We start from the raw sequence: 115,343 nt of genomic DNA on the forward strand, positions 1-115,343 counted from the left end.
CCTGCACGCCGCTGCGCTGCTGCAATGCCGCCACAGGGCGCCCCGGCGTCCGCCAACTGGAGCCCTCGCAGATGCGCATTCAACAAGTGGCCGGCGCCATCGGCGCCGAAATTCACGGCATCGATCTGGCCCGCGGCCTGAGTGCCAGCGAGGCCCAGGCCGTGCGCGACGCCTTCCTGACACACCAGGTCATCTTCTTTCGCGACCAGGCGCTGACGCCCGAGGCCTTCATGGCCTTTGCCGAGGCCATGGGCACACCGGTGGAGTACCCCTTCGTCAAAGGCATTGCCGGCTTCCCCCAGATCATCGAGGTGAAAAAGCTGGAGACCGAGCGCGTGAATTTCGGTGGCATCTGGCATTCGGACACCACCTACCTGGACGAGCCGCCCATGGGCTCGATGCTGCTCGCGCGCGAGGTGCCGCCCTACGGCGGCGACACCTTGTTCGCCAGCCAGTACGCGGCCTACGAGGCCTTGTCGGATGGGATGAAGCGCATCCTCGATCCGCTGGTGGGCATTTCCAGCTCGGCCAAGGCCGACGTCAGCAAAACGCGCGAAGACCGCCTGCGCAGCGACGGCAAGGACGAGGCACCCCGCGACTACCTGGCCACCCATCCGGTGGTGCGCACCCACCCCGAGACGGGGCGCAAGGCCTTGTTCGTCAACGTGGCCCACACCGCCGGCATCGAGGGCCTGACCGAGGCGGAAAGTGCGCCGCTGCTGCAGTTCCTGTTCGCACACCAGGTCAAGCCCGAGTTCACCTGCCGCTTTGTGTGGCAGCCCGGCTCGCTGGCCTTCTGGGACAACCGCTGCGCGCAGCACAACCCCGTCAACGACTACCACGGCCACCGCCGCGTCATGCACCGCATCACGCTGGCGGGCGACCGGCCGCGCTGAAGCACCACGCAGTCGCCATGCTGTTTTGATACAAAAGAGTATTCACCCCTTGTCGTTGTGAATGAATCGACAAAAGGCCCATACTCCCAACTTCATTCAAAACGACGACGCGGGCCAGCACCGAACCTGGTGCGGGCTGCGGTCAGCCTGACATGCAGCACGCCCCCTCGTCGTGGCTCACCAGGGATCGGTGCCTCACCCGAATCCCCATCCGCCATGGGCGCGAGCGGCTGGCCAGGCCCTGAAGCCCGCCAAGCCGCAGCCGCCGTGAACGGCGTTCAAACCGTCAGCAGGCCTGCCGCCTGGCTGATGCTGAACCACAGACCGGTGGCCGTGACCGCCACGCCCGCCGTGACGGCCGAGCGCGCAAAGCTGCTGGCCTGCAGCCGGTTCAGCGCGCTCGAGATGCCCACCATCACCCCCCACTGGATCAAGACGAAGCCCAGCAGGTAGGCGTACAAGGCGGTGGGCTCAGCCCCCACGATGGACTCGCCGTAGGCGTAGCCGTGGAACCCCCCCGCCACCGGCAGCAGCACCCACAACCCCTGGGCCGGTGCCAGCTGACGCGTCCACACCAGGGCACCTGCCAGCACCACTGACAAAGCCACCCACAGCTCAGAGCCTGGCACATCCACCCGGTTGAGGTGCAAAACCGTGCCGAGCAGCGCGGCCAGGACAAAGGCCCCCGCCAAGCCGGCCCGCAAGGCCGCTGGCCGCTTGGCGATGAGCCAAGCCGCCGCGACGATGAAGGCCAGGTGGTCCAGCCCGATGACGGGATGCGCCAGGCCAGACAGCAGGCCTTGCGTGAACGTGCTCGGCATGGCGCCATCCATGGCGTGGTGCGCCTGTGCGCCCAGCGAGGTGCCCAGCAGCGCCAGACCGGCGAGGGTGGACGGGAACGTGCGTGTCATGAAGATCTCCTTCTTGCGTGATGAAAGTGGTGACCGGCCAGCCTCACCCAGACCGGGCGAGGCGGGGCCCGTCGATCGGGGCGGCATTGATGGCGCCGGCGCAGGGCCTGTGGCGCGGCGGCCAGGGTCTGGGTCTGGGTCTGGGTCTGGGCCACGCGTCCGCAGCGCGCATCCGGGCCTCCGTGGATGTGCAGATCGGCGTGCGCTCCGGCGCGTGGCGCAGGCTGGCCCGCCGCGGCCGTCGGCTGCGCTGGGCAGGAATCGCTGGGAAACGGCATGGGCCGAAGAGGCCCGCAGCGCGGGCGTGGCCCCTCAGGCTGCATCCGCGGGAAGCGCACCAGCACCTCATCGAGCGAGCGGGCGGGCCCGTTCGCCACCACCGGCCTGTCGCCCCGCGCGGGGTTGCGCCCTGCCTTGCGCGGTGGCTTGCCGGCCCGCAGCGGGCGCGTCACGCCCATGGCGAACCGCAGCCAGCCGGCCAGCGGCCCTGTCCAGTGGTGGATGCAATGCACCCACACCATCGGCAGTCGGAATCCCGACGTTCGCCCCATGCAACACCCATGCCTGTACCGGCCAACCACCCGTGGCCTGTGAACGATGTGCAGGGGAATGTCGCTGAGCGATGCGGCGCCAGGGCGCAGCCGCCCTCGCCGGCCACGCGTCTGGCGCGCAGCCTCACCCGGTTCACACGCCATCCCGCTGCGTCCCAGTCAGCGACAGGCCGGTCTCCGGGCTCACAGAGTTCAGCGCGTGGACGCGACTGAGGCCGACACACACCTTCCCGCTTGCGCAGTGGTGGCCGTCACCGGGGGTGACGACGCGTGGCCGACATCTCTGATTACCGTTGCGGGTGCAGCACAGGATTGGTGGCCGAGCCACGCACCTGTTTCCCGTTTCACTTCATGCCCTGCGGGGGATGAAGCACCTGTCGTGCGGGCGGATTCTAAGGGCGCCCCCGCAGGCGTCGGCCACCGACGCGTCGCCTCGGGCACGCCGGGGCGGACCTCACCAGCCCAGGGCCAGGTGCAGCGGCAGGTAGATCGCCATGCCCACGGCGATGGCCCCCGGCATGGCGTAGCCGGTGTGTTTGCGCCAGAACACGAAGGCCGCGGCGGCCAGGGCCGCCCAGACGCGCGCGTCGGTCCAGGACAGGCTGAACTGCCCGCCGCTGAAGGCCAGCTCGGGCGCGATGACGGCGCCGAGTGCGGCAATGGGCGCGTACTGCAGGCCGCGCCCGGCCCAGGCCGGCAGCGGCCATTCCTTGTTCGAGAGGAAGAAGAAGCAGCGCGCGATCACCGTGGTCGCGGTCAGGCCCACGATGACGAGCAGGGTCCAGAGGTCGGTGCCGCTCACCGCAGCCCCCCGGTGAAGTGCGCCACAGTGCGCGTGGCCTGGCGTGCGGCCATGAGCGCGGCCTGGCGCTCGAACTGAAGTACGGCTGGGCCAGCCCAGCGCCACGTCACCCGTGGTAGGGCGCCCGGCACCTGTCCAACGGGTGCCGCTGCCGCAACCGGCGCGCGCACGACGATTGCACGGGTGCGGCCCGTGCAAAGGAAAGAAAACAAGGGGTATGCTGCCATCACCGTTTCACTTTGAACGCAGAGGGGTTGATACATCTTTCTTTTTCGGCTCGAGCAGCATGCAGACCGCCACCGCCACGGCAATGCCCACCACGATGTTCAGCCGCAGCGGCAGCGTGTAGGTCAGGCAGGCGACGATGCCGGCCAGCACGGCCGCCAGGCCACGCAGCCAGGTCGTGGCCAGCGCGCAGGTCAGGGCCAGCAGCGCCAGCGTGGCCGCGAACGCCAGGCCCCAGCCCGGCGGAATCGCGCTGCCCAGGAAGATGCCGGCGATGGAGGCGCTTTGCCAGAACACCCAGTTGATGCTGTTGCCGCCCCAGAGGTAGGCCAGCTGCGCCCGCCGCGCCTGTTCGGTGACGGGCGACTTGGGAAAGCGCTTCACGAACAGCACGTAGGTCAGGTCGCCGGTGCTGTAGCCCAGCACCAGGCGCTTGAGGCGCGGCATGTAGATGAAGTACTGCCGCAGGTGCAGGCTGAACACCACGAAGCGCAGGTTCACGCACATGGCGGTGGCCAGGATGACCCACATGGGCGCGGCGCCGGCGATGAGCGGGATGGTGGCCAGCTGCGCGCTGCCCGCGAACACCAGCAGCGTCATGGCCAGGGCCTCGACGGTGCTCATGCCCGAATTGATCATGGCCACGCCGGTCATGAAGGCCCAGGCCGTGAGGCCCACGGACACGCCCGCCATTTCGCGCGCGCCCACCCAGAACAAGGGGTGGCGCACGGTGCGGGCCAGCTGGTCGACACGGTGCGCGAGCAAGGCGCCCAGGCCCCGCGCCTCGGTGTCCTGGGCCTGCGCCAGCGCGCGCAGGTCGGGCTCGGTGTCAGCCAAGGCGCTGCCCCGGCACCAGCGCAAAGCCGCGCAGGAAATCGCCGGCGCCCAGGCGTTTGCCCCCGGCGCGCTGCAGCTGGGTCAGCACCAGGCGTTCCTCGGCCCGTGGCCCGCAGGCCACCACGATGCCCTGCGCATCGGCGCGCAGGATGTCGCCCGGCTGCACACCGGTCGCCGCCGGTTCATCGGCTGGCACCACCTGGGCTTGCCAGAGCTTGATCGCTTCGGACTTGCCGTCCTGCGTCAGCGTGGTAGCCGCGCCCGGAAAGGGGTCGAAGGCGCGCACACGGCGCGCGATGACGGCGGCCGGCTGCTGCCAGTCGACCTGCGCCTCGGCCTTGTCGATCTTGTGGGCGTAGGTGATGCCTTCGGCAGGTTGCGGCACCGCGGCGGGTGCCTGCCCGTCTGCCGCCGCCTGCAGGACTTGCGCCATCAGCGTGCCGCCCTGCTCGGCCAGGCGGTCGTGCAGGCTGCCCGTGGTGTCGTCCGCGGCAATCTCGGTCTCGCCCACCCGCAGCATGTCGCCCGTGTCCAGGCCGGCGTCCATCTGCATGATGGTGACGCCCGTGCGCGCGTCGCCCGCCTCGATGGCGCGGTGGATGGGCGCCGCGCCACGCCAGCGCGGCAGCAACGAGGCGTGGATGTTCAGGCAGCCCAGGCGCAGGCCGTGGCCCCGCATGGCGTCCAGCACCCACTGGGGCAGGATGAGGCCGTAAGCGGCCACGATCATGGCATCGGCCTGGGCCGCCAGGATCTGGGCCTGCGCGGCCTGGGCGTCTTCGGGGTATTTGCCATCCAGCCGCAGGCTGCGCGGCTGCGCCACGGGCAGGTCGTGCGCCAGCGCAAACTGTTTGACGGGGGAGGGCTGCAGCTTCAGGCCCCGGCCGGCGGGGCGGTCGGGCTGGGTCAGCACCAGGCCGATGTCGTGGCCTTGCGCGTGCAGCTGGGCCAGGGCGACGCGCGCAAATTCGGGCGTGCCCGCAAAAATCAATCTCATGCCGCGATTATCTCGCGTCGCCCCGTGTCGATTATGGAAATCCGGGTATGGCGCCCTGGCCGTTTATCTGCAAACGGTAGTGCATTCATACCCCGAAAATCACCCCATTCGGCGACTCAGCGGCCCAGCACCCGGTCCGGCAGGTATTCGTCGGCAGGGTGCCAGCGGCGCACCACGCCTTGCGGGTCGATGTAGATGTGCAGCAGGCGGTTCCAGGGGCCCAGGCTGTAGCGCCAGGTCCAGACCTCGCCCGTGAACGCGTGCACGCCCGTGATCTGGAACGGCGGCCCGAATTCGCGCAGCACGTCGTCCCGCGTCCAGCGATCAACCTGGATGCGTCCGAAGGCGGCCTCGTCCATCGCCTGCGTCACGGCCAGCACCTGGCCACTGGCGTTCAGGTCGACGTTGTACACGCGTTGACCTGCAGGCTGAGCGGAGTATTGCAGCCTCTCCGTCGCACCTCCATCGGCATTCAGCCGATACTGGGCAGTTGGCGTACCGAGGCGTTCCAGCACGGTGGCCCGGTCGCTGCCCAGCGGCAGGCGCGCCGGATCGCTGGCACAGCCCAGCAGCAAGCCCGCCACCAGGGCCAGCCCCAAAGCGGTCGCCCCTCGCCGGGCGCTGCGCGCCGAGGGCACGACGGCGGCGGAGCGCGGCAGACGCGCCCCCGCCGCAGGAGGGTTCAAAGCCGGGGCTGCGCTGGGCATGTCAGGCCACCTTCTGGTCTTGCCGATCGTGCTTTTGCTGCTTGAGCAGCTTGGTCTTGATGCGGCCTTGCTTGAACGAGGACAGGTATTCCACGAAGACCTTGCCCATGAGGTGATCCATCTCGTGCTGCAGGCACACGGCCAGCAGGCCATCGGCCTCGATCTCGAACGGCTGGCCCTGGGCGTTCTGCGCCACGACCTTGACGGCCACGGCCCGCTCCACGCCGTCGTAGATGCCCGGCACGGAGAGGCAGCCCTCCTCGCCCTTCACGCGCTCGGGGCTGGCCCAGAGGATGCGGGGGTTGATGACCACCAGCGGCTGGTCGCGCGATTCGGACACGTCGATGACCACCAGGCGCTGGTGGAAGTCGACCTGCGTCGCCGCCAGGCCAATGCCTTTGGCGTCGTACATGGTCTCGAACATGTCGTCGATCTGGCGCTGCAGCGCGGCGTCGAACACGGTGACCTCGCGGGCCACGGTGTGCAGGCGCGGATCGGGATAACGGAGGATGGGTAATACAGCCATGATGAATGCTCGTCAGTTGTGGCTATTTTCCCGATTTTCCAGAGCAAGCGCCTCGCATCTGGCTACATTTCGTTGCTCATTCAAGTGCTTGGCGACAAAATCAAGCAGAATTTGTCAAGCCATCCTGCCCAATTCGAACAATATGAAACTCGTTTTTCCCCCCGCAACGATTGCCGCCGCCACCCTGGCGACGCTATTGCTGCCCGGTTGGGCACAGGCTCAGGCCGGCAACTACCCCATCACCCCGCAACAGCGCGCCGCGGCCCAGGCCGTGGCCGAGCAGGGCGTGGCCATGTCCGAGCTGGCCCCCGATGCACCCGATGAGTACACCGTGCGCCGTGGCGACACGCTGTGGGGCATTTCGGCCAAGTTCCTGCGCAACCCGTGGCGCTGGCCCGCTTTGTGGGGCATGAACCTGGAGCAGATCCGCAACCCGCACCTCATTTACCCCGGGCAGCGCCTGTGGCTGGAGAAGGTCGACGGCCGCGCCCGCCTGCGCATGGGCCAGGCCCGCGACGGCGCCCTGGAAACCGTGCGCGTGACGCCCCGCAACCGCATCGAGGCGCTGGACGCCTCGCCGCTGCCGACGCTGGCCCCGCACCTGATCGAACCGTTCCTGGCCCAGCCGCTGGTGCTGGACGACGAGGCCCTGAACAGCGCACCGCGCGTGGTGGCCACGCAGGAACACCGCGTGCTGGTGAACTCTGGTGACCGGGCCTATGCCCGCGGCCCCAAGGACGACCCGCTGCTGCTGAACGCCGAGACGCCCGCAAGCTACCGCGTGTTCCGCGAAGCCACGCCGCTCAAGGACCCCGAAACCGGCGACATCCTGGGCTACGAAGGCCACTACGTCGGCCAGGTCAAGCTGGTGCGCGGCGAATCGAACGAGAACGTGCCCGACCCGGTCGATCCGCCCATCACCCAGGTGCCCGACGCGGGCAAGGAGCAGTACTGGCCGCAGCCGCAACCCGCCTCGCGCGTGTCGAGCTGGTTCAACAAGCGCAGCGACGACCTGCCCGTGCCCGCCACCATCGACGTGCTGAGCACGGTGCAGGAGATCCGCCCCGGTGACCGCCTGGTGCCCGAGCCCGACGCCGACATGCGCACCTACAACCCGCGGGCACCGATCCAGCTCGTCGATGGCCGGGTGATCAGCGTCTATGGCGAAGCCGTGTCCATGGTCGGTCAGAACCAGATCGCGTCGATCAACCGCGGCGCGCGCGATGGCATGGAGCCTGGCCAGGTGGTGGCCCTGTTCTCGACCGGCCGCACCGTGCGCGACCTGACGCGCGAAGGCGACCGCGAACGCATCAAGCTGCCCGACGAACGCAATGGCCTGGCCATGGTGTTCAAGGTCTACGAGAAGGTCTCGTACATCCTGGTGCTGCAGATCAACGATGGCGTGAAAGCCGGCGACCGCATCGTCAACCCCTGATCCATTGACGGGAGTATGAACCGATTGCCGTTTTAAAACGAACGGGCATTTCTTCATACTCCATCAACAGTTGATCATTCAACGGGCAGCAGGCCTTGGCCTTCTGCCCGTTTTCGTGTCAGCATGCACCGATGGACACGGATGAACTGCGCCTTTGGCTGCGCCTGCTGCACACCCCCGGTATCGGCAACCATGCCGCCCGCAAGCTGCTGGCGGCGCTGGGCCTGCCCGAGCACATCTTCGCGGCGCCCGCCTCGGTGCTGGATGCCGTGGTCGGCCCCAAGCAAGCCCAGGCCCTGAAGCGCGAGCCCGACGACCTGCCCCAGCGCCTCGCCACGTGCCAGGACTGGCTGGCCGCCAGCGCCCGGGATGGCCTGCCCCGCACGGTGCTCAGCCTGGCCGACGCGCGGTATCCCGCCTGCCTGCTGCAGATCGAAGACCCGCCCCCGGTGCTGTTCGTGCTGGGCGATCTCGCCCGGCTGGCTCGGCATGACCCGCGCCAAAGCCTGGCCATCGTGGGGTCGCGCAACCCCACCCCGCAAGGCAGCCAGACGGCGCGTGCCTTCGCGCGCCACCTCGCACAGCAGGGCCTGACCATCGTGTCCGGGCTGGCGCACGGCATCGACGCCGCCGCGCATGCGGGCGCCCTGGAGGCGGCGGCCGCGCCCGTGCCGACCCTGGCCCTGGTCGGCACCGGGCTGGACCGCGTCTACCCCCGCCAGAACCAGGCCCTGGCGCGCGACGTGGCCCAGCGCGGCCTGCTGCTGAGCGAGTTCGCGCCCGGCACCCCGCCGCTGCCCAGCAACTTCCCCAAGCGCAACCGCCTGATCGCCGGCCTGTCGCGCGGCACGCTGGTGGTCGAGGCCGCGCTGCAGTCCGGTTCACTGATCACGGCACGCCTGGCGGGTGAGCAAGGCAAGGACGTGTTTGCCATCCCGGGGTCCATCCATGGCACGCAATCGCGCGGCTGCCATGCCTTGATCCGTGAGGGCGCCCGGCTGGTCGAATCCGTGCAAGACATCCTCGACGAATGGTCCTGGCAAAGCGCGCCCTCAACAGTCCGCCCACCGGACGGCGCACCCGACGGCGACGGGCGACCCGGCACTGCCACGACAACCACGCAGTGCAGCGCTTCAATGGCAATCACCACAGCACCTGACGCCGAGGATGACGAACTGCTGCGCGCCATGGGCGCCGACCCCATCGGCCTGGACGCCTTGCAGGCGCGCACGGGCTGGCCCACGCCCCAGCTGCAGGCGCGGCTGCTGGAGCTGGAGCTGGAAGGCCGTGTGGGCCGCCTGCCCGGCCAGCTGTTTCAGGCTCTGGGCTTGGGGTAGCTGGCATCGATCCCCTGGCATGGATCGCTGGCGCCTTGGGCGTGGCTGGTGCGGGCTGGCCATGCCATGGCGCCCAGGAGGCCATCGCCCAGCGCCAGGAACCCCCACGCATATCGCGCGAGCATGGCACGTCACAACCGGCTGCACGGCGTGCGCAACCCAGCACGGTCAGCAAGATGGCTGCGAAGGTTCTGTCGCGCACGCACCTGCCGTGGCCGCGGCGGACACCCGGATGGCCAAGGTGCGCTGGACACTGTGGAAGCTGTGCGCATGGGTCGCCAATGCGGGCTTCCGTGTGAGGAATCTGCACCATTCTGAAGACCAGCGCAGCCGAGCGACGGAATGTGGGTCCATGCGCTGACCCAGCGACCGCCGGTCATGACCACCTTCTGCAGATCGATGCAGCCCCTGTCCATGCTGGCGCCGATGTCGCAGCGGTTCACACGCCGAACCAGGCATGACCCAGGATGTGCTGGGCCGCCCAACTGCCGCTCGCTACAACAGGCGCGTGGGCTCGGCCTCGAGCTTGGCGATGGCCATGCGCGTGGCGCGCACGGTCAGGGCCTCTTCTTCGGTCGGATAGATCAAACCGGCCTGCAAGAAGGAGGCCAGGCGCCGGGCCTGGATGAGGTAGCTGTGGCCCGCCGCCGTGGTGAACAGGTGAATCTGGCCGCGCTCGCTGCGCCAGGCGTACTGCACCTGCAGCGACTGGTCCAGGTGATGCAGCTGGAACCACTGGCCGATTTCGAGCTCCCGCGCCCAGGCCAGCATGCCTTCGCTGGGATCCGAGCCGCCGTGCGTGATGACTTCGAGCGCCGAGGCATCCACCCCCAGCATGAGCTCGATGCTCGTGGGGTCCAGCATCACATCGCCCGCGGCGTCGTCGGTGACCACGTCTTCCAGCGAGGCCAGGCTGCGCGCCAGCTGCTCGATCTGCTCGGTCGTGATCGCATTCGCACGGTTGAGGAAGGCCTGCGCCACGGCGTCGTTGAGGGACTTGATGTGCCCCTCCTGCGTGTCGGGCGCCAGGTTGAGCATGTCCATGCCCTTGCGCAAGCGGCTCAGCAAATTGGGCAAGGCCTGGATCACGGCCGTGCGCTCACGGCTCGTGGGTTTGGGGCTCGCCGCCCACACCAGGTCGGTGGCCGTGCGCTTGAGGGCCAGGGTTTCGGCATGCTGGCCCCCATGACGGACCGCCCCCATGGCCATGACATCGGCCCACACCTTGAACACGAACTCGCGCACCACGTCGCTCACCGGCATGGTGTCCAGCAGCTTGCGCAACTCGATCGTGTACTGGATCGACAAGGCGTCTTTTTGCTCGACCTGCTGGGCAATCGACACCACGCGTTGGGTCAAATCGCCGCCCGCCAAGTGGCGTGTCAGGAATTTCTTGAACTCGTCGAACACCAGCTGGAACACGCGCTTGCCGGTCTCGGGGTACTGCTCGATCACCTGCACCACGCGGCGGATTTCGGCCTCCAGCCGACCGCCCTGCAAGCCGGCCGCATCGAAGCCCAACACGCAGGCACCCATGCGGTCGATCAGCTGGCGCGCCGGGTGGTCCATGCTGCTGAAGAAGTCCGGGTCCACCATGGCCACGCGCAACACGGGAATCTGCAGCCGCGCAAACCACACGCGCACCACCGGCGGAATGCGCTCTTCCGCCAGGATGGCCTGGAACATCAAGGCCACCACCTCGACGATGGCTTTCTCGCCCTCTTTGTCGGTGCGCTTCTTGAGCTTGTCGGCCCGCTCGTCCACATACCGCGCGACCAGGCCCACGTTGACCGTGCCGCCCGGCTCGCGCTGCAGCAGGATGGTGGCCGGAAAGCCGTCGTCCTTGGTCCGCAGGGCTTCGACCAGCCCCGGCGAGGGCACCAGCGGGTGCGCGGCATCGAAGTCATCGATGCGGTCGGACAACAGCCGTCGCAACTGGCCCAGCACCCCTTGGGCGCGCTGGCGCATCCGCAGCATGGGCGTCAAGGCCGTGAGCAAGCGCGTTTCCAGCTCGGCCGACGGCATGCCATGCACATGCACCACACCACCCGCCCCCGGTATGGTCCCCGGGACGTCGGACTGTTGCCCCATGGCCGCCACAGACTCGACCGAGCCCTGGGCCACGCTCCAGCCACCCAAACCCGGCCCGCCACCGGCCACCAGCTCGCCTCCCACGGTCTGCACAGCCGGCCCGCCAGGGGCAGGCTGACCTGCGGCACCTGAGCGACCGCCCGCCGACGCCCCTGCCGGGCCCACGTCGGCCGCCCGGCGCATCAAAGGCCGCAGATCGATCTGCTGAAGCACACCCTGCTCGATCAGGAAGGCGTTGGCCTGGTGGTAGGCCTCGGTCAACAGCTGGGCCAGTGCAGCCCGCAACGGCTCGTGCACGATCGCCCAGGCCTCGCGGCTCATGCCGACGTCCAGCCACTGCTCGATCACCATGCGCGTCAGCACATCGGGATGCAACACATCCTTGTGGGACAGGTCCTGGCTGCCATCGAGGTGGCGCACGCGCACGCGCAAGTCACTGAGCTCCTGCGCGGCCATGTCGTTCACGGCCAGGCTCAGGCGCGAGGCAATGATGCGGGTCTCGACCTCTTCATCCCCGACCAGGGCCAGGGTGGTGGGCAGCATGACGGGGCCACCCATGCGCGTTTCGCCGCCGGAAAGCGCACCCTGCCAGGCTTGACGCATGCCCTCGACCCAGCGCGAGGCGTTCTGAGTCAGGCCCTGGGAAGCGGCCTGCATCTGGATGGCCTGGCGGCCATCCTTGACGTCTGCAGCCTGCAGCGTCCGTTTGGCGATGTCGGCAAAGGACGGCAAGGCCTTCTCCACTTCCTTGACGAAGCGGTCGCGAACCTCGATCGCCAGGAAACGGGATTGCGCGGAGGGCCTTGGGTCAGACATGCGCCAATGCTAACGCCCTACAGGCTCAAACCACTGCGCCCGCATTCGGATCATTGGGATCCAATTCACGCTTGCTGCCTTTGATGAGGTCTTCGCGGCGGATGCCCAGCCACAGCGCGATCGACGCCGCCACGAACACCGACGAATAGATGCCGAAGCAGATGCCGATCGTCAGCGCCATGGCGAAGTAATGCAGGGTCTCGCCCCCGAAGAACAGCATGGACAGGACCATGAACTGGGTCGAACCGTGCGTGATGATGGTGCGCCCGATGTTCATCGTGATGGCGTGGTTGACCACGGCCTCGGGGTCCATGCGGCGTTCGCGCCGGAAGGCCTCGCGGATCCGGTCGAAGATCACCACCGACTCGTTGACCGAGTACCCCAACACCGCCAACACCGCAGCCAGCACAGAGAGCGAGAACTCCCACTGGAACAGGGCAAAAAAGCCCAGGATGATGACCACGTCGTGCAGGTTGGCCACGATGCCGGCCACCGCATACTTCCATTCGAAGCGGATGGCCAGATAGATCATGATGCCCACGACCACGAAGGCCAGGGCCTTCAGGCCATTGATGGTCAGCTCTTCGCCCACCTGGGGCCCCACGAACTCGTTGCGATCGAGCTTGACGGTGGGGTCCTTGGCCTTCAGCGCCGCCATCAGCTTGTCGGTCTGTTGCTCAGAGCTCTCCCCTTTTTGCACCGGCAGGCGGATCAACACGTCGCGCGACGAGCCGAAGTTCTGCACCTGCACGTCCCGGTAACCCAGGCCCCCCACGGTGCTGCGGATCTGGTTCAGATCGGCCGATTGCTCATAGCGCACCTGCAGCAGCGTGCCGCCCGTGAACTCGACCGACAGGTGCAAGCCCTTGGTGACGATGAAAAACACCGCCGCCACGAACATGACCACCGACACCATGTTCAGCGCCAGCTTGTGGCGCATGAACGGAACATCGCGATGTACTTTGAAAAATTCCATGGTGAAGCTCCGCTCAGTCTGCCGTGGTCACGCTGGTGCTCGAACCGCTCGTGCCGGGACGCCACACCGTGCCGATGGACACCGTCTTGAGTTTCTTCTTGCCGCCGTACCAGAAGTTCACCAGGCCACGCGACACGACGACGGCCGAGAACATGCTGGTCAGGATGCCCAGGCAATGCACCACGGCAAAGCCGCGCACCGGACCGGATCCGAAGGCCAGCAAGGCAATGCCGGCGATCAGCGAGGTGACGTTGGAGTCCATGATGGTGGCCCAGGCCCGGTCGTACCCCAGGTGGATGGCCATTTGGGGGGACGCGCCGCCGCGCAGCTCTTCCCGCACCCGTTCGTTGATCAGCACGTTGGCGTCGATCGCCATGCCCAGCGTCAACGCGATGGCGGCAATGCCCGGCAGGGTCAGGGTCGCCTGCAGCATGGACAGCAGGGCCGTCAGCATGACTAGGTTCACCGTCAAGGCGATGGCCGAGAACACCCCGAACAGGTGGTAGTACAGGATCATGAACACCGCGATGCCCACGAAGCCCCACAACACGCTGTGGAAGCCCTTGCTGATGTTCTCCTTGCCCAGGCTGGGGCCGATGGTGCGCTCTTCGATGATTTCCATCGGCGCGGCCAGCGAGCCGGCCCGCAGCAGCAGGGCCAGGTCATTGGCTTCGGCGATGCCCATCGAGCCCGAAATCTGGAAGCGGTTGCCCAGCTCGTCGTTGATCGACGGCGCCGTCAGCACCTCGCCCTTGCCCTTTTCGAACAGCACGATGGCCATGCGCTTGTTCAGGTTGCGCCGGCTGGTTTCCTTCATCACCTGGCCGCCCTTGGCGTCCACGGTCAGGTCCACCTTGGGCTGCTGGTTGCGGCTGTCGATGCCGGCCTGCGCGTCGGTCAGGTTCTCACCCGTCAACAGCACCTGCTTCTTGAGGATGACGCGGCGGCCATCGCGGTCCAGGAAGGCCTCGGAACCAAACGGCACCGGGCCGTTGCCCATCTCGGCCGCATGGCCCTCGGTGCTCTCGTCCACCAGGCGCATTTCCAGCGTGGCCGTGCGGCCGATGATGCGCTTGGCCTGCGCCGGGTCCTGCATGCCGGGCAGCTGCACCACGATGCGATCGAGGCCCTGCTGCTGAATGACGGGCTCGGCCACGCCCAGCTCGTTGATGCGGTTGTGCAGCGTGGTGATGTTCTGCTTGAGCGCCTGGTCCTGCATCTGACGCAGGGCCTCGGGTTTGAAGCTGAACACCACGCGGTCGGCGCCACCGGCGCCGTTCACCACCTGCAGGTCAGGCATCTGATCGCGTACCGCGCGCGTCACGGCATCGCGCACGTCGTCTCCGCTGACGCGCACCTCGATCTGCTCCGCCGACCGCGTCACGCCCGAATGCTGAATCTTCTTGTCGCGGAACACGCTGCGCAGGTCGTCGACATAGGTGTCGATGCGCTTGTCCATGGCGGCAGCCATGTCGACCCGCATCATGAAGTGCACGCCACCGCGCAAATCCAGGCCCAGGTACATGGGGCGGGCGTTGAGCTTGGTCAGCCAATCGGGCGAGCGCGACAGCAGCGTCATGGCCACGGTGTAGCTGGGGTCCTCGGCGCTGGGGTTCAGGGTGCGATCGATCACGTCCTTGGCCTTGGCCTGCGTGTCTTCGCTGCCGAGGCGCACGCGCAGCGAGGTGCCGTCGAACTGCACACCCTCGTTGGCGATGTTGGCCGCCTTCAGGCCATCCACCACCTGCGTCTGAACCACCTCGGTGACCTTGGCCGTGGCCTTGCCTGGTGACACCTGCACCGAGGGCGCTTCCCCATAGAAATTGGGCAGCGTGTAAATGATGCTGACCAGCACCACGAGGGCGATCAGCACGTACTTCCAGAGGGGATAACGGTTCATGGAGCGCTTTCAGGCCAGACCCCGGGGGCCTGGATCCAACCGGCCGAGCAGCGCGCGCGGCGCCGCGCGTGACGTCACTTCAGGGTGTTCTTGGGCATCACGCCCACGATGGCCGAGCGCTGGAGGCGGATTTCGACGTTGGTGGCCACTTCCAGGCTGACGAAGTTCTCGTCCATCTTGGTGATGCGGCCCAGCAGGCCGCCGGCCGTGACCACTTCATCGCCCTTGGCCAGGGCATCGATCATGGCGCGATGCTCTTTTTGCTTGCGCATCTGCGGGCGGATCATGACGAAATACATCACCGCAAAAATGGCAACGAACGGCAGCATGCTCATCAAAGAGCCTTGCAGGCCGCCGCCAGCGGCTGCGGCGGGGGCGGCAGTCTGTGCAAACGCGGACGAAATCAGCACGTGGAAATCCTATGCAAGTGGAAGGCACACGCCCCAGGACATGAGGCGCGACAAAGACTTGGCCCGCTTTGGGCAAGCCGGTCATTGTATGCGGGCGTATCAAGCCCGGAACAGGCCAGGGATTCGGGGGCCGACGGGGCGCCGCCGCCTCTTGGGGACCGCCCTGGCCACGGCAGACCATCGCCGCGGATGGGCTCGGACGCACGCCGAGCTCACCTCGCTCAGACGCTCAAGGGCACCCTGCAAGGGTTCGCCGGTCGCTGTGTCGCGTTCATGCAGCCGCCCATCAGCAGTGCCTTGACCATCCAAATCGACCAAGCAGTATGCCCCACTTCTCGTTTCACTTGAAACGGGAATGGATGCATACTCCTCATGCCGCCCGTTGCTGAACCGGCGCCCCCTGCTGTTGCAGGCTGGCCCAGCGGGCCCGGGCTGCCGCCAGGTTGCGGGCCTTGACGTGGCCATAACCCCGGATGCTGTCGGGCACGCTGGCGATCTCGACCGCGCGGCCATGGGTCTCGGCACTCAACGCAGCCAGCACCGGCTCGAGCAGGGCCCGGTATTCCCCGATCAGCGCGCGCTCCGTGCGCCGCTCCTCCGTCCGCCCGAAGACATCGAGCCAGGTGCCCCGCAGGCCTTTGAACCGCGCCAACACGCCGAACACCTTCAGCATGTAGCCGCCGTAGGTCTGCTTCTGCAGCTCGCCCTGCGCGTTCGCCTTGGCCAGCAACGGCGGCGCCAGGTGAAACTTGAGCTGGAAGTCGCCTTCAAAACTTGCGGCAATCCGGGCCTTGAACGCCGGATCGCTGTGCAGGCGCGCCACCTCGTACTCGTCCTTGTAGGCCATGAGCTTGAACAGGTTGCGCGCGACGGCCTCGGTCAGCGCCGTGCGCGGCTTGGTGGCCCCCGGCGCGGGGCCCAGGGCCTGCTCGGCCTGCTGCACGCGCGCCACAAAGGCCTGGTACTGCTCGGCGTAGGCGGCGTTCTGGTAGTCGGTCAGGAATGCGACGCGACGGCGCACCAGGTGATCCACGGTTTCGCGTGGCTTGAACTGGATGACTTGCGGGCTTTCGCCGCCCGCCGTTTTCACGGCTTCGGCAAAGGCCTGGGCGCGGGCGGCCGCCTGGCGCCCCCATTCAAAGGCCGCCTGGTTGGCCGCGACCTGCACGGCGTTGAGCTCCATGGCGCGCATCAGGCTCTCCCGGTGCAGCGGAATCCAGCCCCGCTGCCAGGCGAAGCCCAGCACCATGGGGTTGACGTACAGCGTGTCGCCCATCAGCGCCTTGGCGGCGGCATCGAAGTCCAGCGTCGCCAGCCCCTCCGCGCCCACGGCCTTGAGCAGCTCCTGCTCGCAGGCGCTCTGGGGATTCCGCCAATCGGCGTTGCGCACAAACCCCGCCGTGGGCGCGCCGTGCGCGTTCAGGGCGATGTGGGTACGGCCTTCGCGCAAGCGGGCCAGGGTTTCTTCGTGCACGGCCACGATGGGATCGCAGGCCAGCACCAGGTCGGCAGCCGCCGTGCGCACGCGCGTGGTCTGGATGTCGCTCTGCTGCGGCGCGATCAGCACATGGCTCCAGGTCGCACCACCCTTTTGCGCCAGCCCGGCGGCGTCCTGCGTGACGATGCCCTTGCCCTCGATGTGAGCAGCCACCCCCAGCAGCTGGCCGATGGTGATGACCCCCGTGCCGCCCACGCCCGCCACCACGATGCCCCAGGGGTCGGCGCCCGTTTGCGGCACCGGCAGCGTCGGCTCGTCCAGCGGGCCCAGGTCGCCCGGCGCCTGGGTGGCGCGGGCCCCGGTCTGCTTGCGCAGCTGCCCGCCCTCCACCGTCACGAAGCTGGGGCAGAACCCCTTCAGGCAGCTGTAGTCCTTGTTGCAGCTGCTCTGGTTGATGGTGCGCTTGCGGCCGAACTCGGTCTCCAGCGGCTCCACCGACAGGCAGTTGCTCTGCACGCCGCAATCGCCGCAGCCCTCGCACACCAGCTCGTTGATGACCACGCGCTTGGCCGGATCCACCATCTTGCCGCGCTTGCGGCGGCGGCGCTTCTCGGTGGCGCAGGTCTGGTCGTACAGGATGACGGTGACGCCGGGCGTCTCGCGCAGCTCACGCTGGATGGCGTCCAGCTCGTCGCGATGGCGCACCTGCACCGGCCGACCTTCGTAGGTCCCTGGCACGCTCACGCCGTCGTACTTCTGCGGCTCGTCCGTCACCAGCACCAGTCGCTTCACGCCTTCGGCGTGCATGCTCTCGGCGATCTGCAGCACCGAGTGCCCCTCGGGCCGCTCGCCCACACGCTGGCCACCGGTCATGGCCACCGCGTCGTTGTAGAGGATCTTGTAGGTGATGTTCACGCCCGCCGCGATGCTCTGGCGGATCGCCAGCAGGCCGCTGTGGAAGTAGGTGCCGTCGCCCAGGTTGGCAAAAATGTGCTTTTCGTTGCTGAAGGCCTGCTGCCCGACCCAGGGCACGCCTTCCCCGCCCATCTGCGTGAAGCCGATCGTGGGGCGGTCCGGCATCCAGGTGGCCATGTAATGGCAGCCGATGCCGCCCATGGCCCGCGAGCCCTCGGGCACCCGCGTGCTGGTGTTGTGCGGGCAGCCCGAGCAAAACCAGGGCACGCGCACGGCGTCAGCCATTTCGGCACCGGCGCCCAGCTTGAGCTCGACCAGCGAGCGCTCGTTGGCCTCGAGCAGCGCCATCTGCGTCTCGATGCGCGCGCGCAGGTCGCTGCCCAGCTGGTTGAACAGCCCGGTGTGCTTGAGCCGCTTGACCAAGGCCCGCGCGATGAGGGCCGGGTTCAGGTCGGCATTGGCGCGCAGCAGCGTGTTGGCCGTGGGGTTGGGGCGCGACCACTCACCGCCGGCAAAGCCCTCGGCATCGTGCTCTTCCTCGCTGGCGAACTTGCCCACCACGCTGGGCCGCACATCGGCGCGCCAGTTGTACAGCTCTTCCTTCAGCTGGTACTCGATCATCTGGCGCTTTTCTTCCACCACCAGGATCTCCTGCAGGCCAGTGGCGAACTCGCGCGTCAGCTGGGCCTCCAGCGGCCACACCACGCCCACCTTGTGCAGGCGGATGCCGATCTGGCGGCAGGTCTCGTCGTCCAGCCCCAGGTCCAGCAAGGCCTGACGCGTGTCGTTGTAGGCCTTGCCGCTGGCCATGATGCCGAAGCGGTCGTTCGGCCCCTGGATCACGTTGTGGTTCAGGCGGTTGGCGCGGATGTACGCCAGCGCCGCATACCACTTGTAATGCATCAGGCGCGCCTCCTGCTCCAGCGGCGCGTCGGGCCAGCGGATGTGCAGGCCGCCCGGCGGCATCTGGAAATCCGTGGGCATGACGATCTTGACGCGGTCCGGGTCGATGGTGACCGTGGCGCTCGACTCGACGATTTCCTGAATCGTCTTCAGGCCCGCCCACACGCCTGAAAAGCGGCTCAGCGCAAACGCGTGGATGCCCAGATCCAGGATTTCCTGCACGTTGGCCGGAAAGAACACCGGCGAGCCGCAGGCCTTGAAGATGTGGTCGCTCTGGTGCGCGGCGGTGCTGCTCTTGCTGATGTGGTCGTCGCCCGCAACGGCGATCACGCCACCCCATTCGGTGGTGCCAGCCATGTTGGCGTGCTTGAACACGTCCGAGCAGCGGTCCACCCCCGGCCCCTTGCCATACCAGATGCTGAACACGCCATCGAACCGGTTCGAGCCCGCGGGCGCATACCCCAGCTGCTGGGTGCCCCAGACCGCCGTGGCGGCCAGCTCTTCGTTCACGCCCGGTTGAAAGACGATGTGCCGCTCTTTCAGGTGCGGGGCGGCGGCCCACAGGGCCTGGTCGTAGCCGCCCAGCGGCGAGCCGCGGTAGCCGCTGATGAACCCGGCCGTGCGTTTGCCCAGCCGGGCATCGCGTTGCTGCTGCAGCATGGGCAGCTTCACCAGGGCGTGGATGCCGCTCATGAACGCCTGCCCCAGGTCGAGCCGGTATTTGTCCTCCAGGCTCACGGTTTCCAGGGCGCGGCGAACGTGGTCGGGTAGCGGTGCGTTCATCGTGGTCTCCAGCCGAGCTGTGTGCGCTCGGGTTGTTGTGTGATCGGGCTGGCCGATGCCTGCTGCACGCGTCCACCCGTGCAGCCAGTGTAGAGACGGGGCCGCATTTTGTCTTTGCGTTTTATGCCCATAAAACGCAAGATAGCGAATGAATCTTGCTCAGAAATCCATTCTCATGAACGAATTAGATCGATTTGACCGCGCCATCCTGCGCGAGCTGCAGGCCGACGGGCGTTTGTCGAATGCCGAGCTGGCACAGCGCGTCGGCCTGTCGGCCGCGCCCTGCTGGCGCCGCGTGCGCCAGCTGGAGCAGGCCGGCTACATCCTGGGCTACCGCGCGGTGGTCGACCGCCACAAGATCGGCCTGGACGTGCTGGCCTTCGTGCGCCTGGATGCCGACCGCAACTCGGGAGCCGTCACGCGCGAACTCGAGGAGGCCATTCGCCAGGTGCCCGAGATCATCGGCTGCCACTACATCAGCGGCTCGGGCACCTTCGAGCTCGAAGTCGTGGCCCGGGACCTGCGCGCCTTCAGCGACTTCACGCGCGAGGTGCTGCTGAATCTGCCCCACGTCAAGGACCTGCACACCAGCTTCTCGCTGGGCGAGGTGAAGTCACAGGCCGTGCTGCCGCTGCCCCCTGCCTGAAGAACTTACAGTATCAAGCCCTGTCGTTGACAAAATCAACGGCAACTCATGCATACATCCATTTGCGTGACCAAGGCAAGCCCTGGGCCGATTCGCCGGCGCGGTGGCACAGCACCTGGAACAGCGAGATTTCGTCGTGCTCGAACGCCCAGGCACAACCGGCCAGGTACACGCGCCAGATGCGCCAGGTGCGCTCGGTCACCATGGCGCGCAGCTCGGCCGTCTGCGCCTCGAAGGCCTCGCTCCACAGGCTCAGCGTGCGGGCGTAATGGCGGCGCAGGCTCTCCACGTCGATGGCCTCCAGCCCGCCCAGCTGCATGTCGGTCAGCACGGTGCCGATGTGGGGCAGCTCGCCATCGGGGAAGACGTACTTGTCGATGAAACGGCCGCCGCCATAGCTGGTCTCGCGGTTGAAGGCGTCGCTGGACGTGATGCCGTGGTTCAGCGCCCAGCCACCGGGCGTGAGCAGGTCGTGGATGCGGCGGAAATACGGCACCAGGTTCTTCAGCCCCACGTGCTCGAACATGCCGACGCTGGAGATGCGGTCGAACTGCCCGGGGATGTCGCGGTAGTCCTGCAGCCGGATGTCCACGCGGTCGGCCAGCCCGGCCTGCGCCACGCGCTCGCGCGCCAGCTCGTACTGGTTTTGCGACAGGGTCACGCCCACGCCCCGAATGTCGAAACGCTGGGCCGCGCGGATCAGCAGCGCGCCCCAGCCGCAGCCGATGTCGAGCAGCGTGTGGCCGGGCGCCAGGCGCAGCTTGTTCAGGATGTGGTCGATTTTCTGGGTCTGCGCCTCGGCCAGGGTTTCCTCGCCGGTCTCGAAGTAGGCGCAGGAATAGACCATGGCCGGGTCCAGCCAACGGGCGTAGAAGTCGTTCGACACGTCGTAGTGGTACTGGATGGCCTGCTCGTCCGTGTGCCGCGTGTGGCGGCCCAGCTCCGTCACCTTGCTCATCATGCGCTGCAGCCACGACGAGCGGCCCACGAACTGCAGGTCCTCGTCCTGGACCGGCTCCCGACCGTTGGTGCCCTGCGGGTTGCCGCGCGACAGGGCGTGGGCCATGTCCAGCACCTCGCTCACCGAGCCCTCGACGTTGATGTGGCCTTCGACATAGGCCTCGCCCAGGCTGTCCAGGCTGGGGCTGAGCATGGCGGCCGCCCCTTTGGCATCCACGATGTCCACGCGCAGGCGCGGCGGTTCGTGCTCGCCCAGGTTGACCCAGTCCTCGCCTTCCTCCCGCCAACGCACGGCCAGCGGCAAGTTGAGCTCCTTGCGCATGCGAACCGCCCAGGCACCCAGTGCCGAGCGAATGGCCCCATCCAGGTACGCCGCCATCTCAGATCTCCTTCCAAGTGACACCGCTGCAACCAGGGCGGCAAGCCCCGACCACAAGGCAAACAGGAAAAACCTATCACAGACTGCGCGCGCTGCGTGTCAGCCGAGAGCGACCATGTGCGGCGCGCCCCGGCATGGTGTTCGGCGTGGCTTGCCACCTCAGACCCCTCATGGGCAGAGTATGAATCCATTGTCGATAATCAGAAATTGCCAATGGCACCATACCCCTGAATTTCGTCACAACACCTCCACCCTCGCCGCAGGGTCAGGCGAACTTTCCCCCGCCATGCATACTCCATGGCTGGGTCTGCCCCTGTGCAGCGCCCATCCACCGTCCATGCCTCACGCCGCCCGCGGGCAGGCCGTCGACGACCCAAGCCCCTGCCCTTGTCTGCCATGCCTGTGCTGTCCCGCTTTTTGCTCACCGCCTGCCTGCTGATCGCGTCCACGCTGGGCGCCTGGCCGACGCCGGCCCTGGCCGCCTCGTCGCTGGTGCGCACCGACCAGGTGACGGCCCGGCTGCTGGTGCATGCGCCCCAGGGCGTGCTCGGCAACGACGGCGGGGGCACCGCCAGCCTCGGCGCGCCCGCATCGCCATCCGGCTTCACCCTGCCCGGCACCCCGGCAGCCCCGGCCATGGACATGGCCCCCGCGCCGAACAGCGAAGCCGCCACGGCGGCGGCCAGCGCAGCCGCGTCGGCCCAGGCCGCGTCCCCGGTGTGGCTGGGCCTGGCCCTGCAGCATGCGCCGGGCTGGCACACCTACTGGAAGAACCCCGGCGACTCAGGCCTGCCCACCAGCCTGACCTGGACGCTGCCGCCCGGCGTGGAAGCCGATGACATCGACTGGCCCGCGCCCGAGAAGATCTTCGTCGGCGACCTGGCCAACTACGGCTACGAGGGCGAGGTGCTGCTGCCCATCCGCCTGCGCTTCACGCCCGACTTCCGCCCCAATGGCCAGGCCAGCCTGCCGGTGGCGCTGACGGCCACCTGGCTGGTCTGCAAGCAGGAATGCATCCCGCAAACGGGCGAGTTCAAGCTGGACGTGCCCTTGCGCAGCTCCACCGCCCTCGACGGCGCCCGGTTCGAGGCCGCCTGGGCGGCCCGGCCCCAGGCCCTGTCGACCGACGGCCAGCAGCTGACGCTGAGCGACGATGGCCAGCGCCTGCACCTGCGGCTGGCCGACCTGCCCGCCAGCTGGCGCGGCCAGCCGCTCGAGCTGATCAGCGAAACACCCAACGTGGTGGTGAACGCGGCCCGCCTGGCATCTGGCCGGCCGGCCGACGCGAGCCTGACCCACCGTCAGTGGGCCCAGGCCTGGGATGGCACGGCCTGGACCGCCTCGGTGCCGGTGTCCGACCTGCGCGGCGACAGCCCGGCCCACATGGCCTGGGTGGTCACGCACGGCGACCAGGCCTGGCGTGCCGAGCTGCCGGTATCGGGCAGCTGGCCGGCCGTCGCACCGCCCGCCGAGGTATCGCCCGCCCTGCAGGCGGCGCTGGCCGCCAATGCGCAGGCCCCGGCCACGTCCGAAGCCACGCGCGCCCCGCTCACGAACTGGCTGCTGGCCCTGGGCGGCGCGCTGCTGGGCGGCCTGCTGCTCAACCTCATGCCCTGCGTGTTCCCCGTGCTGGCCATCAAGCTGCTGGGCTTTGCCCAAACCGACGACCGCGCCCGCACGCGCGCCAGCGGCGCCGGCTATGTGCTGGGCGTGGTGGCCACCTGCCTGGCGCTGGGCGGGGTGATGCTCGCCCTGCGGGCTGCCGGCCAGCAGCTGGGCTGGGGCTTCCAGTTGCAGTCGCCGTGGATGGTGGCCGGTCTGGCCACGCTGTTCACGCTGATCGCGCTCAACCTGTTCGGCCTGTTCGAGGTGCCCGGCCTGCGCACCCAGGCCATGCCCACGCAGCTGCGCGCCCACCCGCTGCTGGACAACGTCTACGCCGGGGTGCTGGCCGTGGTGGTGGCCTCGCCCTGCACGGCGCCCTTCATGGGCGCCTCGATCGGCCTGGCCATCGGCCTGCCGGCCTGGCAGGCGCTGGGCATTTTTGCCGCGCTGGGCGTGGGCATGGCCTTGCCGGTGATCGCGGCCATGCTGTTCCCCGGCGTGGGCCGCTGGCTGCCGCGGTCGGGCAGCTGGATGCAGCACTTCCGCCAGTTCCTCGCCTTTCCGATGCTGGCCACCGTGGTCTGGCTGCTGTGGGTGCTGGGACAGCAGGTCGGGCTCGACGGCCTCATCGCCTTCCTCGCCGTGCTGGTCGCCCTGAGCCTGGCCCTGTGGACGCTGCGCCTGCGCACGCGCCGCGCCTGGCTGGCCACCGTGGCCGGCGTGTTGGTGCTGGCCTGGACCCTGCACTGGGCCTGGCCGCAGCTGCAGGCCACGCCGGGCCCGGTGGCCGCCGAGGCCGCCGACACGGGCACCGCCACCGCGTCGGACTGGCAGCCCTGGTCGGCCGAGGCCGTGACCCGCACCGTGGCCGCCGGCCAGGCGGTGTTCGTGGACTACACCGCGGCCTGGTGCGTCACCTGCCAGTTCAACAAGAAGACCACCCTGTCCGACCCCGCCGTGCTGGCCGACTTTGCCCGGCGCGGCGTGCGCCTGATGCGCGCCGACTGGACGCGGCAGGACCCCGCCATCAGCGCCGCGCTGCAGGCCCTGGGCCGCAGCGGCGTGCCGGTCTACGTGCTGCATGCGCCCGGCCAGACGCCCCGCGTGTTCACCGAGGTGCTGCGGGCCGGCGAGCTGCACGCCGCCCTGGCGCAGCTGCCCATGAATCCGTCGCGCTGAGTCTGGTCAATTGGCAGAGTATGGCGCCGTTCCCGTTTTCAAATGAACGGAGAAAGGCTGATACTTCGCTCACTCAATCGGCGATCTGACATCACGCCCCTGCGCTGGGCAGTGGGCATTTGAGCGCAGCTGGCAGTGGTGCACGGCGTGCGGCCCGCCCTGGTGGGCTTGCTGTCCGGGTGACGCCTCGTCGCGAGGCGTCAGAGGTGGGCTGCCCTGGCAGCCATGGGCAGCCGCAGCACGTCTGCACAGCCCTTCAGCCCAGCACCTCTGCGCAAGTCCGACGCGCGCCGCACCTCATGCGAGCCCGCCCCCACCTCTGCATGCGCGCCGGCATGCCCGGGCACAAGCCCCTCGTCGCGAGGGGCCAGACCCTCAGCCGACCACGATGTTCTCGTAGTAGGGGATCAGCACGTCCTTGCTGCCCGCGGGCACCTGGCCCAGCATGCTCACGGTGACGGGGTGCACCACGTCGGCGGCGGTCATCACCTCGATGAAGGACGGGCCCTGGTGCGCCAGCGCGCGCGCCACGGCGCCTTCCAGGTCGGCAAAGCGCGTCACGCGTTCGCTGTGCATGCCAAAGCCCTGGGCGATGTTGGCGTAGTGCGTGCCGCCCAGCTTGCTGATGGCGTGGTAGTCCTCGCCGTACATGATCTGCTGGCCGTGGATGGACATGCCCCAGACCTGGTTGTTCAGCACCACGTTGAGGATGGGCAGGCCATGGCGGACCATGGTGTCGAAGTCCTGGATGTGGAAGCCCAGGGCGCCGTCGCCGGTCAGGTGCACCACGCGCCGGCCCGGGCAGGCGATCTGGCCGCCGATGGCGAAGCCGGGGCCGATGCCCAGGCAACCCAGGTAGCCGTGCGTGAGCAGGCTGGCCGGGGTGTTGACCGGCGTGATGGCCGAGGCCCACGAGGCGGACTCGCCGCCATCGAACACGTAGAGCGCATCGGGCCCTGCGGCCTCGGCCACCACGCGCGCCGCGTGCAACGGGTGGATGCCGCTGGCCGATTCGGCCTCGGGAAACTGCTGGGCAAACAGGCCGTTCACGCGGCGCGCCTGCGCCAGCCAGTCGGCATGGCCCGCGGTCTGCTGGCGGCGGGCCAGCTCGGCCGTCAGCGCCTTCAGGGTTTCATCGGCCTGGGCGGCAATCGCCAGCTGCACGTCGCGGATGCGGCCGATCTCGCCGGCATCGCTGTGCACCTGCACCAGCTGCGCCGCGTGCGGCACCACGGCGCCCGAGCGGCCGCCCAACAACATGCCCATGCGGCCGCCCAGCAGCAGCACCAGATCGGGGCGCTCCACGCCGATGGCGGGCAGCGCGGCCAGGCCGGGCGCGGGGCCGCAGGCGTGCGAATGCGTCGGCGGCAGCACGCCAGCGGCCAGGGACTTGGTGAACACCGGCACCGCATGCGCGGCCGTGAAGGCCTGCAGCGCCTGGGCCGTGGCGGGGTTGGCGGCCTCGTTGCCGGCGATGACGACCGGGCGCTTGGCCGCCAGCAGCAGGTCGGCCAGGGCCTGCACCGATTCGGGCGCGGGCGCCGTGCGCGGCTGCACGTTCACGCCCGTGGGCCGCGTGGCGCGCTCGGCCGGCACGCTCATGTGCAGCACGTCGATGGGCACCTCCAGCAGCACGGGGCCGCGCGGGTGGGTCATGGCCTTGCGAATGGCCATGGCGGCCAGGTCGGCCATGCGCTCGGTGGTGGGCACGCTGATGGCCCATTTCGTGGCCGGCCGCGCCAGCGCCACCTGGTCGATGCCGCCTTGCAGGGCGTTGGTCTCCACCTCGCGCACCGGCGGTGCGCCGACGATGAACAGCACCGGCGAGCCATCGAGCTTGGCGTTCGCCATGGCCGACACGCCGTTGGTGAAGCCCGGCCCCGAGGTGATGGCGCACACGCCGAGCTTGCCCGTGATGCGCGCATAGGCGTCGGCGGCGTGTCCTGCAGCGGACTCGTGGCGGAAGTCCAGCAACGCGATGTCGCGCGTCAGGCAGCCCTTGAGCAAGGCCTCGAGGTGCCCGCCGTGCAAGGCAAAGACCTGGTCGACCCCCGCCTCCTTGAGGGTCTGGGCCAGGATGTCGCCACCGCTGAGGGAGGTGCTGTCGGTCATGGTTTGTCTCCTTGTCGCCTGTGAAATCTTTACTTATAGTGGACTTTAAATTGAACCCAGCCGTTTCGGCAAGCGGCTGAAAACCCGAGGACGACAGGAGACAAGCCGATGACAGCGACGCGTTTTTCAGGCCGGGTGGCCGTGATCACGGGAGGTGCCTCGGGCATCGGGGCCGCGCTGGCGCGGCGGCTGCATGGCGAGGGCGCGCAGGTGCTGATCGCCGACCTCAACGAGGCGCAAGGCCAGGCGCTGGCGGGCGAGCTGGGCGAGCGCGCGCGCTTTCAGGCCACCGACGTCGCCTCGCAAGCCTCGGTGGAGGCGCTGGTGGCCACCGCGGTGCGCACCTGGGGCCGGCTGGACATGCTGTTCAACAACGCCGGCGTCGGCAACCTCTCGCGCATCGAGGCCCTGGCGCCGGCCGACTGGCAGCGCGTGATGGCCATCAACCTCGATGGCGTGTTTTTCGGCATCCGCGCGGCGTTGCCCGTCATGCAGGCCCAAGGCGGCGGCGCCATCGTCAACACGGCCTCGGCCTCGGGTCTGGCGGCCGACTTCGGCTTTGCCGCCTACAACGCGGCCAAGGCGGCGGTCATCAACCTCACGCGCACGGCCGCCCTCGACAACGCCGCCCGCGGCATCCGGGTGAACGCCGTCTGCCCCGGCCCTGTGGACACGCCCATCCTGGCGGGCGTGAGTGCGCTGCGGGGCGACTGGGAAGCCCGTGTGCCCATGCAGCGCTTTGCCCGGCCCGAGGAAATCGCCGCCGTCATGGCCTTCCTGGCCAGCGACGAGGCCTCGTACCTGACCGGCGCCGCCATCCCCGTGGATGGCGGCCTCACCGCCCACACAGGCCAGCCCAACCTGCTGGCGGCCCTGGGCCAGTGACGGCTCACGTCGCGCATGGCATGCACAGTATCCATACCTTTCCGATGATTTTTCATCGATAAACTACCCATACCCCATCACAACAACAACGCCCGGCCCAGCGCGCGCCAGGCCCCAGGAGACCCCTCATGCTCGCCGTTCAGAAAACCGACGTGCACCAGCCGCTCACGCTGCAGGATGTGCCCACCCCCCAGCACTGCGGCCCCGACCAGGTGCTGATCCAGATCCACGCCACCGGCATCTGCGGCAGCGACCTGCACCTGGCGCACTGGACCGGCTGGCCTGCCGAGCGCCTGCCACTGACCCTGGGCCACGAGTTTTCGGGCGTGGTGACCGCCGTGGGCGAGCGCGTGCGCCAGCCCACCGTGGGCGCACGCGTGGTCGTGCAGTCCGACGTGGTCTGCGGGCAGTGCGAGGCCTGCCGGCGCGGTGACACGGCGCGCTGCGCCCAGCTGGGCTTCATCGGCGTCACGCATGCCGGCGCCTTCTGCTCGCACATCGCCGTGGCGGCCAGCAGCTGCCTCACCCTGCCCGACGCGCTGGACCTGGACATCGCGGCCCTGGCCGAGCCCCTGGCCGTGGCGCGCTGCGCGCTGCGCACCTCGGGCCTGCAGGCCGGCGACACGGCCCTGGTGCTGGGGCCGGGCAGCATCGGCCAGGCCATTGCCCTGCAGGCGCTGGACCTGGGCGCACGCCACGTCGTGGTGGCTGGGCTGAACGACGAGGCCCGGCTGGCCCAATGCCAGGCGCTGGGCCTGACGCACACCGTGGACCTGGCCCACGACACCGTGCCCCAGGCCTTGCAGCGCCTGACCGGCGAGGCCACGGTGCAGCACGTGTTCGAGGCCACGGGCCACCCGCAAAGCATTGCCGACGGGCTGGGCGTGTTGGGCGTGGGCGGCGTGCTCACGGTCTGTGGCGTGCACTTTCAGCCCGCCACCGTGGACACCCGGCTCATCGTGATGAACCGGCTGCAGGTGCGCGGCTCGCTGGGCTCGGCCACGCAGGACTGGCACGAGGTGCTGGCGTTCATGGCCCGCCGCGGTGCCGACCTGGCGCCCATGATCACCCACCGCGTGCCGCTGCAGGCGTTCGAGCGCGGCTTCGAGCTGGCGCGGTCCAAGGCCGCCTCGAAAGTGCTGCTGCTGCCCACGGCCTGACACCACGGCGGTCGCGCCCGCAGCCAGCCAGGCCGCGTGCGCAGGCCCATATCTGGGTATAGGCCAATTTCCGTTGTTCAAAAAATGGCAACCACCCCATACCCCATCCATGCATTCCAACAACCGCCAGGCGATGTGGGTGGCGCAGGCGCGTGCCCATCACACCCACCCCAGGAGACACCCCCATGCAACGACGCGATTTCTGCCGCACCGCCGGCCTGGCCGCGCTGGCCACCACCGCCCCCTGGGCCCAGGCAGCCGACGAGGCCTTTCCCAGCAAGCCGATCAAGATCATCGTGCCCAGCCCGCCGGGCGGGCAGAACGACACCCTGGCCCGCAACATCGGCGTGGCCGCGTCCAAGACGCTGGGCCAGCCCATCGTCGTCGACTACAAGCCCGGCGTGGGCGGCAGCCTGGGCTCCGAGTTCGTGGCCCGCTCGCCTGCCGACGGCTACACGCTGCTGATCTCGCTGAGCGCCACGCTGGCCGTGAGTTCCGCGGTCTACAGCAAGCTGAAGTACGACCCGCGCGCCGACCTGCGCTGCGTGACCGAGGTCATCCTGAGCCGCGGCGTGCTGGTGGTGAACAGCGCCCTGCCCATCCACGACATCCAGGGGCTGATCGCCTACTCCAAGGCCAGGCCCGATCAGCTCGCCATGGCGAACTGGGGCCTGGGCTCGGCCGCCCACACCACGCAGGACATCCTCAACCGCCAGTTCGGCGCCAAGCTGCTGCAGGTGCCCTACAAAGGCGAAACCCAGATCCTCACCGACCTGATCGGCGGCCAAGTGGGCTTTGCCATGCTGTCCGCGCCCACCACGCAGGCCAACCTCCAGGGCGGCAAGATCCGGCCCATCGCCATCGTGGGCACGCAGCGGCTGGCCATCCTGCCCGGCGTCAAGACCATGACCGAGCAAGGCTTCTTCCACGAATCGTGGGACATGGACGGGCCGCTGGGCCTGTTCGCGCCCAAGGACACGCCGCTACCCATCCTGCGCAAGCTCAACGCCGCGTTTGCGCCCGCCGCCACCACGCCGCGCATGCAGGCCTTCGCCAAGGAATTCGGCGTCACGCTGCTGGGCAACGGGCTCGACGACGCGCAGGCGCACTTCCTCAAGTACTTCGACGCGATCAAGAAGGTGACGCAGGCCACCGGCGTGATCCTGGATTGATGCGGCCGCGGCGCCGCTGCTTCCGGCGGCCGGCAGAGTCCTGCCGTCACCATCCGGCCGGGGCAGCCGGGTCGCGGTGGGCGATCCGGGGCGCGTGACGCTGCCTTCTTGCCGCGTCCGCGCAGGGCGATGCAGCTGGCGCCGCTCGGCTGGATCGCACTCAACCGCATGCAAGGCCGGCGGCCAGTCCTGGCGCACGCAGCGCCAGGCGACCGGCACAGGCGCTGTTGTGGCGCCTGACATGCACCTGGGGTATGACCAGGTTGGCGATTGTTATTCATCGACAACGGCCTGATACTGCACACCCCATACCACGCCGCATCGGAACGCGCTTGCGCGTTGCCACATCGATCCGTGACGCGGGCGCTGACGCGGCGGTCGCCCGTTGGCAACGCCGCCCATGGGGCCGCGATGGCCCTGCCCGGGCAGTACACACCAAGCATCAAGTCCAGCCTGGGACCCCTGCTTTCATACTGGCCATGACAGAATCGCCCCCACCATGGCCCTCTCCGAAACCGCCAAAGCTGCCCGGCGGCAACGCCTGGTGGACAGCGCCCACGCCCTCATCCGTGAATCGGGTGCGGGCTTTTCCATGCTGCAGCTGGCCGAACACGCCGGCGTGAGCCCGGCCACGCCCTACAACCTGCTGGGCTCCAAGACCGAGGTGCTGCACCACGTCATCCGCGACGAGTTCGCGCGCTTCAGCCAGCGCCTGGCCCGGCAAGCGCAGGCCGAGCGGCCGCTGGATCGCCTGCTGCAGGCCACCGACCTGGTGGTCACCCACTACGCCGACGAGCCGGCCTTCTACCGCGGCCTGTACCGCGCCGCGCTGGGCACCGAGGTGCGCGGCATGATGAGCGACCTGGGCCAGACGCTGTGGTGCCAGCTGGTGTCGCAGGCCGTGGCGGCCGGCGACCTCTCGCCGCGCATCCCGGCCGCCGAGCTCACGGCCGTGCTGCTGCGCGCCATGGCCGGCACCACCCAGGCCTGGCTGGCCGAAGACTGGCCCACCGACCGCTTTGCCGCCGAAATGACGCGCGCCACACGCCTGCTGCTGCTGGGCCTGGTCAGCGACGCCGACCGCGCCCGGCTGCTGGCCAGCCTGTCCCCCTGAGCCCAGTCGGCCCGCCGCCAACCAGGGGGCGGGCGGACTGCAGCCGGGGTGTCTGCCGCGCCGGGCCTGAGGGACAGCCCGCACGGTGGACTCGCCGACAATGGCTGCCATGAGCACGACTTTCGCCCCCCTGCAGAACGACACCTTTTTGCGCGCCTGCCGGCGCCAGGCCACGCCCTACACGCCCCTGTGGCTGATGCGCCAGGCCGGCCGCTACCTGCCCGAGTACAAGGCCACGCGCGCCCAGGCCGGCAGCTTCATGGGCCTGGCCACGAACGTGGACTACGCCACCGAGGTCACGCTGCAGCCCCTGGCGCGCTTTCCGCTGGACGCGGCCATCCTGTTCTCCGACATCCTCACCGTGCCCGACGCCATGGGCCTGGGCCTGTCGTTCGCCGAGGGCGAAGGTCCGCGCTTTGCCAAGGTGGTGCGCGACGAGGCCGCCGTGGCCGCACTGGCCGTGCCCGACATGGACAAGCTGCGCTACGTGTTCGACGCCGTCACCAGCATTCGCCGCGCCCTGAACGGCCGCGTGCCGCTGATCGGCTTCTCGGGCAGCCCGTGGACGCTGGCCTGCTACATGGTCGAAGGCCAGGGCAGCGACGACTACCGCCTGGTCAAGGGCCTGATGTATGCGCGCCCCGACCTCATGCACCGCATCCTGGCCATCAACGCCGACAGCGTGGCCGCCTACCTGAACGCGCAGATCGACGCCGGCGCCCAGGCCGTGATGATCTTCGACAGCTGGGGCGGCGTGCTGGCCGACGGCGCCTTCCAGGCCTTCAGCCTGGCCTACACCCAGCGCGTGCTGGCCCAGCTCCAGCGCACCGGCGCAGATGGCGCGGACGTGCCGCGCATCGTCTTCACCAAGGGCGGCGGCCTCTGGTTGACCGAGATGCAGGCGCTGGACTGCGAGGTGCTGGGTCTGGACTGGACCGTGAACCTGGGCCGGGCTCGCGCCCTGGTCGGCGGCGAGGTGGGCGGCCCCGGCAAGGCCCTGCAGGGCAACATCGACCCCAACGTGCTGTTCGCCCCGCCCGAGCGCATCGCCGAACAGGTGCAGGCCGTGCTGGGCAGCTTTGGCCCCGCTCACACGGACCCCGCCACCACCGGCCCCACGCACATCTTCAACCTGGGCCACGGCATCAGCCAGTTCACCCCGCCCGAGCACGTCGCCGCGCTGGTCGAGGCTGTGCACAGCCGCTCGCGCCGCACGCTGCGCTGAAGGGCGTGCGACCGCCCCATGGCCCGCCCGTGACCACGCATCGCGCACTTGTGCACAGGCGCGTCGACACGGCGCCAAAGGACAGTTTTCCCCAGCCCCTATTCACGGCCTGGGCCACATGGCCCAAGTTGTTGATTTACATGACTTCACCCCCCTGCTCAATCGGCAGGCAATCCAATGGAAGCCGCATGGGGCAAGGCTTTGGCACCTTGTGCCTGTGGATTTCAACAAAATTATCCACAGAAGCTGGGTGGCAATCCACATTGTCCATTCAATCAACCACTTGCGAGCATCTGTGAATTTTTCAGCTCACGATGAACTCCTGTTCGCAGCCTGTGGATAAGGTGTGGGTGTCGGTGGAAGAGTCGGCAACCTGGGGCGCGATCCAGCAACCCGGCCGGCCTGTCGGACATCGCGGCGTTGTGCCACCGGTGTCGCGGCCGGAAAGCGCCGAATTGCGGGCTTGTGCACCGCGACTCACGCCCATCTGATCCCAGAAATGGTGACAATTTCGTTGTCAAGACTTGACTTATGCACACAAGCGTGCCGTGGCCGACGACCTGATCCACAGGCCTACCCCCTGCTGAACAATATGTGCAAGTGATTGATTTCAAAGACATCACCACCATCCGCCGCCGCCCCTCCCATCCAGCCCCAAGCCCGTGCCGCAAGGCGGGCGGCGCCATTGGACCAGGTTTTTCAACAAAGTTATCCACAGACTTCCATCCACACACCCCTCTTGCCTTAAAAACAAAGCCTTAGCCACCAAAGTGAAGATCCTTTCGAACTTGAAAGCCGTGACCCCATGACGCATCCGGTCTGCCTGACCGTGGCCGTGGCCACACCGACCCACAGCGCCTTGTCCACCCCCCTCAGCTACGCCAGCGCCCAGGATTGGCCCCCGGGTCAACTGCTGCGCGTGCCGCTGGGCGCGCGCGATGTGCTCGGCGTGGTGTGGGACCACCCCGGCGGCGCGGCCCCCGATCCGGGAGAACGGTCGCTGCGCGCCGTGGTGGAGGTCTGGGACGCCCTGCCCCCCTTGGACGCCCACTGGCGCGCCTTGGTGGCCTTTGCCGCGCGCTACTACCAGCGCAGCGTGGGCGAAATGGCCCTGGCCGCCCTGCCGCCCGCCATGCGCACGCTGAACCAAGAGCAGCTGGCGCGCCGCCTGGCCAAGCTGGCCCCCAAGGCCCCCGCCCCGCGCAGGCGCACCGCCAAAGCCTCGCAGGCAACTGCTTCCGAGACGGCCCTGGCAACCGCCGAGGGCAGCCCGGCCGCGCCTGGCCATGGGGCCGATCAGCCCCTGGCGGCCCGCGAGGTGCCGCCCGCGCTCACGCTGCAGCAGCGCGAGGTGCTGCAGGCGCTGTCCACCCAGCCCGGCACCTTCCTGTTGCACGGCAACACCGGCAGCGGCAAGACCGAGGTCTACATGCAGGCCGCCGCCCAGGCCCTGGCGCAGAACGCCCACGCCCAGGTGCTGGTCCTGGTGCCGGAGATCAACCTGACGCCGCAGCTCCAGGCCCGCTTCGAACGCCGCTTTGGCGCCGATGCGGTGGTGGCCATGCACAGCGCGCTCACGCCGGCCAAGCGCCTGTCGGCCTGGCTCCGGGCCCACCTGGGCCAGGCGCGCATCGTGCTGGGCACGCGCATGGCCGTGTTCGCCAGCCTGCCGGGCCTGGCCTTGATCGTGGTCGACGAGGAGCACGACCCCAGCTACAAGCAGCAGGAAGGCGCCCGTTATTCGGCCCGGGACCTGGCGGTGTGGCGCGGCCACCATGCCGGGGTGCGTGTGCTGCTGGGCTCGGCCACGCCCTCACTGGAGAGCTGGTGGGCCAGTCGACCCGCCAGCCCCGCAGCGGTGGACGATGGCACCAGCCCCGCGGCCGGCCGGGCCGGCCGCTACACCCGCCTGCACATGCCCGACCGCATTGGCAGCGACACGGCCAGCGCCGCGCTGCTGGTGCGGCGCGTGGACATGAACCACCAGCCGCGGGGCGCCGTGCTGGCGCCGCCGCTGCTCGACGCCATTGGCACGCGTGCCGCGCGCGGCGAGCAATCGCTGCTGTTGCTCAACCGGCGGGGCTACTCGCCCGTGCTGTCCTGCTCGGAATGCGGCTGGAAGAGCACCTGCCCCCATTGCTCGGCCTACCGCGTGTTCCACAAGGGCGACCGCAGCCTGCGCTGCCACCACTGCGGCCTGGCCAGCCCCGTGCCCCACGCCTGCCCCGACTGCGGCAACCCCGACATCCAGGGCCTGGGGCGCGGCACCGAGCAGCTGCAGGAGCAGGTGCAAGCCCTGCTGTCGGACATGCGCCGCCCCGACGGCAGCGCGCTGCGCATCGCGCGGCTGGACGCCGACACCACCCGCCTCAAGGGCACCCTCACCGCCCAGCTGGATCAGGTGCACGCGGGCGAGGTCGACGTGCTGATCGGCACGCAGATGATCGCCAAGGGGCACGACTTTCGGCGCGTCAGCCTGGTGGCGGCCGTGCAGCCCGATGCAGCCTTGTTCGCGAGCGACTTCCGGGCGCCCGAGCGCCTGTTTGCGCTGCTGATGCAGGCCGCAGGCCGCGCGGGACGCGATGCCGGCTTTGCGCAGCAGCCCGAGATGTGGGTGCAGACCCACCAACCGGCCCACCCGCTGTATGCCGCCCTCAAGACGCTGGACTACGCCGCCTTTGCCGATGGCCAGCTCACCGAGCGCGAGCAGGCCGGGCTGCCGCCGTTCGTGCACCAGGCGCTGCTGCGTGCCGACGCCCGCACCCAGGAGGCCGCCCAGGGCTTTCTGCTGGCCGCCGTCGAGGCCCTGCGCGACGCCGCCATGCAGCAGCCGCAGCTGGCGCCTTTGCTCGACGCCGTCTACCTCTACCCCGCCGTGCCGCTGACGGTGCAACGCGTGGCCCAGGTCGAGCGCGCGCAGCTGCTGCTCGAATCGACGTCGCGCCAGGCCCTGCAGCGCCTGATGCACGCCTGGCAGCCGCTGCTGCACCGCACCCGAGCCGACAAGGCGCACAAGGCCCTGATCCGCTGGTTGTTCGACGTCGATCCACTGGGCATTTGAACGCGGCGGCCCAACGACGGAATAAGGGCGGAGCCAGGAGTGCGCATGGCACCGACCGGGGCCGCGAGCCCGTCGCCCCGCGCCTGTCCGCGAACGCCCCTAAGATGGCGCACGCACCGGCCCCCTCCATGTCCTACGATTCCCCTTCCCCTTCGCGCTACCGGCCCTTGTGGTTGCTGGTGCTGCTGTGCTGCCTCTCGGCCCTGCAAGCCTGCCAAAGCCTGCCCCGCAACGTGGTGCGTCCCAGCTCGCAGGCCTGGGCCAGTCCGCAGGCCACGCCGCTGGGCGAGCTGGTGCGCCAACGCCGCGCACAAGCCGGTGCACAGCCCGCCAACGGCTTCGCGCTGTTGCCCGGCGCCGACGAGGCCTACAGCGCTCGCCTGGCCCTGATCGAACAGGCGCGCCACACGCTGGACCTGCAGTACTACACGGTCAACCTGGATGCGAGTTCGGCCAGCCTGCTGGAGGCGCTGACCGCGGCCGCCCAGCGCGGCGTGCGCGTGCGCCTGCTGCTCGACGACTTCAACACCGCGGGCCGCAACGCCCAGGTGCTGCGCCTGGCCTTTGTGCCCGGCGTGGAGGTGCGGCTGTTCAACCCCCTGCCCGGCTCCCGCAACTCGCTGTTGACCCGCACGCTGGGCGCGCTGCCGCATTTCGCGCGCATGCAGCAGCGCATGCACAACAAGCTGTTCCTGGCCGACAACGCCGTGGGCATCACGGGCGGGCGCAACCTGGGCGACGCCTACTTCGGCCTGGGCGACAGCAGCAACTTCGTCGACCTCGACGTGCTGGCCTTCGGTCCCATCGTGCAGGACATGGGCCGCAGCTTTGACCAGTACTGGAACAACACCCTGGCCTACCCCGTGCAAAGCCTGGTGAGCCAAAGCGAACTCAACAACGCCCTGTCGCTGGAGGTGCATGCCGGCGACCTGCAGAGCGCCACCGACACCACCATGCCGCCGGCCCGCGACGTGGGCAGCGCGGTGCGCGAGACCCTGCAGGCCATGCGCGCCAAGGCCGCCCACATGCCGCCGGCCATGAACCTGCGCGAGGTGCCGCTGCACTGGGTCCCGGCCCAGCTCATCGTGGACCGCCCCGGCAAGATCTCGGCCGAGGACCACGACGGCGGACAAGATACCGTGGTCGACGGCATGGTCTCGCTGATGGGCGAGGCGCGACGCGACGTGCTGCTGGTGACGCCCTACTTCGTGCCCGGACCGCAGATCATGAAAACCTTCGAGGCCCTGCGCGCGCGCGGCGTGCGCGTGCGCGTGCTGACGAACTCGCTGGCCTCGAACGACGCCGTGGCCGCCCACGCCGGCTATGCGCGCTACCGCAAGGACCTGGTCCGCCTGGGCGTGGAGCTGCACGAGCTGCGCGGCGTCGCCATCGGCGCCTCGGGCGAGGTGCGCAGCGGCGCGCTGCTGTCGGGCTCGGGCAGCGGCACCCGCGGCGGTTCGCGCACCAGCGTGCAGGGCGCGCACGGCCCGGCCGGCTCCACCGCCACCGAGCCGCAGGCCGACGGCAGCCCCAAGCGGCTGAGCCTGCATGCCAAGTTCGTGGCCCTCGACGACCGCCTGCTGCTGGTGGGCTCCATGAACCTGGATCTGCGCTCCAAGCTGCAGAACACCGAAATCGGCCTGCTCCTGGCCAGCCGCGCCCTGTCACGCGACCTCACCCGCCTGACCGAGCTCGCGTTCGAACGCGCCAGCTACCGCGTCGAGCTGGATGGCGAGCAGCTGCGCTGGCGGGCGCCGCCCGGCGCCAATTTCCAGGACACCACGAGCGAGCCCGACGCCTCGATGAGCCTGCGCCTGCTGGCCAACGTCATCGCCCCGTTTGCCCCCGATGAACTGCTTTGATGGCAGTACATCCCTACACCCGTTTGCAATAAAACGCCAACTGGCACATACCCCTAAACAGGGGTTCAGCGACCCTCGCCACCGCGCGGCAAGCCAGATGGGTGCTGACCTTGGCGGTTGGCGGCCGGTGCCGCCGCACGCCGCGCGCTGTCGCCTTCGTCCGCCTCGCGAACCGCACAGCGAAACACCGCATTGACGGGCTGATCTGCACAGGACTACAACGCGTCACCGGCGCTGTTCAAAGCCGACGCTTTTGACAACGACAAGGAGACAACGACATGCGTTTTGTGCGCGAGCTGGACGAGTACCCCACAGGGGCCAAGCGCCGAAAAATCCTCACCATGGCGGTGCTCGCCAGCCTCATCTGTTCGTACGAGGGGGCCATCGCGCCAGTCGTGCCCCTGCTGCTCAAAGACCTGAACATGTCGTTGAGCACGTACGGGCTGATCACCGCCATCTCGTTCATCTTCGGCGCCATCGCCAGCCTGCTGGGCGGCAAGCTGGCCGACAAGTACGGCCGCGTGCGCGTGCTGATCCCGATGATGGCGGTCTGCGCGTTGCTGGCCTACTCGATGGTGCTGGTCAACACCGCCACCGAGCTGGCCGTGCTGCGCTGCATCCTGGCCTTCGTCGACGCCATCGCGATCACCACCACGGCCCCGCTGGTGCGCGATTTCTCGCCACGCATGGGCCGCGCCCAGGCCCTGGGCTTCTGGACCTGGGGACCCGTGGGCGCCAACTTCCTGTCGGCCGGCATCGCCGCCATCACGCTGCCGCTGTTCAACAACTCCTGGCATTCGCAGTTCGTCATCATCGGCACCATCTCGCTCGTGGCCTCGATCTACATCGCCATGAACATCGCCGACCTGTCGCCCCGGCTGCGTGCCGAAGTGCTGCAGACCGAGCGCAAGGTGATCGAGGACGCCAGCCACAAGCAGCCGGCGCCCGAAAGCTCGCTGCTGCGCCACCCCGTCGTCTGGGCCCACTGCATCGGCATCGGCTTCTGGCTTGCCTTCTACCTGACCATCACCGCTTTCGGCCAGACCATCATGGTCCAGGCCTTTGGGAAAACAGCGTCCGAGGCCTCGTCCATCATGGCGGGCTTCTGGGTCATGAACCTGATCGCCGTCGCCGCCGTGGGGCGCTGGTCCGACAAGCTGCAGCTGCGCCGCGTCTTTCCGCTGGGGTTCACGCTGATCCTGCTGGTGCTGCTGGCCTACTTTGCTCACCTGATGGAGCAGCCCGCCACCCCGACCTGGACGCTGGTGATCGTCGGCACGCTGATCGGCGGCGCCATGGGCAGCGCCTACAGCCCCTGGATGGCGCTGTACTCGGAAAACGCCGAGGACATCGACCCGCGCCTGCAAGGCATGGCCTGGGGCCTGTTCTACTTCGTGGTCCGCATCGTGGCCGTGGCGGTGGTCATCCTCGGCCCGCTGACGGTCGAGCACACGCAGTCGTGGCGCGTGTGGGTGCTGATTTCGGGTGGTTGCACCTTCGTCTTCCTGATCGCCATGCTGTTCTTCAAGGGCCCCTGGACCCACAAGCAACGCCTGGCCGGCCCGCAGCGCGCCGACACGCCCCTGACCGCCAGCTCGCACTGACGCGACAGCGCGCCAGGGTCTGCCGGGCCCTGGCGCGATGCAGAAGCCGCGTGTTGGCGGGGCCTCACGTGGCCTCCACGTCGCCAGTGCCCCGGGCTGAACCGCTGCATGGTGCCGCGGCCTCGGCCGAACAGACCACCGCAGCGCGGCACCTTTGGGCGCCAAACCTCGGCAGGGTATGGGTCAATTCCCGTTTCATCTGAAACGGGAATTGACCCATACCCTTTCTTCGTCCAGTTGACAATGGCCTCCTTCGGGAGGAACCGCGCGGACACACCGCGGACCGCGCCGGGCGGTCCACATCCTCTCGCGCCGTTGTTCACGAGCGTTGGGCACACGATCCACGCGCTGCGAAACGTCACCCAGCCGCTCCAGGCCCATGCAGCCAGCCCGGTGAGACAGACCCCGCCCACGAATCGCAATCCAGCGCCTTGAGTGCGGCGTGCGCGATGCAGCCGGCTCGCATCCGGCCGTCACACCGGAGCCCCCAAGGCCCTGCCGCACGTGCACGGCACAGGCCATTGGACGCACGAGCCGCGCTCAGCGCTCCAGCAGGCGCAGGCCCGGCGGCAAGGCCTCGCCCACGCTGCGCTGCAGGTCATCGTCGGACAAGGCCACCACCTCGGCCACCAGCGTGCGCCAGCGCTCCGGGGCACGCGCCTGCTGCAGGCGCTGCAGCACCTGGGCCCGCGTGGCCTCGTCCACGTCGCGCGCGCGGTCGCCAGTCATGCGGCTCATCTGCACGGCGGCGAACATGGCGGCGTCATTGCGGCGCCAGTCCTGGGCCAGCGCCGTGGTGATCCAGGCCTGCACCAGCTCGGGCGCCACCACGTTGTGCGGGCTGCCATGCAGCGGCACGCGGGCGCCGGTGCGGCCCAGGGCCCACCAGGTGGGCGTCGCCGCCGCGGCCTGCGGCAGGTGTTGCACCAGCCACTCGCCCAGTTCGGCGCGGTAGGGCGCGCTCAGGTTCTCCAGCACCGCCACCAAGCGCACCATGTCGCCCTCGGCCACCAGTGGCGAATCGGCGGCCCGATGGCGCTGGTCGGCGTGCTCCAGCGCCCCGGCGACACTGGACATCAGCGCCATCTGCTGCGCCTCGTTCAGGCCCGCGGCCACGCGGCGCCAGCAAATCCACCATTCGGCCCAGTTGCCCTGGCCCTTGGGGTAGCTCAGCCCGTCGTCGTGCAGGGCCCACAGGCTGGCCATGCGCTGCGCGTCGCGGGGCTCGCCCAGGCCCGGTCGCAGGCAGTAGCCGGCCAGGTTGAACCACACGCGCTCGTGCTCGGCCGAGCGGCGGCGGCGGCGCGCGCGCGCCATCAGCAGGTCGAACAGGGGCCGCAGCAGCGCCACGGGCCAGGTGTCGCGTCGGCCCAGCCGGCGCTCCAGCGCCTGGCGCAGGCGGCGCACCGTGCCGGCATCCACGGCATGCGCCGGTTCGCCAAACACCTCGTCCACCAGCGCCGTGACCCCTTCGGCCACGGCGGCCCAAGGCGGGGTGACGGCGCGACCAGTCAGGGCGTCCGGGGGGCTGGCCGACGCCTCGGCCGGGACGGTCGCCTGCGCACCGCGCACCGCGAACACCAGCGGCCAGCGCGTGGGGGCCTCGCCCGCCGGGGCGTCTTGGCACACACACGCGACCTCCAGCGTGCCCACCTCGCTCAGGCTGGCCTGCACGTGCACGGCAACGTCGCGTGCGGTGCGCCCGACCGCGCCGGTGCCGGTGCTGGCACCGGAGCCGTCTTCCGCATCGATCTGCGTGGTCAACGGCGGCAGCCAGACGGCCTCCAGCGCCGCGACGTCGACCACCTCGCCCGCACGCCAGGGCGTGGGCAGGCTGCTGGCCAACAGCTGAAAGCGCACGGGCTCGCCCAGGCGCAGCATGAAGCGCTGCGGCAGCGCGTGCACCACGCCCGTGGCCTGGCCGTGCGGCAGCAGGCAGACGGCCTGCATGCGTGCTGCCGCGGTGTCGTCGGCCGGCTGCAACCACAGGAAATAGCTGCGCGCGCTGCCGGCGCGAATGCGGGGCACCGGCACCAGCGGCGCGCTCGGGGCGGGTTCGCCGCCTTCATCGACAGCCGGTATACCCGTTTTCTCGATTTGTTCATGAGATCTGTGGATCGATACCCAGTCCGACTGGTGCCGACCCCACAGGTGCGCCACGGCGCCACGCGCGACGGCCCAGTCGGGGTGCGGGTTGTGCAGCACCCGCACGGGCGTCCCGCGCCAGCGGGTCAGCACCGCCGTCAGGCGCTCGACCAGGGCAGCCGCGTGGAACACGCCACCGTTGAACAGCACGGCATCGGGCACGGGCAGGCGGGCGCCGTCGTCCGGGCCCAGTTCGGACAGGTGGTCACGGCCCGGCCCCTCGCTGGCCGTGCTTGTCCCGGCTGAACCGATCCCGGCCGGACCCTGCATGACCGCGTCCAGGTGCTGCCGCATGGCGGGCGCGCTGCGTGCCAGGAAGGCGGCCAAATGCCGCGTGATGGCCGAATCCGCCGGGTGCGGCAAGCCAAAGCCCACCAGGGCCGACTGGCGTTTGCGGGGCAGCACCTCGGCGCCCTCCTGCGGCAGGAAGCCGTCCACCACCCAAGCCGCCACCTGCTCGCGCGTGAGCACGGCCGACCGGCTGCCGCCCAGCACCGAGGCGCCCGCGCCCAGCAGCGTCACCGTCAGCGACTCGGGCGCGTCGGCGGCCAGCAGCCGCTCCTTGGCCGCGCGGCACTGCTGCACCAGCAGCGCGAAGCGCGCCGCCGACAGGCGCGTGCCGCCCGACAGCGGGGCTTCCAGGGCGTGGGCGATTGCCAGGTCCATGTTGTCGCCGCCGAGCATGAGGTGCTCGCCCACCGTGAGGCGCACCAGCTGCGGTCCCGCGTCGCCCGCCGGCTCCACCGCCATCAGGGAAAAATCGGTCGTGCCGCCGCCCACGTCCACCACCAGCACCAGGCGCACGCCCTGCAGCTGCTGCGCCAACGCCGGGCCTGGCTGCTGCAGCCAATCGGTCAAAGCCGCCTGCGGTTCTTCCAGCAGCTGCACCTGCTGCAGCCCGACCAGGCGCGCAGCCTCCACGGTCAGGGCGCGTGCGCCCTCGTCGAACGAGGCCGGCACCGTGATGCACACGGCCTGTTGCGCCAGCGGCGCATCGGGGTGGCGCCGGTCCCAGGCCGAGCGCACGTGCGCCAGGTAGCTGGCCGTGGCATGCAGGGGCGACACGCGCGGCACATCGGGCGGCGCGCCCCAGGGCAGGATGGGCGCCGTGCGGTCCACCCCCGCGTGCGAGAGCCAGCTCTTGGCGCTGCTGACCAGGCGGCTGGGCACCTGCGCCCCCAGCGTGCGCGCGTGGGTCCCGATGACCGCCGGCGGATGCTCGACGGCTTCGCCCTGGTGCACGTAGCTGGCGATGGCCTGCTGCAGCTCGGCGTCGGGCGGCGGCTGCCAGGTGGGCCAGGGCTGGTTCAGGCTGGCCGCGTCCAGCTCACCCGGTGCCGGGTGGTAGCGCAGCGAGGGCAGCAGCATGCGCGCATCGACTTGCGCCGGCCCCACCAGCTGCGCGATGGGGAGCATGGCGATGCCGTCGTCGGTGACATCTGCCACCGAAGCCGATACAGGGCCTGCTACCGCATGCGCCACCGCATCGGCCAGGGCAAGGCTGGCCACCGCCACATGGCTGGTGCCCAGGTCGATGCCCACCACGTGGCGGGCGCTGGCGTGCGGAAATGGTGGCATGGCGACAGGTCAGGGGGCCAGGCACGGCCTGCGGTGCGTGCCGCGCGCTGGCGATGCGGCGATTGTGCCGGGTGCCTCGGCCCGCGGAGGGGCATGCCCCCGAGACGGCTGGGCGATGAACACCAGCGCGCTGGCGCCCACGTGGTTCAAGGCCTTGGCGGCGGCCACGGCGGCCTGCCCCATCTGCCGGCGCAAGGCGTCGTCGGTCATGCCGGGTGCAGGCGCCTCTTTTGCACCGTCTGGCGGCGCTGCAGCCCACCCGCACAGGGCCGGTGTCGGGTCGGTGAAGGCGCCGATCTCCTTCAGACAGCCTGCGCCTGAGCATCCGCGCATCGAAGGAGGTGCAGTGAACTGCGTACCCCCAACGCCCGCTCGTCCGGGCGCGGTGTCGGGCACACTGCAGGCTTTTTGCGGGACCGCACCATGACCCTTCCACCGATTGTGCTGAATGAAGCGGCGCAACGCTTTGAGCTGCACCTGGATGGCTTCACCGCGTACGAGGCGTTTGAGCGCTTTCCGGGTGGCATCAACTACCTGCACACCGTCGTGCCCGAACAGCTGAGCGGCCGCGGCATCGGCGGCGCCATCGCCCGCCATGTGCTGGACTACGCGGCGGAGCACCAACTCCAGGTGATCCCCACCTGCGTGTTCATCCGCGGCTACATCGAGAAGCACCCCGAGTACCAGCGGCTGGTGGCGACACACCCTTGAATCAAGGGGTATCAGCACCTTGCCGATGATGTCACATCGGCGATCGACCGATACCCCTTCAAGTCCCGGAGCGACCGGGCACGTGCCAGTCGGCATTGTGCTGACCCAGCGTGGGGCTGGGGCGCAAGGCCATCGCCGGCAGCCCGGCAAAGCGCATGGGGTTGGTGGGCAGCGTGACCCGGCCCAGCAAGGGGTGGTCCAGCTCGACCAGCGCGCCGCGCTCATGCAGGTGGTCGTCCTGCATGACCTCGCCCAGGTTGCGCACCGGCGACGCCGGAAACCCGTGCCGGCGCGCCGCCTCGGCCAGCTCGGCGCGGGTTCGGGTCAGCGTCCACGTGCCCACCAGCTCGTCGATGAAGGCCATGTCCTGCGCGCGCTGGGCGTGCGTGGCAAAGCGCGCATCGGACGCCAGATCCTCCCGCCCCATGGCGCGCGCCACGCCTTGCCAGTGCGCATCCTTGATGCAGAGGATGGCCAGGTAGCCGTCCTGGGCCGCGTACAGGTTGTAGGGCGCCAGCCCCAGGCCGGCGTGGCGGTTGCCGGTGCGCGGCACAAACCCCGGGTTGTCGACAAAAGCGCCGATGTACGAGGTCAGCGTGAAGTAGGCCACGTCGAGCATGGCCACCTCGCAGATGCGGCCGCGCCCGGTGCGCTCGCGCTCGAACAGCGCCGTGGTCACGGCACCGTACAGGTGCGCCCCGCCCAGGAAATCGACCGCGGCGGGGCCGGTTTTGACCGGCGGACCGTCGGGCTCGCCCGTGGCATTGAGCATGCCGGACATGGCCTGGATGGTGAAGTCCATGGCCATCATGTCGCGGTAGGGCCCGCTGGAGCCATAGCCCGACGCCGAGCCGTAGACCAGGCGTGGGTTGCGCGCCAGCAGGGATTCGGGCGACAGCCCCAGGCGGGCCATGACGCCGGGCACGAAGTTCTCGATCAGCACATCGGCCTGGTCGACCAGCGCCAGGAAGGCGGCCTTGCCCTCGGGCGTTTTCAGGTCGATGCAGACCGACTCCTTGTTGCCGTTGAGCATGGCGAACGGCAGCGAACTGCCCCCCGTGCTGCGGGTGGGATCGCCCTGGGGCGACTCCACCTTGATGACGCGGGCGCCGGCCGTGGCCAGCAAAAAACCGCAGTACGGGCCCTGGTAGACCTGTCCCAGGTCGAGCACGGTGATGCCGTCCAGCGGGTAACGGTGCGTGTGTGTCATGGTCGCCTCGAGATGCCCAGGGCCACCGCCGGGCAGATGCCGGCATGCTGACATGCGGGGCCGGCGCTGTCAGTCGCCCGCAGCCCACGCGCGCCCGGCCGCGGGCTGCGCGCCCCGGGCTGCGAGCCTCGGGCTGCGCGCCCCGGACCGGCCTCCTAGAATGCCCCATCACCCGCTGGAGGCCTCATGCAAAGCCTGGTCCGCATCACCCAAGACGAGCACACCGAATGGCGCTTTGAACTCGACCACCTGCCGGCCATGGCCAACGCCGAGGCCCGCGCCTGGCTGGACGCGCAGTTCACCGCGCTCGACTGCGAACCCCTGCGCCCCACGGGCAAGCTGCTGCTGGTGGACAAGGTGCTGGTCGTCGCCCGGGATGCCGGCGCCCGCCGGCTGGACGACCCCGAGTGGGGCCCCACGTTTGCCCGCGCCGCCAGCGCCACCTTGGGCCGGCCGCTGGTGCACATCGACCTGGCGGCGATGACCGTGTCGTACTGAGGCGGCTGCCGGGCACCTGACCGCGCCCGCCATCAACGCGGGGCCAGCGCGGTGCAGGGTGGTCCACGCACCAGGTGATGGCCTGCGCCAGGCTCAGTCCGCACATGTGTTGGGGTGCGGCCTACGGCTGGAGAGGCGCGGCGCAAGACGTGCGGCAGCGGCCGTCTGCACAGCGGCTTGGGTTCGATCGACTTGCCCCCGTTCAACGACCGCCAACCGCAGGCGCGTTGTGGCCCGCCCAGCGATGCGAGACCTGCCCTGCTTCACCGCGCCAGCGTGTCTGGCGCCAGCCCCGTGGCGCACGCGCGGTGAGCGCCACGCGCATCGCAACCGCCACCGGGGTGGCAGGCCTGTGCAGGGCGCGCCTGTGTGGCAGACCCATCAATGCGCGTTGCGGCCTGCGGCTGGTGAGTCACGAGCCGGCTTGAGCGGGGGCAGCCCGGTCTGGATGTGCCAAGGCAGTCCGGAACGTGCCGGCGGACGACCCATGCGCCGCTCGATGGCGCCTTGACGCCCAGTTTGTCGACTGACACAGGAGTACTCGATCAGAACGATGATTCAAGCAACGGCAGCAAACCGATACACCCCATTCTCATCCTGCGTGCGGGTCACGGCGCCATCGGCCCAGAGCTTGTGCAGGTGGGCCACCGATTCACCCATGGCGAACGTGGTCTGGTGCAGGTCAAGCGGGCGGTGGAAGAGGACCGGCAGCGCATCGTGCGCGCTCATGGGCTTGGCCTGGCAGGCGGCCAGCAGGTCGGCCAGGCGGTCGCGGTGGTGTTGATGCAGCTGGCGCAGGCGCTCGTGCAGCCCCATGAAGGGCTTGCCATGCGACGGCAGCACGTAGGTGTCGGCCGCCAGCGGCTCGTACTTGCGCAGCGAGTCGAGGAACTGCTGCAAGGCATTGGCGCGCGGCTCGGTGGCGTGCACGCTCACGTTGGTCGAGATACGCGGCAACACCATGTCGCCGCTGATCAACACGTTCAAGGCCTCGCAGTGCAGCGCAATGTGCTCGGGCGCATGGCCATAGCCGGAGATGCAGCGCCACTCGGTCTGGCCCAGCTGGATCCGGTCGCCGTCCTGCATGCGGATGTACTCGAGCGGCACCCCGTCCACCAGGCTGGGGTAGTAACTGGTCCGGCCGCGAATGCCCTCGAGCGCCGCTTCGTCGAGCAGGCCGTGCTGGCGCAGGAATTCGGCCGCCATGGCCCCGCCCTGCTCCGAGCCGCGATCGCCCGAGAACAGCTTGGCCGTGAGGTAGTCGGTGGCCGAGACGAACAGGGGCGCGTTCCAGCGCTCGCACAGCCAGCGCGCATTGCCGATGTGGTCGGGGTGCATGTGGGTGACGATCACGCGCACCACCGGCAAGCCCTCGAGCTCGCGCTCGAAGATCTGCTGCCACTGCTCGCGGGCATGCGGCTGGGCCACACAGGTGTCGACGATGGCCCAGCCCGGCTGGCCATCCCATTCGTCCCGCACCAGCCACAGGTTGATGTGGTCGAGCGCAAACGGCAAGCCGATGCGCAGCCACTTGATGCCGGGCGCCACCGTGAGGGCCTGGCCCAGTGCGGGCAACTGGTCGCCAAGGGGGTAGGTGAGCGCGCGCTCAAGCTCGGAAGCGTTCATGTCGGGACCCTGGGTTAGCATGACGGGCTTGTGCAGCTGACGTGGGTTCAACGTGTCGCAGGCCGAGTCCATCCATGCGATGGATTTGAACCATTCTAGGGTGGGGGTCGGCTGCACTGTCAATCACGTAGGCAACCGCTGCAGGGGCCCTCATGAGTACCACTTACCGCATCGGCGACCTGGCCCGCGAGTTCGATCTGACGCCGCGCGCCATGCGCTTTTACGAGGACATGGGCCTGCTCACGCCCGAGCGCACGGGCGCGAGTGGCCAGCAGCGCGTGTACTCGGCGCGCGACCGCGTGCGCCTCAAACTCACGCTGCGCGCCAAGCGCCTGGGCCTGTCGCTGACCGAGGCCAAGGCGCTGATCGACATGTACGACTCGCCCCGCGACACCAGGCCGCAGCTCGAGCGTTTCCTGCAGGTGCTGGGCGAACACCGGCTGCAGCTCGAAGCGCGCATGACCGAGCTGCAGGCCACGCTGGCCGAGGTGCGCGCGCATGAACGCGAGGCGCGCGCGCTGCTGCGTCAGGCGTCCGCGCAAGGCGAGGTGCAGGCCCATGCGCCCTCAGCCACAGCCGACACGCCCAAGCCCACCACCCGCCGCACGCCACGCCCCGTTGCCAAAGCCGCCAAACCGGCCGCCAAACGCGCCAACTTGTCGGCCGCCCCGGCGCGCGCCCAGCGGCGCAGCCCGTCAGGCGGATAATGATCCGCTTGACGTTAACGTCAACGTCAGCAACACAAGCACCCGCCCGCAGATGGCGATCTGATGACCAGGAGACCCCCATGAGCATGCCCGGATTGAACTTCCAGCTTGGTGAGGACGTGGACGCACTGCGCGAAGCCGTGCAGGCGTTTGCCGCCGCCGAGATCGCGCCGCGCGCGGCCGAGATCGACCGCAACGACCAGTTCCCCATGGACCTGTGGCGCAAGATGGGCGAGCTCGGCGTGCTGGGCATCACGGTGCCCGAGGCCTATGGCGGGGCCAACATGGGCTACGTGGCCCACATGGTGGCCATGGAGGAAATCAGCCGCGCCAGCGCCAGCGTGGGCCTGTCGTATGGCGCGCACTCCAACCTGTGCGTGAACCAGATCAAGCGCAACGGCACCGAGGCCCAGCGCCAGAAGTACCTGCCCAAGCTCATCAGCGGCGAGCACGTGGGCGCCCTGGCCATGAGCGAGCCGGGCGCCGGCTCCGACGTGATCAGCATGAAGCTGCGCGCCGAGGACAAGGGCGGCTACTACCTGCTCAACGGCAGCAAGATGTGGATCACCAACGGCCCGGATGCCGACACGCTGGTGGTCTACGCCAAGACCGAGCCCGAGCTGGGCGCGCGCGGCGTCACGGCCTTCCTGATCGAGAAAGGCATGAAGGGCTTCTCGATCGCGCAAAAGCTCGACAAGCTGGGCATGCGCGGCAGCCACACGGGCGAGCTGGTGTTCCAGGACGTGGAAGTCCCCGAAACCCACATCCTGGGCGGCCTGAACCAGGGCGCCAAGGTGCTGATGAGCGGGCTGGACTACGAGCGCGCCGTGCTGTCGGCCGGACCCATCGGCATCATGCAGGCCGTGATGGACAACGTCGTGCCCTACATCCACGACCGCAAGCAGTTCGGCCAGAGCATCGGCGAGTTCCAGCTGATCCAGGGCAAGGTGGCCGACATGTACACCGTGCTGCAGGCCGCGCGCTCGTTTGCATACACCGTGGGCAAGAACCTGGACAATCTGGGGGCCGAGCACGTGCGCAACGTGCGCAAGGATTGCGCCTCCGTCATCCTCTGGTGCGCCGAGCGGGCCACGCAAATGGCCAGCGACGGCATCCAGATCTTCGGGGGCAACGGCTACATCAACGACTACCCGCTGGGGCGCCTCTGGCGCGATGCCAAGCTGTATGAAATCGGCGCAGGCACCAGCGAAATCCGGCGCATGCTGATCGGCCGCGAATTGTTCGCGGAAACCATGTAGCCGGTAGGCGGGCCCGCCCGCCTTTTCGAGCAAAGGCAACGACGAACCATGGACCACAGCCAACAACCGGACTATCCGGAGCTGTTTGAGAAGAATCGCGAGTGGGCGCGCCGCGTTGAAGAGAAGAAGCCCGGCTTCTTCCGCAACCTGCAGGCCCAGCAGCAGCCCAAGTACATGTGGGTCGGGTGCTCGGACTCGCGCGTGCCGGCCAACCAGGTCATCGGCCTGGCGCCGGGCGAGGTGTTCGTGCACCGCAACGTGGCCAACGTCGTCGTGCCCACGGACCTGAACAGCCTGTCCACCATCCAGTTTGCGGTGGACGTGCTCAAGGTCGAGCACCTGATGATCGTCGGCCACTATGGCTGCGGCGGCGTGAAGGCGGCCCTGCACGACATGCGCGTGGGCCTGGCCGACAACTGGCTGCGCCACGTCAAGGACGTGCGCGATCGCCACCGTGCGCTGCTCGACGGCGTGCCCGAGCAGGACCGCGAAGACGTGCTGTGCGAGCTGAACGCCATCGAGCAGTGCGTGAACGTCGCCCACACCACCGTGATGCAGGACTGCTGGGCACGCGGCCAGAAGGTCACGCTGCACGCCTGGTGCTACGGCCTCAAGGACGGCCTGGTGCACGACCTGCACATGGACCTGAGCAACAACGAAGGCCTGGCCACCACCTACAAGGCGGCGGTCGACGCCGTGCGCACGCTGGATCGCTCCTGATCCAGTCAGGCAGTATGGAGTGATCACCGTTTTGTCAACAACGGCCATCCGCCCATACTGCGCTTTTCATTTCCGTGCGCCACGGGGACGGCAACCAGAAGCCATGACCACGATCCCCGGCGCCTTGTCCTGATTCACCGCTGTCACGCCCCATGAGCCAAGCCCCCGAATCCCTGTTCCCCACGCAGCTCGACTCGCCCCTGGCCTGGGAGATCGCCAAGGCCATCGTCGACGGCTTCAACCGCCACTACCACCTGTTCCGCACCGAGTCGGCGCGCGCCCAGCACCGCTTCGAAACGGCCGACTGGCACGGCCAGCAGCGCGCGCAGCGCGAGCGCATCGAGTTCTACGACCTGCGCGTGAACGAGTGCGTGCGGCGGCTGGAGAAGCAGTACCAGGCGGGCGACCTGGCCATGGGCATCTGGCACCAGGTCAAGCTGCATTTCCTGGGCATGCTGGTCAACCACCGCCAGCCCGAGCTGGCCGAGTCCTTCTTCAACTCGGTCACCACCAAGATCCTGCACCGCAGCTACTTCCACAACGACTTCATCTTCGTGCGGCCCGGCATCAGCACGGAGTACATGGAGGTCGAGGACGAGAACGAGCGCCCCACCTACCGTGCCTTCTACCCCAAGCTGGCCACCATGGCCGACACGGTGCGCGAGGTGGTCGAGTCCTTCGGCCTGCATTGCGGATTCGAAGACCTGGCGCGCGACTGCCGCCGCGTGGCCGACGCCATGCTGTGGCAGCTCGCGAACATCAAGCTGCGGCCCAACTTCCAGATCCAGGTGCTGGCCACCTTGTTCTACCGCAACAAGGGCGCCTACCTGGTGGGCAAGCTCATCAACGGCTTCGTCGAGATTCCGTTCGCCCTGCCCATCCTGCACCGCACGCCGGGCGTGCTCTACATCGATGCGGCGCTGTTCGGCGAAGAAGACCTGCTGATCCTGTTCTCGTTCTCGCGCGCGTATTTCCTGGTCGACATGGAAATCCCCTCGGGCTACGTGCAGTTCCTGCGTTCGCTGATGCCGCGCAAGCCCCGCGCCGAGCTGTACAACGCGCTGGGCCTGGCCAAGCAGGGCAAGACGCTGTTCTACCGCGACTTCCTCTGGCACCTGCGCCACTCCACCGACAAGTTCCGCATCGCGCCCGGCATCAAGGGCATGGTGATGCTGGTGTTCGACCTGCCGAGCTTCCCCTTCGTGTTCAAGCTCATCAAGGACTACTACCCGCCCCAGAAGGACACCACGCGCGAACTCATCCGCAGCAAGTACCTGCTGGTCAAGCACCACGACCGCGTGGGCCGCATGGCCGACACGCTGGAGTTCTCGGAAGTGGCCTTCCCGCGCGAGCGCTTCGAGGACGAGCTGATCGCCGAAATCCAGAAGTTCGCGCCCAGCCTGCTCGAGATTTCGGACCGCGACGGCGACGGCCGCACCGAGGTCATCATCAAGCACCTGTACATCGAGCGCCGCATGGTGCCGCTCAACATCTACCTGCAGGAAGCCTTCGACGCCGGCGACGACAACCCGAGCGCCGCGGCCCAGATGCAGCACGCCGTGGTCGAGTACGGCAACGCCATCAAGGACCTGGTGGCCGCCAACATCTTCCCCGGCGACATGCTGTGGAAGAACTTCGGCGTCACGCGCCACGGCAAGGTGGTGTTCTACGACTACGACGAGATCGAATACATCACCGACTGCAACTTCCGCAAGGTGCCCAAACCGCGCAACGAGGAAGAAGAGATGAGCGGCGAGGTCTGGTACAAGGTCGGCCCCACCGACGTCTTCCCCGAGACCTTCGGCCCCTTCCTGCTGGGCAACCCGCGCGTGCGGGACATCTTCATGCAGCACCACGGCGACCTGCTGGACCCCAAGTTCTGGCAGGACCACCAGACGCGCATCAAGGGTGGCGAGGTGATGGACGTGTTCCCCTACGACCCGGCGCGCCGTTTCGGCATGGCCCAGGCGGCCAGCGCCCACAGCGCCGAGGTCGATGCCGACGACGACGCGCCCTCCGACCCGGTCGATGCCGGCAGCGTCAGCGAAACCGAACCCTCTGAATGAACAGTATCACCCTGCTGCCGTTTTCATTCAAACGGCAGCAACCCCATACCCTATAACAGACACCATCAGGAGATCCGCATGTCCACCCCCGATCCCGTCGTCATCGTCTCGGCCGCGCGCACGCCCATGGGCGCCTTCCAGGGCGATTTCGCCAGCCTCTCCGCGCACGACCTGGGCGGCGTGGCCATCCGCGCCGCGGTCGAGCGCGCCGGCATCGCCCCCGAACTGGTGACCGAGGTGCTGTTCGGCAACTGCCTGCTGGCCGGCCAGGGCCAGGCCCCGGCGCGGCAGGCGGCCTTCAAGGGTGGCCTGCCCAAGAGCGCCGGCGCCGTCACCCTCAGCAAGATGTGCGGCTCGGGCATGCGCGCGGCCATGTTCGCGCACGACATGCTCATCGCCGGCAGCCACGAGGTGCTGGTGGCCGGCGGCATGGAGAGCATGACCAACGCGCCCTACCTGATGCTCAAAGGCCGCGGCGGCTACCGCATGGGCCACGACCGCATCTTCGACCACATGATGCTGGACGGCCTGGAAGACGCTTACGAACCCGGCCGCAGCATGGGCACCTTCGGCGAAGACTGCGCTGCCAAGTACCACTTCACGCGCGAACAGCAGGACGCCTTCGCCATCGCCAGCGTGACGCGCGCCAAGGCCGCCACCGAAGCCGGCACCTTCGCGGCCGAAATCGCCCCGGTCACCGTGAAGGACCGCAGCGGCGAGCGCGTGGTGACCCTCGACGAAGGCCCGGGCAAGGTCAAGCTGGACAAGATCCCCACGCTCAAGCCCGCGTTCAAGAAGGACGGCACGGTGACAGCGGCCTCCAGCTCCAGCATCAACGACGGCGCGGCCGCGCTGGTGCTGATGCGCGAGTCCACCGCCCGCAAGCTGGGCTGCACGCCGCTGGCCCGCGTGGCCAGCCACGCCACGCACGCGCAGGAGCCCGAGTGGTTCTCCACCGCCCCCATCGGCGCCACCGAAAAAGCCCTGGCCAAGGCAGGCTGGCAGGTGAGCGACGTGGACCTGTGGGAGATCAACGAAGCCTTTGCCGTGGTGCCCATGGCCCTGATGCACGACCTGAAGGTGCCGCACGAGCAGGTCAACGTGAACGGCGGCGCCTGCGCGCTGGGCCACCCGATCGGTGCCAGCGGCGCGCGCATCCTGGTCACGCTGCTGCATGCGCTGCAGGCGCGCGGCCAGAAGAAGGGCCTGGCCACGCTGTGCATCGGCGGCGGCGAGGCCACGGCCATGGCGGTGGAGCTGCTGTGACGCAGCGCGTGCTGGTCATCGGCGCCTCGCGCGGCCTGGGCCTGGAGTTCGTGCGCCAGTACCGCGAGGCCGGCGACGAGGTGCTGGCCACCGCCCGCGATGCCGCCGGCGTGGCGCGCCTGCAGGCGCTGGGCGCCCAGGCCCATGTGCTGGACGTGAGCCGGCCCGGTGCCGTCGAGACCCTGGTGCCGGTGTTGGCGGCGCAGCCCGTCGATGTGGCCGTGTACGTGGCTGGCGTGTTTCCCGCCGCGAACGCCCACGTGGCCCCCGACCAGGCCGAGTTCGACCGCGCCATGCACACCAACGTGTGGGGCGCCATGCAGGCGCTGGTGGCCCTGGGCCCGCAGGTGCGGCCGCACGACTCGAGCGCTTCGGCCTCTGGCCATGCCAGGCCGGGCCATGCCGAGCCGGGCCATTTCCGGCCGGGCCGCTTCGTGTTCATCAGCAGCGAGATGGCCCACATCGGCAGCGTGGACGGCAGCGATGCCTGGGTCTACCGGGCCAGCAAGGCCGCCTTGAACATGGCCGTGGCCGCCGCCCAGCGTGACTGGCCGGCCCTGTGCCTGGTGGCGCTGTCGCCCGGCTGGGTACAAACCGACATGGGTGGCAGCGCCGCCCCCTTGACGCCGGCCTTCAGCGTCCGCAGCATGCGCGACACCATCGCCCGCCTCGGAGACGCACAACGCGGCGCCTTCCTGAACCACGACGGGCAGGCCTTCGACGGCTGGTAACCCGCAGCCAGCCCCGCCCACCCCGCCCAGGAGCAGCCCCCATGACCCTTCGCACCCGTGAGCAGTTGCGCGCCCTCTACGCCCAGCCCGGCGAGCGTGCCCTGCACAAGCAGTTGCCCGCGCTGGACCCGCACGCCACGCGCTTCATCGCCCACGCCCCGTTCTGCGTGCTGGCCAGCGCCGGGATGGCGAGTGACGGCACGGCGGGCGCGCTGCTCGACGCCTCGCCCCGCGGCGGCGCGCCCGGCTTCGTCAAGGTGGTGGACGCGCACACGCTGTGGCTGCCCGACGCCGGTGGCAACAACCGGCTCGACACGCTGGAGAACCTGCTGGACGACCCGCGCTGCGGCCTGCTGTTCATGATCCCCGGCATGGACGAAACCCTGCGCGTGAACGGCCTGGCCACCCTGCGCGACGACGCCGCCGCCTGCGAGGCCTTTGCCCACGAGCGCCAGCGGCCCAAGCTGGTGATCGAGGTGGCCGTGCGCGAGGTCTACCTGCACTGCGCCAAGGCCTTCATGCGCAGCCAGCTGTGGCAGCCCGACAGCTGGCCGCCGCGCTCGGTCATGCCCACCCTGAACGCCATGATCACCGACCAGATCGGCGCCAGCGCCGCCGGCCCTGAATCCGAAGCCGCCATGCGCGCGCGCTACCGCGAGCAGTTGGAGCGCGAGGCCACGCCCGACGCGGCCCGTGGCGCCGCCCACTGACGCCCCGCATGGCCGGTCTGGCCGCCGAACAGGCGGAGGCGTTCTGGCAGGCCTTCCGCGCCCATGAGCTGCGGCTGGCGGGCCTGGCCCCCGCCGCGTTCCTGCAGGCGGCCAACGCCCTGCTGCAGCCGGTGGCCCCCGCGCTGTCGATCGAGCTCGACGCCCAGCCCGCAGCCCACGCGGGCGGCCGCCGCGCCTTGCGCGTGACGGCCCATGGCAACAGCGCCCGCTTTCCCGACTTGCTGACGCTGGTGCAGCACGCCAGCGGCCTGGCGCTGCACGCGGTGCAGGCCTTTCGCTCGCGCGTGCCACAGACGCGCTTTGCCCTGCAGAAGGACGGCCTGAGCCTGGCCACGCACCAGGTCTGGCTGTGCCACCACGACTGCGACGGCCTGGTGGGCCTGCACCTGGCGCTGCCGCCCTGGCCCGCCGAGCAGCAAGGCCTGGCCCGGCACATGGCGCAGGCGATGCTGGGCCACGTGCTGGGCGAGTGGGACCTGGCGATCCGCGTCGGCCCCATCGCCTTCGTGCCCCGGCTCGAGCGCCAGCGCGCGCCCTGCCCATTGAGCGAGTATGCAGCCGCCTTCGATGCGTTTTCATCGGGGACCCTGGGATACACCCAAGATTTTCCGCTCGAGGACGACGGCCCCTGGCGCTTTCAGCCGCTGCACGACGTGCACGACCGACCCCAGCAGCTGCTGGTCATCAACGCAGGCGCCCAGCGCGTGGCCCTGCGGCCCGAGCTGGGCCACGCCGTCTGGTGGTCGCTGCCGGTGTGGGACGAGGCCAGCCTGGTGCGCGCGCACGAGCTGCAACACGCCGTGGCGCTGCAGCTGCAGCGGCAGCGCACCGGCGTGCTGGCCCTGGCCACGCTGGAGCAGGGCGAGCGCCGCACCGCCCAATACCAGGCCAGCAGCCCACGCGAGGTGGCGCAGGCCGTGGCCCGGGCGACGGCGCAGGCCGGCCTGGACGACGCCGATGCCGCCGCGCTGCGCGCCGCCTGGGACCCGCGCTGGCAGCACTACCGCGAGGCCGCGCGCCTGGGCGAGCAGCTGGCGCAGTCCCCCGACCCGCTGTTCGAGCAGCTCGGCGCGGTCTGAGCGCCGGCTTCGGGGCGCCAGCCGATGGGCCGCCGCGCCCGCTCTGCGCGTCTTGGCCGGCCCAGCCCGACACCGTGCGTTCGCCCCGCCCCGTCGGCCTTCCCACCAAGCCACCGGCCGTCGCCCAGGCCGGCCGATCCCGCGCCACGGCCCCCGCAGGCAGGCGGGCCACACCCCGCGGCGAGCGCGTGTGGCGGCGTGGGCACACGCCCTGGGCGCACGCGGGCCAGGCGTCATCCTGGCCGCACGTACGCCCCGTCAGCCCCTATCATTCGACACCCCATGACCACTGCGGCGACCGCATGCAAATCATCATTCTGGGCGCCGGCCGCGTTGGCGAAAGCGTGGCCGAGACCCTGGCCTCGGAACAGAACGACATCACGGTGATCGATCCCGACGGCGCGCGCCTGCGGTCGCTGGAGGACCGCATCGAGGTGCGCGGCGTCATGGGCGACGGCACCCAGCCGTCGGTGCTGGCCCAGGCCGGAGCCGAACACACCGACCTGTTCATCTCGTGCACGGCCGACGACGCCGTGAACCTGGTGGCCTGCAAGGTGGCCTACAGCCGCTTCAACATCCCCAAGACCATCGCACGGCTGCGCTCGCAGGAGTTCGTCGAGGGCGAAACCCTGCTGACCAAAGAGGGCTTCGCCGTCGACCAGGTGATCTGCCCCGAGGCCTCGGTCACGCGCTACATGCACCAGCTCATCGAGTACCCCGAGGCCCTGCAGGTGCTGGTGTTCTCGCAGGGGCGCGCGCACCTGGTGGCCGTGCGCGTGGCCACGGGCAGCGAGATGGCGACGCGCACGCTGGCCGAATTCAGCGCCCGCAACCCGGATTGCCAGCTGCGCCTGGTCGCCGTCTACCGCAACGACAAGGAGATCCCGCTCGACCCGTCGGTGCGCATCTTCCCGGGCGACGAGGTGTTCTTCATCGTCGACCGCGCGCTGGTGCGCGATGCGCTGCGGCTGATCCGCGGCCCCGAGGTGCCGGTGCGGCGCGTGATGATCGCCGGCGGCGGCCGCGTGGGCAAACGCCTGGCCGGCAGCCTGGAAGGCATGTGCCAGGTCAAGGTGATCGAGTCCAGCCTGGAGCGCTGCAAGTCGCTGGCCGAAGACCTGCCGTCCGAGATGCTGGTGCTGCAGGGCGACGCGTCGGACGAGGACCTGCTGGTGGACGAGAACGTGGGTGACATGGACCTCTTCGTGGCCGTGACCAGCGACGACGAGGACAACATCATGTCGGCCATGCTGGCCAAGCGCCTGGGTGCCCGCCGCGTGATGGCCATCGTCAACCGCCGCGCCTATGCCGACCTGATCCAGGGCGGCGCCATCGACATCGCCGTGTCGCCCGCGCAAGCCGTGATCGGTGAGCTGCTGCGCCAGGTGCGGCGCGGCGCCGTGGCCGCGGTGCACAGCCTGCGCCGGGGCCAGGCCGAGGCGCTGGAGGGCATTGCCCACGGCGACGCCAAGCATTCGCACCTGGTGGGCCGGCGCATCGAACAGATCAAGCTGCCCGAGGGCGTGCGGTTCGGCGCCATCGTGCGCACGGTGGACGAGCGCGTCGAGGTGCTGATGCCGCACCACGGCACCGAGATCCAGACCGACGACCACCTGATCCTGTTCCTGCCGCACAAGCGCCTGGTGCGCGAGGTGGAGAAGCTGTTCCAGGTCAAGGCCACGTTCCTCTGAACGAGCAAGTCCAGTATCAGTCGTTTCCCGTTTTGATGAAAACGCACACTGCGGCATACCCCATACCGTCATGAAGCGATTCGACGCTGCCTTCCTGGCCCTGTCCTGGGTCATCATGGCCTTCTCCTTCGCCTTCTGGGTGCCCATGGCCTGGGACTTCTTCGGCGAAGCCCACGGCAAGGACACCAAGGTCTGGCTGTGGAGCTTTGCCTTCACCTTCACCACCGGCCTGTGGCTGTGGGAGCGCACGCGCCGGGCCGCCCGCGAGCTGTCGGTGCGCGACGGCTTTCTGCTCGTGACCCTGGTGTGGGTGGTGCTGCCGGCCTACGCCTGCATCCCGTTCCTGTTCAAGGTCGAGGGCATCGACTTCACCAACGCCTACTTCGAGGCCATGAGCGGCCTGACCGGCACCGGCGCCACCTCGCTCGCCGGGCTGGACCTGCTGCCCCTGTCCGTCAACATCTGGCGCTGCTTCATGCAGCTGATCGGCGGCCTGGGCATCATGCTGCTGGCGGTGGCGGTGCTGCCCTTCCTGGGCCTGGGCGGCATGCAGCTGTACAAGGCGGAGATGCCCGGCCCCATGAAGGACACGCGGCTGACGCCCCGGATTGCCGAAACCGCACGCGGCCTGTGGAGCGTGTACTTCAGCCTGTCGCTGGTGTGCTTTTTCGCCTACCGCCTGGGCGGCATGAGCTGGGCCGACGCCTTCATGCACATGTGCACAACCGTCGGCCTGGGTGGCCTGTCGTCGCACGACCAGAGCTTTGCCTACTGGAACTCGCCCACGCTGGAGTGGCTGGCCATCCTGTTCATGCTGCTGTCGGGCATCAGCTTCGCGCGTTACTTCGTGCTATGGCGCCAGCGCAGCGTGGGCATCCTGACCCGAGACGCCGAAGTGCGGGCCTACATTGCGGTGATGGGGACCTGCATCCTCATCACCCACTTCGTCTTGCAAAGCACCGAAACCATCGTCTCTCCCGGGGAAGCCTTCCGCACGGCCGCCTTCCAGGTGGTCTCGGTGGCCACGACGACGGGATTCACCACCGTGGACTATGCGCTTTGGCCGTCGTTCCTGCCGGTTCTGCTGCTGCTGCTGGGCAGCTTCGTCTCTTGCGCGGGATCGACCGGTGGCGGCATCAAGATGATCCGCATGCTGGTGCTGGTGCAGGTCGCCCGGCGCGAGCTGGCGCGCATCCTGCACCCGCGCGCGGTGCTGCCGCTGAACTTGGGCAACCGCCCGGTACCCGAAGACGTGGTCTGGGCCGTGATGGCCTTCATGCTGATCTACTGCAGCACCATCGTGCTGCTGGCCCTGGTGTTGCTGGCGTCGGGTCTCGACATGGTCACCGCTTTCACGGCCGTGCTGGGCATGGTCAGCAACGTCGGCCCCGGCCTGGGCCAGGTGGGGCCCGCCGGCAACTTCTCGGTACTGAACGACTTCCAGATCTGGGTCTGCTCGCTGGGCATGCTGCTGGGGCGGCTGGAGATGATGTCGGTGCTGGTGCTGTTCACCCCGCGTTTCTGGCGGCGCTGACCCCTTTACAAGCAGTATGACCCGGTTGCCGTTTCTCAATCAACGACCATCGGACCATGCTGCATCCAGCCCATCAACCAGCCAGGCCGTCGGGTTGACCGTCCGGTTCCCCATCGGGCGGGTCACCCAGCCTGCCGCGCGACTCGCCCGGGGCAGCGGCCGGCGCGGGCCCGTCAGACGGCGGCGCTCAGGGTCAGCTTGACCTCGCCCAGGCCGGCGATCTGGCCTTCCAGCACGTCGCCCACCACCACGGGCCCCACACCTTCGGGCGTGCCCGTCATGATCAGGTCGCCGGGCTGCAGGTGATACAGGCGCGACAGGTTGGCGATCACCTCGTCCACGTTCCAGATCTGATCGGCCAGGTCACCCGACTGGCGCAGTTGGCCGTTCACGCTCAGCGTGATGGCGCCCTGCGTCAGCACCCCGGTCTGGGCCACGGGCACCAGGGGCGACACCACGGCCGCGCCCTCGAAGTCCTTGCTGGTGCCCCAGGGACGGCGGGCCTGCTTGGCCGCGTCCTGCAGGTCGCGGCGCGTCATGTCCAGGCCCACGCCATAGCCCCAGATCACGCTGGCGGCCTCGCTGGTGTCGATGCGGAAGGCCGGCTTGCCGATGGCGACGACCAGCTCCACCTCGTGGTGAAAGTTCTGCGTCTCGGTGGGGTATGGCAGGGTGGTGCCGCTGGGCACCAGGTGCAGATTGGACTTGTTGAAGTAGAACGGCGGCTCGCGCGAGGGGTCGGCACCCATCTCGCGCGCGTGCGCGGCGTAGTTGCGGCCCACGCAGAAGATGCGGCGCACGGGGAAGCGCTGCGAACTGCCCTCGATGGCCAGGCTGACCACGGGCGGAGGGGCGAATGCAAAGGATTCGGACACGTGAAACTCCCAGTGAAAGCGGTGCACACCCATGCACCGACGGCCATCATCGCACGCGGCAAGCGGGCGCCCGCCCCATCCAGCACCACCGGCATGGGCATTGCGCGCACCGCCTAACTGGTCGGGCGCCTGGCAGCCCGGCTGATGCGCCGAGGCTCACGGCCCGGCCGCGCCGGGTCGCGGCGCCCCGCGCACCGGAGGGGCACGCCAGACCGGTCTAGGCAGCTGCCCCTAGGCCGCCGCCCCGGCGCCCGGGGGGGTGCGCCCATAATCGGGGGTTGGCCCGAGCCCGGCCATGCCAGGCATGGCGGCGCGACCCGGTCGCGCGGGGCGGCATCGGTGACGTGAAGAAGACCAAGGATTCAGACATGAGCAAGACCATCCAATCCGTCGGCGTCGTGGGCGCCGGCACCATGGGCAACGGCATCGCCCAAGCCTTCGCCACCGCCGGCATCCCCGTGGTGATGGTGGACATTTCGCTGGCCGCCGTCGAAAAAGGCCAGGCCACCATCGCCAAGAGCCTGGACCGCCTGGCCAGCAAGGACAAGATCAGCGAGATCGACGCCGATGCCGCCAAGGGCCGCATCCTGGGCACGACGGATTACAGCAAGCTCAAGGGCGCCGACCTGGTGATCGAGGCCGCGACCGAGAACTTCGACATCAAGGTGCAGATCCTCAAGCAGATCAACGGCATCGTCGGCGACGACACCATCATCGCCACCAACACCTCGTCGATCTCCATCACGGCCCTGGCCGCCACGGTGACGCATCCTGAGCGCTTCATCGGCCTGCACTTCTTCAACCCCGTGCCCATGATGGCGCTGGTCGAGGTGATCCGCGGCCTGCAGAGCAACGACGTCACGCACGCCGCCGTCGAAGACGTGGCCGGCCGCCTGAACAAGACCGCCATCACGGTGAAGAACGCCCCGGGCTTCGTGGTCAACCGCATCCTGGTGCCCATGATCAACGAGGCCTTCTTCGTGCTGGCCGAAGGCCTGGCCACGGCAGAGGACATCGACACCGGCATGCGCCTGGGTTGCAACCACCCCATCGGCCCGCTGGCCCTGGCCGACATGATCGGCCTGGACGTGTGCCTGTCGGTGCTCGAGGTCTACCTGCGCGAGCTGGGCGACAGCAAGTACCGCCCCTGCCCGCTGCTCAAGGAAATGGTGGCCGCCGGCCGCCTGGGCCGCAAGACCGGCCAGGGCGTCTACCACTACTGAGGCGGACTCGGCGGCGTGTGCCGGCCGCCGTGCCCCCACGGCCGCTGGCGCATGATCCGCGCTTTCCCCATCGCGACGGCTGCACCATGAACCCACCCCATCCTTTCGATCGGCTCACGCCGGATCTGGTGCAGGACGCCATGGCCCAGGTGGGCCTGTTCGGCGACGGGCGCCTGAGCGCCCTGCCCAGCTACGAAAACCGCGTCTACCTGGCCCCCCTGGAGCGGCCCGCGCCCGACCACCCCGACGTGAACGCCGTGGTGCTCAAGTTCTACCGGCCCGAGCGCTGGGGCGAGGCCCAGATCCTCGAGGAACACGCGTTTGCGCAGGAACTGGCCGACGCCGAGGTGCCCATGGTGGCGCCGCTGCGCTGGTCCGGGCAGAGCCTGCACCACATCGATGGCTTTCGCTTCAGCGTGAGCCCGCGCCGGGGCGGTCGCACGCCCGAGCTCGACGACCTCGAGGTGCTGGAGTGGACCGGCCGGCTGCTGGCCCGCCTGCACGATGTGGGCGCGCGCCAGCCCTTTGCCAGCCGCCCGGCGCTGAACCTGGACAGCTTTGGCGTGCAGCCCCTGCAATGGCTGCTCAGCCACGACGCCGTGACGCCCGGCCAGCGCGCCGAGTGGGAACGCACCTGCCGCGACATGCTGGACCGCGTGGCGCAGCACCCCGCCCTGTGCGGCGACGCCGGCTCGCCCCAAGGCGGCATCCGGCAGCTGCGCACGCACGGCGACTGCCACCCCGGCAACATCCTCTGGACCCCTGGCGACGGCGCCGATGCCGGCCCGCATTTCGTCGACCTGGACGACGCCCGCACCGCCCCCGCCGTGCAGGACCTGTGGATGCTGGCGCAGGGCGAGCGCGCCCAGCGCACGCTGCAGCTGTCGGTGCTGATCGAGGGCTACGAGCAGGTGCGCCCGTTCGACCGGCGCGAGCTGGCCCTGATCGAGCCGCTGCGCAGCCTGCGCCTGCTGCACTACAGCTGCTGGCTGGCGCAGCGCCAGAGCGACCCGGCCTTTCAACAGGCCTTTGCCTGGTTCGGCAGCGACGACTACTGGCGCGATCAGATCGTCACCCTGCGCGAGCAGTGCGAGGCCATGGACCAGCCCCCACTCTGGGTGTGACGGGCTGCCGCCGCGGGCAGCTGGCCACCCCGGTTTTCAGCCTGGTTTCAGGGTCAACGGCCGGGGCTGTGCTACCTTGTGGTCAGCCAGTTGACGCCACAATCCTGGCCTGTACCTTGACCAATGAGGAGAACCGCATGCTCTACAAATTCAAGTCGCCCGCCGGAGCCGATGTGATCATGAACCAGGGGCCGGCCGAACACATCCTGGACGTGATCGGCAAGGGTGCCGGCGCGCCGGGCATCATCACGGTGGAGCAGATCCCCGCCGCCATCAGCGCCCTGCGGGCGGAAGTCGCGCGGCAGGAGCAGGAGCGTGCCGCCGGCAAGGCGGGCCACCACCACGCGGGCATCGACGACGTGGCGGTGCAGGTGGCCGAAGAGCAGGGCAAGGCCGAGACGGTGCTGTTCTCGCAGCGCGTGACGCCCCTCATCCACCTGCTCGAACTCAGCCTGGCCGAAGGCAAAGGCGTGATCTGGGGCGCCTGATCCGCCATTTTTGGCCGCAGTATGGTGCTGTTTCCGTTATTCAAACAACGGAAGCGTCACCATACTACCCAAATCACCTTCACCCCTTGGCGCATCGTCCTCATCGAGCAACGGCCGCTGAGCCGCTGAATCCGGCCAAAGGCCCCGATGTGATCTCAAGCGCCTGATCCACAGGCCACCTTATCTGGGGTATGGGCAAATTCTCGTCCGTTGAACAACGAGATTCACCCCATACTGCACAAACTCTCCACCCCAACGTCTCCTTTCCGCAAGCAACCCGGCCTGGCTTGTCGGATGCACGCCAAAGGCTGCACGCCGACGCGGGCATCGCGCTGCAAGAGCCGGAATCTCCTGCCACCGTCCAGGGCCCTGAGCGCCACAAGCACACGGCGCATGCCGCCCGCCTGCACCCACCTGACACCTCGGAACGGCCTGCCGAACAGGCCCGCCCGTCCAAAAGCCCCGCTCGGCGCCCCCGTGCACTCAGGCGGCATACTCAGTGGCTGCACCGGTGCCCCATCCGTCGTGGTCGCACCGCTTGCGCAAGGAGTGCACATGTTCATCAAACCGTTGCTGATCGCCGCCAGCATGGCGGCAGCCGCCTGGCTGACCGGCTGCGGCGTCACGCCACAGCCTTCCCACGGCGCCGACAACACCCCCAGCGGGGTGTCGGTCTACGGCACCATCGACCTGGGCGTGGGCAAGTCCCAGGGTTCAGGCGTCAGCCAGCGGCCCTGAGCCCGCTGAAGCGCACAGCCACACGGCATGGCCCGGGGCCATCCCCCCACCTCATCGTCAACTTGATCTGGAGGATTTCATGACCCAACCCACCCCCACCGGCGACGCCGAACCCACCCCCTTCCACGTGCGCGTGGTGAGCGACGTGCAGCACCGCATCGGCGACGGCGCGCTGGAAACCATCGCCGCCGGCCAGGACCTGGAGGTGACCGAAGCCATCGCCAGCATGGTGCTGTCCTGGAAAGAGGATGGCCAGGGCCAGACCGCCATCCTCGCCAAGAACGAGTTCCAGCACTACCTGGAGACTGGCGCCCTCCAGGTGCTCTAGGGTAGCCTTGGCCCACCGCGCATCATCCCCGGCCGATGCGCGGGACGGTGCCTGAGGCGCGCGCCCCCGCCACCGCCGCGCCACCCCGATTCCACAGGACGTTTCCATGAACACCGTCACCGACCCTTTGCACCCCGCTGTGCGCAGCGACGCCGACTGGCTGTCCGCGCACTGGATGCCCTTCACCGGCAACCGCCAGTTCCGGGCCGAGCCCCGCATCATCACCGCGGCCAGCGGCGCCTACTTCACCGATGCCGCCGGCCGCAAGGTGTTCGACGGCCTGTCCGGCCTGTGGTGCAGTGGCCTGGGCCATGGCCGGCGCGAAATCGCCGAAGCCGTGGGCCGGCAGGCCGCCACGCTGGATTACTCGCCCGCCTTCCAGTTCGCCCACCCCTTGTCGTTCGAGCTGGCCAACACGCTGAAAGCCGTGACGCCGGCCGGGCTGGACCACGCCTTCTTCACCAGCTCGGGCTCCGAATCGGCCGACACCGCCCTCAAGATCGCCCGCGCCTACTGGCGCGCCAAGGGCCAGGCGAGCAAGACCATCCTGATCGGCCGCGAAAAGGGCTACCACGGCGTGAACTACGGCGGCATCTCGGTCGGCGGCATCGGCGGCAACCGCAAGCTGTTCGGCCAGGGCGTGCAGGCCGATTTCCTGCCGCACACGCAGCCCCCACTGGGCAGCTTCATCCAGGGCCAGCCGCAGGAGGGCGCTGCGCTCGCCGATCGCCTGCTGGACCTGATCGCGCTGCACGACGCGAGCAACATCGCCGCCGTCATCGTCGAGCCCTTCTCGGGCTCGGGCGGCGTGGTGATTCCGCCCGTGGGCTACCTGCAGCGCCTGCGCGAGATCTGCACGGCCCACCACATCCTGCTGATCTTCGACGAGGTCATCACCGGCTTTGGCCGCTGCGGCGCCATGACCGGCGCCGAGGCCTTTGGCGTGGTGCCCGACCTGATGACGCTGGCCAAGCAGATCACCAACGGCGCCCAGCCGCTGGGCGCCGTCATGGTGCAGCACGAGATCTACCAGGCCTTCATGGACGCCGGTGGTCCCGACTACATGCTGGAGCTGCCGCACGGCTACACCTACTCGGCCCACCCCGTGGCCTGTGCGGCCGGCCTGGCCGCCCTGCAGCTGCTGCAGCAGGAACAGCTGGTGCAACGCGTGGCCGAGCTGGCGCCCTACTTCGAGCAGGCGGTGCACAGCCTCAAGGGCGCCAAACACGTGGCCGACATCCGCAACTACGGCCTGGCTGCCGGGCTGACGATCAGCCCCGTGCCCGGTGAGCCCGCCAAGCGCCCCTACGAGATCGCGATGAAGTGCTGGGCCAAGGGCTTTTACGTGCGCTATGGAGCCGACACGATTCAGCTCGCGCCGCCCTTCATCGTCGAAAAGCCCGAGATCGACCGCCTGGTGAATGCGCTGAGCGATGCGCTGAGCGAAACCGCCTGACGTGCCCTTCGCCGGGGTGGAGCAGCCTGGCCCCAACCGGCCGGGCTGCGCCGCCGCCTCGGGGCGATTCGGCTGCCACGCCGGCGACAGGCGACAGGCCAAGCACCTAGCCCGCCAGCTTCAATAGCAGTATGACCACATTCTCGTTCAACCATGAACGACCATGAAGGCATACCCCATATCCTTTCAACACCCACATCCCTCACAGCCGGAACTTTGCCCCCACACCGACCTCTCATGGCCATGCAAGGACGTGCCCACTCCCCCGCCCAGCGCATGCTGGCCCTGACCCTGGCCGCGTTGCTGCTGGTGCCGGCGCCGGGCTGGGCCCAGTCAACGCCGGCCCGCGCGCCCAACCTGCCCTCGCTGGGAGACGCCGGCGCCATGACGCTGGCCGAGGAACGCGACCTGGGCGACCGCATCGCGCGCGAGCTCTACCGCGACCCCAGCGCCGTGGATGACCCGGTGCTGGGTGACTACATCGACCAGATCTGGCAGCGCCTGCTGACCGCGGCGCGCCAGCGCGGCGAGCTGCCGCCCGAGCTTGACGCCCGCATGGCCTGGCGCGTGGTGCAGATCCGCGACCGCGCCGTCAACGCCTTCGCACTGCCCGGCGGCTACCTGGGCCTGCAATATGGGCTGATCGCCGCCACCCAGGATCGCGACGAGCTGGCCACGGTGATGGGCCACGAGATGAGCCACGTGAGCCAGCGCCACATCGCCCGCTCGATCGACCAGCAATCGCGGGTGTCGCCGCTGATGCTGGCCGCCATGGTGGTAGGCGCCATCGCCGCCAGCAAAAGCCCGGCCGCGGGTCAGGCGCTGATCGTGGGCGGCCAGGCCGCAGCCATCCAGAACAGCCTGAACTTCTCGCGCGACATGGAGCGCGAGGCCGACCGCATCGGCTATGCCGTGATGACCCAGGCCGGCTTTGCGCCCGATGGCGCCGTGCGCATGTTCGAACGCCTGCAGACCGCCTCGCGCCTGAACGACAGCGGCGCCTGGCCCTACCTGCGCACCCACCCGCTGACCACCGAACGCATCGGCGACATGCAATCGCGGCAAGCGCTGCGCGGCAAGCCGGTGACGGTGCGGGACGACCTCGAGCACCTGCTGCTGGCGGCGCGCGCACGCGTGCTGGCCGAAACCGGCATCGACGAGTTGCGCACCTGGGCCCGGGCCCCGCAGGACACCGGCTTTGCCCAGCAGCCGCTGATCCGGCGCGCACCCGCCCTGTACCAGGCCGCCATGGCCCAGGCCGCCCTGCGCGACTGGACCGGCGCCCGCGCCACGGCCCAGCGCCTGGCCGAGCTGTTGCAGGCCCGGCCAGGTGAGGCCCGGCCGGGGGAGGCTCGGCCAGACGCGGCCCTGCCCGCAGCAGCCCAATCCGTTGCGGCGCAAGCGCGGCTGCTGCAGGCCGACCTGGCCTGGCGCGCGGGCGATGCCCGGGCCGTGCTCGAGCTGTTGCCCGCCCCTGCCCCCAGGCAGGTGTCCAGCAGCCTGTCGGCCGCCGACGTGCTGGGCGCCGACGTCGTGGCCGGCGAGCCAAGCCGCCGCCCGGCGCCCCCAGTTGCTGCACCGCATGACGCGTTGAACAGCCGCGCCACCCTGCTGTGGCGGGCCATGGCCCTCCATGCCACGGGCCAGGCGGCCGCAGCCAGCGGCCTGCTGCAGAGCTGGGTCGCCAGCCACCCGGACGATGCGCTGGCCTGGCAAACCCTGGCACAGGCCTGGCAGGCGCAGGGCAACCGCTTGCGCGCCTTGCGGGCGCAGGCCGAAGCCCGCATCGCCGAAGCCGACTGGCAGGGCGCGCGTGATCGCCTGCAGGCGGCGCGGGATCTCTCGCGCCAGCGCACGCACAGCTCGCCCGGCGACCACATCGAAGCGTCCATCATCGACACGCGCTACCAGCTCGCGAGCGAAAAGGTCAGGCAGCAGGCCGAGGCCGACGCGCGCCAGCGCTGAGGGCCGCATCGGCGGCGAGCGGAATCCGACGGGGAGACCGACGGACGCCAGCCGGCGATGCCGCGCAGCACAGGCGTCGGGGGCATCGCGCCCCGCCCGCCGCCACGACAAAGCCCCGCACCCGGGGCTTTGTCAAAGGGGCGGGCGCATCACCTCGCCACACCCACACGCGGGGGTCCTTCCCCGCAACCTGGCGTCCGCCGGCCCTTCACTGAAGGGGGGCAGGGTCAATCCATGCGGGTGGCTGTCGCCCCGCGGACCGCGCCCCAGATGGGGCGTCCGATCGACGGCTGTGCAGCGCGGGCGCCGCCAAGGCTGTGCAGGGTCAATCGCCACGCACCACCGCATCCACCAGCAACCCCAGGGCCGAGTAGATGAGCGAGCCCAGCAAGGCGGCGCCAAACCCGTTGACGTGGAAGCCCGACAGCAGGCCGGACGCGGCCCAAAACACCAGGGCGTTGACCACGAACAGGAACAGCCCCAGGGTCAACACCGTGACCGGCAGCGTCAGCAACACCAGGATGGGTCGCAGCACGACGTTGAGCAGGCCCAGCAGCACCGCCGCCAGCAACGCGGTGGTGAAGCTGGCCACCTGCACCCCCGTGTAGAGGTAGGAGACGGCGAGCAACGCCACCGCCATCAACACCCAACGCAGCAAGAGTTTGACCATGAAGCCTCCAGGCAAAGCGCCAGTATGGCGTGTTTTGCATTTCTTGGTGATCGAGACGCCGGTCATACTGGATTCAACCGCCCATGAAAAAACCGCCGGCAAGCCGGCGGTTTGTTGGCAAGGCAGGGAGCGCATGCTGCGCTCCCCGGGCATCAGCTGTGTGCCGGGGCCTTCTGGGCCTTGCGCGACGCAGCCCACTTGCCCAGGACCAACACCAGCAGGGCGCCGGCCACGTGCGCGATCCAGTACATGGGCATGGACGAGTTGAACACGGCCGTCTTGGTTTCGGCGTTGTAGTCCAGCAGCTTGGGCGCCCAGGTCCACTGGTCCGGCACCACCAGCAGCGGATCGGTCACCAGCATGCCGCCGGCAATCCAGCCCAGCAGCATGCCGCCGGCCACGATGATCATGGGGTAGCGGTCCATCAGCTTGATGACCAGCTGCGAGCCCCAGACGATGATGGGGATGGAGATCAGCAGGCCCAGCACGATGAGCAGGAACTGGTGCTCACCCGAGCTTTGCGCGGCACCGGCGATGGCGATCACGTTGTCCACCGACATCACGAGGTCGGCCACGATGATGGTCTTGATGGCCGCGAACAGCTTGTCGCTGCCCTCGATGTTGTCGTGGCTCTCCTCATCGGGTGCGACGAGCTTCACCCCGATCCACACCAGCAGCAGCGCCCCCACGATCTTGAGGAAGGGCAGCTGCAGCAGCACCATGGCGAACGCGATCAGGATGATGCGCAGGACGATGGCACCCGCGGTGCCGTAGATGATGCCTTTGCGGCGCTGCTCGGGTGGCAGCTTGCGGCAGGCCAGCGCGATCACGACGGCGTTGTCGCCACCCAGCAGGATGTCGATGATGATGATCTGCCCGAGCGCGATCCAGAACGGCGCGTGGGTGAGAAAGTCCAAATCCATGAGTAACCTCGGTTGAATCCCGGTGCCTGGCGACACCGCGGGTGTTGCTACGCATGTTCACTGATTGGAAATCGGACGCACACAGGCACATACCCGTACGCGAAAAGGCTTCCTTTGAGTGACCACGTGAATCAGTCGCTCAAAGGTCTTGCTCACAACCGCTGGCACGGTTGCTCGGCGGGCCGGAAGCCATTGGTCTGCACCTGGCTTCGTACTGACGACCCGTCAACGCCGCAGTGGCTGGCCTGTTGAAGGCGCCCGCTGCGGGAGAGCTACTCCCCCTTGAAGGGCGAGATTTGACCACAACCCGGCCCCTGTTGACCAGAGGAATGCGCGCCAGGGTGTGGCGGCGGGCGCAACAGACCATGGACTGGACACCTGGCAAGGCGCCGCAGCGCGCACGATCACGGCACCGTGCAGCGGCCGCTCCACCCAATGAATCACGGAGTATCGGAGCCTGCCGATTGCCCTTCAATCGGCAGCACCCGATACTGCCTCAGAGCTGCACCACCTGCACCCCGCCGAGCGGGCCTTCTTCCTTGGGCAGGGGCTCTTCATCGAAGGCCTTGTCGCCGTGCTCGTCGGGCTGGCCGTTGGCCTTCAGCCCCTGGAAATCGAACAGCTCGCGGTCCATGAGGTGCGAGGGCACCACGTTCTGCAGGGCCGTGAACATGCTCTTGATGCGGCCCGGGTACTGCTTTTCCCAGTCGCGCAGCATGTTGCCGATCTGCTTGCGCTGCAGGTTTTCCTGGCTGCCGCACAGCGTGCACGGGATGATGGGGAACTCGCGGTGCTCGGCCCAGCGCACCAGGTCGCGCTCGTAGACATAGGCCATGGGGCGGATGACGATGAATTCGCCGTTGTCCGAATTCAGCTTGGGCGGCATGCCCTTGAGCTTGCCGCCGAAGAACATGTTCAGGAAGAAGGTCTGCAGCATGTCGTCGCGGTGGTGGCCCAGCGCGATCTTGTTGCAGCCCAGGCGGCGCGCCACGGTGTACAGGATGCCGCGCCGCAGGCGCGAGCACAGGCTGCACATGGTCTTGCCCTCGGGGATGTTCTTCTTGACGATGCTGTAGGTGTCCTGCGTCTCGATGTGGTAATCGATGCCCAGGCTACCCAGGTACTCGGGCAGGATGTAATCGGGGAAGCCGGGCTGCTTCTGGTCGAGGTTGACGGCCACGATGTCGAACTTCACCGGCGCACGCTTTTGCAGCTTGAGCAGGATGTCGAGCATGCCGTAGCTGTCCTTGCCGCCGGACATGCAGACCATGACCTTGTCGCCCTCCTCGATCATGTTGAAGTCGACGATGGCCTGGCCCACCAGGCGGCACAGGCGCTTTTCGAGCTTGTGCGTCTCGCGTTCGATCTTCACGCGCTTGTCCGCGCTGAGGGCCTGCGACGCGCCGGCTGGCGCATCGGCGTGGCCGGCGCCGGCCTCGTCGTCCAGCCAGGCCTTGGGGTGTTCGACCGCCAGCGCCGCGGCTTCGGGGGTGTGGGCGGCGTGATCGGTCAACGCGTCATCCGCCAAAGTGGTTGCTTGCATGGGGCCGTATTTTCGCCGCTGCGCCGACGATCCGCTGGCGCATGGCGAATCCGGGCCCAGCCGCCGAGTCGACCAAGGGGGCGCCCATGCGCCTCGGTCATGACCTCGCACGGCATGGCGACGGTCGCCATCCACGTGGGGGCCGGCCATGCGCGTGTGGATCTGTACCGTGCCCTGCGGGCCACCGCAACGGCTGACCACGAAGCACGCGCAGGTCACTCGCGGGCCAGCCATCTGCCGGTTTGGGCCTGGCGGGCAAGAGCCGCGCGCAGCTGGGCATCCGCGAGCAAGCGCTGGATGGCCTGAACTTTCAGCCCTGAGCCCCCGGCCTGGCTCAGACAGTCGCGATTTGGGCCAGACAAACCGAAGACAGTATGCACCGATTTTCGTTTTCTGGTGAACGGCAATCGGCGCATACTGCCTTTCAACCTCTAAACCTGCGCCACGCGAACGCAGCGCCCACCGCACGTCAGGCCTGCGGCGCGTCCTCGCCCGCGGTGGCGGGCGCGCGGACGTCCAGCTCCACCTTCCAGCGTTCGCTGCCGCCCACGGGCACGGCCGCCAGCTCCAGCGTGCCGATGTCGGTGACCCGCGCATGCAGGGTGACGGGCACCACCTCGCCGGGCTGGCGGCCTTCGGCCGGCAGGTTGGCTTCGATCTCCTGCAGCTCGACCAGCTCCTCCGGCCCCCAGAACTCGAGCTGTGTGCCCACCGTGTCGCTGCGGCGCACGGATGAGCCGAAAAAGCGCAGCCGCACCGGCTCGCCCACCACCAGGCCGAACACCTGGCCGTCCAGCGCCACGTCGCTGCCCTCTTCCATGCCGAAGGGCGCCAGGCACAGGGCCGTGATGGGGGGCTCCATGCCCGGGATCGCCGGCATGTTCGACTCCACACCGACGTAGAAGCTCTGCGCCGTGCCGCCCCGGATGCGCACGCCGCGCCCGCGCCGCACGTAGCCGTAATAGGCCGCGCCGCGGGCCACGGCCAGGTCCAGGTCGGCGCCGTCCAGCAGGCGCGCGGGCGGCGCGCCTTCTTGCGTCAGCCAGCCGTTCAGCACCTCCAGCAGGCGGGCCTCGATCTGCGCCGCCTTGAGCACACCGCCGTTGAACAGCACGGCCGTGGGGTGCAGGAACGAACCGTTCTGCGCCGTGGCGGCCAGCCCGTCCAGCTCGCCCGCGGCGCCCACCTGGCGCGACAGGAAGGCGGCCAGGTGGCGCGTGACGGCCGCATCCTGCGCATACGGCAAGCCCAGCTGCGTCAGGCCGCCGCGGGCGCGCTGCACCGGCTTGTCGGCCACCGCCACGCGCGGGAAGAAGCCCTCGAGCACGATGGCGTCGACCTCGGCACGCGTCACCTCGGTGCGCAGGCTACCGCCGATCAGCTTGCTGCCCCGGCTGGGCACCACCACGGGCACGGCCTGCAGGCTGGCGTCGGCCAGCAACTGTTCCTTGGCCGCGCGGCAGGCGTGGGCCAGGGCCCGCGTCTGCCAGGCATCGAGCTGCTTGCCCTCTTGCGCCAGCTTGCGCGCCACGCCGTAGGCCAGCGCCAGGTCCATGTTGTCGCCGCCCAGCAGGATGTGCTCGCCCACCGCGATGCGCTGCAGGGCCAGGTTGCCGTCCTGCTCGCGCACGGCCATCAGCGACAGGTCGGTCGTGCCGCCGCCCACGTCCACCACCAGCAGCACATCGCCGTGCTGCACCTGTTTGCGCCAGCCGCCCGCCGTGGCCTGAATCCAGCTGTAAAGCGCGGCCTGCGGCTCTTCCAGCAGCGTGAGCTGGCGGTAACCAGCCAGTTGAGCCGCCTCGGCCGTCAGCTCGCGCGCCACGGGGTCGAACGAGGCCGGGATGGTGACGGTGATGTCCTGGGCCTCGAACGGCGCCTCGGGGTGGGCCTGGTTCCAAGCCTCTTTCAGGTGCGTGAGGTAGCGCACCGACGCCGCCAGCGGCGACAGGCGCGCCACCTCGGGCGGCGCCTCGGCCGGCAGGATGGGCGCCCGCCGGTCCACACCGGGGTGGCACAGCCAGCTCTTGGCGCTGGCGATCAGGCGGATCGGCGTGGCGGCGCCGCGCGCGCGCGCCAGCTCGCCCACGATGGCCGCCGGCGTGGCGCCATCCGCGGGCCAGGGCAGGCCCAGGTCGCCCGGCGCGAACTCGCTCTCGTGCGGCAGGTAGCTGAACGAGGGCAGCAGCGGCCTGGCCTCCACCTGGGCCGGCCCGGTCAGCTGCGGCACCGCCAGCACGCCCTGGGCCACGCGCTCGCCATCGCTCTGGGCCAGGTTCACCCAGGACAGCGCGCAATGCGTGGTCCCCAGGTCAATGCCAAGGGTGTATTGGGGGGAAGCCGTTTCATTTTCAACGGCAGCAGGGGCATACTGCTCAGACATGTGATTCATTCGTTCCAATGTGGGCGCCGCCGGGCGGCGCGATGGCGTGGTGGGCGCACGCCGCAGGTCAAGGCCACGCTGCGGGCGCCCCAGCGGCGTGACGCGGTGGTGTTGCCGTCCTCAGATCCGGGACGTCGCCAGGGCACAGCACTTCAGGCAGGTGTATCACGCCACACCCGTTCTAGATAAAACGGGAACAACGCCATGCTGCAAAGTGCTTGTCATTGAGGGACAAGCAGCCGGCTTCCACGGTGCTGCGCAAGCGTGGCTCGGGCCGGACCTCACAGCTCCACGTCGGCCTGGGCGATGACCCGGGCCACCTCGGGGTCGGCCAGCTGCGGCAGGCGGGCCTCCGTGGCGCGCCAGCCGCGGTGGGTCAGCGTGCCGGTGAACGGCGGTTCGCCCACCACGTTGCCGCTCACGCGAGTGCTGCCGGCATCGAAGCCGGGCTGCAGCGTGATGCGGCTGCCCTCGGCCTCGGGGCGCACGGCTTCCAGCGTGAGGTGATCCCGCAGCACCTTGCGGCAGCCCGCGTGCACCACGCGCGCGGCGGCGCCGATCTCGGCGTCGCTGTAGCCGGCCACGTCCTCCTGCACGAAGTCGACGAACCGCGCCTCGCGCTGCAACAGGCCGAGCAGCTGGTACGCCGCGGTCGCCGTCTGCACCGGCACCTCGACGCGGACTTCGACCGGCACCTCCACGCGCTGTTCGACCACTTTCTCCACGAGCTTTTCCACCGTCACCTCGACCGGCCTCTCGACGATTTTCTCCACCACGGTGATCACCGGCTCGGGCGCGGGCACGTCGGCCACCAGCGCCTCTCCGCTGCGCAGACGGGCCACGTTGCCCGCCAACTGGGCATTGCCCACGATGGCGAAAAAGCTGCCCATCGCAATGGCCAGGCGGCTGAAAAAAGATGGGGGATGGGCGTTCATGCAAACAAGGCCGGCGGGTATCGCCGGCAGGTGAAACCAAAGAAAAAGGCCAGCAGCCCTGGCGCTGCCAGCGCCCGGCCAACAGACCCAATCGCGTGTGCGCCAGCGGACGAGGTACCGGTGCAACCGCAGGACCTGACACGCTGCTGCGCCTGCGGCGGGCGGCAGAGAACCCACAGGGCGTCGGCGCCGCGAGCACTGACGCGCCAAAGCGCCCGATTTTATCGGCCGCGCCCATGGCCCTGGCAGCCAACGCACATGGGCACCGCCGGTGCCATCGGCACCAGCCGGCCGCGCATCCCCGGCAGGCAAGAAAAAACCGCTTCGGTCACCCGAAGCGGTTTGTATACCCGCCAACTCAAGCCGGCTGGGTGACCTCAAACGCCAGGCCACAGCCTGGCGTCATCAGGCCATCAGCGCGCTGCGCGGTTGCGACGACGCAGGGCCAGGGCACCCAGGCCGGCGCTCAACAGACCCAGCAGGCCGATGCCAGCGGTGTCCAGCGCGGGCACGGGCTTGGCGTTCGACGGCTGGACGGGCGGCGTCGGATCGGCCCCGGTGCAGGTCGCCGTCACGTAGAAGTCGGCAATGGCCGCCAGCGCGCACGTGCCACCACCGCAGTCGTTGGTGTTCTGACCACCATCCAGCATCAAGCCAATGGTGTTCTGGCCACGCGCGAAGCCGGGAATGGCAGGCGTCGTAGCTGTTGCGAACGCGCCAAACCCGTTCGGCAGGTACAAGCCGGAATTGTCGAACACCGGCGCTTCGCCCGTTGGCTGGACAAACACGGTATTGCCGTAGTCATCAAATCCAAATCGGCCATCCAATTTGATGCTGTCCAGGTACACGTTGTTGCCCACAGTGATGGGCTGGTTCATTTGGAACACGGCAGCGTGATAACCCGCTTTGGCTTGACCTGTGGCTGCCGGATAGGGCACGCCCGGGATGTCAGCGCCCGCCGGATCTGTGGTGCCCGGGCTGATCCAACGCGCGGTCGTTTCCGAGCCGGCCGGCAAGCCAGCGGGGTCGAAATAGCTGCGATAGCGATAGTCGTCAAACAGTGGCTGCTCGACGTTTTCCAGCGTACCGGCGTTGTTGCGCCAGGTCCACTTCCAGTCCCGGGCGTTGGTGGTGAACGGACCAATGCGGACCGTCTCGCCAGCCGGCGTGCCGGCCGGGCAAATCAGGGCGGCTGTGGGCTGCGCAGCCGGCTCGGTCAGGCAATCGGCCGTGATTTCCATGTCGGCCACCACACCGGTGGGCAGGACCGCAGTCGTGCTTTCGCTGGAGGTGGAAAAGCCGATGGTGTTGTCGCCATAGTAGAAGCCCAGGCCACCACTCAGATCGATGTTGGCTGGCGAGCCCCAGCTCCCCCCCAGCATGTTCGTTTCCTTGAACCACGTGGTGTTGGCCACACCCCCGGGCAATGTGGCAGGCTTGACCACGAAGCGCGCATTGTTGTCGCCGCCGCCCGTGCCGACGATCCGAATGGTCGACAGGTCCACATTGGGTGCAACGGTGATGACCTCATCGCGGATGAACGTCACACGGCCTGCGGTCCAGGCGCCGTTGGCGACAACACCCGCGACGGTCACAGCCGGGTACGGCGGATTGCCCGTGCTGCCTGCTTGCATGTTCTCCTGACCGAAGCCCAGCCACTTGCCCTCCACGGGAGTGCCCTCCAGCGAACCCGTTCCCGTGCCATGCGTGACACCGGCAGGATCGAAGTAGCCGTACCACAGGAAGTCGTCCCGCACGGTCGCTACCGGGCCCATTGGATCGCTCACGTACTTGCCATCGGTGGTCCAATCAGCGGCAGATGCGGTGCTCACACGCAACGGCGTGCCACAGGTCAGCGTAGCGGCCTGCACGCCGCCCATGGCGCACAGCCCCAAAACAGCCACGGCCACCGGCGATGCGGCTTTGCGGAAGATCCCCGCGCGGGCAGCGCGCGTGGCGAACGGTGAAACACTTGCCATACAACCCTCTCCTTGTGGATGAAAGACTTACAAATCCTGGCTGATTATGGCGTATGAGCGCACGAAATGCGTATTTTTTGACCGATGTGGTTGACATCCCACACAAGGCGGGGCGAAGCCATGGGGCATTTCGGCGAGTGGAATGGGGTTAGGAGCCCGGTCACCGTCCGTGTCTACCTGCGCGCAAGCCTGTCTTGACGCCTAAGCGACACGGGGGTGCAACTTGCGCTGCACCCCCGTGTCAGGCCAACAAAGGGCTTACGCCCTCACCGGATCATTGCACGCGGCGACGGCGCAAGCCCATCACGCCCAACAGGCTGGCCAGCAGGCCCAGACCCAGGGTGCCCAGCGTGGGCACCGGCTTGGCCGTGTTCGTCCCAGGCACAGGCACCGCCGTGATCGTGACCGATTGCGTCACCTGCGGGGCCGGATCGAAGGACACGCTCCCGACATTGCCACCTGCCTGGTTGGCGGCGATGGTGCACACCCCACCGGCCACCGGCGTCACCGTGGTGCCCGAGACGGTGCAAACGCTGGGCGTCAGGCTGGTGTAGGTCACAGCCAGGCCCGAGCTGGCGGTCGCCACGGGAGCGATCTCGAAGTCACCATCTTCCAGGTTGCGCGGGGTGGTTTGCGCCGGGAAGGTGATGGTCTGATCAGGCGGTGCATCGATCTGAATGCTCTGCTGCACCGGGGTTGCAGGATTCACGTTGTAGGTCGTGCCGCCAATGACCTGCGTACCAGCAGGCGCATTCGCTTCGATGGTGCAAGTGCCGCTGACGGCGGGCGTGGGCAGCGTCACGGCACCGGTGCTCGGATTCACCGAGCAGATCGTCGGCGTCAGGCTGGTGTAGGTCACCGCGATGCCCGCCGTACTGGTGGTGGGCGGCGCCGGCGTCCACGCCACGTTGGGACCGTTCAGCGCCGAGTACACGCCCGGCTCGGGCTGGCTGAAGTTGATGAGCTGCGTCGTCGGGTCCAGCTCGGCCAGGCGGGCAATGCCGCGTCGCGCCTGGCCAGCCACGCTCGTGAACTTGCCGCCCAGGTACACCGTGCCATCGGTGTTAGGCAGCACCGCCCACACCCAGGCGTTGGTGCCGCTGGACGTGTCGAAATCCGTGTCCACGGTGCCATCGGCATTGAAACGTGCAATGCCCTGGCGCGTGATATCGGTACCGATCGCCGCACCCGATGTGACGTCTCGCTCACCGACCTGGGTAAAGCTGCCCCCCACGACGATCTTTTGCTCGCCACCCACATCCTGCAGCGCCACAGCCGCACCCCAGTCGTTGATGAAGGACTTGAACGTGCTGTCTGGCGTGCCGTCGGTGTTCAGGCGCACCACACCGCGGTGCCATTCACCGGCGAACTGGAGCGGGCCGCCGTTGACCACGATCTTGTTGTCTGACTGGATGGCAATCTGGTACACAGGGAACAAGCCGCTGTGCGAGCCGTTGGGTTGTGCCGTGTTGTTGGCATTCGGCACGAAGGTGGTGTCGACCGAGCCATCGCTGTTCAGCCGGGCCACACCACGGATGGTGGTGCCGTTCACCGCCGTGAACGAACCCGCGATCACAATCTTGCCATCGGCCTGAAGCTTCACATCCTCAACGCCAGCGTTGGCGCCGGTGCCCACATTGAATGAGGTGTCCAGCGTGCCATCCGCATTCAGACGCGCGATGCCGCTGCGGGCGGTCCCGTCAATCGCCGTGAAGTAACCCACGATGACGATCTTGCCGTCAGGCTGCACAGCAATGCCCCGCACATTGTTGTTGGCCTTGACCTGGCCAACCGGTGCATTCTGAAAACTGCTGTCCAGGGTGCCGTTGGCATTCAGGCGCGCAATACCCCAAAAGGTGGTGAAGGCAGCGCTGCCCGTGGGACGTACAGCTGTGAAAGCCCCACCAATCAAGATCTTGCCATCGGCCTGTACGGCAATCGCCTTCACGAAGTGATTGGTTGCAACCTGCAGTGTGTTGTCCAGCGAGTCATCGGTATTGAAGCGCGCCAAGCCTTGATAGCCTGCCTGCCCTTCCACCACTGTGAACGCACCACCGATCAATACCCGACCGCTGCCATCTTTAACCATGACCATGGTCTCGAGGTCGGTGCCGCCATTGTCGGCAAAATCGTCCGGCGCATAGATCGCCGCATTCGCCATGCCCAACCCACAGGCCAGCAGCACGGCGGGCAGGGCTTTCAACACGGCCCGCGGGCCGATTCGCTTTGCAAACAGGGACGCCTTTTCCATACACCTCACTCCAATTCGACAAAAGAGTTACTAAAGCTCGGAAATTATGGCGAAAAATAATGCAAACAGGTTCGTTTTACCCTGACGGATCGACAACCGGTCTGGCCAATTGATCGCTTCGCGCCATGGCCATGGCCCCTCGTCCTCCTCGCGACATGGGGTGGGCACGGCTTCGCCAACCATGTGACGTGATCACAACAGTGCCGGCACCGCGGCGTGCCGGCGCACCAGGAGACCCGGCATGAAACCCATCCAAACCGTCACCGGCGCCATCGGTGTCGACGAGCTCGGCATGACACTGATGCACGAACACATCTTCGTCGCCTTTCCCGGCGCCGAGTTCGACCCGCGCTACACCTTCGACCGCGCGCAGTTCATCGAGCGCGCCGTGCGGCGCCTGCAGGCCCTGCGCGAATTCGGGGTGAAGACGCTGGTGGACCCCTGCCCCATCGAGCTGGGCCGCGACGTGCGCTTGCTGCGCGAGGTGTCGGAGAAATCGGACGTGCAGATCATCTGCGCCACGGGCTTTTATTACGAAGCCGCCGGCATCCCGAGCTACTGGCGCCACATGCCCGTGGAAGAGATCGCCGAGCTGTACATCCGCGAGATCGAGCACGGCATCGACGGCACCGACATCCGCGCCGGCATCATCAAGTGCGCCACCGGCGCGCCTACCATCACGCCGCTGGAACAGCGCGTGCTGACGGCCGCCACCCTCGCCCAGCGCGCCACGGGCGTGCCCATCCTCACCCACACCGAGGACGGCCATTGCGGGCCCGAGCAGCAGGACATCTTCGAAGGCGGCGGCGTGGCCCTGCAGCACTGCCTGATCGGCCACAGCTGCGGCAACCACGACCCGGCCTACCACCGCGGCCTGGCCGCACGCGGCTCGTACGTGGGCTTCGACCGCATCGGCCTGGTGCGGCGCGGCTCGGACGACCTGCGCGCCGACAACGTGGTGAAGCTGACCGAAGCCGGCCATGGCGACCGCGTGATGCTGAGCCAGGACGCCTACTGCGGCTGGCGCGGCAAGTTCATCTTCGAGGCGGACCCCGAGCGCACGGCCCAGATCGACGCCCTGCGCGAGACCGATGCCTGGCCCCGGCCCCACACCGGCCTGTTCACCGACTTTGTGCCCCGGCTCAAGGCCCGCGGCCTGGACGATGCACAGATCCAGCGCTTCCTGGTCGACAACCCCCGCGCCTACTTCCAGGCCGCCCACGCCGCCCATGCGCAGGCGCGGCAGGCGGCCGAAGCCAAACCGGCCTGAGGCCAGGGCGCAGGGCCGCACTGCCCGTCGCCCGCCGCCCGCCGCCCGCCGCCCGCCGCCCGCCGCCCGCCGCCCGCCAAGCTCGCATTGGACATCATGGGGTATGTCGGCATGGCCGATTTTTGATCAACGACAACGGCAGCATACCCCCATGAAATCGTTGTTCACTGACTGAGCCTGAGCAACCAGCGCATCGCTGAAGCGCTTCACAGCCCCGGCGCCGGGCTTGCGCAAGGCCGCTGCGGAGCCCGTTGTTCACACGGCCAGATCGCGCCGCACCGGCTCCCGCACTCAGACTGCCGGCTGGCCCAGCCATTGCGGCCCCGGGATACCGTCATCGCGCCCGAAGCCCATCGGCCCGCCCCTCGCCCCCCACGATCCCGAGCCAGGAAGGCCGTGCCTCGGCGCCCATGGCCTCGGGCTCCGGGCGGCGCAGCCATTCGCGCGCGTGACCGCCGCGGCCCTGCGTCGCCGGCCCGTCGCATCGGCCTTCAGGCCCCGGCGTCGCTGGCGTCGGCCGGGTCGGATGCGCCGTGCGCGGCGTCGATCGCCTGCATGTTGTCCAGCAGCTTGAGCAGGTAGTGCAGCGTGTGCGCCAGGTCGTTCACCGAGAAGCCCTGCAGCGCCTCGTCGTAGTACTGCGCGATCTTGGGCGAGGCCTCGTGCAGCCACACGCGCCGGCCTGAGGCCGTCATCGTCACCAGCTTGGCGCGCTTGTCGGCCGGGTCGGGCGTCTGCGCGATGTGGCCATCGCGCGCCATGCGGCTGAGCAAGCCGGTCAGGTTTTGCCGCGTGACCATGAGGTAGCGCGCCAACTCGCCCACCGCCATGCCCTGGGCCGCCGCCGGCCGCGAGAGCGCGCCCAACACCGCCCATTGCTGGGTGGTCAAGCCTTCCTTCTCCACCGCCCGCGAGCCTGTTTTATGCAACATGTTTGCACATTGGTAGAGACGAAAGAACAAGCGATTGGCGAGTTCCATGCGCGACGATTCAGGGGAAATACTGAGGTTTTCAGCCATGAACTGATCAAGAAAAAGGTTGCACCGCATCCCTGAAATATGGCAACATATTTCCATAAATGCAATCACCGGCCCGGTTCTGGGCCACAGACAGCCCCAAGCCTAGGGCATTCCGAGGCCGGGGCACCCACTGGAGCAGCAAGATGAAGCGATTCGATGGCAAGACGGCCGTGGTCACCGGCGGCGGCGGCGGCATTGGCGGTGCAACCTGCAGGCGGCTGGCGGCCGAAGGCGCCCGCGTTGCGGTGTTCGACCTCAACGGCACGGCCGCCCACCAGGTGGCCGAAGACATCCGGGCCGCCGGCGGCCAGGCCGCGGCATTCACCTGCGACATCGCCCACCTGGCCCAGGTGCAGCAGGCCGTGGCCGACGCCGAGCAGCAGCTCGGTCCCATCGCCGTGCTGGTGAACAACGCCGGCTGGGACGTGTTCAAGCCCTTCACCCAGACCTCGCCCGCCGACTGGGACAAGCTCATCGCCATCAACCTGACGGGCGCGCTCAACATGCACTTTGCCGTGCTGCCTGGCATGGCTCAGCGCAAGGCGGGCCGCATCGTCAACGTGGCGTCGGATGCCGCGCGCGTCGGCTCGTCGGGTGAGGCCGTGTACGCCGCGTGCAAGGGCGGGCTGGTGGCCTTCAGCAAAACGCTGGCGCGCGAACACGCCCGACACGGCATCACGGTGAACGTGGTCTGCCCCGGCCCGACCGACACCGCGCTGCTGGCCGGCGTGGCCCAGGGCGCCGCCCACCCCGACAAGCTCATCGAGGCCTTCACGCGCGCCATCCCGCTGGGGCGCCTCGGCCAGGCGGACGACCTGGCCTCGGCCATCGCCTTCCTGGGCAGCGACGACGCCAGCTTTGTCACCGGCCAGGTGCTCAGCGTCTCGGGCGGCCTGACCATGAACGGTTGAGCCTCGGCCATCCCAAACACAGTATCTGCACTTTCTCGTTCATTTCACATCGGCAACCGCCTCATACCCACTTCAATCCGGAGACCATCATGAACAGCAGCACCTTTGAAGACATCCTCTACGAGATCCGCAACGGCGTGGCCTGGATCACGATCAACCGGCCCGAGAAGATGAACGCCTTCCGCGGCACCACCTGCGACGAGCTGATCCGCGCGCTGAACAAGGCCGGCTACGACCGCGAGGTGGGCTGCATCGTGCTGGCCGGCGCCGGCGACAAGGCTTTCTGCACGGGCGGCGACCAGTCGGCCCACGACGGCAACTACGACGGCCGCGGCACCATCGGCTTGCCCATGGAGGAGTTGCACACCGCCATCCGCGACGTGCCCAAGCCCGTGATCGCACGCGTGCAGGGCTACGCCATCGGCGGCGGCAACGTGCTGGCCACCATCTGCGACCTGACCATCGTCTCGGAGAAAGCCATCATGGGCCAGGTCGGGCCCAAGATGGGCTCGGTCGATCCGGGCTACGGCACGGCCTTCCTGGCCCGCGTGGTGGGCGAGAAGAAGGCGCGCGAGATCTGGTACCTGAACAAGCGCTATTCGGGCGCCGAGGCCGTGGCCATGGGCCTGGCCAACGTCTGCGTGCCGCACGAACAGCTGGACGCCACCGTGCAGGAATGGGCCGAGACCATCTGCCAGCGCAGCCCCACGGCCATCGCCATCGCCAAGCGCAGCTTCAACATGGACACGGCGCACCAGGCCGGCATCGCCGGCATGGGCATGTACGCGCTCAAGCTGTACTACGACACCGACGAGTCGCGCGAGGGCGTGAACGCGCTCAAGGACAAGCGCCAGCCCGATTTCCGCAAGTACGCCAAGTGAACCCGCCAGAAGGTGAACGCCATGTCCCTCACCCACAACCCCTACATCGACGATGACCTGGCCGCGCTGGCCGAGCACGCCGCGCGCTTTGCCGCGCGGCGCATCGCCCCCGGCTTTCTCGAGCGCGACGACACCCGCGTGCTGGACCGTGCGCTGATGCGCGAAATGGGCGAGATGGGCTTCATCGCGCCCGAGCTGCCCGAGGCCGCCGGCGGCCAGGGCATGGGCTGCCTGGCCGCTGGCGTGATCCACGAAGCCATCGCGCGCGCCGACCTCTCCCTCAGCTACATCAACCTGCTGGCGTCGCTGAACGGCCAGATCCTGTCGCAGCATGGCGAGCGCAGCGTGGTGCAGCCCTGGCTGGACCAGCTGATCGCGGGCGAAGCCCTGTGCGCCATCGCGCTGACCGAGCCACGCGGCGGCTCGGACGCGGCCAACCTGCGCCTGAAGATCGAGCGCGACGGCGAGCACTACGTGCTGAACGGCGAGAAGACCTCGATCTCGGCCGCCGACCAGTGCGACATCGCCGTGGTGTTCGGCCGCACCGGCACCATCGCGTCGGGCGCGCATGGCGTCACGGCGCTGCTGGTGCCCATGGACCTGCCGGGCATCACGCGCAGCCGCTTCGACTGCCATGGCCAGCGCGCCATCGGGCGCGGCTCGCTGTTCTTCGAGAACGTGCGCGTGCCCGTCAACCACCGGCTGGGCGAGGAGAACAAAGGCTTTGTGCAGGTCATGCAAGGCTTCGACTTCTCGCGCGCCCTGATCGGCCTGCAGGTGCTGGCCGTGGCCCGCGTGGCCCTGGAGGAAACCTGGGCCCACGTCGCGCAGCGCGAGGCCTTCGGCAAACCGCTGTCGGCCTTCCAGGGTGTGTCGCACCCGCTGGCCGACTTCGACACCCAGGTCGAGGCCGCGCGGCTGATGTGCCTGCAGGCGCTGTGGCTCAAGGACCGCGGCCTGCCCCACAGCGCCGAGGCCGCCATGTGCAAGTGGTGGGCGCCCAAGCTGGCCTACGACTGCATCCACCAGTGCCTGCTGATGTTTGGCCACGGCGGCTACGACCGCGGCCCGATGGAGCAGCGCCTGCGCGACGTGATGGGCTTCCAGATCGGCGACGGCACGGCGCAGATCATGAAAACCATCATCGCGCGCACCCGCGCCGGACGCGAGGCCGTGCCGGCCTGATCCGCGGCGCCCGCCGGCGTCTGCCCCTCACCGCGGCGGACGCGCGGCGCACCCGCGCCCGTTCCACACCCCCACCGCCGCCATCACCGGCCGCAGGCCGCCACCCGATCCCAACCCTGTCCCCGCGTCCCCAGGGGACGGCGGACGCGCGCGAGCGAGATGCCCACAACCAGGAGACCCGCATGAACTTCGATGCCGTATTGATCCCTTCTCGACGTGAACGAAACGTGAGCGCCGGATACTGGCGCGATCAAACGATCAACGATGCGCTGGATGCGTGCCTGCGCGAGCGCCCGGATCAGCTGGCGCTGACGGCCCACCGCGTGGCAAGCGGCGAGGTCACGCGCTTCACCTACGCCGAGCTGGCCCGCATGGCCGACCGCATGGCCGTGGGCCTGCACCAGCTGGGCGTGCGCGCGCACGACGTGGTGTCGTGCCAGCTGCCCAATGGCTGGCCCTTCACGCTGCTGTACCTGGCCTGCGCGCGCATCGGGGCGGTACTCAACCCCTTGATGCCCATCTTCCGCGAGCGCGAGCTCACCTTCATGCTCAACCATGCCGAAAGCCGCGTCATGGTCGTGCCCCAGACCTTTCGCGGCTTCGGCCACGCGGCCATGCTGCAGGGCCTGCGCCCCGAGCTGCCGCACCTGCAGCACCTGCTGGTGATCGGTGGCACCGAGTCGGGTGGCACGTGCTTCGAGGCCGCGCTGACCGAGCCCGCCTGGGAGCGCGACCCCGAGGCCGCCCGCATCCTCAGCGCCACGCGCCCCACGGCGGACGACGTGACGCAGCTGATGTACACCAGCGGCACCACGGGCGAGCCCAAGGGCGTGATGCACACGGCCAACACCGTGAGCGCCAACATCCACGCCTATGCCGAGCGCCTGCACCTGGGGGCGGACGACGTGATCCTGATGGCCTCGCCCATGGCGCACCAGACGGGCTTCATGTATGGGCTGATGATGCCCATCATGCTGGGCGCCCGCGCGGTGCTGCAGGACGTGTGGGACCCGGTCCTGGCGGCGCAGGTCATCCGCGACGAGGGGGTCAGCTTCACCATGGCCTCCACCCCCTTCCTGGCCGACCTGACGCGCGTGGTCGGCGACGGCGCGAGCCAGGGCGAGGCCGGGGTGCCCACGCTGAAGACCTTCCTGTGTGCGGGTGCGCCGATTCCAGGCCCCCTGGTCGAGCAGGCACGGGCGACGCTGGGCGCCAAGATCGTCTCGGCCTGGGGCATGACCGAGAACGGCGCCGTCACGCTGATTCGCCCCGAGGACGCGGACGAGCGCGCCGTGAACACCGACGGGCTGCCCCTGCCCGGCGTCGAGATCAAGGTGGTGGATGCCGACGGCGCCACGGTGCCGCCCGGCGAGACCGGCCAGCTGTGGCTGCGCGCCTGCTCGAACTTTGGCGGCTACCTCAAGCGCCCACACCTCAATGGCACCGACGCCGACGACTGGTTCGACACCGGCGACCAGGCCCGCATCGATGCGCAGGGCTACCTGCGCATCACGGGCCGCAGCAAGGACGTGATCATCCGCGGCGGCGAGAACATCCCCGTGCTCGAGGTCGAAACCCTGCTCTACAAGCACCCGGCCGTGGCGCAGGCCGCCGTGGTGGGCTACCCCGATGCGCGCCTGGGCGAACGCGCCTGCGCCTTCGTCGTGCCCCGCCCTGGCCAGACGCTGAGCTTCGAGGACATGGTCGCCCATTTCAAGGCGCACAAGCTGACCACGCAGTACATCCCCGAGCGGCTCGAGGTACTGGCCGCCATGCCGGCCACCCCCTCGGGAAAGATCCAGAAGTTCAAGCTGCGCGATCAGCTCCAGGCAGCCCCCACCGATTGAGCCGCGGTATGCCCTGAATGCCGTTCGTCATGCGGCGGCTTTCGGCGGATACCCAAGCTCGGTCGAGCCGCACCCCGTTGAACAGACCGGCGCCCGGCTGGTCTGGCACAGCCCATTTGCCCACGGCGGTTCTGCGTGGCATTCCCCCGCGCCTGACGCGCGCCCAACCGCCACCCCGGTGGCACCGGAGACAACCATGACCCCCTGCCCTGTGACCCCTGCGGCGGCGCCGCCGCGCACGCCCGCTGGCGCACGCCGCACCACCCTGGGCGCGTGGCCTCGAACGCGCCGCTGCGCATCGCTCGTGCTCGCCAGCCTGCTGGGCTGCGGCCTGGCGTTGGCCCAGGCCACGCCACCGGCCCAGCCGGCTGCCCCCTCCAGCGAGGCGCGCTGGCCCGCCAAGCCCATCCGCATCGTGGTGGGCTTTGCGCCCGGCGGCACCACCGACGTGATGGCGCGCCTGGTGGGCAAGGCCTTGTCCGACCAGCTGGGCCAGCCCGTGGTGATCGACAACAAACCCGGCGCGAGCGGCAACATCGCCGTGGCCGAGGTCGCACGCGCCGCCCCCGACGGCCACAGTTTCCTGGTGGCGCCCACCACGGTGGAGACGGCCAACCCGTCGCTGTTCAAGGCCCAGGTGAACCCGGCGCGCGACCTGGTGCCGGTGGCCGGCATGGGCAAGACCCAGATGTACCTGGTCACCAAGCCCGGCCTGCCGGCCCGGAACGTGGGCGAGCTGGTCAAGCTCGCCCAGCAGCCCGGGCAGCAGTTGGCGTTCGCCTCGGCCGGCACGGGCACCGCGCCGCACCTGGCCTGCGAGCTGTTCAAGCAGGCCACACGCGTGAACTTCGTGCACGCGCCCTACCGGGGCGCCGCGCCGGCGCTGCAGGATGTGGTGGCTGGCCAGGCCGATTTCGTCTGCGACCCCGGCATCGCGTTCCAGCACATCCGCTCGGGCAAGGTCAGGCTGCTGGCCATCGTCAGCAGCAAGCGGTCGCCCTTCTTTCCCGAGGTGCCCACGGTGGCCGAACAGGGCTTTGCCGGCGCCGACCTGGACATCTGGTTTGGCCTCTGGGCCCCGCGCGGCACGCCACCCGAGCTGGTCCGCCGCATGGACGCTGCCGTGGCCAAGGCCCTGGCCGACGCCACGGTGAACGCCCGCTACGGCGAGCTGGGCGCGGAAACGGTGGCGCTGAGCACGCCCGCGTTCAAGGCCAAGCTGGCCGAGGAGCGCCAGCTGCTCAGCGGCTTGATCGAGCGGCAGAACATCCGGCCCGATTGAGCGGCCTGCATCGACACGGCCTGCATCGACACGGCCTGCGTCGACACGGCCTGTATCGGCACAGCCTGAAGGTGCACGGCACGCAGTGCCCGCACCCGACCGCAACGCGGAACCCGGCCATCCATTCGCTTCAGGCGTGCGGCGGAGCGGCCATGGCCGGAGCGCCACCGCAGGACACGGAACGGGCCCTGGCTGCAGGACGCCACAGGCTGCACCCGGGGTGCACAAGCACCCATGGGCCATGTTGACCAGTACGCTCGCTTGCCGATGGTTTACTCATCGGTAGCGAGCCGTACTGCCCATGACTTTGGTCAACCTGTGCTCAAGCCCGACGTCGGCGACGCAGGGCCGCCGCGCCACCGAGCAGGCCCGCGAGCGCCAGCTGCGCCCAGGCCGCCAGGCTGGGCACGGGCGCCACGGTGCCGCCGGGCACGGCCAGCGGCACGGCGATGCCACCGGGATCCACCACGCGACCGTTGCGCGTCAGGTCGCCGTCGCCCAGGCCGCCATCGGTGATGGTGACGCGCGCGGTGCGGCCCTCCACCTGCGTGGGCAGCGCAAACCAGTGCGGCTCGGCGTTGTCCGCCGTGGGACCCCACTTCCAGTACTGCGCGCCGGCCGGCAGGGTGTCGGGGTAGCTCAGCGTGAGGGTGACGGTGCCACCCTCGTCGCAGTCCGAGGCGCTGAATGCGAGCATGCCGTACGGCAAGGTGAAGCCGGCCGGCCGGCTGCCGGGGCCGCTGACGCTGCTGGGGCTGGCGTCGAGGCGGCAGGTCGCGCCGCCGCCGGCCAGGTTGCCCTGCACCGCGCCGCCGCCGGTGTCCAGCTCGAAGTCTTCGCCGGCCTCGGGGTCGGGCGGGGTGCGCCAGCTCAGGCCCAGGATGACGGGGTTGTGGTCGCTGGAGCGGTAGGCCGCCTCGCTGTAGTAGCCCGCGATCTGCGCGGCGGACTTGTAGTTGGTGTTGTAGTCCAGCACCGTGGGCTCGTCGGCGTTGATGCGCCACTTGATCACCCGGCCGACGCGATCGGCCAGCGACTCGCTGACGAACACATGGTCCAGCGACCCGTGCAGGCCCTGGAACAGGTAGGACGTGCCCTGGCTCACCTTGCGGAAGCCGCTGGCTTCCAGGTCCTTGACCGGGTCTTCCTGGGCGTAGGCGTTGAAGTCGCCCACCAGCACCGTCTGCGTGTTGGCGGCGCCGGTGGGGTTGGTGGCCAGCCAGGTCGCGAGCTGGGCCGCGGCGCGGCGGCGCGCCTGGTTGTTGGCGCCCTGGCCATCGCCCACATCGGGGTCGTTCACCGAGCCCTTGGACTTGAAGTGGTTGACCACCACCGTGAACTGGCGTGCCGCCTCGTCGTTGCCCACGGGGGCAAAGGTCTGCGCCACGGGCACGCGGCTGCCATAGGTGGCGTTGAAGGCGTCGTAGCGCGCCACGTCGGCCGCGGCAGCCTGGCCATGCGGCCTCACCCGGCGGGTGTTGTAGACCAGCGCCACAGAGATGGCGTCGGTGCCGGCGCCGGCCACGGTGTGGCCGCTGCCGATCTGGAACGGGCCCTTCACGTAGTCGTAGGTGCCGGCGCCTGCCTTGGCATTCATGGCGTCGACCAGCATCTTCAGCGCGCTGTCGGCGCCAAAGCCGTTGTTCTGGATTTCGTTCAGGCCATAGACGTCGGCGTCCATGCCGACCAGCGTGCTGACGATCTTGGCCAACTGGCGGTCGCGCTCGACCTCGTCCTCGGCACCTCGCCCCGACATGCTGTTGCCCAGCGGCGTGGTGAAGCTGGCCGAGCCCAGCGTGGTGAACAGGTTCAGCACGTTGGCGCCCACCACCTTGACGTCGGGTGAGCCCAGCTCGGCCGCCAGCGATTCGGGCGTGGGCCTGGCCTCACCCTGGAACACCACGGCCTCGGTGGGCTGCACGCGGTAGCTGGTCTGGTTGGCGGCTTCGGTGCCGGCCACCAGCTGGTCCAGCACCCCCACGATGCGCGGCGTGGTGTCGCCCGTGCGCAAGGTGTTGCCGGCCGACAGCGGCTGGCCGTGGCGGCCAGGCAGCTCGCCCGGGTTCTGCGCACTCACGCCATCGTCCAGGACGATCTGCGCACGCAGCACCTGCGCCAGGTAGGCCTCGTAAGCCGCCGCGTCGGGGGCATGGGCCTCGGTGAACTGCAGCTGCTTCTCGGTGGCCAGCGTCAGCGTGCCGTAGCGGCCCAGGTAGTAGTTGTCGGTGACCACGAGGTCCTGTCCACCGGCCGCCTTCACCTCGACCAGCATGCCTTCGTGCCGCTCCCACACGCCGACATCCTCAACCGGCAGCGTGAGGGTCACGGGCCGCGGCATGGCCGGCGTGCGCACATCGATCTCGAACTCGGCCGCGTTCAGCGTCATCTCGGTCAGGTTCCGGTACTCGCTGATCGCGCCCTGCGCACGCACCAGTTGCCCCACGGCCAGACCGGCCGGCAAGGTCCCGGCGTAGACGAACAGGCCTTCCGACGTGGCGTCGTCGCCGTCGGTCTGGCCGTCCTCGGTCTGCACGAAGAAACCCTTGAGGCCGGGCAGCACCGCCGTCACCACGCCCTCGATGCGCACGGTCTGCCCCGCCATCGAGCACGCGTCGCAGCGGCCCTGGATGCGCGAAATGGGCGTGATCGCCAGCTCGGGATCGGGCGTGGTGCCCCCTCCGCCCTCGCCCAGCGTGAACGCCGTGGGCGGGCTGGCATTGGCCGCCCAGTTGCTGGCCGTGGCGATGGCGGCCCGCAGCGCGGCCGGGCTGCCCGTGGTCGGGCCCGTGTAGGCCATGCTCGAGCCACCGGGTTTGGCAGCCACCGCCGTCTGGCCGGTGATCAGGTCCGCCGGCAGGCTGCTGGTGGTGGATGACGTGGCATCGGCGTTCCAGCTGGCCTGGTTCTGCACGCCGTAAACGAAGCTCGGCGAGGCATCGGCGCCCTGGTAGGCCAGCAGGCTGTCGTCGTTGGCCAGGTTGAAGCTGCTGCGCTTGACGGCCGTGCCCGTGCTGGCCGTGGGCGAGGTGTCGGCCTGGCTGATGCGCACCACCTGGCCCGCGCTCACGGCCACCGTGGCCGTCCAATCCACATACCCCTCGTTGGGGCGGAACGTGGCCCCGGCCGTCCAGCCGTTGTCGCTGAAATGGATGACGGTGCCGGCCTTGAGGTCACGCAGCACAACGAAGGCAAAGTCATCGCTGGGGGTGGCGTTGAACGACACCAGCGCCACGTCGCCGGCCGCCAGCGTGGTGGCCGCCTGGACCGCGGGTCCCCACAGCAGCAGGGCCGCAGCCACCGCCGACAGGCCACCGCGCACGGCGGGCAAGGCCCCACGGGGCCGACTCAGATCACCAGGCGCGCGCAGCGCCGACACACACACGGTCATGGAACAACTCACCCATCAGGTCAAACCCTGATTTGTGACAGCCCGCCATGAAAACCCTGTGTCGGTCTGGCGGCAGTTCCATGACAGACCCCAGATGGCGCCAGCGCGCTGCGGGGTATCGGGTCCCCGCCAGGACCGCCGAATCGCCTGCGTGGCGCGCACCGGTGTGCCACGCAACCGCACAGCGACCACCGCGGTGGCAACACGGGCCCGCAGGCGCGCTGGCCCGGCGTGCAGACCTGGGTGCCGCAAGCACACCCAGCCGCCACGCGACAATGGCGGCTGCACCGCAGCCCACGCCCACCATGCCCTTGCCCGACCTTTCCCTGTCCCTGCAATTCGCGCGCTTCGACGAGGCCGCCGCCCACCGCGCCGTGTTGCCGCGCCACAAGGTCGCGCGCTGGATCCGCCATGCGCTGGCGCTGCCGGCCGAGATCACGGTGCGCATCGTCGACGCCGAGGAAGGCCAGCAGCTCAACCGCGACTACCGGCACAAGGACTACGCCACCAACGTCCTCACCTTCGACTACACCCAAGAGCCCCTGGTGACGGCCGACCTGGTGCTGTGCGCTCCGGTGGTGGCGCGCGAAGCGGCTGAGCAGAACAAATCGCTCGAAGAACACTACGCACACCTCTTGGTGCACGGCACGCTGCACGCCCAGGGTTGGGACCACGAAACCAGCGAAGCCGACGCCAACGAGATGGAGGCGTACGAAACCGAGATCATGCAGGGCCTGGGCTTCGCCGACCCGTACGCCAAGGACTGACCGCGTCGCCGCGGCCCCAGCCAGGGATCGCGTGGCGACAGCGGCCCATCCTACGGGCCATGGCGCGCCCTGATGGCCACACCCGGCGCCACCGAGCGGCCCGACGCCCGTGCGGATCCGGTGTGCAGGCCCACATCGGTGCACCGCGCAAACACCCGCCCGGCTGAACGGGCGGCTCATGCAAAAAGCCCTGTGGGTTGCACAGGGCTTTGAGTCAGTATGCAAGGCTTACCGATGCATTTTCATCGGCCAGCAGGCCATACTGCCTTATTTGGTCAGCAGCGCGTTCACCCGCCGCACGTAGCTCGCCGGGTCTTCGGGCAGGCCGCCTTCGGCCAGCAGGGCCTGGTCGAAGATGACGTGCGCCAGGTCGCCGAAGTCGGGGCTGTCGGCGCTGGCCTGCAGGCGCTGGATCAGCGCGTGTTCGGGGTTGACCTCGAGCACGGGCTTGACCTCGGGCACGGGCTGGCCGGCCTGCTTGAGCAGACGCGCCAGCTGCAGGCTCATGCCGGCATCCTTGACCACCAGGCAGGCGGGCGAATCGACCAGGCGGGTGGTCACGCGCACGTCCTCCACCTGGCCGCTCAGGGCCTGCTTGATCTGTTCGAGCACGGGCTTGAGCTGTTCGGCCGCGGCTTCGGCGGCCTGGGCTTCGCCCTCGTCCTGCAGGGAGCCGAGGTCAACCGCGCCCTTGGCCACCGATTGCAGCGGCGTGCCGTCGAACTCGGTCAAAAAGCCCATGGCCCACTCGTCCACGCGGTCGCCCATCAGCAGCACCTCGATGCCCTTCTTGCGGAACAGCTCGAGCTGCGGGCTGTTGCGCGCGGCGGTCAGCGAGTCGGCGGTGATGTAGTAGATGGCCTCCTGGCCGTCCTTCATGCGCGCCTTGTAGTCGGCAAACGACACGGTGACGGTGTCGGTCGTGGTCGACGCGAAGCGCAGCAGCTTGGCGATGCGTTGCTGGTTGCCGAAGTCTTCGCCCAGGCCTTCCTTGAGCACCACGCCAAAGGCGCTGTAAAAGCGCGTGAAGCGGTCGGCGGCATCGGCGAACTTGGCGGCTTCGTCGGCCGCGGTCTTGTCCACCACGTCGGTCACGCCATCGGCCGAGGGCGTGGGTTCGGGGGCCGGGGTCGAGTCGCCCGAGCCGATGTCCACCTTGCCCTCGGCGCTGTCCGCCGGCGTTCTGGCCTTGTTCGCCAGGTCTTCGATCATGCCGAGCACACGGCGCGTGTTGCCGTCGCGGATGGCGCGCACGTCGCGGCTTTCCTGCAGCAGCTCGCGGCTGACGTTGAGTGGCAGGTCGGCCGAATCCACCACCCCGCGCACAAAGCGCAGGTAGTTGGGCAGCAGGGCCGAGGCGTCGTCCATGATGAACACACGCTTGACGTAGAGCTTCACGCCCGTCTTGGCGTCGCGCTGGAACAGGTCCATGGGCGCACGGCCCGGCAGGTACAGCAGCTGCGTGTACTCGGTGCTGCCCTCGACGCGGTTGTGCGTCCAGGCCAGCGGGTCGTCGTGGTCGTGGAAGGTCTGGGTGTAGAAGGCGCGGTACTGCTCGTCGCTGATGTCCTTCTTGGGCCGCGTCCACAGCGCGCTGGCCTGGTTGGCGGTTTCCCATTCGCCGGTCTTCACCATGCCACCGGGCTGACCCTCTTCGCCCTCTTGCCAGGTCTCTTTCTCGAGCAGGATGGGCACGCCGATGTGGTCGGAGTACTTGCCGATCAGCTCCTTGAGCTTCCAGTTGCTGGCGTACTCGAGGGCGTCTTCGCGCAGGTGCAGCGTCACGGTCGTGCCGCGCGCGGCGCGCGAGATGGCCTCGACGCTGAAATCGCCGGTGCCGGCGCTCTCCCAGCGCACGCCCTGCTCCGCCGGCAGGCCGGCCTGGCGCGACTCGACCGTGATGCGGTCGGCGACGATGAAGCCCGAGTAGAAGCCCACGCCGAACTGGCCGATGAGCTGCGAATCGGCCTTTTGGTCGCCGGTCAGCTTGCCCATGAATTCGCGCGTGCCGCTCTTGGCGATGGTGCCCAGGTTGGCGATGGCGTCGGCCTCGCTCATGCCGATGCCGGTGTCGGTGATGGACAGCGTGCGGGCGTCCTGGTCGTAGGCGATGCGGATGTCCAGGTTGGGCTGGTCTTCGTACAGCGTGGCGTCGGCAATCGCCGCGAAGCGCAGCTTGTCGCAGGCGTCCGAGGCGTTGGAGATCAGCTCGCGCAGGAAGATTTCGGAATTCGAATACAGCGAATGCGTGACCAGGTGCAGCAGCTGCGCGACCTCGGCCTGAAAGGAATGGGCGTGTTTGCTCATGGTGTGATTCAGGTCAAATGCAGTGAACCCGCGAGTATGCACCGGTTCACGTCGTCAATGAAACGCCAACTCATCCATACTGCCCACCGATTGGCCACGGTGGCAGCAGGCGTGAGCCTGGGCGCGAAGGAGGCGTCTCGCAGCGGCGGCGCTGGCCGCTCGCACGCGCCCCCGCGAGTCGGCCCTGCAGGTGCGGCCACCGGCCTGCATTTCAAGTCAGCCGCGGCCCACGCGAGCGTCGGCCCGTGTCGCGGCGGCTGCCAACCGGCTGTGGCCCTGCGCGGCGCCGGCCGCCCCCGACGCATATCATTGCCGGCGGGGCGGCCCATCGAGGCCCGATGCGCCCGCCCCGATCCGCCCGGCACTGTGCAGCGGACAGCCCCCACCCCAACATGACCCTGACCGAACTCAAGTACATCGTGGCCGTGGCCCGCGAAAAGCACTTTGGCCGCGCCGCCGAGGCCTGCTTCGTCTCGCAGCCCACGCTGTCGGTGGCCGTCAAAAAGCTGGAAGAAGAGCTGGACGTGAAGCTGTTCGAGCGCAGCTCGGGCGAGATCGGCGTGACGGCGCTGGGCGCCGAGATCGTGCGCCAGGCCCAGAGCGTGCTGGAGCAGGCGGCCGAGATCAAGGAAATCGCCAAGCGCGGCAAGGATCCGCTGGCCGGCCCGCTGCGCCTGGGCGTGATCTACACCATCGGCCCCTACCTGCTGCCCGAGCTGGTGCGGCGCGTGATCGACACCACGCCGCAGATGCCGCTGATGCTGCAGGAGAACTTCACCGTCAAGCTGCTGGAAATGCTGCGCATGGGCGAGATCGACTGCGCCATCCTGGCCGAGCCCTTCCCCGATGCCGGGCTGGCCGCGGTGCCGCTGTACGACGAGCCTTTTCTGGCCGCCCTGCCCAAGGAGCACGCGCTGGCCCGGCGCGAGCGCATCACCGCCACCGAGCTGAAGGCCGAAACCATGCTGCTGCTGGGCGCGGGGCATTGCTTCCGCGACCATGTGCTCGAGGTCTGCCCCGAATTCGCGCGCTTTTCGAGCGATGCCGAGGGCATCCGCAAGAGCTTCGAGGGCTCGTCGCTCGAAACCATCAAGCACATGGTGGCCGCCGGCATGGGCGTGACGCTGGTGCCCAGCCTGTCGGTGCCGCAGCACCTGGTCGCCAGCGGCGCGCACGACGACGCCGGCCTGGTGGTCTACCGCCCCGTGGTCGACGAGGAAACCGGCCTGCCGCCCTCGCGCCGCGTGGTCATCGTGTGGCGGCGCAGCTTTCCGCGCTACGAGGCCATCGTCGCCTTGCGCAGCGCCATCCTGGCCTGCACGCTGCCGGGCGCCACGCGCCTGGATTGACCCGGCTCTCCACCCACCCCATTCGCGCGCAGCAGCCGGCCGAGCGCGACGCTGGCGCCGGCATGCGGGCAGGCACGACGGCCACGGCACACAGGCCATCGCGTGCAGTGGGTCTAGGCGCTGGCGGGATGCGGCGCAGGTCGATCGCCCCGCAGTCCCACAACGGCCCCGTCACGATGCCGCAGCGTTTCCGCTTCGGTCCCGCTTCGGTTCCGCTTCGGCCCCGCCACTGGGGCATGCCGCCCAGCCGCGCCAGATCGGCCATGCCAGACCGGTCGTGCCCAACAGACCGTGCCAGACCAGCCGTACCAGACCAGCCGCAGCGCCCGGATTTGCACGGCCATCGCCGGCGGGCCGGTCGTGGCTGGCGTTACAGTGCCCGCTGCCCCGGCACACGCTAGGGTGCCGTTTTGTCGTGCACACCAACCCCCTTGAGGAGTCTCCATGGCCAAGTCCAGCAAACCCAGCGCCAAGGTCGCCAAAGCCGCCACCGGCACGCCCGCCATCAACATCGGCATCGCCGACAAGGACCGCGCCGCCATCTCGCAAGGCCTGTCCAAGCTGCTGGCCGATACCTACACGCTGTACCTCACCACGCACAACTTCCACTGGAACGTGACCGGCCCCATGTTCAACACGCTGCACACCATGTTCATGGGGCAGTACACCGAGCTGTGGAACGCCGTCGACCCCATCGCCGAGCGCATCCGCTCGCTGGGCCACCGGGCACCGGGCTCGTACGCCGAGTACGGCAACCTGACCAGCCTGGCCGACGCGCCCACGGTCACCCCCAAGGCCATGGAGATGGTGCGCATCCTCGTCGACGGCCACGAAGCCGTGGCGCGCACCGCGCGCGAGCTGTTCCCGCTGGCCGACAAGGCCGGCGACGAGCCCACGGCCGACCTGCTGACGCAGCGCCTGACCGTGCACGAGCAAACCGCCTGGATGCTGCGCTCGCTGCTCGAAGAGTGATTGAAACCAGGGTATTCATCCGTTGGCGATGAAAATCAATCGCCAGCAGGTCAATACCCCGCACCCTCAGCCACACAGGCACCCATCGCGCGCCAGCGTCACGCGGCGAACATCCGGCCATCCACCGGCGGCCGCTCGCCGCCCAGCCTGGGCCGACGGGCAGCCGGTTGTGGGCGGCGTCCACCTTCCTTGCCGCCCGCTGACGGGCTGCGCTTCGTCCCACCTGGGTGCCGGTCGCACCTTGCCGGCCGCACCTGGCCGGCCGCACCCCTTGCCATGCCCACGCCGTTGACCTCTTCCGCCGCGCTTTCGACCGCGCCCGCCGCCGAGCTGGCCGCCGCAACACCCGCGGCCTCCGTGGCCGTGTCACCGCCCAGCCCGGTCGCGCCCGAAGCCGCGGCCCAGGTCGCGCAGGCCCTGCACGGGCTGGACCCCTTCATGCCGCTGCTGCTGGCCCTGGTGCTGGCGGCCGGCCTGTGGCGCTACCTGGCGCTGCGGCGGCGTCACCTCGGCCAGGCCGCACTGCGTGCCAGCCTGGGCGCCGCCACGCCGGCCGCCCCCGAATCCAACGGCCCCTGGGGCGGCCTGGCGCTGCTGGCCCTGGCCGTGTTCGCGCTGTGTGCCTGGGGCGTGCACGGCGGGCCGGGCCACGCGGCCTGGCAGGCGCTCGACACCGCCGCCGAACAGGGCGCCACCCTGCGCATGCAGCAGGTGTCCACCGCCGGCCTGGCCACGCTGCGGGCGCTCACCGATTCCGGCGACGTGCTGTTCCTGGCGCTGCTGAGCCTGGCGGTGACCGGGCTGCTGGCCTGGCGCCGGCGCTGGCTGGACCTGCAGGTGTGGGTGTTCTTCATCGTCGCCCAGGGCCTGCTGATCCGCGTGTTCAAGCTGACCTTTGAACGCGTGCGGCCCGAAAACCTGCACGGCCTGGTGCTCTCAGGCGACAGCTTCCCCAGCGGCCATGCCGCTGGCAGCCTGCTGGCCTACACCCTGCTGGCGGCCTTGATGACGGCCGCGCTGCCGCGCGCGCAACGCGTGGCCTGGCTGGTGCTGGCCTGGGGCTGGGCGCTGGCCATCGGCGTCTCGCGCGTGGTGCTGGCCGCCCACTGGGCCAGCGACGTGCTCGCCGGCTGGGCGCTGGGCACCGCCAGCCTGTGCCTGGCCCTGTACGCCCTGCGCCGGCTGCGGGCCTGAGACCGCACGAGGCAGGCTCGGGCGCCCACGCGCTGGGAATATGACCGATGCCGGGCCGCGCCGTGACGGCCGAGGGCCCGGACTGGCCCTGAGGGGACACAAGCGGGCCGGCTGACGGGGGCGACGATCCAGACGCATCTTCGGATGGGCCATCGCTCAGCATTCATGGGTATCACGCCACTTCCGATGTCTCCACATCGGTGATGGCACGATACTTGTCAACACAGGTGTAAGCCTGCTCAACCAGCATGCCCGTCGATGGCGGACATGGCGGTGGATTCGGGCAAACCAGCACCGAACGAGAAGCCGCGCGAGGTGCTGGGTGTCGACCCCGGCCTCGTCATCTGCGGCAAGCAAGCCATCGACGACGGCGCCAACCAGACCGGCCAGATGGCCGGCGCCTTCGTGCGCCAGCCAGGGCGCGTGGCACCGTTGGCCGGACCAGGCCGGGCTAGGCCACCGGTTCACCGCCCCCGCAGCCCATCCTTGGCCCCTGAGGGGCCTCACTGCGGAGGCAGCACAGGCAACTGCCCAATGGCCTGGCGCACCGTCCACTGCGCACGCAGCATGTCTTCGACCAGCTCCAGCTTGTCCATCTGCCGCTCGCGCAGGGTCTCGAGCGAGTCGATGTAGTCCAGGATGCTGCCCTGGCCCAGCCGGTAGGCGTCGTCGGCCATGGTGGCCAGGTTGCCGTGCTGGTCACGCTCGTGCTGCTCGAAGGCCAGCAGCGCATCGCGGCGCAGCCGGTATTGCTGCACGCTCTGCAGCACCTGAGCCTCGGCCTCCACCTCGGCGGCCGTGCGGCGGTACCGGGCCTGCTGCAGCTCGGCCTTGGCCCGGGCGATCTCGCCCTGCTTGCGGTCGAACAGGGGCAGCTCGATGGAGACGCCGACCTGGTTGTAGTGGCCTTCCTGGCGGTTGCGCACACGGGCCAGCGACACACTGGGCGTGGGCAGGGCCTCTTTGCGTTGCAGGGCCAGCTGCTGGTTGGCCAGCTCGACGGCACTGCCCGCGGCCTGCAGGGCGGGCACGCGTTCACGCGCCTGGGCCCACAGCGCCGCGGCATCGGCGTACAGGTCGTCCGGCGGCGGGTGCAGCGGCCCCAGCGCGCGCGGCTGCCAGGTGGGCGCGGCCACCAGCGTGCCCATGCGGCCGGCCACGGTCAGCCGCTCGGCGCGGGCGCGCGACAGGCTGACGTCCAGCTGGCTGAGCTTGAGCGCCATGCGCTCGCCGTCGTAGCGGCTGCGCGCACCGGCCGTGATCTGGCCCTGCACGATGCGCAGCGCCTCGCGCATCTGCTGCTGGGCCTGGGCCCACACGCGCTCGCGCTGCTCGGCCATCTGCGCGTCCACGAACGCGTCACCGGCCTCGCCCAGGCGCTTGGCCACCTGCTCGGCCGTGTCGGCCTCGGCCTGCCGTTCGGCCTGGCGGGCGGTGGCCTTGCGCTGCGTCACCTGGCCAAAGATGGGCAGCGGCTGCTCGATGCCCAGCTCTTTTTCCCCCGGCTTGCGCGAGGCGCTGAGCACGGGATTGGGCCAGGTGCCCGCGGCCAGGGTGTCACCGCGGGCGGCCTCGATGTTCAGGCGTTCGGCGTCCAGGTCGGGGCTGCGGGTCAGCACCAGCTGCAGGAACTCCTCCAGCGTCAGCGCAGCGGGCAACGCCACCGCCGGTGCCGCCCCCGAAGGCTGGCCGGCCTGGGCCGAGGCCACCGTGGCCAGCACCACGCGCGAGGCTTCGGGCGCCGGCCCGGCCTGGGCCCAGACCAGGCCGGGCGCGCCCGCCAGCGCACACACCCACCACAGGCCTCGGGGTCGGCGCGGCGCGCGTCGGCGGCTCAGGTGATCACGCTTGTTCATCGGTTTCCTCCACGGTCTGCATGGTCTTGGGGCCCAGCAACACATAGAGCACGGGCAAGAGAATCAACGCGATGGCCGGCATGGCGATCATGCCGCCCACGATCACCGAGGCGAAAGGCCGCTGCGTTTCGCTGCCGACGCCGGTGGACAAGGCCATGGGCAGCAGGCCCAACAAAGCCAGCAGCGCCACCAGGATCACCGAGTTCATGCGCTCGGCCGCACCCAGCACGGTGGCCTCGATCAAGCCCTGGCCTTCCCGGCGCCGCTCTTCGATGGCCGACAGCACCAGCAAGCCGGCCAGCGCCACCTGCCCCAGCAGGGCGATGAAGCCGATGGCCGCGCTGATGGACAGCTCGATGCCCGTCAGGTGCAGCGCCAGCACGCCGCCCACCATGGCGAACGGGGCGCACAGCACGATCACGCCGGCGCTGCGCGCGCGGCCCAGCGCGCTGAACAGCAGCGCGTAGACCACCAGCAGCGACAGCGGCACCACCACCTTGAGGCGGGCGGCCGCGCGCTGCTGGTTCTCCCACTCGCCGCCCCAGACGGCGACATAGCCTTCGGGCAGCTTGATGGACTCGTTGAACTTGCGCAGCGTCTCCTGCACCACCGAGCCGATGTCGCGGCCCTCGACGTTGAACTTGAGCGCCATGTAGCGCGCATTGCCCTCGCGGAAGATGGAGGCGTTGCCGATCTCCACGCCCACGTGGGCCAGCGAGCGCAGCGGCACCGTGTGGCCGTCGGCCTTGGCGATGGCGATCTCGCCGATGCGGGCCTCGTCCATGCGGTCGACGAAGGGCAGACGCACACGGACCGGCACCGGCGTGGCGCCCTCCCACAAGGTGGTCACCACCCGGCCGGCCATGGCCATCTCCAGCGTGCCTTGCGCGGTATCCATGGGAATGCCTTGGCGAGCCAACGCATCGCGGTCGAACTTCACATGAATCTGGGGCGCAGGCGCATCGCGGTACAGGTCCAGATCGACCACGCCCTCGATGGGTTTGACCAGGTCCACCGTGTCCTTGAGCAACTCGCGCAGCTTGGGGATGTCGGCGCCGAACACCTTGAGCACCACCTGGCCACGCGCGCCCGAGGTCGATTCCTCGACGCTGTCGCGGATGGGCTGCGCAAAGTTGAAGGCCACGCCCGGGATCTCGCTCAGGCTCTCGCGCATCTGCTCGATCAGCGCCGGCTTGGTCAAGCCCTTGGTCCACTGGGCATGGGGCTTGAGGCGCACCAGCACCTTGGCCAGGTTCAACGTCTCGTTGTCGGTGCCCGATTCGGGCCGCCCCTGTTCCGACACCACGGTGATCACCTCGGGGTAGCGCCCCAGGCGCTCGCGCACGTCGCGCAGCACCTCCTGGCCCTTCTCCAGCGAGATGGACGCCGGCATCTGCACCAGCACGTAGGCGTCGCCCTCGTCGAGCTCGGGCAGGAACTCGGTACCCAGCCACTTGGCCGAGATGCCGGTGACCACCAGCATGGCCACGGCCACCACCAGCACCGCGGTGCGGCCCGAGGCGCGGCGCACCACGCCTGCCACGAAGTGCTCGTAGCCGGTGTGCATGCGCACGAACAGCTTGGGCTCTTCCACCATCACGTGCTTGGGCTTGAGCAGCAGTGCGCACAGGGCCGGCACCAGCGCCATGGCGAACACCAGCGCGCCGATCAGGGCGAAGGTGTAGGTCATGGCCAGGGGCCGGAAGATGCGGCCTTCGATGCTCTCGAGCGTGAACACCGGGATCAGCGCCGCGATCACGATGGCCATGGCAAACAGCGTGGGACGCGCCACGGCCACGGCCGAGTCGATGATGATGTGGCGCATGTCGGCCTGCGTCTTGGGCTGCTTGAGGCGCGCGTTGCGGATGATGTTCTCCGCCAGCACCACGGCGCCGTCGACCATGATGCCGAAGTCGATGGCGCCCATGGAGATCAGGTTGGCCGGCATGCCCAGCAGGTGCAGGCCGATGAAGGCCACCAGCAGCGACAGCGGGATGACGGTGGCCACGATGAGCGAGCCGCGCAGGCTGCGCAGCACCAGCCACAGCACGCTGACGATGAGCACGGCGCCGAACAGCAGGTTGTGCTGCACGGTGCTCAGGGTGTGGCTGACCAGCTCCGAGCGGTCGTACACCGGGATCATCTGCATGCCCTGCGGCAGCTCGCTGCCGTTGAGCTGGGCCACCTTGAGGTGAATCTGGTCCAGCACCTCGGACGGGTTGGCGCCGCGCTTGAGCAGCACGATGCCCTGCACCACGTCGTCGTGCGCGTCCATGCCCACCGAGCCCTGGCGCGGCGTGTACGACTGCAGCACCTGCGCCACGTCGCCCACGGTGATGGCCTGACCATCGGCCGCACGGATGACCACGCGCGACAGGTCTTCAGGGTGCGTCAGCAGGCCGATGCCGCGCACGATCAGCGATTGCTCGCCGCGGCGCATGAGGCCGCCGCCCACGTTGCGGTTCGATTTCTCCAGCGCCTCGGCCACGTCTTCGATGGAGATCCCCAGCGCTTGCGTCTTCTGCGGATCGACTTCGATGTGGTACTCCATCACGAAGCCGCCGATGCTGACCACGTCGGCCACGCCCTGCACCTGCTTGAGCACGCGCGCGATGTGCCATTCCTGCTCGGTGCGCAGCTGGGCCAGGGTGTGACGGTCGCTCTGCAGCTGGTAGTAGTACACCTTGCCCAGCGGCGTGTAGTCGGGCGCCATCTCGGGCGTCACGCCCTCGGGCAGGTCGGCCTGCGGCAGGCGCTGCGCCACCTCGGCGCGGGCGCTGAAGCTCTGCGCGTCGTCGTCGAAGACCAGGTTGATCATCGACAGGCCGAAGTAGCTCTCCGACCGCAGCGACACCAGGCCGGGCGTGCCGTTGAGCTCGCGCTCCAGCGGCTGGGTGATCTGGCGCTCAACCTCCTCGGGCGCAAGGCCCGGGGCCTGGGCAATCACCCCGACCTGCACGTTGGTCACGTCGGGATAGGCCTCGATGGCGGTCTTGGTGTAGGCATACACCCCGTAGATGGCCACCAGCAAGGTGGCGCACAGCGCCAGCAGGCGCCGGTGCACCACGAATGAAATCAATGCTCGCAACACAGGCTGCCTTTACAACATCTGGCTGGCCGCGCCGTCGAGCAGCAAGCCCCCGCGCGTCACGATGCGGTCGTCGAGCGCCAGGCCGTCCAGCACCGGCACCACGCCGCGCACGGGCTGGCCCAGGCGCACGTCCTTGGCCGAGAAGGTGCCGGGGTCGTCGCCCTGCACGTAGACGATGGAGCGGCTGCCGTCCTTGATGAGGACCGCCGACACCGGCACCACGGTGTCGCGGGCGCTGCTGCCCAGGGTCTCGACCTTGGCCTGCATGCCGGGCCGCAGGTTGGGCACGGCCTCCTGCAGGGCCACGAACACCGTGGCCCGGCGCGTGTCCTTGTCCAGCTCGGCCGCGATGTGCCGCACGCGGCCCGGCACCTGGCGCGCCAGCTGCGGCAAGGTCACGCTGACCTCGGCATCGACGCGCAACTGCGCCAGGTCGGCCTCGAACGCCTGGGCGCTGACGCCCAGCGACTGGGGGTCTCCCACCATGAACAGCGCCGTGCCGGCCTCGACCGCAGCGCCCGGCCCCACCGTGCGCTGCGCCACCACGCCGGTGCGCGGTGCACGCACCTCGAGGCGGTCGCCCTGGCCACCGCCCAGCCAGTGCGCCGCGCCCTGCGCCCGGCTCAGCTCCTGCTGGGCTTCGCGCAGCTTGGCCTGCGCCGCGCGCAGCTCGACCTCGGTGCCCACGCCGCGCTCGTGCATGGCCTGCTGGCGTTGTGCCTCGGTCGAGGCGGCATCGCGTGCGATGCGCGCCGCCGCCACTTCGCTGCGGGTCTGCAAGGCCTCGGTGCTGAGCAGCACGGCCAGCACCTCGCCCTGCTTCACCACGTCGCCCGCGTGCGCGTGCACGCTGACCACGCGCGCCGCCACCGGCGCCGGCACGCTCGCGATCATGTCGTCGGCGAAGGCCACCTGCGCTGGCATGGCCGTGGCCGGCAGCGCCTGCACCTGGCTCACCGGCTGCACGGACAACATCTTCAGCGCCCCCTCGCTCACGCGCACCTGGTCGGCCAGCAGCGCGGGCGCCCGTGGCGCCCCCTGCACCTCGGCCGCGGTGTGGCCACCACAGGCGCCCAGGCTCAGCGCCAGGGCCAAGGCGCCCAGTGGCGCCGCGGTTCGCTGCAGCCAGGCTGCATGCACCATGTCTCGTGTCCTCATACCGGTTCCCTCGTTGGATTGGGTCGGGACGCATGCTAGGTGTGGGGGTGCTGGCGATGGCTTAACTTCACATGACCAATCCGTAATGCGGCCGGCGGCCAGCCAGGCCCGGCGTGCACAATCGCTGACCATGCACCGCATCCTCATCGTCGAAGACGACGTGATCAACGCGCAGTACCTCAGCAACGGCCTGCGCCAGCAAGGCGCCGATGTCGTGCTGTGCCGCGACGGCGTCCAGGGCCTGGCGCTGGCCGTGGGCCAGGGCTGGGACGTCATCGTGCTGGACCGCATGCTGCCGAACGACTTCGACGGCCTGAAGATCGTGCAGGCCCTGCGCGCCACGGGCAGCACCACGCCGGTGCTCATCCTCAGCGCGCTGTCGGCCATCGACGAGCGCGTGGCCGGCCTGAATGCCGGCGGCGACGACTACCTGACCAAGCCGTTTGCCTTCACCGAGCTGTCGGCCCGCATCGACGCCCTGCTGCGCCGCTCGCAGACCGCCCCCAGCGGCTACCGCCTGGAGGTGGCCGACCTGCGCGTGGACCTGATGGCGCGCAAGGCCGAACGCGCCGGCCAGGCCCTGGCGCTGCAGCCGCGCGAGTTTCGCCTGCTGAGCTTTCTGATGCAGCATGCCGACCGCGTGGTGACGCGCACCATGCTGCTGGAAGCGGTCTGGAACTACCACTTCGACCCCGAGACCAACGTGATCGACGTGCACATGAGCCGCCTGCGCGCCAAGGTGGACAAGGGCTTTTCGCCCGCCCTCATCCACACCGTGCGTGGCATCGGCTACAGCCTGACCAGCAACCCCGACGCCCTGCCATGACCGGCAAGCCGTGGAGCTCCATCGCCTTTCAGGTGGCGTTCCGCCATGGCGCCCTCATCGTGCTGACGGTGACCATCGTGCTGGGCATGTTCTACCTGCAGATGCTGGGCACCATGCGCGCCCGCCTGGACCAGTACACCAGCACCAGCCGCCACCGCATGGAGCTCATCGCCCGCACCTCGGGCGTGGCGGCGCTGGAGCGGGAGGTTCAGCAGACGCTCAACGACGGCGTGAACAGCGACTCCGAGGTGCTCATGGTCACCGACGCCCAGGGTCACACGCTGTTCGGCAACGCCAGCCTCAAGAACCCGCGTGTGCTGAGCAGCTTCGGCACGCGCGAGGTGCAGGTGGTGCGCCACCACCAGACACACGTGGCGCGCGTGCAGGCCATGCAGCTCGACGGTGGGCAGATGCTCATCATCGGCCACGACATCCGGGCCCTCGAAGACATGGAGCACCTGTTCATCCGCGCCAGCAGCTGGACGGCGCTGATCAGCCTGCTCATCATCGGTTTTGGCGCCGTGGGGTTCCGCCGCCTGGTGGAAGAGCGCGCTGCCCACATCCGCAGCACCATGACGCAGGTGGCTGCCGGCCGGCTGGAGCAGCGCATCGCCGTCGACCCCAACCAGCGCGACGAGTTCACGCTGCTGTACCGCGACATCAACCACATGCTGGACCAGCTGCAGTCCCTCATGGACGGCATCCGCAACGTCTCCAACACCATCGCCCACAACCTGCGCACGCCGCTCACGCGCATGCGCCTGCGCCTGGACGCGCTGCGCCTGCAAGCCGACGGCCGCCCTGGCGAGCTGGACCTCGAAGCCTTCTCGGACGAGCTGCTGCAGATCAGCGCCATGTTCGACCGCCTGCTGGCCATCGCCGAGGTGGAGGCCGGCGCGCTGCGCATGCAGTTTTCCCCGGTCGACGTCACCAGCCTGCTGGCCGAAGCCGAAGACCTGTACGCCCCGCTGGTGGAGGATCAGGGCGGAACGCTGACGCTGCAATCGCCGAGTGGCCTGTACTGCCTGGGCGATGCCAATCTGTTGGCCAGCGCGCTGAGTAACTTGATCGAGAACGCGCTCAAACACGGGCGCGAAGCGGATGGCAGGGTGCACATCGTGCTCGGCGCGCTTGCCCTGCAGCACGGCGAACTGGGGCCCGCCATCGAGTTGACGGTGTCCGACCAGGGGCCAGGCGCGCCGCCGGCCGCCCTGGAAAAGCTGACGCAACGCTTCTTCCGCGCCCACAGCGACCACCCTGGCCTGGGCCTGGGCCTGGCCTCGGTGCAGGCCATCGCCCAGGTTCACCTGGGCAAGCTGAGTTTCGACAACACCCACCCGGGCCTGCGCGCCCGGCTGGTGCTGCCCGCGGCCTGATATCCCCGAGACCCCGAGACGCGCCCCAGGATGAGGCAAAAAAAAGCCCGGCAAAGCCGGGCCAACTCGGAGAATTGCAGAAAAAGGACAGGTTCCTCCTCAGGTCAGAAGGTGTGCATCAAACCCACACCGTAGTTGGTGGTGCTGTCCAGACGCAGCACCGCGCCATACACCGAGGTGCGCTTGGACAGGTTGTACTTCGCCTCGACCACCGCGTTGGTGTATTTCTTGAGATCGGCGTTGCCCAGCTCGTGCTTGAGGTCACGCGTCACGTCCAGCGTCACGCTGGCAGCGCCGAAGGCCACCGTGCCCCCCACGCTGACACCGCTGCGCTTGGTCGCCACGGCCAGGGTGCGGGTGTCGTTGTACGAAGCATTCAGCGTGAAGGCGCCGAAGTTGTACTTGCCGCCCAGGGCCCAGTTGGCTTTCTCACCCTTGGTCTTGTTGGCCGAGAAGCCGGCCGAGATGGGGCCGTTGGCGTAGGTCAGGCTCAGGTCGGTGCGCGCGGCGCCGCCGTTGTCGGCCTTGAAAACGTAGCCCAGGTTGCCCTGCAGGCCGCCCATGTCGGGCGTGCTGTACATGAACATGCTGCTCGAGCGTTCGCCCACGCCCACGATGCCGTAGGTGTTGGCCACCACCGAGTAGTTGGCGTTGCCGGTCGCTTCCCAGGCCAGGTAGCCGAAGAACGAGGGGTGGTTCATGCGGCCCATCTTGAACGTGCCCCAGTTGCCACCCAGCCAGACGTTGGCCTGGCGCGTCCAGCCGCCATCGCCCGCGCCGGTCTCGGCGTTGAGCTCGGTCTCGAAGTTGAAGCCGGCCGACAGACCGCCGCCCAGGTCTTCCACGCCGCGCAGGCCGATGTGGCTGTTGGTGTTGTTCATCACCGTGTTGCCCTGCATCTGGGTCTTGGCGCCATCGAGCTTGCCCAGGCCCAGGTCGGCCAGGCCGTACAAGGTGACCGACGATTGGGCCATGGCGAAAGGCGAGCTCAGGAGCAGTGCAGGGATGAGCAGATGGGTGCGTTTCATGAAAGTCCTCGTGGCGTGAATCCAAATCCAAAACGGTGCAATTCGCACCACCTCGGTGCAGTCTTGCGACGTTCACAGTGATACGAGCAACCTCTGTGCCAAGCCCCTAACAGCCCGTCACATGGGGGTCACTGCAACACATCCATGGCTCTGGCAATGTTGCAGAGCCAGGCAAACGATTATGGAGTACTTGCCAGAAATGGCCGTCAAGATAACGTAAACTTCCCCATACCCCTCACAATGCTCGACGCAATGTGGTCGTGGGGATGCGCATGGCCTCGCGGTACTTGGCCACCGTGCGGCGCGCGCAGTCGATGCCCTGCTCCTTGAGCATCTCGGAGATCTGGTTGTCCGACAGCGGCTTCTTGGGGTTTTCTTCGGCGATGAACTGCTTGATGAGCGCCCGCACCGCCGTGCTCGAGGCGCTGCCACCGGCCTCCGTGTCCAGCCCGGAGCCGAAGAAATACTTCAGCTCGAAGGTGCCGAACGGCGTGGCCATGTACTTGGCCGTGGTCACGCGCGAGATGGTCGATTCGTGCAGGCCCAGCTCATCGGCGATTTCGCGCAGCACCAGTGGCTGCATGGCCAGCTCGCCATGGATGAAGAAGCTGCGCTGGCGCTCGACGATGGCCTGCGACACGCGCAAGATGGTGTCGAAGCGCTGCTGGATGTTCTTGATGAACCAGCGCGCTTCTTGCAGCCGTTGTTGCAGGGCCTGGTGCGAGTCGCTCTTGCCGCCGCGCAGGGCATTGGCGTAGACGTCGTTCACGCGCAGCTTGGGCATCACCTCCTGGTTCAGGCGCACGCGAAAACGCGGGTTGGCGCCGTTGCCCTCGATGCGCGAGACGATGACGTCGGGCACCACGATGTTGCGCTCGACGTTGACGAAGCGGCGACCGGGCTTGGGCTCGAGCCGGCTGATGCAGGCCAGGCCGGTGCGCACCGTGGTTTCGCTGAAGCCGCACAGCTGCGACAGCTTGCGCGCATCGCGGCGCGCGATCAGGTCGATCGGGTGGCGCACGATGTCGCGCGCCACGGTGGCGATGGCGTCGTCGGGGTTGGCCTGCAGCAGTGCGTCGAGCTGCAGGCACATGCATTCGCTGAGGTCGCGCGCGCCCACGCCGGTGGGCTCCATGGCCTGCACCAGGCGCAGCGCCAGCATCAGGCGGTCGATCAGCTCGTCGCGCTGGTCCACGTCGGTCGGCCGCAGGCCGTCGGCCAGGTCGTCAACGGACTCTTCGAGGTAGCCGTCTTCGTTCAGCGATTCGATGATGAAGTACACCGCCGCGCGGTCCACGTCGGACAGGTGCAGGGCCAGGGCCTGGCGGTGCAGCGTGTCGTAGAGCGACTCGTGCATGCCGGTGCGCTCGCTCGCATCCAGCGCGTCGTCGTCGGGGGCGCCAGCGCCGCGCGGCAGCGCATCGCCGCCCCACTCGCCATCGTCGGGCGACAGGGCGTTGGAGCCATCACCCTCCCAGTTCACGCCAGCGTCGTTGTCTGTATCACCGGAGGATGCCCCATACTCGTCATCACCACCGGCTGGCTCACGGTCCGGACGCTCGCTGGCAGACTCGGTTTCGCTGGCGCGCTCGCTGATGCGGTCCCCGACGCTCACGTGGGCATCGGCCTGGGCCAGACCGAAGTCCTCCTGCGGCGCTTCGCCGTCTTCACGGTCGAGGAAGGGGTTGTCCCCCAGCATCTGCTCGACCTCCTGGTCGAGTTCCAACGTGGACAGCTGCAACAGCCGGATCGACTGCTGCAGCTGCGGGGTCAGCGTCAGGTGCTGCGAGACACGGAGCGACAGGCCTTGCTTCATCGCGACGCGGCTTACATGCGGAAGTTTTCGCCAAGGTACACGCGCCGCACCTCGGCGTTGTCGACGATCTGAGCCGGCGTGCCCTGGGCCAGCACGCGGCCCTCGCTGATGATGTAGGCGTGGTCGCAGATGCCCAGGGTTTCGCGCACGTTGTGGTCGGTGATGAGCACGCCGATGCCGCGGGCCTTCAGGAAGGCGATGATGCGCTGGATCTCGATGACGGCGATGGGGTCGATGCCAGCAAAGGGCTCGTCCAGCAGGATGAAGCGCGGCTGGCTGGCCAGCGCACGGGCAATCTCGACCCGGCGGCGCTCGCCCCCCGAGAGCGACGGCGCGGGCGAGTCGCGCAGCTGCTCCACGTGCAGCTCCTGCAGCAGCGTGGTCAGGCGCGACTCGATCTCGTCGCGGCTCAGCGGTTTGCCGTGGGCGTCGCGCTGCAGCTCGAGCACGGCGCGCACGTTCTCGGCCACGGTGAGCTTGCGGAAGATCGAGGCCTCTTGCGGCAGGTAGGACAGGCCCATGCGCGCGCGCAGGTGCATGGCCTGGCGCTGCACCGACTGGCCGTCGATGGTGATCTCGCCGGCGTCGGCCCGCACCAGGCCGACGATCATGTAGAACGACGTGGTCTTGCCCGCGCCATTGGGGCCCAGCAGGCCGACGACCTCACCGCAGCGCACGGCCAGCGACACGTCGTGCACCACGGTGCGCTTGCCATAGGCCTTGCGCAGGTGCTGCACGTCCAGCCGGCTGTGGCGGTCCGTGGCGGCGGGCGCAGCGGCCACGCCGGCTGCCTCGGCCAGGCCGCTCATGGGCGCTCCTGGTTCAGGCTGCCCGAGGGCTGCAGCGGCGTCGAGCCCGGCGCTGGCGCGCCGCCCGCGGGTGTCTGCGGCGTGAGCACGGCGCGCACGCGGCCCTGGCGGCCCGGCACGGGGGTGCCCTGGTCGGTGGCCGAGCGCACGCCGCCATCGACGGTGACCACCTCGGTGGTGTTGTTGTAGAGGATGTCGCTGCCGGTGATGGTGTCGGCCACGCGCGTGCCCATCAGGCGGCGGATTTCGGCCTGCTGCACCAGGCGAACGGTGTCGGCCTTGCTGTCGTAATGGATGGTGCGGCCTTCGCCCTCCATGTACTCGTCCACCCCTTCGCGCTTTTGGTGGAAGAACGCGCGCTTGGTGCCCGCTGCGTACAGCACGCCGAACTGGTTGCCGGCGTCGTCCTGGCGCACTTCGAGCTTGCCGCCCCGCATGATGATGCTGCCCTTGGTCAGCACCACGTTGCCCGTGAAGACCGACAGCTTCTGCTTGTCGTCGTAGGTCAGCGCATCGGCCTCGATGTTCATCGGCTTGCTGCGATCGGCACGCTCGGCCTGCGCGAACGTGGCCAGGCCCGACAACAGGAGCGCCGCCAGCAGACGAGGAATCGGTTTCATATGAGGCACGTTTTTTGCTTTCACCAATTTTTGATTGTAGCGAGCGCGAAAAAGCCCGCCAAGGCGGGCTCGTCGGTTGCAGCCTCTAGACTGCGGCCTCGGCCTTATGCCTTGCGTTCCTGGGCAATCAGGGTGTCCGCCACCTGCAGCATGCCTGCAAACCCGCCGGTGCGGCTGGGGTCGGTGTAGTACTTGCCCGCAATGCCAAAGCCCGGCGTGCCTTCGACCTGGTAGGCCTGTTGCAGCACGATGGCCTGCTTGACCTTGGTCGAGACGCCGAAGGACTTGTACGCGGCCAGGAACTTGGCCTTGTCCACGCCTTGCTTGGCCACCCAGTCGGCGGCCACGTCTTCCTTGTCGACGCGGATCTTCTCGGTCTGCAGCGCGGCAAAGACCTTGGCGTGCACCTTCTCGAGCTGGCCCAGGGCCTGCAGGGCGTAGAACAGGCGCTGCAGCGGCTCGAAGGCGGCGTTGAAGCCCACGTGCTCGCGGCGCACCACCACGTCCTTGGGGGCCTTGCTGATCCAGTTCTCGAACTGGGGCTCGAAATGCATGCAGTGCACGCAGCCGTACGAGAAGAACTCGACAATTTCCACCTTGGGCGCCGCGGCCGCCACAGGTGCCTTCTTGGACAGCGCCACGTAGTCCTTGCCCGCGGTCAGCGCCCAGGCGCCCGTGGGCACCAGACCTGCGCCGGCCACGGCCACCAAGCCCATCGAAAAATCACGTCGTTTCATGGTCAAAGCATTCTCCTAGAGGCCCTCATAGAGCGGCAGGGTTGGCGCAAGTTCCGCAGCGCCCCGTTGATGGACTGGCCAAGTGTGCAGTATGACCGCATTGCCGTTCATGGCTCAACGGCTAACGCACCATACTGCCTCACATCAGCGTTGCACACGCACCAGCGCGGAATCCACGCTGTTGTTGTCCAGCTGGGCCTTGGCGCGGTCGGCCGCTTCCTTGTTGTCGAACGGGCCCACGCGCACGCGGTACACCGTGCGGCCGGCCTGCTCGCGCTCGGTCACGCGGGCCTGGATGCCCAGCATGCCCAGGCGCGCGCGCTGGGCGTCGGCGTCGGTCGAAGAGCGGAATGCCCCCGCCTGCACGTAATAGGTGAAGGGGTCGCCCGAACGGGCGTTGGCCGCGGTGCCAGCGCGCTCGCGCAGCAGGTCGCCCAGGGGGTCGTCGCTGGGCTTGGCACTGGGCGCGGGCTTGGAGGCCGGCGGCTTGGGCGGCGGCGGCGTGGTGTCCGAATCGGGCACGAGCGACGGTTGCGGCGGCGGCAAGGTGGTCGTGGCGACGTTGTCGTCGGCCGGCGGCACCAACGCCCCGCCCACGGCGCCCGTCACCGAGGGCTGGCGCACCCCGGTGCCGCGGCTGCCCAGCGGTGAGTTCGGGTCCCAATTGCGGTTGCGCTCGGCCTCGGCCGCGTCCTGATCCGCCGTACGCGGCTGGTTGTGGTTGGTGAACGGCACCGGCACCTTGCCCACGTACAGGGCGACGGCGACGGCCACGGCCAAGCCGAACAGGATGCCGAGGATGATGCCCAGGATGGTGCCCCCATGCTGGGACTGACGCGTCTGCAAAGTCATGCTCACATTCTCTCCGGGGCGGAAACCCCCAGCATCGCCAAGCCATTGCGCAGCACCTGGCGGGTGGCGCTGATCAAGGCCAGGCGCGCCAGCTTGGTGGGCTCGTCGTCGACGAGGATGCGTTCCGCGTCGTAGTAGCTGTGGTAGCTGGCGGCCAGGTCGCGCAGGTAGAAGGTCACGTCATGCGGCGCAAAACCGGCGGCGGCACTGGTCAGCATGTCCGGGTACTGGGCCAGTTGCTGCATCAGCGCCTGCGCGGCGTCGGTGGCCAGCGGCGACAGGTCCACCGAGGCCAGCGCCTGCAGCTGGGCGGGCAGCAGGCGCTGGTGAACGTCGGCGATGACCGCGTCCACCGTTTGCCCGTTCTGGCTGGCCAGGGCGGTCACGCCATCGTCATCCAGCCCCAGCAGCCCGCGGCGCAACACCGAGCTGATGCGCGCGTGCGCGTACTGCACGTAATACACGGGGTTGTCGTTGTTCTTCTGCACCGCCAGGTCCACGTCGAAGGTGTACTCCGTGTCGGGCTTGCGGCTGAGCAGGAAGAAGCGCACGGCGTCCTTGCTGGTCCACTCGATCAGGTCGCGCAGCGTGACGTAGCTGCCGGCGCGCTTGCTGATCTTCACCTCTTCGCCGTTGCGCACCACGCGCACCATGGTGTGCAGCACGTAGTCGGGGTAGCCCTGGGGGATGCCGACGTCGGCCGCCTGCAGGCCGGCGCGCACGCGCGCGATGGTGCCGTGGTGGTCCGTGCCCTGGATGTTCACCACCTTGTGGAAGCCGCGCAGCCACTTCTGGATGTGGTAGGCCACGTCGGGCACGAAGTAGGTGTAGCCGCCGTCCGTCTTGCGCATGACGCGGTCTTTGTCGTCGCCATAGTCGGTCGAGCGCAGCCACAGCGCCCCGTCCTGCTCGTAGGTCTCGCCGTTGGCGATCAGGCGGTTCACCGTCGCCTCGACATGACCGTTTTCGTAGAGGCTGGACTCGAGGTAGTACTCGTCGAACTTCAGGTTGAAGGCCTGCAGGTCCTTGTCCTGTTCGTTGCGCAGGTAGGCCACGGCGAACTGGCGGATGTTCTCGGCGTCGTCGGCATCGCCATTGGCCGTGAACTCGCGGTCATCGGCCTTGACCGTGGCCTGGGCCAGGAAGGCGTCGGCGATGTCCTGGATGTAGTCGCCGTTGTAGAACTTCTTGGATTCGGGATTCTCGGGGTCGGTCGGCCAGCAGGCGTCGCCGGGCTTGAACCCCTTGGCGCGCAGCTGCGTGCTCTTGGTCAGCGTGTCGATCTGCACGCCCGCATCGTTGTAATAGAACTCGCGGTGCACGGCCATGCCCTGGCTGGCCAGCAGGTTGCAGATGGCATCGCCCAGCGCCGCCTGGCGGCCATGCCCCACATGCAGCGGGCCGGTCGGGTTGGCCGAGACGAATTCGACCAGCACCTTGGCGCCGTTGGCCGGCTGCTCGCCAAAGTGGTCGCCGGCGGCGAACACCTCGCGCACCACCTGCTGCTTGGCCTCGGGCTTGAGGCGCAGGTTCAGGAACCCCGGGCCCGCCAGCTCGATGGCCGCCACCCAGGCCTGGTAGGCCGGTGCGGCTTCCAGCTTGGCCTTGAGCGCCTCGCCGAGCGCGCGCGGGTTCTGCTTGAGCGGCTTGGCCAGCTGCATGGCCGCCGTGACGGCCAGATCGCCCATGGACGCCTGCTTGGGCACTTCAAAAGCCGCCTTGGCACCGGCCCCTGGCGACAGCGACTCCAGCGCATCGCCGAGCGACTGGAGCAATTCTTGTTTGACGGAAAGCATGGGGGGCGATTCTACGAGGCGGAGGTGTCGCCACCGTCCCCCTGCGCAACGCCGTGGCCGTCATGCCAACCACTCGGCCATGGCTGTCTCCCGAGGCAGCGGACGACGCGCAGCTTGGGAACCCAAAGCATCTCGTTCGGCGAACACCTGCTGGGGCGCTGAGTTGGGGAGCCGTGATGTGCGCCCGGCAGCGCACTCATTTTTTGGCACCGCCAAAACAGTCAGCCCCAAAGGCGGCCCGTCCACAGCGCCTCGAAACAGACACGGACAAACCCATCGCAGCGCAGGCATGCAGCGCCACCCGGCCGCAGCGAAGGGCCGCTCCCGAGCAAGGCCAGCCCCCTCGGGGGCAGCGAACGACGCGCAGCGCGGGAGCGTGGGGGCCCTTCATCCTCCCCAGCCGCGCGCCATGAAGGTGGCGGCCAGCGGGATGAGCGCGCCCAGGTGCGCCTCGATCATCACCAGCTTGCGGATCTTGCGCACCTCGCCCTCGCCCGGCAGGGCGCCGGTGGCGTTCGCCGCCTTCAGCCAGCGGCGGTAGGCCAGCGTGGGCCCGATGGACAGCAGCGCGATGACGACGTAGCCCGTGAACTTGAGGTGCAACAACCAGTTGCCCAGGTACCACCCCGCGCCCTTGGCCCCCAGCCACACGCGCAAGGCGCCCGTCACCAACACGGCGATGGCCGCCACCAGGTAGAGCAGGTCGACGCGCGTGAGGCGGCGCACCACCGCCACGCTCATCCATTCGGTGCGGCACAGCGCGGCCTGGCTGGTGAGGAACACGAACAAGGCCAGGATGGCCGCGATGTGCAGGTAGGCGAGGATGGGTTCGAGCATGGCGGCATTGTGGCCAAGGCCGTGGCCCCGCGCAAGCCGCGGTTACACCCATGATGTCAGCAGTATGACCCGACGCTCGATCATCATCTGGACGACCTGGCCCAATACTCGGGACTTTGGTAATGGGCACGCAAAAAATCGATCCACAGCCGCACGCGCAGCGGCAGGTGCTTGCGCTGCGGCACCACGGCGTAGATGCCATTGGGCGGCGCGGCGTAGTCGTCCAGCAGCACCACCAGCCGGCCCGTGGCCACGTCGGCCTCCACCTCCCAGGTGCTGCGCCAGGCGATGCCCATGCCCGCCAGGCACCAGTCGTGCAGCACCTGGCCGTCCGAGCAGTCGAGCGGCCCGGCCGGCTTGATGTGCACCAGCTCGCCATCGGCCGCGCGAAACGCCCAGCCGCGCGTCTGCGAGGCGTCGCTCGACAAGGCCAGGCAATCGTGCTGCGTCAAATCCTGCGGGTGGCGCGGCGTGCCGCGCCGCGCCAGGTAGCTGGGCGTGGCCACGCACAGGCGGCGGTTGTCGGCCAGGCGCACGCTGACCAGCGACGAATCGACCAGGTCGCCCACGCGCACGGCGCAGTCCAGCCCCTCGCTGGCCAGGTCGATCACGCGGTCGGCCAGGTTCAGCGACACGCTGACCTCGGGGTGGCGCGCGCGAAACGCCGGCACCAGCGGCGCCACATGGCGGCGGCCAAAGCCCGCCGGTGCGGTCAGCCGCAGGTGGCCCACGGCCTTCACGCCGCCGGCCGACACGCTGGCTTCGGCGTCGGCCAGATCGGCCAGGATGCGCTGGCAGTCCTCAAGGAAGGCGCTGCCCTCGTGCGTGAGCGCGATGCGGCGCGTGGTGCGCACGAACAGCTTCACGCCCAGGTGTTCTTCCAGCGCATCGATGCGCCGCCCGATGACCGCCGGCGCCACCCCTTCGAGCGTGGCCGCGGCAGTCAGGCTGCCGCGCTGCGCCACCGTGACAAAAGTTTCCAGTTGCTTGAGTCTGGCCATGATGTGGGTATGGATTGTGCTTGTAACACCCGGTGCAATGGCCCGATGATGCCAAGCCAGCGGCCGCCAGCCTGGGAGGGGTCGCTTCGCACGCAACGACACCCTACCGAAAACCACGGTGACGCGCCGAGATGGACAGCCCGAAGAAACGCCCTTTGCACTACACCGACCTGAGCCTGGTGCAACTCAAGACCTTTGCTGACCGCGGCGACGAGCGCGCCCGCCAGGCGCTCATCCAGCGCCTGGGCGCCGGCGCAGCCCAGCCTGCAGGCGCCAACGCCCGCACCGCGCCAGCCGCGCCGGGGCAATCCGCCACGCTGAACACCGCCACCGCGCACCGGCTGCGTCCATCGACGCCCGCGTCGTCGTCACCGCAGGTTGGCGAACACTCAGGCAGTATGCAACCTCAGCCGATTGATTCAAAACGGCAACAACCCCATACTACCTCCACCATTTCAGGGCAAACGCCTGTGCCCACCCGCGGCACCCCGCCTCGCGCCCCCAACAACGCACTGCCCGTGCCGCCCGCCGCCCTGCAACAGGCCGAGGCCCTGCTGGCCGCCGCACGCGCCGCCACCCCGCCGGGCAAGGGCAGCCGGCCCTCGCGGCCCGACCTCAGCCACCTGCTCATCAACGACGCCCCCGGCGCCGCCATGGCCGGCGCCGGCACGCTGAGCCCCGAACTCATCGCCCGGCTGGAAGACATCGCCCGCAACGCGCCCGACGACAGCGCGGACGAGCAGCCCCCGTTCCTGCTGGGCAGCAGCATGCTGCTGCTGGGCGTGGTGGTGGCGCTGTTCGGCTTCGGCGTCACGCGCGGCAACACCGGCACCTGGTACTTCGTGGGTTGCGGCCTCGCCATGGCCGTGTCGGGCTGGCTGTTCCTCAAAGGCCTGCGCCTGGCCTTGCCCGTCTACGCGCTGACCTGCGCCCTGGCCCTGGGCTGGGCCGTCTACGAATCCCCCACCTGGCTCGAAGCCGTGCTGCGCGCCGCCGTGCCGCTGATGATTGCGGGCTACGCGTTCACGGGGCGGGTGCGGGAGCGGTTGGGGTGACGACTGCCAGTTGATGGACGCAAGACAGCGAGCGTGCCGCCACCCGCGACACCGACGCCGGCCCGAAACATGTCGCCGTTTTTCGATTGTTGCGACACGTTTTGGACACATGTCGCCGCCAGCGACATATCCGAACAGCACGGTTGATGCAGACCCAGAGCATCGCGCCCGCCGAAAGTGAAAATTTTCTGGGCCTAAACGCCGTTTCGATGTTTTTTCTGGATGCCTCAGCACAAAATCTGCGGCGAACGCCCCTTTCACGCATTTTTTGACCACGTGTTGACGGCCTGTTCATGCCCGATACGGCTCGAAGGCATTGCCGTCCCGGCTCAGCAACTGCATCAGCTTGGGGTGGATGAACAGCTTTTCCCGGCCCACGTTCAATTCGGTCAGCACGCCCAGCTCGGTCAGTTGCCTGAGGTAGCGCGACGCGGCTTGCCGCTGCCCCAGGCCCTTGTCCACGACGTTGCCGATGCGGCAATAGGGCTGCTCGAAGATGAGGTCCACCAGTTCGCGGCTGTAAATCTTGGTGGCATGCCGGCGCACGTGGTCCGTGGTGTGCTCGGCCAAGGCTCGAATGGCGCCAATCTTCGCGGTCGTCCAGCGCGAGGTGTGCTCGACCGCTTGCAGCATGAAGATGAGCCACGGCTGCCAGGCGCCCTCGCGGGTGATGTCCAGCAGCAAGCGGTAATAGTCCTGCTTGTGGGCAATGATGTGGCGACTCAGGTACAGGATGGGCAATTGCAACAACCCCTGCTCGATGAGGTACAGGATGTTGAGCACGCGCCCGGTTCGGCCATTACCGTCGGTGAAGGGGTGAATCGCTTCAAACTGGTAGTGCCCCACCGCCATGCGAACCAGCGGGTCCAGGTCATCGGCCTCGTGCAAAAAACGCTCCCAATTGGCCAGCAGTTCGCGCAACAAGGTCTCGCCTTCGGGCGGGGTGTAGATCACCTCGCCGCTGCGGTCGTTGGCCAGTTGGGTGCCCGGGGTGCGGCGAATGTCCATGTCCACCCCCTTGAGGGTGCGGCAAATGCTCACAGCCGTGGCTGTGCACAGCGGCCGGCTGCTCAGCGACTGAAAGCCGCGCTGCAGCGCACTGCGGTAGCGCAGGGCTTCCTTGGTGGCGGCGTCGGCATGCGCATCTTCCTGCGCGTGCTGAAACAGTTGGTCGGTGGTCGTGACGATGTTCTCGATCTCCGAGCTGTCCTTGGCCTCCAGCAGCGGGATCGTGTTGATCAGCATGGTCTGGTTGGGGAT

85 protein-coding genes, 2 pseudogenes and 1 riboswitch (1 of these 88 only partly in view) are annotated in these 115,343 nt (G+C 68.9%); of the genes and pseudogenes, 46 read left to right on the forward strand and 41 right to left on the reverse strand.

The annotated features are described in order from the left end of the window. Positions 1-71: 71 nt before the first annotated feature. Positions 72-896, forward strand: a complete 825-nt coding sequence (locus CCO03_RS18530; protein ID WP_087283482.1) for a TauD/TfdA dioxygenase family protein — start codon at positions 72-74, stop codon at positions 894-896. A 278-nt stretch (positions 897-1,174) separates the two neighbouring features. Here CCO03_RS18530 and CCO03_RS18535 read toward each other — a convergent pair whose 3' ends face one another. The 6 genes from CCO03_RS18535 to def all read right to left on the reverse strand — a co-directional run bounded on the left by CCO03_RS18535 (position 1,175) and on the right by def (position 6,452). Beyond that, positions 1,175-1,807 carry a HupE/UreJ family protein gene (locus tag CCO03_RS18535; protein ID WP_157667800.1) on the reverse strand — a complete coding sequence of 211 codons (633 nt, stop codon included), beginning with the start codon at positions 1,805-1,807 and terminating at the stop codon, positions 1,175-1,177. Positions 1,808-2,509: 702 nt separating this feature from the next. Then, positions 2,510-2,751, reverse strand: a riboswitch (cobalamin riboswitch). A gap of 61 nt (positions 2,752-2,812) precedes the next feature. Then, a complete protein-coding gene (locus tag CCO03_RS18540; RefSeq protein WP_087283486.1) occupies positions 2,813-3,160 on the reverse strand; it encodes an AzlD domain-containing protein in 348 nt (115 codons plus the stop codon). A 234-nt stretch (positions 3,161-3,394) separates the two neighbouring features. After that, on the reverse strand, positions 3,395-4,078 hold the full coding sequence (locus CCO03_RS18545) for an AzlC family ABC transporter permease (protein WP_087284922.1): 684 nt from the start codon (positions 4,076-4,078) through the stop codon (positions 3,395-3,397). A gap of 136 nt (positions 4,079-4,214) precedes the next feature. Next, positions 4,215-5,219 (reverse strand): methionyl-tRNA formyltransferase, encoded by a 1,005-nt coding sequence (fmt, locus tag CCO03_RS18550; protein ID WP_087283488.1) that lies wholly within the window; start codon positions 5,217-5,219, stop codon positions 4,215-4,217. A 116-nt stretch (positions 5,220-5,335) separates the two neighbouring features. Further along, complete coding sequence (locus CCO03_RS18555; RefSeq protein WP_236903935.1) at positions 5,336-5,926, reverse strand: hypothetical protein; 591 nt, start codon at positions 5,924-5,926, stop codon at positions 5,336-5,338. A 1-nt stretch (position 5,927) separates the two neighbouring features. Further along, positions 5,928-6,452, reverse strand: a complete 525-nt coding sequence (def, locus tag CCO03_RS18560) for a peptide deformylase (RefSeq protein ID WP_087283490.1) — start codon at positions 6,450-6,452, stop codon at positions 5,928-5,930. A 142-nt stretch (positions 6,453-6,594) separates the two neighbouring features. On the opposite strand from def, the gene CCO03_RS18565 reads away from it, so the two are divergent. Both CCO03_RS18565 and dprA read left to right on the forward strand, forming a co-directional pair. Beyond that, positions 6,595-7,887 (forward strand): LysM peptidoglycan-binding domain-containing protein, encoded by a 1,293-nt coding sequence (locus CCO03_RS18565; protein WP_087283492.1) that lies wholly within the window; start codon positions 6,595-6,597, stop codon positions 7,885-7,887. 131 nt (positions 7,888-8,018) lie between these two features. Continuing rightward, on the forward strand, positions 8,019-9,224 hold the full coding sequence (gene dprA, locus CCO03_RS18570; RefSeq protein WP_087283494.1) for a DNA-processing protein DprA: 1,206 nt from the start codon (positions 8,019-8,021) through the stop codon (positions 9,222-9,224). A 495-nt stretch (positions 9,225-9,719) separates the two neighbouring features. On the opposite strand, the gene CCO03_RS18575 is transcribed toward dprA, so the two are convergent. The 5 genes from CCO03_RS18575 to CCO03_RS18595 form a co-directional block, all read right to left on the reverse strand. Beyond that, positions 9,720-12,131: a DUF1631 family protein gene (locus CCO03_RS18575; protein WP_087283496.1), complete on the reverse strand. Its 2,412-nt coding sequence runs from the start codon at positions 12,129-12,131 to the stop codon at positions 9,720-9,722. A gap of 25 nt (positions 12,132-12,156) precedes the next feature. After that, on the reverse strand, positions 12,157-13,107 hold the full coding sequence (gene secF / locus CCO03_RS18580) for a protein translocase subunit SecF (protein WP_087283498.1): 951 nt from the start codon (positions 13,105-13,107) through the stop codon (positions 12,157-12,159). Between the two features lie 13 nt (positions 13,108-13,120). Beyond that, the gene (gene secD / locus CCO03_RS18585; RefSeq protein WP_087283500.1) at positions 13,121-15,007 is read right to left on the reverse strand and encodes a protein translocase subunit SecD; all 1,887 of its coding nucleotides are present in this window, start codon (positions 15,005-15,007) and stop codon (positions 13,121-13,123) included. 74 nt (positions 15,008-15,081) lie between these two features. After that, a complete protein-coding gene (gene yajC, locus CCO03_RS18590; RefSeq protein ID WP_087283502.1) occupies positions 15,082-15,417 on the reverse strand; it encodes a preprotein translocase subunit YajC in 336 nt (111 codons plus the stop codon). Positions 15,418-15,787: 370 nt separating this feature from the next. Beyond that, complete coding sequence (locus CCO03_RS18595; protein ID WP_087283504.1) at positions 15,788-19,456, reverse strand: indolepyruvate ferredoxin oxidoreductase family protein; 3,669 nt, start codon at positions 19,454-19,456, stop codon at positions 15,788-15,790. Between the two features lie 175 nt (positions 19,457-19,631). On the opposite strand from CCO03_RS18595, the gene CCO03_RS18600 reads away from it, so the two are divergent. After that, positions 19,632-20,102, forward strand: a complete 471-nt coding sequence (locus tag CCO03_RS18600) for an Lrp/AsnC family transcriptional regulator (protein WP_087283506.1) — start codon at positions 19,632-19,634, stop codon at positions 20,100-20,102. A gap of 46 nt (positions 20,103-20,148) precedes the next feature. On the opposite strand, the gene CCO03_RS18605 is transcribed toward CCO03_RS18600, so the two are convergent. Next, the gene (locus CCO03_RS18605; RefSeq protein WP_236903937.1) at positions 20,149-21,441 is read right to left on the reverse strand and encodes an SAM-dependent methyltransferase; all 1,293 of its coding nucleotides are present in this window, start codon (positions 21,439-21,441) and stop codon (positions 20,149-20,151) included. Between the two features lie 396 nt (positions 21,442-21,837). Between CCO03_RS18605 and CCO03_RS18610 the strand changes: the two genes are divergently transcribed. After that, positions 21,838-24,225 carry a protein-disulfide reductase DsbD family protein gene (locus CCO03_RS18610; protein WP_205690335.1) on the forward strand — a complete coding sequence of 796 codons (2,388 nt, stop codon included), beginning with the start codon at positions 21,838-21,840 and terminating at the stop codon, positions 24,223-24,225. Positions 24,226-24,600: 375 nt separating this feature from the next. Here CCO03_RS18610 and CCO03_RS18615 read toward each other — a convergent pair whose 3' ends face one another. Continuing rightward, positions 24,601-26,337, reverse strand: a complete 1,737-nt coding sequence (locus CCO03_RS18615) for a thiamine pyrophosphate-binding protein (protein WP_087283511.1) — start codon at positions 26,335-26,337, stop codon at positions 24,601-24,603. A 108-nt stretch (positions 26,338-26,445) separates the two neighbouring features. On the opposite strand from CCO03_RS18615, the gene budC reads away from it, so the two are divergent. The 8 genes from budC to CCO03_RS18655 all read left to right on the forward strand — a co-directional run bounded on the left by budC (position 26,446) and on the right by CCO03_RS18655 (position 38,420). Then, a complete protein-coding gene (gene budC / locus CCO03_RS18620; RefSeq protein ID WP_087283513.1) occupies positions 26,446-27,222 on the forward strand; it encodes a meso-2,3-butanediol dehydrogenase in 777 nt (258 codons plus the stop codon). 128 nt (positions 27,223-27,350) lie between these two features. Next, on the forward strand, positions 27,351-28,382 hold the full coding sequence (locus tag CCO03_RS18625) for a zinc-dependent alcohol dehydrogenase (protein ID WP_087283515.1): 1,032 nt from the start codon (positions 27,351-27,353) through the stop codon (positions 28,380-28,382). 185 nt (positions 28,383-28,567) lie between these two features. Beyond that, positions 28,568-29,554, forward strand: coding sequence for a Bug family tripartite tricarboxylate transporter substrate binding protein (locus CCO03_RS18630; RefSeq protein WP_087283517.1), 987 nt, complete (start codon positions 28,568-28,570; stop codon positions 29,552-29,554). A 499-nt stretch (positions 29,555-30,053) separates the two neighbouring features. Beyond that, positions 30,054-30,668: a TetR/AcrR family transcriptional regulator gene (locus tag CCO03_RS18635; protein WP_087283519.1), complete on the forward strand. Its 615-nt coding sequence runs from the start codon at positions 30,054-30,056 to the stop codon at positions 30,666-30,668. A gap of 100 nt (positions 30,669-30,768) precedes the next feature. Further along, positions 30,769-31,893: a uroporphyrinogen decarboxylase gene (gene hemE / locus CCO03_RS18640; RefSeq protein WP_087283521.1), complete on the forward strand. Its 1,125-nt coding sequence runs from the start codon at positions 30,769-30,771 to the stop codon at positions 31,891-31,893. Between the two features lie 805 nt (positions 31,894-32,698). Further along, a complete protein-coding gene (gene priA, locus CCO03_RS18645; protein ID WP_087283523.1) occupies positions 32,699-34,954 on the forward strand; it encodes a replication restart helicase PriA in 2,256 nt (751 codons plus the stop codon). A gap of 128 nt (positions 34,955-35,082) precedes the next feature. Next, positions 35,083-36,816 (forward strand): phospholipase D-like domain-containing protein, encoded by a 1,734-nt coding sequence (locus tag CCO03_RS18650; protein ID WP_087283525.1) that lies wholly within the window; start codon positions 35,083-35,085, stop codon positions 36,814-36,816. Positions 36,817-37,094: 278 nt separating this feature from the next. Next, positions 37,095-38,420, forward strand: coding sequence for an MFS transporter (locus CCO03_RS18655; RefSeq protein ID WP_087283527.1), 1,326 nt, complete (start codon positions 37,095-37,097; stop codon positions 38,418-38,420). Between the two features lie 540 nt (positions 38,421-38,960). Here CCO03_RS18655 and CCO03_RS18660 read toward each other — a convergent pair. Both CCO03_RS18660 and CCO03_RS18665 read right to left on the reverse strand, forming a co-directional pair. Beyond that, on the reverse strand, positions 38,961-42,143 hold the full coding sequence (locus CCO03_RS18660) for an Hsp70 family protein (RefSeq protein ID WP_157667801.1): 3,183 nt from the start codon (positions 42,141-42,143) through the stop codon (positions 38,961-38,963). Between the two features lie 9 nt (positions 42,144-42,152). After that, positions 42,153-42,353, reverse strand: a complete 201-nt coding sequence (locus tag CCO03_RS18665; RefSeq protein WP_087283531.1) for a hypothetical protein — start codon at positions 42,351-42,353, stop codon at positions 42,153-42,155. 213 nt (positions 42,354-42,566) lie between these two features. Between CCO03_RS18665 and CCO03_RS18670 the strand changes: the two genes are divergently transcribed. Next, complete coding sequence (locus CCO03_RS18670; protein WP_087283533.1) at positions 42,567-42,854, forward strand: GNAT family N-acetyltransferase; 288 nt, start codon at positions 42,567-42,569, stop codon at positions 42,852-42,854. A gap of 58 nt (positions 42,855-42,912) precedes the next feature. Here CCO03_RS18670 and CCO03_RS18675 read toward each other — a convergent pair whose 3' ends face one another. After that, a complete protein-coding gene (locus CCO03_RS18675) occupies positions 42,913-44,064 on the reverse strand; it encodes a CaiB/BaiF CoA transferase family protein (RefSeq protein WP_087283535.1) in 1,152 nt (383 codons plus the stop codon). A gap of 186 nt (positions 44,065-44,250) precedes the next feature. On the opposite strand from CCO03_RS18675, the gene CCO03_RS18680 reads away from it, so the two are divergent. After that, the gene (locus CCO03_RS18680) at positions 44,251-44,562 is read left to right on the forward strand and encodes a hypothetical protein (protein ID WP_087283538.1); all 312 of its coding nucleotides are present in this window, start codon (positions 44,251-44,253) and stop codon (positions 44,560-44,562) included. A 558-nt stretch (positions 44,563-45,120) separates the two neighbouring features. Here CCO03_RS18680 and CCO03_RS18685 read toward each other — a convergent pair. Further along, positions 45,121-46,188, reverse strand: coding sequence for an MBL fold metallo-hydrolase (locus CCO03_RS18685; RefSeq protein ID WP_087284928.1), 1,068 nt, complete (start codon positions 46,186-46,188; stop codon positions 45,121-45,123). 152 nt (positions 46,189-46,340) lie between these two features. Here CCO03_RS18685 and CCO03_RS18690 point away from each other — a divergent pair. The 10 genes and pseudogenes from CCO03_RS18690 to CCO03_RS18735 all read left to right on the forward strand — a co-directional run. Further along, positions 46,341-46,793, forward strand: a pseudogene (locus tag CCO03_RS18690) (MerR family transcriptional regulator); the annotation flags it as partial. 182 nt (positions 46,794-46,975) lie between these two features. Further along, a complete protein-coding gene (locus tag CCO03_RS18695) occupies positions 46,976-48,154 on the forward strand; it encodes an isovaleryl-CoA dehydrogenase (RefSeq protein WP_087283544.1) in 1,179 nt (392 codons plus the stop codon). Positions 48,155-48,202: 48 nt separating this feature from the next. Beyond that, positions 48,203-48,874, forward strand: coding sequence for a carbonate dehydratase (can, locus tag CCO03_RS18700; RefSeq protein ID WP_087283546.1), 672 nt, complete (start codon positions 48,203-48,205; stop codon positions 48,872-48,874). A gap of 152 nt (positions 48,875-49,026) precedes the next feature. Continuing rightward, positions 49,027-50,940: a bifunctional isocitrate dehydrogenase kinase/phosphatase gene (aceK, locus tag CCO03_RS18705; RefSeq protein WP_418236033.1), complete on the forward strand. Its 1,914-nt coding sequence runs from the start codon at positions 49,027-49,029 to the stop codon at positions 50,938-50,940. 78 nt (positions 50,941-51,018) lie between these two features. Next, positions 51,019-52,206, forward strand: coding sequence for an acetyl-CoA C-acyltransferase (locus CCO03_RS18710; RefSeq protein ID WP_087283548.1), 1,188 nt, complete (start codon positions 51,019-51,021; stop codon positions 52,204-52,206). Then, positions 52,203-52,937 carry an SDR family oxidoreductase gene (locus CCO03_RS18715; RefSeq protein WP_205690336.1) on the forward strand — a complete coding sequence of 245 codons (735 nt, stop codon included), beginning with the start codon at positions 52,203-52,205 and terminating at the stop codon, positions 52,935-52,937. The genes CCO03_RS18710 and CCO03_RS18715 overlap by 4 nt, the downstream gene beginning before the upstream one ends. A gap of 41 nt (positions 52,938-52,978) precedes the next feature. Further along, a complete protein-coding gene (locus tag CCO03_RS18720; protein WP_087283550.1) occupies positions 52,979-53,647 on the forward strand; it encodes a pyridoxamine 5'-phosphate oxidase family protein in 669 nt (222 codons plus the stop codon). 8 nt (positions 53,648-53,655) lie between these two features. Next, a complete protein-coding gene (locus tag CCO03_RS18725) occupies positions 53,656-54,747 on the forward strand; it encodes a hypothetical protein (RefSeq protein WP_087283554.1) in 1,092 nt (363 codons plus the stop codon). Positions 54,748-55,049: 302 nt separating this feature from the next. Continuing rightward, positions 55,050-56,438, forward strand: a complete 1,389-nt coding sequence (gene trkA / locus CCO03_RS18730) for a Trk system potassium transporter TrkA (RefSeq protein WP_087283556.1) — start codon at positions 55,050-55,052, stop codon at positions 56,436-56,438. Positions 56,439-56,508: 70 nt separating this feature from the next. Next, positions 56,509-57,972, forward strand: a complete 1,464-nt coding sequence (locus CCO03_RS18735) for a TrkH family potassium uptake protein (RefSeq protein ID WP_087283558.1) — start codon at positions 56,509-56,511, stop codon at positions 57,970-57,972. Positions 57,973-58,145: 173 nt separating this feature from the next. On the opposite strand, the gene CCO03_RS18740 is transcribed toward CCO03_RS18735, so the two are convergent. Continuing rightward, positions 58,146-58,847: a fumarylacetoacetate hydrolase family protein gene (locus CCO03_RS18740; RefSeq protein ID WP_236903939.1), complete on the reverse strand. Its 702-nt coding sequence runs from the start codon at positions 58,845-58,847 to the stop codon at positions 58,146-58,148. Between the two features lie 368 nt (positions 58,848-59,215). On the opposite strand from CCO03_RS18740, the gene CCO03_RS18745 reads away from it, so the two are divergent. From CCO03_RS18745 to CCO03_RS18775, 7 genes are all read left to right on the forward strand, one after another. After that, the gene (locus CCO03_RS18745; protein WP_087283561.1) at positions 59,216-60,070 is read left to right on the forward strand and encodes a 3-hydroxybutyryl-CoA dehydrogenase; all 855 of its coding nucleotides are present in this window, start codon (positions 59,216-59,218) and stop codon (positions 60,068-60,070) included. Between the two features lie 86 nt (positions 60,071-60,156). Then, the gene (locus CCO03_RS18750; RefSeq protein ID WP_087283562.1) at positions 60,157-61,194 is read left to right on the forward strand and encodes a serine/threonine protein kinase; all 1,038 of its coding nucleotides are present in this window, start codon (positions 60,157-60,159) and stop codon (positions 61,192-61,194) included. Between the two features lie 137 nt (positions 61,195-61,331). After that, positions 61,332-61,682 carry a DUF1840 domain-containing protein gene (locus CCO03_RS18755; RefSeq protein WP_087283565.1) on the forward strand — a complete coding sequence of 117 codons (351 nt, stop codon included), beginning with the start codon at positions 61,332-61,334 and terminating at the stop codon, positions 61,680-61,682. Positions 61,683-62,237: 555 nt separating this feature from the next. Then, positions 62,238-62,420, forward strand: coding sequence for a hypothetical protein (locus tag CCO03_RS18760; protein ID WP_087283567.1), 183 nt, complete (start codon positions 62,238-62,240; stop codon positions 62,418-62,420). Positions 62,421-62,499: 79 nt separating this feature from the next. Further along, the gene (locus CCO03_RS18765; RefSeq protein ID WP_087283569.1) at positions 62,500-62,748 is read left to right on the forward strand and encodes a hypothetical protein; all 249 of its coding nucleotides are present in this window, start codon (positions 62,500-62,502) and stop codon (positions 62,746-62,748) included. 106 nt (positions 62,749-62,854) lie between these two features. Further along, entirely contained in the window at positions 62,855-64,204 is a 1,350-nt protein-coding gene (aptA, locus tag CCO03_RS18770; RefSeq protein ID WP_087283571.1) for an omega-aminotransferase AptA, read from the forward strand. Positions 64,205-64,441: 237 nt separating this feature from the next. Next, entirely contained in the window at positions 64,442-66,169 is a 1,728-nt protein-coding gene (locus CCO03_RS18775) for a M48 family metalloprotease (protein WP_236903941.1), read from the forward strand. A 325-nt stretch (positions 66,170-66,494) separates the two neighbouring features. On the opposite strand, the gene CCO03_RS18780 is transcribed toward CCO03_RS18775, so the two are convergent. The 7 genes from CCO03_RS18780 to CCO03_RS18810 form a co-directional block, all read right to left on the reverse strand. Next, entirely contained in the window at positions 66,495-66,839 is a 345-nt protein-coding gene (locus CCO03_RS18780; RefSeq protein WP_087283573.1) for a phage holin family protein, read from the reverse strand. A gap of 152 nt (positions 66,840-66,991) precedes the next feature. Next, positions 66,992-67,762 carry a TerC family protein gene (locus CCO03_RS18785; protein ID WP_087283574.1) on the reverse strand — a complete coding sequence of 257 codons (771 nt, stop codon included), beginning with the start codon at positions 67,760-67,762 and terminating at the stop codon, positions 66,992-66,994. A 496-nt stretch (positions 67,763-68,258) separates the two neighbouring features. After that, positions 68,259-69,305, reverse strand: a complete 1,047-nt coding sequence (gene ttcA, locus CCO03_RS18790; protein ID WP_087283576.1) for a tRNA 2-thiocytidine(32) synthetase TtcA — start codon at positions 69,303-69,305, stop codon at positions 68,259-68,261. A 469-nt stretch (positions 69,306-69,774) separates the two neighbouring features. After that, complete coding sequence (locus CCO03_RS18795; RefSeq protein ID WP_087283578.1) at positions 69,775-71,688, reverse strand: Hsp70 family protein; 1,914 nt, start codon at positions 71,686-71,688, stop codon at positions 69,775-69,777. Between the two features lie 281 nt (positions 71,689-71,969). Further along, on the reverse strand, positions 71,970-72,623 hold the full coding sequence (locus tag CCO03_RS18800; protein WP_087283580.1) for a DUF2760 domain-containing protein: 654 nt from the start codon (positions 72,621-72,623) through the stop codon (positions 71,970-71,972). A 413-nt stretch (positions 72,624-73,036) separates the two neighbouring features. Then, a complete protein-coding gene (locus CCO03_RS18805) occupies positions 73,037-74,602 on the reverse strand; it encodes a hypothetical protein (protein WP_157667802.1) in 1,566 nt (521 codons plus the stop codon). 274 nt (positions 74,603-74,876) lie between these two features. Next, on the reverse strand, positions 74,877-76,853 hold the full coding sequence (locus CCO03_RS18810; protein ID WP_087283583.1) for an IPTL-CTERM sorting domain-containing protein: 1,977 nt from the start codon (positions 76,851-76,853) through the stop codon (positions 74,877-74,879). 241 nt (positions 76,854-77,094) lie between these two features. Between CCO03_RS18810 and CCO03_RS18815 the strand changes: the two genes are divergently transcribed. Beyond that, the gene (locus CCO03_RS18815; RefSeq protein WP_087283585.1) at positions 77,095-78,123 is read left to right on the forward strand and encodes a phosphotriesterase family protein; all 1,029 of its coding nucleotides are present in this window, start codon (positions 77,095-77,097) and stop codon (positions 78,121-78,123) included. A gap of 491 nt (positions 78,124-78,614) precedes the next feature. Here the strand turns inward: CCO03_RS18815 and CCO03_RS18820 are convergent, their stop codons facing one another. Beyond that, the gene (locus CCO03_RS18820) at positions 78,615-79,103 is read right to left on the reverse strand and encodes a MarR family winged helix-turn-helix transcriptional regulator (RefSeq protein ID WP_087283587.1); all 489 of its coding nucleotides are present in this window, start codon (positions 79,101-79,103) and stop codon (positions 78,615-78,617) included. A 182-nt stretch (positions 79,104-79,285) separates the two neighbouring features. Between CCO03_RS18820 and badH the strand changes: the two genes are divergently transcribed. From badH to CCO03_RS18845, 5 genes are all read left to right on the forward strand, one after another. Further along, positions 79,286-80,053 (forward strand): 2-hydroxycyclohexanecarboxyl-CoA dehydrogenase, encoded by a 768-nt coding sequence (gene badH, locus CCO03_RS18825; protein WP_087283589.1) that lies wholly within the window; start codon positions 79,286-79,288, stop codon positions 80,051-80,053. Positions 80,054-80,142: 89 nt separating this feature from the next. Further along, a complete protein-coding gene (gene badI, locus CCO03_RS18830) occupies positions 80,143-80,934 on the forward strand; it encodes a 2-ketocyclohexanecarboxyl-CoA hydrolase (RefSeq protein ID WP_087283591.1) in 792 nt (263 codons plus the stop codon). Between the two features lie 21 nt (positions 80,935-80,955). Next, on the forward strand, positions 80,956-82,119 hold the full coding sequence (aliB, locus tag CCO03_RS18835; RefSeq protein ID WP_087284937.1) for a cyclohexanecarboxyl-CoA dehydrogenase: 1,164 nt from the start codon (positions 80,956-80,958) through the stop codon (positions 82,117-82,119). Positions 82,120-82,301: 182 nt separating this feature from the next. Next, a complete protein-coding gene (gene aliA / locus CCO03_RS18840; protein WP_087283593.1) occupies positions 82,302-83,966 on the forward strand; it encodes a cyclohexanecarboxylate-CoA ligase in 1,665 nt (554 codons plus the stop codon). Between the two features lie 196 nt (positions 83,967-84,162). Continuing rightward, the gene (locus tag CCO03_RS18845) at positions 84,163-85,248 is read left to right on the forward strand and encodes a Bug family tripartite tricarboxylate transporter substrate binding protein (RefSeq protein ID WP_087284940.1); all 1,086 of its coding nucleotides are present in this window, start codon (positions 84,163-84,165) and stop codon (positions 85,246-85,248) included. A 322-nt stretch (positions 85,249-85,570) separates the two neighbouring features. Here the strand turns inward: CCO03_RS18845 and CCO03_RS18850 are convergent, their stop codons facing one another. Then, positions 85,571-88,636, reverse strand: a complete 3,066-nt coding sequence (locus CCO03_RS18850) for an ExeM/NucH family extracellular endonuclease (RefSeq protein ID WP_087283595.1) — start codon at positions 88,634-88,636, stop codon at positions 85,571-85,573. 305 nt (positions 88,637-88,941) lie between these two features. Here CCO03_RS18850 and ybeY point away from each other — a divergent pair, with 305 nt between their 5' ends. Continuing rightward, positions 88,942-89,403: an rRNA maturation RNase YbeY gene (gene ybeY, locus CCO03_RS18855; RefSeq protein ID WP_087284941.1), complete on the forward strand. Its 462-nt coding sequence runs from the start codon at positions 88,942-88,944 to the stop codon at positions 89,401-89,403. Between the two features lie 267 nt (positions 89,404-89,670). On the opposite strand, the gene htpG is transcribed toward ybeY, so the two are convergent. After that, positions 89,671-91,710, reverse strand: a complete 2,040-nt coding sequence (htpG, locus tag CCO03_RS18860; protein ID WP_087283598.1) for a molecular chaperone HtpG — start codon at positions 91,708-91,710, stop codon at positions 89,671-89,673. 392 nt (positions 91,711-92,102) lie between these two features. Between htpG and CCO03_RS18865 the strand changes: the two genes are divergently transcribed. From CCO03_RS18865 to CCO03_RS20790, 4 genes and pseudogenes are all read left to right on the forward strand, one after another. Then, the gene (locus tag CCO03_RS18865) at positions 92,103-93,059 is read left to right on the forward strand and encodes a LysR substrate-binding domain-containing protein (RefSeq protein ID WP_087283600.1); all 957 of its coding nucleotides are present in this window, start codon (positions 92,103-92,105) and stop codon (positions 93,057-93,059) included. 444 nt (positions 93,060-93,503) lie between these two features. After that, positions 93,504-94,031 (forward strand): Dps family protein, encoded by a 528-nt coding sequence (locus CCO03_RS18870; protein WP_087283602.1) that lies wholly within the window; start codon positions 93,504-93,506, stop codon positions 94,029-94,031. Between the two features lie 276 nt (positions 94,032-94,307). Further along, positions 94,308-95,225 carry a phosphatase PAP2 family protein gene (locus CCO03_RS18875; protein ID WP_087283604.1) on the forward strand — a complete coding sequence of 306 codons (918 nt, stop codon included), beginning with the start codon at positions 94,308-94,310 and terminating at the stop codon, positions 95,223-95,225. 330 nt (positions 95,226-95,555) lie between these two features. After that, a pseudogene (locus tag CCO03_RS20790) lies at positions 95,556-95,642 on the forward strand (electron transfer flavoprotein subunit beta/FixA family protein); the annotation flags it as partial. An 86-nt stretch (positions 95,643-95,728) separates the two neighbouring features. Here CCO03_RS20790 and CCO03_RS18880 read toward each other — a convergent pair. Genes CCO03_RS18880 through CCO03_RS18890 form a run of 3 tightly spaced genes read right to left on the reverse strand, consistent with a single transcriptional unit; the run spans position 95,729 to position 101,330 of the window. After that, positions 95,729-97,081: a TolC family protein gene (locus CCO03_RS18880; protein WP_087283606.1), complete on the reverse strand. Its 1,353-nt coding sequence runs from the start codon at positions 97,079-97,081 to the stop codon at positions 95,729-95,731. Beyond that, complete coding sequence (locus CCO03_RS18885) at positions 97,068-100,172, reverse strand: efflux RND transporter permease subunit (RefSeq protein ID WP_087283609.1); 3,105 nt, start codon at positions 100,170-100,172, stop codon at positions 97,068-97,070. Before CCO03_RS18885 ends, CCO03_RS18880 begins: the two co-directional genes overlap by 14 nt. Before the next feature lie 9 nt (positions 100,173-100,181). Then, a complete protein-coding gene (locus CCO03_RS18890; RefSeq protein ID WP_157667803.1) occupies positions 100,182-101,330 on the reverse strand; it encodes an efflux RND transporter periplasmic adaptor subunit in 1,149 nt (382 codons plus the stop codon). A gap of 130 nt (positions 101,331-101,460) precedes the next feature. Between CCO03_RS18890 and CCO03_RS18895 the strand changes: the two genes are divergently transcribed. Next, positions 101,461-102,156: a response regulator transcription factor gene (locus CCO03_RS18895; protein ID WP_087284943.1), complete on the forward strand. Its 696-nt coding sequence runs from the start codon at positions 101,461-101,463 to the stop codon at positions 102,154-102,156. Then, positions 102,153-103,532 (forward strand): sensor histidine kinase, encoded by a 1,380-nt coding sequence (locus CCO03_RS18900; protein WP_087283612.1) that lies wholly within the window; start codon positions 102,153-102,155, stop codon positions 103,530-103,532. Before CCO03_RS18895 ends, CCO03_RS18900 begins: the two co-directional genes overlap by 4 nt. 104 nt (positions 103,533-103,636) lie before the next feature. Here the strand turns inward: CCO03_RS18900 and CCO03_RS18905 are convergent, their stop codons facing one another. The 9 genes from CCO03_RS18905 to CCO03_RS18945 form a co-directional block, all read right to left on the reverse strand. Next, on the reverse strand, positions 103,637-104,560 hold the full coding sequence (locus CCO03_RS18905) for a porin (protein ID WP_087283614.1): 924 nt from the start codon (positions 104,558-104,560) through the stop codon (positions 103,637-103,639). A gap of 235 nt (positions 104,561-104,795) precedes the next feature. After that, positions 104,796-106,376 carry an RNA polymerase factor sigma-54 gene (locus tag CCO03_RS18910; RefSeq protein ID WP_087283616.1) on the reverse strand — a complete coding sequence of 527 codons (1,581 nt, stop codon included), beginning with the start codon at positions 106,374-106,376 and terminating at the stop codon, positions 104,796-104,798. Positions 106,377-106,387: 11 nt separating this feature from the next. Next, a complete protein-coding gene (gene lptB / locus CCO03_RS18915) occupies positions 106,388-107,185 on the reverse strand; it encodes an LPS export ABC transporter ATP-binding protein (RefSeq protein ID WP_087283618.1) in 798 nt (265 codons plus the stop codon). Then, positions 107,182-107,805 (reverse strand): lipopolysaccharide transport periplasmic protein LptA, encoded by a 624-nt coding sequence (lptA, locus tag CCO03_RS18920; protein ID WP_087283620.1) that lies wholly within the window; start codon positions 107,803-107,805, stop codon positions 107,182-107,184. The genes lptB and lptA overlap by 4 nt, the downstream gene beginning before the upstream one ends. 104 nt (positions 107,806-107,909) lie before the next feature. Further along, positions 107,910-108,542, reverse strand: a complete 633-nt coding sequence (locus tag CCO03_RS18925) for a thiol:disulfide interchange protein DsbA/DsbL (protein ID WP_087283621.1) — start codon at positions 108,540-108,542, stop codon at positions 107,910-107,912. A 144-nt stretch (positions 108,543-108,686) separates the two neighbouring features. Next, positions 108,687-109,394, reverse strand: a complete 708-nt coding sequence (locus CCO03_RS18930) for an SPOR domain-containing protein (protein ID WP_087283623.1) — start codon at positions 109,392-109,394, stop codon at positions 108,687-108,689. 2 nt (positions 109,395-109,396) lie between these two features. Continuing rightward, on the reverse strand, positions 109,397-111,190 hold the full coding sequence (gene argS / locus CCO03_RS18935; protein WP_087283625.1) for an arginine--tRNA ligase: 1,794 nt from the start codon (positions 111,188-111,190) through the stop codon (positions 109,397-109,399). Between the two features lie 387 nt (positions 111,191-111,577). Beyond that, positions 111,578-112,027, reverse strand: a complete 450-nt coding sequence (locus CCO03_RS18940) for a DUF2214 family protein (protein WP_087283627.1) — start codon at positions 112,025-112,027, stop codon at positions 111,578-111,580. A gap of 83 nt (positions 112,028-112,110) precedes the next feature. Then, the gene (locus tag CCO03_RS18945) at positions 112,111-113,028 is read right to left on the reverse strand and encodes a LysR family transcriptional regulator (protein ID WP_087283628.1); all 918 of its coding nucleotides are present in this window, start codon (positions 113,026-113,028) and stop codon (positions 112,111-112,113) included. A gap of 131 nt (positions 113,029-113,159) precedes the next feature. Between CCO03_RS18945 and CCO03_RS20000 the strand changes: the two genes are divergently transcribed. Next, complete coding sequence (locus CCO03_RS20000; protein ID WP_157667804.1) at positions 113,160-114,083, forward strand: hypothetical protein; 924 nt, start codon at positions 113,160-113,162, stop codon at positions 114,081-114,083. A gap of 291 nt (positions 114,084-114,374) precedes the next feature. On the opposite strand, the gene fic is transcribed toward CCO03_RS20000, so the two are convergent. Then, positions 114,375-115,343, reverse strand: partial view of a protein adenylyltransferase Fic gene (gene fic / locus CCO03_RS18955; protein ID WP_087283632.1) — the 3' portion only. 162 nt of this gene lie beyond the right edge of the window; 969 of the gene's 1,131 nt are visible here — the last part of the coding sequence; its start codon lies beyond the right edge, outside the window — the gene reads right to left on this strand; the stop codon is at positions 114,375-114,377.

Origin of the sequence: Comamonas serinivorans (genome assembly GCF_002158865.1) — a bacterium.
Lineage (GTDB): Bacteria > Pseudomonadota > Gammaproteobacteria > Burkholderiales > Burkholderiaceae_C > Comamonas_E > Comamonas_E serinivorans.

Excerpts from the sequence above, each read along its gene's own strand:
- CCO03_RS18530 (WP_087283482.1), top strand. The coding sequence starts at position 72 with ATGCGCATTCAACAAGTGGCCGGCGCCATCGGCGCCGAAATTCACGGC.
- CCO03_RS18535 (WP_157667800.1), bottom strand. The coding sequence starts at position 1,807 with ATGACACGCACGTTCCCGTCCACCCTCGCCGGTCTGGCGCTGCTGGGC.
- CCO03_RS18545 (WP_087284922.1), bottom strand. The coding sequence starts at position 4,078 with ATGGCGGGCGTGTCCGTGGGCCTCACGGCCTGGGCCTTCATGACCGGC.
- fmt (WP_087283488.1), bottom strand. The coding sequence starts at position 5,219 with ATGAGATTGATTTTTGCGGGCACGCCCGAATTTGCGCGCGTCGCCCTG.
- CCO03_RS18555 (WP_236903935.1), bottom strand. The coding sequence starts at position 5,926 with ATGCCCAGCGCAGCCCCGGCTTTGAACCCTCCTGCGGCGGGGGCGCGT.
- def (WP_087283490.1), bottom strand. The coding sequence starts at position 6,452 with ATGGCTGTATTACCCATCCTCCGTTATCCCGATCCGCGCCTGCACACC.
- CCO03_RS18565 (WP_087283492.1), top strand. The coding sequence starts at position 6,595 with ATGAAACTCGTTTTTCCCCCCGCAACGATTGCCGCCGCCACCCTGGCG.
- dprA (WP_087283494.1), top strand. The coding sequence starts at position 8,019 with ATGGACACGGATGAACTGCGCCTTTGGCTGCGCCTGCTGCACACCCCC.
- CCO03_RS18575 (WP_087283496.1), bottom strand. The coding sequence starts at position 12,131 with ATGTCTGACCCAAGGCCCTCCGCGCAATCCCGTTTCCTGGCGATCGAG.
- secF (WP_087283498.1), bottom strand. The coding sequence starts at position 13,107 with ATGGAATTTTTCAAAGTACATCGCGATGTTCCGTTCATGCGCCACAAG.
- secD (WP_087283500.1), bottom strand. The coding sequence starts at position 15,007 with ATGAACCGTTATCCCCTCTGGAAGTACGTGCTGATCGCCCTCGTGGTG.
- CCO03_RS18595 (WP_087283504.1), bottom strand. The coding sequence starts at position 19,456 with ATGAACGCACCGCTACCCGACCACGTTCGCCGCGCCCTGGAAACCGTG.
- CCO03_RS18600 (WP_087283506.1), top strand. The coding sequence starts at position 19,632 with ATGAACGAATTAGATCGATTTGACCGCGCCATCCTGCGCGAGCTGCAG.
- CCO03_RS18605 (WP_236903937.1), bottom strand. The coding sequence starts at position 21,441 with ATGGCGGCGTACCTGGATGGGGCCATTCGCTCGGCACTGGGTGCCTGG.
- CCO03_RS18610 (WP_205690335.1), top strand. The coding sequence starts at position 21,838 with ATGCCTGTGCTGTCCCGCTTTTTGCTCACCGCCTGCCTGCTGATCGCG.
- CCO03_RS18615 (WP_087283511.1), bottom strand. The coding sequence starts at position 26,337 with ATGACCGACAGCACCTCCCTCAGCGGTGGCGACATCCTGGCCCAGACC.
- budC (WP_087283513.1), top strand. The coding sequence starts at position 26,446 with ATGACAGCGACGCGTTTTTCAGGCCGGGTGGCCGTGATCACGGGAGGT.
- CCO03_RS18625 (WP_087283515.1), top strand. The coding sequence starts at position 27,351 with ATGCTCGCCGTTCAGAAAACCGACGTGCACCAGCCGCTCACGCTGCAG.
- CCO03_RS18630 (WP_087283517.1), top strand. The coding sequence starts at position 28,568 with ATGCAACGACGCGATTTCTGCCGCACCGCCGGCCTGGCCGCGCTGGCC.
- CCO03_RS18635 (WP_087283519.1), top strand. The coding sequence starts at position 30,054 with ATGGCCCTCTCCGAAACCGCCAAAGCTGCCCGGCGGCAACGCCTGGTG.
- hemE (WP_087283521.1), top strand. The coding sequence starts at position 30,769 with ATGGCTGCCATGAGCACGACTTTCGCCCCCCTGCAGAACGACACCTTT.
- priA (WP_087283523.1), top strand. The coding sequence starts at position 32,699 with ATGACGCATCCGGTCTGCCTGACCGTGGCCGTGGCCACACCGACCCAC.
- CCO03_RS18650 (WP_087283525.1), top strand. The coding sequence starts at position 35,083 with ATGTCCTACGATTCCCCTTCCCCTTCGCGCTACCGGCCCTTGTGGTTG.
- CCO03_RS18655 (WP_087283527.1), top strand. The coding sequence starts at position 37,095 with ATGCGTTTTGTGCGCGAGCTGGACGAGTACCCCACAGGGGCCAAGCGC.
- CCO03_RS18660 (WP_157667801.1), bottom strand. The coding sequence starts at position 42,143 with ATGCCACCATTTCCGCACGCCAGCGCCCGCCACGTGGTGGGCATCGAC.
- CCO03_RS18665 (WP_087283531.1), bottom strand. The coding sequence starts at position 42,353 with ATGACCGACGACGCCTTGCGCCGGCAGATGGGGCAGGCCGCCGTGGCC.
- CCO03_RS18670 (WP_087283533.1), top strand. The coding sequence starts at position 42,567 with ATGACCCTTCCACCGATTGTGCTGAATGAAGCGGCGCAACGCTTTGAG.
- CCO03_RS18675 (WP_087283535.1), bottom strand. The coding sequence starts at position 44,064 with ATGACACACACGCACCGTTACCCGCTGGACGGCATCACCGTGCTCGAC.
- CCO03_RS18680 (WP_087283538.1), top strand. The coding sequence starts at position 44,251 with ATGCAAAGCCTGGTCCGCATCACCCAAGACGAGCACACCGAATGGCGC.
- CCO03_RS18685 (WP_087284928.1), bottom strand. The coding sequence starts at position 46,188 with ATGAACGCTTCCGAGCTTGAGCGCGCGCTCACCTACCCCCTTGGCGAC.
- CCO03_RS18695 (WP_087283544.1), top strand. The coding sequence starts at position 46,976 with ATGAGCATGCCCGGATTGAACTTCCAGCTTGGTGAGGACGTGGACGCA.
- can (WP_087283546.1), top strand. The coding sequence starts at position 48,203 with ATGGACCACAGCCAACAACCGGACTATCCGGAGCTGTTTGAGAAGAAT.
- aceK (WP_418236033.1), top strand. The coding sequence starts at position 49,027 with ATGAGCCAAGCCCCCGAATCCCTGTTCCCCACGCAGCTCGACTCGCCC.
- CCO03_RS18710 (WP_087283548.1), top strand. The coding sequence starts at position 51,019 with ATGTCCACCCCCGATCCCGTCGTCATCGTCTCGGCCGCGCGCACGCCC.
- CCO03_RS18720 (WP_087283550.1), top strand. The coding sequence starts at position 52,979 with ATGACCCTTCGCACCCGTGAGCAGTTGCGCGCCCTCTACGCCCAGCCC.
- CCO03_RS18725 (WP_087283554.1), top strand. The coding sequence starts at position 53,656 with ATGGCCGGTCTGGCCGCCGAACAGGCGGAGGCGTTCTGGCAGGCCTTC.
- trkA (WP_087283556.1), top strand. The coding sequence starts at position 55,050 with ATGCAAATCATCATTCTGGGCGCCGGCCGCGTTGGCGAAAGCGTGGCC.
- CCO03_RS18735 (WP_087283558.1), top strand. The coding sequence starts at position 56,509 with ATGAAGCGATTCGACGCTGCCTTCCTGGCCCTGTCCTGGGTCATCATG.
- CCO03_RS18745 (WP_087283561.1), top strand. The coding sequence starts at position 59,216 with ATGAGCAAGACCATCCAATCCGTCGGCGTCGTGGGCGCCGGCACCATG.
- CCO03_RS18750 (WP_087283562.1), top strand. The coding sequence starts at position 60,157 with ATGAACCCACCCCATCCTTTCGATCGGCTCACGCCGGATCTGGTGCAG.
- CCO03_RS18755 (WP_087283565.1), top strand. The coding sequence starts at position 61,332 with ATGCTCTACAAATTCAAGTCGCCCGCCGGAGCCGATGTGATCATGAAC.
- CCO03_RS18760 (WP_087283567.1), top strand. The coding sequence starts at position 62,238 with ATGTTCATCAAACCGTTGCTGATCGCCGCCAGCATGGCGGCAGCCGCC.
- CCO03_RS18765 (WP_087283569.1), top strand. The coding sequence starts at position 62,500 with ATGACCCAACCCACCCCCACCGGCGACGCCGAACCCACCCCCTTCCAC.
- aptA (WP_087283571.1), top strand. The coding sequence starts at position 62,855 with ATGAACACCGTCACCGACCCTTTGCACCCCGCTGTGCGCAGCGACGCC.
- CCO03_RS18775 (WP_236903941.1), top strand. The coding sequence starts at position 64,442 with ATGGCCATGCAAGGACGTGCCCACTCCCCCGCCCAGCGCATGCTGGCC.
- CCO03_RS18780 (WP_087283573.1), bottom strand. The coding sequence starts at position 66,839 with ATGGTCAAACTCTTGCTGCGTTGGGTGTTGATGGCGGTGGCGTTGCTC.
- CCO03_RS18785 (WP_087283574.1), bottom strand. The coding sequence starts at position 67,762 with ATGGATTTGGACTTTCTCACCCACGCGCCGTTCTGGATCGCGCTCGGG.
- ttcA (WP_087283576.1), bottom strand. The coding sequence starts at position 69,305 with ATGCAAGCAACCACTTTGGCGGATGACGCGTTGACCGATCACGCCGCC.
- CCO03_RS18795 (WP_087283578.1), bottom strand. The coding sequence starts at position 71,688 with ATGTCTGAGCAGTATGCCCCTGCTGCCGTTGAAAATGAAACGGCTTCC.
- CCO03_RS18800 (WP_087283580.1), bottom strand. The coding sequence starts at position 72,623 with ATGAACGCCCATCCCCCATCTTTTTTCAGCCGCCTGGCCATTGCGATG.
- CCO03_RS18805 (WP_157667802.1), bottom strand. The coding sequence starts at position 74,602 with ATGGCAAGTGTTTCACCGTTCGCCACGCGCGCTGCCCGCGCGGGGATC.
- CCO03_RS18810 (WP_087283583.1), bottom strand. The coding sequence starts at position 76,853 with ATGGAAAAGGCGTCCCTGTTTGCAAAGCGAATCGGCCCGCGGGCCGTG.
- CCO03_RS18815 (WP_087283585.1), top strand. The coding sequence starts at position 77,095 with ATGAAACCCATCCAAACCGTCACCGGCGCCATCGGTGTCGACGAGCTC.
- CCO03_RS18820 (WP_087283587.1), bottom strand. The coding sequence starts at position 79,103 with ATGGAACTCGCCAATCGCTTGTTCTTTCGTCTCTACCAATGTGCAAAC.
- badH (WP_087283589.1), top strand. The coding sequence starts at position 79,286 with ATGAAGCGATTCGATGGCAAGACGGCCGTGGTCACCGGCGGCGGCGGC.
- badI (WP_087283591.1), top strand. The coding sequence starts at position 80,143 with ATGAACAGCAGCACCTTTGAAGACATCCTCTACGAGATCCGCAACGGC.
- aliB (WP_087284937.1), top strand. The coding sequence starts at position 80,956 with ATGTCCCTCACCCACAACCCCTACATCGACGATGACCTGGCCGCGCTG.
- aliA (WP_087283593.1), top strand. The coding sequence starts at position 82,302 with ATGAACTTCGATGCCGTATTGATCCCTTCTCGACGTGAACGAAACGTG.
- CCO03_RS18845 (WP_087284940.1), top strand. The coding sequence starts at position 84,163 with ATGACCCCCTGCCCTGTGACCCCTGCGGCGGCGCCGCCGCGCACGCCC.
- CCO03_RS18850 (WP_087283595.1), bottom strand. The coding sequence starts at position 88,636 with ATGACCGTGTGTGTGTCGGCGCTGCGCGCGCCTGGTGATCTGAGTCGG.
- ybeY (WP_087284941.1), top strand. The coding sequence starts at position 88,942 with ATGCCCTTGCCCGACCTTTCCCTGTCCCTGCAATTCGCGCGCTTCGAC.
- htpG (WP_087283598.1), bottom strand. The coding sequence starts at position 91,710 with ATGAGCAAACACGCCCATTCCTTTCAGGCCGAGGTCGCGCAGCTGCTG.
- CCO03_RS18865 (WP_087283600.1), top strand. The coding sequence starts at position 92,103 with ATGACCCTGACCGAACTCAAGTACATCGTGGCCGTGGCCCGCGAAAAG.
- CCO03_RS18870 (WP_087283602.1), top strand. The coding sequence starts at position 93,504 with ATGGCCAAGTCCAGCAAACCCAGCGCCAAGGTCGCCAAAGCCGCCACC.
- CCO03_RS18875 (WP_087283604.1), top strand. The coding sequence starts at position 94,308 with ATGCCCACGCCGTTGACCTCTTCCGCCGCGCTTTCGACCGCGCCCGCC.
- CCO03_RS18880 (WP_087283606.1), bottom strand. The coding sequence starts at position 97,081 with ATGAACAAGCGTGATCACCTGAGCCGCCGACGCGCGCCGCGCCGACCC.
- CCO03_RS18890 (WP_157667803.1), bottom strand. The coding sequence starts at position 101,330 with ATGAGGACACGAGACATGGTGCATGCAGCCTGGCTGCAGCGAACCGCG.
- CCO03_RS18895 (WP_087284943.1), top strand. The coding sequence starts at position 101,461 with ATGCACCGCATCCTCATCGTCGAAGACGACGTGATCAACGCGCAGTAC.
- CCO03_RS18900 (WP_087283612.1), top strand. The coding sequence starts at position 102,153 with ATGACCGGCAAGCCGTGGAGCTCCATCGCCTTTCAGGTGGCGTTCCGC.
- CCO03_RS18905 (WP_087283614.1), bottom strand. The coding sequence starts at position 104,560 with ATGAAACGCACCCATCTGCTCATCCCTGCACTGCTCCTGAGCTCGCCT.
- CCO03_RS18910 (WP_087283616.1), bottom strand. The coding sequence starts at position 106,376 with ATGAAGCAAGGCCTGTCGCTCCGTGTCTCGCAGCACCTGACGCTGACC.
- lptB (WP_087283618.1), bottom strand. The coding sequence starts at position 107,185 with ATGAGCGGCCTGGCCGAGGCAGCCGGCGTGGCCGCTGCGCCCGCCGCC.
- lptA (WP_087283620.1), bottom strand. The coding sequence starts at position 107,805 with ATGAAACCGATTCCTCGTCTGCTGGCGGCGCTCCTGTTGTCGGGCCTG.
- CCO03_RS18925 (WP_087283621.1), bottom strand. The coding sequence starts at position 108,542 with ATGAAACGACGTGATTTTTCGATGGGCTTGGTGGCCGTGGCCGGCGCA.
- CCO03_RS18930 (WP_087283623.1), bottom strand. The coding sequence starts at position 109,394 with ATGACTTTGCAGACGCGTCAGTCCCAGCATGGGGGCACCATCCTGGGC.
- argS (WP_087283625.1), bottom strand. The coding sequence starts at position 111,190 with ATGCTTTCCGTCAAACAAGAATTGCTCCAGTCGCTCGGCGATGCGCTG.
- CCO03_RS18940 (WP_087283627.1), bottom strand. The coding sequence starts at position 112,027 with ATGCTCGAACCCATCCTCGCCTACCTGCACATCGCGGCCATCCTGGCC.
- CCO03_RS18945 (WP_087283628.1), bottom strand. The coding sequence starts at position 113,028 with ATGGCCAGACTCAAGCAACTGGAAACTTTTGTCACGGTGGCGCAGCGC.
- CCO03_RS20000 (WP_157667804.1), top strand. The coding sequence starts at position 113,160 with ATGGACAGCCCGAAGAAACGCCCTTTGCACTACACCGACCTGAGCCTG.